At 62.9% G+C, this 110,441-nt stretch carries 106 protein-coding genes, 2 tRNA genes and 5 pseudogenes (2 of these 113 only partly in view); 71 read left to right on the forward strand and 42 right to left on the reverse strand.

The annotated features are described in order from the left end of the window. The 10 genes from LXM55_RS00670 to LXM55_RS00715 form a co-directional block, all read left to right on the forward strand. On the forward strand, positions 1–503 hold the end of the coding sequence (locus LXM55_RS00670; protein WP_233317648.1) for a (2,3-dihydroxybenzoyl)adenylate synthase. It extends 1,165 nt beyond the left edge of the window; 503 of the gene's 1,668 nt are visible here — the last part of the coding sequence; its start codon lies beyond the left edge, outside the window; the stop codon is at positions 501–503. After that, positions 496–2,241, forward strand: a complete 1,746-nt coding sequence (locus LXM55_RS00675; RefSeq protein ID WP_233317650.1) for an ABC transporter ATP-binding protein — start codon at positions 496–498, stop codon at positions 2,239–2,241. Before LXM55_RS00670 ends, LXM55_RS00675 begins: the two co-directional genes overlap by 8 nt. Further along, the gene (locus LXM55_RS00680) at positions 2,238–4,001 is read left to right on the forward strand and encodes an ABC transporter ATP-binding protein (RefSeq protein WP_233317653.1); all 1,764 of its coding nucleotides are present in this window, start codon (positions 2,238–2,240) and stop codon (positions 3,999–4,001) included. Before LXM55_RS00675 ends, LXM55_RS00680 begins: the two co-directional genes overlap by 4 nt. Further along, positions 3,994–7,464, forward strand: coding sequence for a non-ribosomal peptide synthetase (locus LXM55_RS00685; RefSeq protein ID WP_233317655.1), 3,471 nt, complete (start codon positions 3,994–3,996; stop codon positions 7,462–7,464). The genes LXM55_RS00680 and LXM55_RS00685 overlap by 8 nt, the downstream gene beginning before the upstream one ends. Beyond that, the gene (locus LXM55_RS00690) at positions 7,461–12,884 is read left to right on the forward strand and encodes a non-ribosomal peptide synthetase (protein WP_233317657.1); all 5,424 of its coding nucleotides are present in this window, start codon (positions 7,461–7,463) and stop codon (positions 12,882–12,884) included. The genes LXM55_RS00685 and LXM55_RS00690 overlap by 4 nt, the downstream gene beginning before the upstream one ends. Continuing rightward, positions 12,881–13,996, forward strand: coding sequence for a saccharopine dehydrogenase NADP-binding domain-containing protein (locus LXM55_RS00695; protein WP_233317659.1), 1,116 nt, complete (start codon positions 12,881–12,883; stop codon positions 13,994–13,996). The genes LXM55_RS00690 and LXM55_RS00695 overlap by 4 nt, the downstream gene beginning before the upstream one ends. Continuing rightward, on the forward strand, positions 13,993–14,772 hold the full coding sequence (locus LXM55_RS00700; protein ID WP_233317660.1) for a thioesterase II family protein: 780 nt from the start codon (positions 13,993–13,995) through the stop codon (positions 14,770–14,772). The genes LXM55_RS00695 and LXM55_RS00700 overlap by 4 nt, the downstream gene beginning before the upstream one ends. Before the next feature lie 23 nt (positions 14,773–14,795). After that, positions 14,796–15,119, forward strand: a complete 324-nt coding sequence (locus LXM55_RS00705; protein ID WP_233319008.1) for an isochorismate lyase — start codon at positions 14,796–14,798, stop codon at positions 15,117–15,119. After that, complete coding sequence (locus tag LXM55_RS00710) at positions 15,112–16,545, forward strand: isochorismate synthase (protein WP_233317661.1); 1,434 nt, start codon at positions 15,112–15,114, stop codon at positions 16,543–16,545. The genes LXM55_RS00705 and LXM55_RS00710 overlap by 8 nt, the downstream gene beginning before the upstream one ends. A gap of 192 nt (positions 16,546–16,737) precedes the next feature. Further along, positions 16,738–17,208: an Imm30 family immunity protein gene (locus LXM55_RS00715; protein WP_233317662.1), complete on the forward strand. Its 471-nt coding sequence runs from the start codon at positions 16,738–16,740 to the stop codon at positions 17,206–17,208. Positions 17,209–17,244: 36 nt separating this feature from the next. Here the strand turns inward: LXM55_RS00715 and LXM55_RS00720 are convergent, their stop codons facing one another. From LXM55_RS00720 to LXM55_RS00735, 4 genes are all read right to left on the reverse strand, one after another. After that, a complete protein-coding gene (locus LXM55_RS00720) occupies positions 17,245–18,186 on the reverse strand; it encodes an alpha/beta hydrolase (protein ID WP_233317663.1) in 942 nt (313 codons plus the stop codon). 168 nt (positions 18,187–18,354) lie between these two features. Further along, the gene (locus LXM55_RS00725; protein ID WP_233317664.1) at positions 18,355–20,769 is read right to left on the reverse strand and encodes a TonB-dependent siderophore receptor; all 2,415 of its coding nucleotides are present in this window, start codon (positions 20,767–20,769) and stop codon (positions 18,355–18,357) included. A 116-nt stretch (positions 20,770–20,885) separates the two neighbouring features. After that, the gene (locus tag LXM55_RS00730) at positions 20,886–21,869 is read right to left on the reverse strand and encodes a DUF4880 domain-containing protein (RefSeq protein ID WP_233317665.1); all 984 of its coding nucleotides are present in this window, start codon (positions 21,867–21,869) and stop codon (positions 20,886–20,888) included. Then, positions 21,866–22,375: a sigma-70 family RNA polymerase sigma factor gene (locus LXM55_RS00735; protein ID WP_233317666.1), complete on the reverse strand. Its 510-nt coding sequence runs from the start codon at positions 22,373–22,375 to the stop codon at positions 21,866–21,868. Before LXM55_RS00735 ends, LXM55_RS00730 begins: the two co-directional genes overlap by 4 nt. A gap of 168 nt (positions 22,376–22,543) precedes the next feature. Here LXM55_RS00735 and LXM55_RS00740 point away from each other — a divergent pair, with 168 nt between their 5' ends. After that, on the forward strand, positions 22,544–23,503 hold the full coding sequence (locus tag LXM55_RS00740) for a GNAT family N-acetyltransferase (protein WP_233317667.1): 960 nt from the start codon (positions 22,544–22,546) through the stop codon (positions 23,501–23,503). A gap of 118 nt (positions 23,504–23,621) precedes the next feature. Further along, positions 23,622–24,629, forward strand: a complete 1,008-nt coding sequence (locus LXM55_RS00745; protein ID WP_233317668.1) for a zinc-dependent alcohol dehydrogenase family protein — start codon at positions 23,622–23,624, stop codon at positions 24,627–24,629. An 82-nt stretch (positions 24,630–24,711) separates the two neighbouring features. Here the strand turns inward: LXM55_RS00745 and mhpT are convergent, their stop codons facing one another. Beyond that, entirely contained in the window at positions 24,712–25,923 is a 1,212-nt protein-coding gene (mhpT, locus tag LXM55_RS00750) for a 3-(3-hydroxy-phenyl)propionate transporter MhpT (protein ID WP_233317669.1), read from the reverse strand. A 332-nt stretch (positions 25,924–26,255) separates the two neighbouring features. Here mhpT and LXM55_RS00755 point away from each other — a divergent pair, with 332 nt between their 5' ends. Then, a complete protein-coding gene (locus LXM55_RS00755; RefSeq protein WP_233317670.1) occupies positions 26,256–27,575 on the forward strand; it encodes an OprD family porin in 1,320 nt (439 codons plus the stop codon). Between the two features lie 54 nt (positions 27,576–27,629). Here the strand turns inward: LXM55_RS00755 and LXM55_RS00760 are convergent, their stop codons facing one another. Further along, on the reverse strand, positions 27,630–28,118 hold the full coding sequence (locus LXM55_RS00760) for a MarR family winged helix-turn-helix transcriptional regulator (RefSeq protein WP_015635949.1): 489 nt from the start codon (positions 28,116–28,118) through the stop codon (positions 27,630–27,632). Positions 28,119–28,325: 207 nt separating this feature from the next. Between LXM55_RS00760 and LXM55_RS00765 the strand changes: the two genes are divergently transcribed. The 6 genes from LXM55_RS00765 to LXM55_RS00790 all read left to right on the forward strand — a co-directional run bounded on the left by LXM55_RS00765 (position 28,326) and on the right by LXM55_RS00790 (position 37,716). Then, on the forward strand, positions 28,326–29,156 hold the full coding sequence (locus LXM55_RS00765; protein WP_010567568.1) for a p-hydroxycinnamoyl CoA hydratase/lyase: 831 nt from the start codon (positions 28,326–28,328) through the stop codon (positions 29,154–29,156). Between the two features lie 105 nt (positions 29,157–29,261). Next, on the forward strand, positions 29,262–30,710 hold the full coding sequence (locus LXM55_RS00770) for an aldehyde dehydrogenase (protein ID WP_233317671.1): 1,449 nt from the start codon (positions 29,262–29,264) through the stop codon (positions 30,708–30,710). Positions 30,711–30,936: 226 nt separating this feature from the next. Next, positions 30,937–32,820: a feruloyl-CoA synthase gene (locus LXM55_RS00775; RefSeq protein ID WP_233317672.1), complete on the forward strand. Its 1,884-nt coding sequence runs from the start codon at positions 30,937–30,939 to the stop codon at positions 32,818–32,820. Then, positions 32,817–34,058, forward strand: a complete 1,242-nt coding sequence (locus tag LXM55_RS00780; RefSeq protein WP_233317673.1) for a thiolase family protein — start codon at positions 32,817–32,819, stop codon at positions 34,056–34,058. Before LXM55_RS00775 ends, LXM55_RS00780 begins: the two co-directional genes overlap by 4 nt. 59 nt (positions 34,059–34,117) lie before the next feature. Then, positions 34,118–35,872, forward strand: coding sequence for an acyl-CoA dehydrogenase (locus LXM55_RS00785; RefSeq protein ID WP_233317674.1), 1,755 nt, complete (start codon positions 34,118–34,120; stop codon positions 35,870–35,872). A 518-nt stretch (positions 35,873–36,390) separates the two neighbouring features. Continuing rightward, the gene (locus LXM55_RS00790) at positions 36,391–37,716 is read left to right on the forward strand and encodes an MFS transporter (protein ID WP_233317675.1); all 1,326 of its coding nucleotides are present in this window, start codon (positions 36,391–36,393) and stop codon (positions 37,714–37,716) included. Between the two features lie 33 nt (positions 37,717–37,749). On the opposite strand, the gene LXM55_RS00795 is transcribed toward LXM55_RS00790, so the two are convergent. Further along, positions 37,750–38,646: a LysR family transcriptional regulator gene (locus LXM55_RS00795; protein WP_233317676.1), complete on the reverse strand. Its 897-nt coding sequence runs from the start codon at positions 38,644–38,646 to the stop codon at positions 37,750–37,752. Positions 38,647–38,762: 116 nt separating this feature from the next. Between LXM55_RS00795 and mdlC the strand changes: the two genes are divergently transcribed. The 6 genes from mdlC to LXM55_RS00825 all read left to right on the forward strand — a co-directional run bounded on the left by mdlC (position 38,763) and on the right by LXM55_RS00825 (position 46,657). Further along, positions 38,763–40,349, forward strand: a complete 1,587-nt coding sequence (mdlC, locus tag LXM55_RS00800) for a benzoylformate decarboxylase (protein ID WP_233317679.1) — start codon at positions 38,763–38,765, stop codon at positions 40,347–40,349. 82 nt (positions 40,350–40,431) lie between these two features. Further along, positions 40,432–41,823 carry an MFS transporter gene (locus LXM55_RS00805; protein ID WP_233317681.1) on the forward strand — a complete coding sequence of 464 codons (1,392 nt, stop codon included), beginning with the start codon at positions 40,432–40,434 and terminating at the stop codon, positions 41,821–41,823. Between the two features lie 38 nt (positions 41,824–41,861). Further along, a complete protein-coding gene (locus tag LXM55_RS00810) occupies positions 41,862–42,785 on the forward strand; it encodes a ketopantoate reductase family protein (protein WP_233317683.1) in 924 nt (307 codons plus the stop codon). Between the two features lie 74 nt (positions 42,786–42,859). Beyond that, positions 42,860–44,335 (forward strand): aldehyde dehydrogenase family protein, encoded by a 1,476-nt coding sequence (locus LXM55_RS00815; RefSeq protein ID WP_233317684.1) that lies wholly within the window; start codon positions 42,860–42,862, stop codon positions 44,333–44,335. A gap of 120 nt (positions 44,336–44,455) precedes the next feature. After that, positions 44,456–45,712 carry an OprD family porin gene (locus tag LXM55_RS00820; RefSeq protein WP_233317686.1) on the forward strand — a complete coding sequence of 419 codons (1,257 nt, stop codon included), beginning with the start codon at positions 44,456–44,458 and terminating at the stop codon, positions 45,710–45,712. 231 nt (positions 45,713–45,943) lie between these two features. Beyond that, a complete protein-coding gene (locus LXM55_RS00825; protein ID WP_233317688.1) occupies positions 45,944–46,657 on the forward strand; it encodes a GntR family transcriptional regulator in 714 nt (237 codons plus the stop codon). A 4-nt stretch (positions 46,658–46,661) separates the two neighbouring features. Here LXM55_RS00825 and LXM55_RS00830 read toward each other — a convergent pair whose 3' ends face one another. The 3 genes from LXM55_RS00830 to LXM55_RS00840 form a co-directional block, all read right to left on the reverse strand. After that, a complete protein-coding gene (locus LXM55_RS00830) occupies positions 46,662–47,612 on the reverse strand; it encodes a PDR/VanB family oxidoreductase (protein WP_233317690.1) in 951 nt (316 codons plus the stop codon). Between the two features lie 58 nt (positions 47,613–47,670). Next, positions 47,671–48,729 (reverse strand): aromatic ring-hydroxylating oxygenase subunit alpha, encoded by a 1,059-nt coding sequence (locus LXM55_RS00835; protein WP_233317693.1) that lies wholly within the window; start codon positions 48,727–48,729, stop codon positions 47,671–47,673. Positions 48,730–48,993: 264 nt separating this feature from the next. Beyond that, positions 48,994–50,142, reverse strand: coding sequence for a MalY/PatB family protein (locus tag LXM55_RS00840; RefSeq protein ID WP_233317695.1), 1,149 nt, complete (start codon positions 50,140–50,142; stop codon positions 48,994–48,996). A 373-nt stretch (positions 50,143–50,515) separates the two neighbouring features. Here LXM55_RS00840 and LXM55_RS00845 point away from each other — a divergent pair, with 373 nt between their 5' ends. From LXM55_RS00845 to LXM55_RS00855, 3 genes are all read left to right on the forward strand, one after another. After that, positions 50,516–51,763: a pyruvate carboxyltransferase gene (locus LXM55_RS00845; RefSeq protein WP_233317697.1), complete on the forward strand. Its 1,248-nt coding sequence runs from the start codon at positions 50,516–50,518 to the stop codon at positions 51,761–51,763. Beyond that, entirely contained in the window at positions 51,756–52,703 is a 948-nt protein-coding gene (locus LXM55_RS00850; protein ID WP_233317699.1) for an AEC family transporter, read from the forward strand. Before LXM55_RS00845 ends, LXM55_RS00850 begins: the two co-directional genes overlap by 8 nt. Before the next feature lie 540 nt (positions 52,704–53,243). Further along, positions 53,244–54,284 (forward strand): ABC transporter substrate-binding protein, encoded by a 1,041-nt coding sequence (locus tag LXM55_RS00855; RefSeq protein ID WP_233317701.1) that lies wholly within the window; start codon positions 53,244–53,246, stop codon positions 54,282–54,284. Positions 54,285–54,395: 111 nt separating this feature from the next. On the opposite strand, the gene LXM55_RS00860 is transcribed toward LXM55_RS00855, so the two are convergent. The 3 genes from LXM55_RS00860 to LXM55_RS00870 all read right to left on the reverse strand — a co-directional run bounded on the left by LXM55_RS00860 (position 54,396) and on the right by LXM55_RS00870 (position 57,929). Beyond that, positions 54,396–55,277 (reverse strand): helix-turn-helix transcriptional regulator, encoded by an 882-nt coding sequence (locus tag LXM55_RS00860; protein WP_233317703.1) that lies wholly within the window; start codon positions 55,275–55,277, stop codon positions 54,396–54,398. Between the two features lie 74 nt (positions 55,278–55,351). Next, on the reverse strand, positions 55,352–56,770 hold the full coding sequence (locus LXM55_RS00865; RefSeq protein ID WP_233317705.1) for an aminotransferase: 1,419 nt from the start codon (positions 56,768–56,770) through the stop codon (positions 55,352–55,354). Between the two features lie 58 nt (positions 56,771–56,828). Beyond that, complete coding sequence (locus LXM55_RS00870; protein ID WP_233317707.1) at positions 56,829–57,929, reverse strand: polyamine ABC transporter substrate-binding protein; 1,101 nt, start codon at positions 57,927–57,929, stop codon at positions 56,829–56,831. Positions 57,930–58,334: 405 nt separating this feature from the next. Between LXM55_RS00870 and LXM55_RS00875 the strand changes: the two genes are divergently transcribed. Then, a tRNA-Cys gene (locus LXM55_RS00875) sits at positions 58,335–58,408 on the forward strand. Positions 58,409–58,507: 99 nt separating this feature from the next. Here LXM55_RS00875 and LXM55_RS00880 read toward each other — a convergent pair. After that, positions 58,508–58,741 carry an integrase gene (locus LXM55_RS00880; RefSeq protein ID WP_233317709.1) on the reverse strand — a complete coding sequence of 78 codons (234 nt, stop codon included), beginning with the start codon at positions 58,739–58,741 and terminating at the stop codon, positions 58,508–58,510. 231 nt (positions 58,742–58,972) lie between these two features. Here LXM55_RS00880 and LXM55_RS00885 point away from each other — a divergent pair. The 11 genes and pseudogenes from LXM55_RS00885 (at position 58,973) to LXM55_RS00935 (ending at position 66,683) form a co-directional block, all read left to right on the forward strand. Continuing rightward, positions 58,973–59,645: pseudogene (locus tag LXM55_RS00885) on the forward strand (phage tail protein). Beyond that, complete coding sequence (locus tag LXM55_RS00890; protein WP_233317711.1) at positions 59,620–59,826, forward strand: tail protein X; 207 nt, start codon at positions 59,620–59,622, stop codon at positions 59,824–59,826. The pseudogene LXM55_RS00885 and the gene LXM55_RS00890 overlap by 26 nt, the downstream one beginning before the upstream one ends. 57 nt (positions 59,827–59,883) lie before the next feature. Beyond that, a complete protein-coding gene (locus tag LXM55_RS00895) occupies positions 59,884–60,546 on the forward strand; it encodes a hypothetical protein (RefSeq protein WP_233317713.1) in 663 nt (220 codons plus the stop codon). A gap of 70 nt (positions 60,547–60,616) precedes the next feature. Continuing rightward, a pseudogene (locus tag LXM55_RS00900) lies at positions 60,617–61,189 on the forward strand (contractile injection system protein, VgrG/Pvc8 family); the annotation flags it as partial. A gap of 298 nt (positions 61,190–61,487) precedes the next feature. Further along, positions 61,488–62,147, forward strand: coding sequence for a hypothetical protein (locus LXM55_RS00905; protein ID WP_233317715.1), 660 nt, complete (start codon positions 61,488–61,490; stop codon positions 62,145–62,147). Between the two features lie 99 nt (positions 62,148–62,246). Continuing rightward, the gene (locus LXM55_RS00910; RefSeq protein WP_233317717.1) at positions 62,247–62,630 is read left to right on the forward strand and encodes a hypothetical protein; all 384 of its coding nucleotides are present in this window, start codon (positions 62,247–62,249) and stop codon (positions 62,628–62,630) included. A gap of 301 nt (positions 62,631–62,931) precedes the next feature. After that, positions 62,932–63,651 carry an HNH endonuclease gene (locus LXM55_RS00915; RefSeq protein ID WP_233317719.1) on the forward strand — a complete coding sequence of 240 codons (720 nt, stop codon included), beginning with the start codon at positions 62,932–62,934 and terminating at the stop codon, positions 63,649–63,651. A gap of 59 nt (positions 63,652–63,710) precedes the next feature. Continuing rightward, positions 63,711–64,031: a VOC family protein gene (locus LXM55_RS00920; protein WP_233317720.1), complete on the forward strand. Its 321-nt coding sequence runs from the start codon at positions 63,711–63,713 to the stop codon at positions 64,029–64,031. 245 nt (positions 64,032–64,276) lie between these two features. After that, positions 64,277–64,636: a hypothetical protein gene (locus tag LXM55_RS00925; protein WP_233317721.1), complete on the forward strand. Its 360-nt coding sequence runs from the start codon at positions 64,277–64,279 to the stop codon at positions 64,634–64,636. 477 nt (positions 64,637–65,113) lie between these two features. Then, a complete protein-coding gene (locus LXM55_RS00930) occupies positions 65,114–66,025 on the forward strand; it encodes a bifunctional GNAT family N-acetyltransferase/nucleoside diphosphate kinase regulator (protein WP_233317724.1) in 912 nt (303 codons plus the stop codon). 208 nt (positions 66,026–66,233) lie between these two features. Beyond that, entirely contained in the window at positions 66,234–66,683 is a 450-nt protein-coding gene (locus LXM55_RS00935) for a GNAT family N-acetyltransferase (protein ID WP_233317726.1), read from the forward strand. Between the two features lie 136 nt (positions 66,684–66,819). On the opposite strand, the gene LXM55_RS00940 is transcribed toward LXM55_RS00935, so the two are convergent. Next, entirely contained in the window at positions 66,820–68,013 is a 1,194-nt protein-coding gene (locus LXM55_RS00940; protein ID WP_233317728.1) for an FAD-dependent monooxygenase, read from the reverse strand. After that, complete coding sequence (locus LXM55_RS00945) at positions 68,013–68,531, reverse strand: MarR family winged helix-turn-helix transcriptional regulator (protein WP_233317730.1); 519 nt, start codon at positions 68,529–68,531, stop codon at positions 68,013–68,015. The genes LXM55_RS00940 and LXM55_RS00945 overlap by 1 nt, the downstream gene beginning before the upstream one ends. Before the next feature lie 294 nt (positions 68,532–68,825). Between LXM55_RS00945 and LXM55_RS00950 the strand changes: the two genes are divergently transcribed. Continuing rightward, positions 68,826–69,488, forward strand: a complete 663-nt coding sequence (locus LXM55_RS00950; protein ID WP_233317731.1) for a hypothetical protein — start codon at positions 68,826–68,828, stop codon at positions 69,486–69,488. Positions 69,489–69,716: 228 nt separating this feature from the next. On the opposite strand, the gene LXM55_RS00955 is transcribed toward LXM55_RS00950, so the two are convergent. Next, positions 69,717–69,911 carry a hypothetical protein gene (locus LXM55_RS00955; protein WP_233317732.1) on the reverse strand — a complete coding sequence of 65 codons (195 nt, stop codon included), beginning with the start codon at positions 69,909–69,911 and terminating at the stop codon, positions 69,717–69,719. Between the two features lie 323 nt (positions 69,912–70,234). Here LXM55_RS00955 and LXM55_RS00960 point away from each other — a divergent pair, with 323 nt between their 5' ends. The 3 genes from LXM55_RS00960 (at position 70,235) to arsH (ending at position 71,890) form a co-directional block, all read left to right on the forward strand. After that, positions 70,235–70,582: a metalloregulator ArsR/SmtB family transcription factor gene (locus tag LXM55_RS00960; RefSeq protein WP_233317734.1), complete on the forward strand. Its 348-nt coding sequence runs from the start codon at positions 70,235–70,237 to the stop codon at positions 70,580–70,582. A 129-nt stretch (positions 70,583–70,711) separates the two neighbouring features. Next, positions 70,712–71,182 carry an arsenate reductase ArsC gene (locus LXM55_RS00965; RefSeq protein ID WP_233317736.1) on the forward strand — a complete coding sequence of 157 codons (471 nt, stop codon included), beginning with the start codon at positions 70,712–70,714 and terminating at the stop codon, positions 71,180–71,182. A 9-nt stretch (positions 71,183–71,191) separates the two neighbouring features. After that, complete coding sequence (arsH, locus tag LXM55_RS00970) at positions 71,192–71,890, forward strand: arsenical resistance protein ArsH (RefSeq protein WP_233317738.1); 699 nt, start codon at positions 71,192–71,194, stop codon at positions 71,888–71,890. Between the two features lie 158 nt (positions 71,891–72,048). Here the strand turns inward: arsH and LXM55_RS00975 are convergent, their stop codons facing one another. Continuing rightward, positions 72,049–72,210 carry a DUF2986 domain-containing protein gene (locus LXM55_RS00975; RefSeq protein WP_233317740.1) on the reverse strand — a complete coding sequence of 54 codons (162 nt, stop codon included), beginning with the start codon at positions 72,208–72,210 and terminating at the stop codon, positions 72,049–72,051. A gap of 416 nt (positions 72,211–72,626) precedes the next feature. Between LXM55_RS00975 and LXM55_RS00980 the strand changes: the two genes are divergently transcribed. Together LXM55_RS00980 and LXM55_RS00985 are read left to right on the forward strand one after the other, a co-directional pair. Continuing rightward, positions 72,627–72,767 carry a PA0050 family protein gene (locus LXM55_RS00980; protein WP_003083582.1) on the forward strand — a complete coding sequence of 47 codons (141 nt, stop codon included), beginning with the start codon at positions 72,627–72,629 and terminating at the stop codon, positions 72,765–72,767. A gap of 61 nt (positions 72,768–72,828) precedes the next feature. Next, the gene (locus LXM55_RS00985; protein WP_016966878.1) at positions 72,829–72,966 is read left to right on the forward strand and encodes a PA0050 family protein; all 138 of its coding nucleotides are present in this window, start codon (positions 72,829–72,831) and stop codon (positions 72,964–72,966) included. Between the two features lie 88 nt (positions 72,967–73,054). Here LXM55_RS00985 and LXM55_RS00990 read toward each other — a convergent pair whose 3' ends face one another. Then, entirely contained in the window at positions 73,055–73,528 is a 474-nt protein-coding gene (locus tag LXM55_RS00990; protein WP_233317742.1) for a hypothetical protein, read from the reverse strand. Positions 73,529–73,757: 229 nt separating this feature from the next. On the opposite strand from LXM55_RS00990, the gene LXM55_RS00995 reads away from it, so the two are divergent. After that, complete coding sequence (locus LXM55_RS00995) at positions 73,758–74,726, forward strand: threonine ammonia-lyase (protein ID WP_233317744.1); 969 nt, start codon at positions 73,758–73,760, stop codon at positions 74,724–74,726. Positions 74,727–74,843: 117 nt separating this feature from the next. Here LXM55_RS00995 and LXM55_RS01000 read toward each other — a convergent pair whose 3' ends face one another. Further along, on the reverse strand, positions 74,844–75,485 hold the full coding sequence (locus tag LXM55_RS01000) for a hypothetical protein (protein ID WP_233317745.1): 642 nt from the start codon (positions 75,483–75,485) through the stop codon (positions 74,844–74,846). Positions 75,486–75,588: 103 nt separating this feature from the next. Next, the gene (locus LXM55_RS01005) at positions 75,589–75,834 is read right to left on the reverse strand and encodes a hypothetical protein (protein ID WP_233317747.1); all 246 of its coding nucleotides are present in this window, start codon (positions 75,832–75,834) and stop codon (positions 75,589–75,591) included. Between the two features lie 183 nt (positions 75,835–76,017). Here LXM55_RS01005 and LXM55_RS01010 point away from each other — a divergent pair, with 183 nt between their 5' ends. From LXM55_RS01010 to LXM55_RS01020, 3 genes are all read left to right on the forward strand, one after another. Next, entirely contained in the window at positions 76,018–76,521 is a 504-nt protein-coding gene (locus tag LXM55_RS01010; protein WP_233317749.1) for a hypothetical protein, read from the forward strand. Positions 76,522–76,590: 69 nt separating this feature from the next. Further along, positions 76,591–76,824, forward strand: coding sequence for a YceK/YidQ family lipoprotein (locus tag LXM55_RS01015; protein ID WP_233317751.1), 234 nt, complete (start codon positions 76,591–76,593; stop codon positions 76,822–76,824). Positions 76,825–76,950: 126 nt separating this feature from the next. Beyond that, positions 76,951–77,418 carry an anti-virulence regulator CigR family protein gene (locus tag LXM55_RS01020; protein ID WP_233317753.1) on the forward strand — a complete coding sequence of 156 codons (468 nt, stop codon included), beginning with the start codon at positions 76,951–76,953 and terminating at the stop codon, positions 77,416–77,418. Positions 77,419–77,484: 66 nt separating this feature from the next. On the opposite strand, the gene fabF is transcribed toward LXM55_RS01020, so the two are convergent. After that, a complete protein-coding gene (gene fabF, locus LXM55_RS01025) occupies positions 77,485–78,753 on the reverse strand; it encodes a beta-ketoacyl-ACP synthase II (protein WP_233317755.1) in 1,269 nt (422 codons plus the stop codon). 116 nt (positions 78,754–78,869) lie between these two features. Between fabF and LXM55_RS01030 the strand changes: the two genes are divergently transcribed. Continuing rightward, positions 78,870–79,355: a winged helix-turn-helix transcriptional regulator gene (locus tag LXM55_RS01030; protein WP_233317757.1), complete on the forward strand. Its 486-nt coding sequence runs from the start codon at positions 78,870–78,872 to the stop codon at positions 79,353–79,355. On the opposite strand, the gene LXM55_RS01035 is transcribed toward LXM55_RS01030, so the two are convergent. The 4 genes from LXM55_RS01035 to LXM55_RS01050 form a co-directional block, all read right to left on the reverse strand. Further along, positions 79,342–80,241, reverse strand: coding sequence for a hypothetical protein (locus tag LXM55_RS01035; protein ID WP_233317758.1), 900 nt, complete (start codon positions 80,239–80,241; stop codon positions 79,342–79,344). The two genes, LXM55_RS01030 and LXM55_RS01035, sit on opposite strands and share 14 nt — an antisense overlap. A gap of 168 nt (positions 80,242–80,409) precedes the next feature. Next, the gene (locus LXM55_RS01040; protein ID WP_233317760.1) at positions 80,410–81,144 is read right to left on the reverse strand and encodes an HAD family hydrolase; all 735 of its coding nucleotides are present in this window, start codon (positions 81,142–81,144) and stop codon (positions 80,410–80,412) included. Positions 81,145–81,256: 112 nt separating this feature from the next. Then, a complete protein-coding gene (locus tag LXM55_RS01045; RefSeq protein WP_233317762.1) occupies positions 81,257–81,790 on the reverse strand; it encodes a hypothetical protein in 534 nt (177 codons plus the stop codon). A gap of 61 nt (positions 81,791–81,851) precedes the next feature. Beyond that, the gene (locus LXM55_RS01050) at positions 81,852–82,493 is read right to left on the reverse strand and encodes a TetR/AcrR family transcriptional regulator (protein ID WP_233317764.1); all 642 of its coding nucleotides are present in this window, start codon (positions 82,491–82,493) and stop codon (positions 81,852–81,854) included. 93 nt (positions 82,494–82,586) lie between these two features. On the opposite strand from LXM55_RS01050, the gene LXM55_RS01055 reads away from it, so the two are divergent. Next, positions 82,587–83,195 carry an NAD(P)H-dependent oxidoreductase gene (locus LXM55_RS01055; RefSeq protein ID WP_233317767.1) on the forward strand — a complete coding sequence of 203 codons (609 nt, stop codon included), beginning with the start codon at positions 82,587–82,589 and terminating at the stop codon, positions 83,193–83,195. A gap of 608 nt (positions 83,196–83,803) precedes the next feature. On the opposite strand, the gene LXM55_RS01060 is transcribed toward LXM55_RS01055, so the two are convergent. Then, positions 83,804–84,292, reverse strand: coding sequence for an AAA family ATPase (locus LXM55_RS01060; RefSeq protein ID WP_233317769.1), 489 nt, complete (start codon positions 84,290–84,292; stop codon positions 83,804–83,806). Between the two features lie 356 nt (positions 84,293–84,648). Between LXM55_RS01060 and LXM55_RS01065 the strand changes: the two genes are divergently transcribed. The 3 genes from LXM55_RS01065 to LXM55_RS01075 all read left to right on the forward strand — a co-directional run bounded on the left by LXM55_RS01065 (position 84,649) and on the right by LXM55_RS01075 (position 85,791). Continuing rightward, positions 84,649–84,912 carry a DUF1652 domain-containing protein gene (locus LXM55_RS01065; RefSeq protein ID WP_233317772.1) on the forward strand — a complete coding sequence of 88 codons (264 nt, stop codon included), beginning with the start codon at positions 84,649–84,651 and terminating at the stop codon, positions 84,910–84,912. A 262-nt stretch (positions 84,913–85,174) separates the two neighbouring features. Beyond that, positions 85,175–85,375, forward strand: coding sequence for a hypothetical protein (locus tag LXM55_RS01070; RefSeq protein WP_233317773.1), 201 nt, complete (start codon positions 85,175–85,177; stop codon positions 85,373–85,375). A 329-nt stretch (positions 85,376–85,704) separates the two neighbouring features. Further along, positions 85,705–85,791, forward strand: a tRNA-Leu gene (locus LXM55_RS01075). 80 nt (positions 85,792–85,871) lie between these two features. Here LXM55_RS01075 and LXM55_RS01080 read toward each other — a convergent pair. Next, a pseudogene (locus tag LXM55_RS01080) lies at positions 85,872–86,078 on the reverse strand (integrase); the annotation flags it as partial. 318 nt (positions 86,079–86,396) lie between these two features. Here LXM55_RS01080 and LXM55_RS01085 point away from each other — a divergent pair. The 3 genes from LXM55_RS01085 (at position 86,397) to LXM55_RS01095 (ending at position 88,756) form a co-directional block, all read left to right on the forward strand. After that, positions 86,397–86,672 carry a hypothetical protein gene (locus LXM55_RS01085; RefSeq protein ID WP_233317777.1) on the forward strand — a complete coding sequence of 92 codons (276 nt, stop codon included), beginning with the start codon at positions 86,397–86,399 and terminating at the stop codon, positions 86,670–86,672. A 326-nt stretch (positions 86,673–86,998) separates the two neighbouring features. After that, the gene (locus LXM55_RS01090; protein WP_233317780.1) at positions 86,999–87,610 is read left to right on the forward strand and encodes a DUF6338 family protein; all 612 of its coding nucleotides are present in this window, start codon (positions 86,999–87,001) and stop codon (positions 87,608–87,610) included. Positions 87,611–88,204: 594 nt separating this feature from the next. Continuing rightward, positions 88,205–88,756 (forward strand): hypothetical protein, encoded by a 552-nt coding sequence (locus LXM55_RS01095; RefSeq protein ID WP_233317782.1) that lies wholly within the window; start codon positions 88,205–88,207, stop codon positions 88,754–88,756. A gap of 46 nt (positions 88,757–88,802) precedes the next feature. Here LXM55_RS01095 and LXM55_RS01100 read toward each other — a convergent pair whose 3' ends face one another. Further along, entirely contained in the window at positions 88,803–88,991 is a 189-nt protein-coding gene (locus tag LXM55_RS01100) for a hypothetical protein (RefSeq protein WP_233317784.1), read from the reverse strand. Positions 88,992–89,258: 267 nt separating this feature from the next. On the opposite strand from LXM55_RS01100, the gene LXM55_RS01105 reads away from it, so the two are divergent. Beyond that, positions 89,259–90,080, forward strand: a complete 822-nt coding sequence (locus LXM55_RS01105; protein ID WP_233317786.1) for an MrpH family fimbial adhesin — start codon at positions 89,259–89,261, stop codon at positions 90,078–90,080. Between the two features lie 43 nt (positions 90,081–90,123). Here LXM55_RS01105 and yejK read toward each other — a convergent pair. Next, positions 90,124–91,082 (reverse strand): annotated as a pseudogene (gene yejK, locus LXM55_RS01110) (nucleoid-associated protein YejK); the annotation flags it as partial. Positions 91,083–91,187: 105 nt separating this feature from the next. On the opposite strand from yejK, the gene LXM55_RS01115 reads away from it, so the two are divergent. Continuing rightward, positions 91,188–91,364 carry a hypothetical protein gene (locus tag LXM55_RS01115; RefSeq protein WP_170003564.1) on the forward strand — a complete coding sequence of 59 codons (177 nt, stop codon included), beginning with the start codon at positions 91,188–91,190 and terminating at the stop codon, positions 91,362–91,364. A gap of 282 nt (positions 91,365–91,646) precedes the next feature. Here LXM55_RS01115 and LXM55_RS01120 read toward each other — a convergent pair whose 3' ends face one another. From LXM55_RS01120 to LXM55_RS32485, 3 genes and pseudogenes are all read right to left on the reverse strand, one after another. Further along, positions 91,647–92,033 (reverse strand): hypothetical protein, encoded by a 387-nt coding sequence (locus tag LXM55_RS01120; RefSeq protein ID WP_233317788.1) that lies wholly within the window; start codon positions 92,031–92,033, stop codon positions 91,647–91,649. Positions 92,034–92,371: 338 nt separating this feature from the next. Next, positions 92,372–92,775, reverse strand: a pseudogene (locus LXM55_RS01125) (hypothetical protein). A 412-nt stretch (positions 92,776–93,187) separates the two neighbouring features. After that, positions 93,188–93,754 (reverse strand): GIY-YIG nuclease family protein, encoded by a 567-nt coding sequence (locus LXM55_RS32485; protein WP_233317790.1) that lies wholly within the window; start codon positions 93,752–93,754, stop codon positions 93,188–93,190. Between LXM55_RS32485 and LXM55_RS01135 the strand changes: the two genes are divergently transcribed. Both LXM55_RS01135 and LXM55_RS01140 read left to right on the forward strand, forming a co-directional pair. Beyond that, positions 93,743–93,973, forward strand: a complete 231-nt coding sequence (locus tag LXM55_RS01135; protein WP_233317792.1) for a hypothetical protein — start codon at positions 93,743–93,745, stop codon at positions 93,971–93,973. The genes LXM55_RS32485 and LXM55_RS01135 overlap by 12 nt on opposite strands. 256 nt (positions 93,974–94,229) lie before the next feature. Then, positions 94,230–94,646 carry an SMI1/KNR4 family protein gene (locus LXM55_RS01140; RefSeq protein ID WP_233317793.1) on the forward strand — a complete coding sequence of 139 codons (417 nt, stop codon included), beginning with the start codon at positions 94,230–94,232 and terminating at the stop codon, positions 94,644–94,646. A 303-nt stretch (positions 94,647–94,949) separates the two neighbouring features. On the opposite strand, the gene LXM55_RS01145 is transcribed toward LXM55_RS01140, so the two are convergent. Both LXM55_RS01145 and LXM55_RS01150 read right to left on the reverse strand, forming a co-directional pair. After that, entirely contained in the window at positions 94,950–95,276 is a 327-nt protein-coding gene (locus LXM55_RS01145) for a DUF2388 domain-containing protein (protein ID WP_233317795.1), read from the reverse strand. A gap of 171 nt (positions 95,277–95,447) precedes the next feature. Continuing rightward, positions 95,448–96,374 carry a universal stress protein gene (locus tag LXM55_RS01150; RefSeq protein WP_233317797.1) on the reverse strand — a complete coding sequence of 309 codons (927 nt, stop codon included), beginning with the start codon at positions 96,372–96,374 and terminating at the stop codon, positions 95,448–95,450. A 338-nt stretch (positions 96,375–96,712) separates the two neighbouring features. Between LXM55_RS01150 and LXM55_RS01155 the strand changes: the two genes are divergently transcribed. The 3 genes from LXM55_RS01155 (at position 96,713) to LXM55_RS01165 (ending at position 99,307) form a co-directional block, all read left to right on the forward strand. Further along, entirely contained in the window at positions 96,713–96,928 is a 216-nt protein-coding gene (locus LXM55_RS01155; RefSeq protein ID WP_233317798.1) for a hypothetical protein, read from the forward strand. A gap of 52 nt (positions 96,929–96,980) precedes the next feature. Then, a complete protein-coding gene (locus LXM55_RS01160) occupies positions 96,981–98,219 on the forward strand; it encodes an MgtC/SapB family protein (RefSeq protein WP_233317800.1) in 1,239 nt (412 codons plus the stop codon). A 164-nt stretch (positions 98,220–98,383) separates the two neighbouring features. Next, positions 98,384–99,307, forward strand: a complete 924-nt coding sequence (locus LXM55_RS01165; RefSeq protein ID WP_233317802.1) for a universal stress protein — start codon at positions 98,384–98,386, stop codon at positions 99,305–99,307. 51 nt (positions 99,308–99,358) lie between these two features. On the opposite strand, the gene LXM55_RS01170 is transcribed toward LXM55_RS01165, so the two are convergent. Beyond that, entirely contained in the window at positions 99,359–99,922 is a 564-nt protein-coding gene (locus tag LXM55_RS01170; RefSeq protein ID WP_233317803.1) for a GNAT family N-acetyltransferase, read from the reverse strand. A 224-nt stretch (positions 99,923–100,146) separates the two neighbouring features. Between LXM55_RS01170 and LXM55_RS01175 the strand changes: the two genes are divergently transcribed. Beyond that, the gene (locus LXM55_RS01175) at positions 100,147–101,058 is read left to right on the forward strand and encodes a universal stress protein (protein WP_233317805.1); all 912 of its coding nucleotides are present in this window, start codon (positions 100,147–100,149) and stop codon (positions 101,056–101,058) included. On the opposite strand, the gene LXM55_RS01180 is transcribed toward LXM55_RS01175, so the two are convergent. The 3 genes from LXM55_RS01180 to LXM55_RS01190 all read right to left on the reverse strand — a co-directional run bounded on the left by LXM55_RS01180 (position 101,048) and on the right by LXM55_RS01190 (position 103,421). Continuing rightward, positions 101,048–102,031, reverse strand: a complete 984-nt coding sequence (locus LXM55_RS01180; RefSeq protein WP_233317807.1) for a zinc-dependent alcohol dehydrogenase family protein — start codon at positions 102,029–102,031, stop codon at positions 101,048–101,050. The two genes, LXM55_RS01175 and LXM55_RS01180, sit on opposite strands and share 11 nt — an antisense overlap. A gap of 24 nt (positions 102,032–102,055) precedes the next feature. After that, entirely contained in the window at positions 102,056–102,802 is a 747-nt protein-coding gene (gene fnr, locus LXM55_RS01185; protein WP_233317809.1) for a fumarate/nitrate reduction transcriptional regulator Fnr, read from the reverse strand. Positions 102,803–102,995: 193 nt separating this feature from the next. Further along, the gene (locus LXM55_RS01190; protein WP_233317812.1) at positions 102,996–103,421 is read right to left on the reverse strand and encodes a potassium channel family protein; all 426 of its coding nucleotides are present in this window, start codon (positions 103,419–103,421) and stop codon (positions 102,996–102,998) included. A 326-nt stretch (positions 103,422–103,747) separates the two neighbouring features. Here LXM55_RS01190 and LXM55_RS01195 point away from each other — a divergent pair, with 326 nt between their 5' ends. Both LXM55_RS01195 and LXM55_RS01200 read left to right on the forward strand, forming a co-directional pair. After that, positions 103,748–104,719: a universal stress protein gene (locus tag LXM55_RS01195; protein ID WP_233317813.1), complete on the forward strand. Its 972-nt coding sequence runs from the start codon at positions 103,748–103,750 to the stop codon at positions 104,717–104,719. 44 nt (positions 104,720–104,763) lie between these two features. Beyond that, complete coding sequence (locus LXM55_RS01200) at positions 104,764–106,158, forward strand: MBL fold metallo-hydrolase RNA specificity domain-containing protein (protein WP_233317816.1); 1,395 nt, start codon at positions 104,764–104,766, stop codon at positions 106,156–106,158. Positions 106,159–106,348: 190 nt separating this feature from the next. On the opposite strand, the gene LXM55_RS01205 is transcribed toward LXM55_RS01200, so the two are convergent. Continuing rightward, complete coding sequence (locus LXM55_RS01205; protein WP_233317818.1) at positions 106,349–106,891, reverse strand: Hsp20/alpha crystallin family protein; 543 nt, start codon at positions 106,889–106,891, stop codon at positions 106,349–106,351. A 334-nt stretch (positions 106,892–107,225) separates the two neighbouring features. Between LXM55_RS01205 and LXM55_RS01210 the strand changes: the two genes are divergently transcribed. Both LXM55_RS01210 and LXM55_RS01215 read left to right on the forward strand, forming a co-directional pair. After that, positions 107,226–107,783 (forward strand): ClbS/DfsB family four-helix bundle protein, encoded by a 558-nt coding sequence (locus tag LXM55_RS01210; protein ID WP_233317820.1) that lies wholly within the window; start codon positions 107,226–107,228, stop codon positions 107,781–107,783. 146 nt (positions 107,784–107,929) lie between these two features. Continuing rightward, positions 107,930–108,313 carry a c-type cytochrome gene (locus LXM55_RS01215; protein WP_233317822.1) on the forward strand — a complete coding sequence of 128 codons (384 nt, stop codon included), beginning with the start codon at positions 107,930–107,932 and terminating at the stop codon, positions 108,311–108,313. Between the two features lie 52 nt (positions 108,314–108,365). Here LXM55_RS01215 and LXM55_RS01220 read toward each other — a convergent pair whose 3' ends face one another. Together LXM55_RS01220 and LXM55_RS01225 are read right to left on the reverse strand one after the other, a co-directional pair. Further along, on the reverse strand, positions 108,366–109,238 hold the full coding sequence (locus LXM55_RS01220; RefSeq protein WP_233317823.1) for an MrpH family fimbial adhesin: 873 nt from the start codon (positions 109,236–109,238) through the stop codon (positions 108,366–108,368). Between the two features lie 159 nt (positions 109,239–109,397). Further along, positions 109,398–109,775 (reverse strand): Imm1 family immunity protein, encoded by a 378-nt coding sequence (locus LXM55_RS01225; RefSeq protein WP_233317825.1) that lies wholly within the window; start codon positions 109,773–109,775, stop codon positions 109,398–109,400. A 303-nt stretch (positions 109,776–110,078) separates the two neighbouring features. Here LXM55_RS01225 and LXM55_RS01230 point away from each other — a divergent pair, with 303 nt between their 5' ends. Then, a protein-coding gene (locus tag LXM55_RS01230; protein WP_233317827.1) for a GNAT family N-acetyltransferase crosses the window boundary here: on the forward strand, positions 110,079–110,441 show its 5' portion. The gene runs 195 nt beyond the window's last position; 363 of the gene's 558 nt are visible here — the first part of the coding sequence; it begins with the start codon at positions 110,079–110,081; its stop codon lies beyond the right edge, outside the window.

Consider the following 110,441-nt stretch of genomic DNA (forward strand, 5'->3'; position numbering starts at 1 on the left):
TGACCCGTGGCCCCTACACCATCCGCGGTTACTACCGTTACCCCGAGCACAACGCCCAGGCCTTCACCGCCGACGGCTTCTACCGCACCGGCGACCGCGTCATGCTCACCGCCGACGGCTACCTGATGGTGGAAGGGCGGGACAAGGACCTGATCAACCGCGGCGGTGAAAAGATCGCCGCCGAAGAGGTGGAGAACCTGCTGCTCAGCCATCCGGCGGTGGCCGACGTGGCCCTGGTGGCGATGCCCGATGCCTTCCTCGGCGAGCGCACCTGCGCCTTCGTCATTCCCCGTGGCGCCGCGCCCCGGGCCCCGGAACTGCTGCGCCACCTGCGGGCTCAGGGGCTGGCGGCGTTCAAGCTGCCGGACCGCTTCGAGTTCATCCCGGCCTTTCCCCAGACCGGGGTCGGCAAGGTCAGCCGCAAGCACCTGCGCGAGGCGATCCAGGCCCTGTACTTCGGCGCCCAGGCCGAGCCCCTGGAAGGACGTGGCGCCCGTGGCTGACCGGCAAGGGCTTTCCGACCTGCTGCAGCCGGTGCGCGGGCGCCTGCTGCTGGCCATGCTGCTGCAGGCCCTGGCGGCGCTGGTGGGGCTGCTGCCGTTCATCGCCGTGGCCGAGCTGGCGCCGCCGCTGCTGGCCGGCGAGCTGGATGCGCCGCACGCGCAGTTCTGGCTGCTGGCCGGCGCCGTGGCCTTGCTCCTGCGCCTGCTCGGGCTGGCGGCGGCGTTGCAGATCACCCACCTGGCCGACAGCGACCTGCAACGCCAGCTGCGCCAGCGGATTGCCGCGCACCTGGCGCGGGTGCCCCTGGCCTGGTTCGGCCCGCAGCGCGAGACCGCCGAGCGCGCCTTGCTGGATGACGTCGGCGCCTTGCACCAGTTGGTGGCGCACCTGCCCAACAATGCGGTGGCGGCGCTGGTGGTGCCCCTGGCCAGCCTGGTCTACCTGCTGGCGGTGAGCCTGCCCATGACCCTGGTGGTGCTGGTGCCGCCGCTGCTGGCGCTGTGGCGCCTGCGGGTGATGCGTACCCCGGCCTATCAGGCCGAGCGCCAGCGCCTGGGGGCGGCCCTGGGCGAGTTGTCCACGGCGACCCTGAACTTTGTCCAGAGCATCGCCATGGTCAAGTCCTTCGGCCGCGCGGAACGGGTGCAGGCCGACTTCTTCAAGGCGGTGCAGGGCTTCGGGCGCTTCTTCTCGCAGTGGGTGGAGCGCTGGGCCGGCCTGGGTGCCAGTGTCGAGGTGCTGCTCTCGCCCCTGCTGGTGCTGGCCCTGGTGCTGGTGGCCGGGGTGCCGCTGACGGCGGCGGGCTGGCTGCAACCGGCGCAGTTGCTGCCGTTCGCCTTGCTCGGCCCGGCCCTGGCGGCGCCGGTGGCGGCCCTGGGGCATGGTGCCGATTCGCTGGTCCAGGGCCGGGCAGCGGCGCAGCGCATCAGTGCGGTGCTGAACACCCCGGTGCTGGCGCAGCCGGCGTTTTCCCTGGAGCCCGAGGGGCACCAGGTGGTTTTTGATGAAGTGGCGTTCAGCTACCCCGACGGCACCCAGGTGCTGCGCGGCATCGACCTGCAATTGCAGCCCGGCACACTGACCGCCCTGGTGGGGGACTCGGGGGCCGGCAAATCGACCCTGGCGACCTTGCTGGCGCGCTTTGCCGATGTCAGCGCCGGGGCCATCCGCATTGGCGGCGTCGATCTGCGGGACATGGACAGCGCGACCCTGTATCGCCAAGTGGCCTTTGTCTTCCAGGAGGTGCGCCTGCTGCGCGCCAGCGTTCTCGACAACCTGCGCCTGGGGCGCCCCGAGGCCAGCCTGGCCGACGTCGAAGAGGCGGCCCGCGCGGCGCAGATCCACGCGCGCATCGCCGCCTTGCCCGAGGGCTACCACAGCCAGCTGGGCAGTGGCGTACAGCTGTCCGGCGGTGAAGTGCAACGCCTGGGCATTGCCCGGGCGATGCTCAGTCGGGCGCCGATCCTGGTGCTTGACGAGGCCACCGCCGCCAGCGACCCGCAGTCCGAGGCGGCGATCCAGCAGGCCCTGTCGCGGTTGGCGGCGGGGCGCACGGTGCTGGTGATCGCTCATCGCCTGAGCAGCATCCAGGACGCCGACCAGATCGCCGTGCTGCAAGGCGGGCAACTGGTGGAGTGCGGCCAGCACCAGCGCTTGCTGGAGCAGCAGGGGGTGTATGCCGGGCTGTGGGCGGCGCAGCAGTTCTGCGCCGCGCAGACAGTGGAGGGCCAGGCATGATTGGCGCCCTGTTACGCAGTTTGCAGCCGGCCGAAGCCCGCCTGCTGCGCCGGGCCTTGCTGGCCATGGCCGCCAGCGCCCTGGCCCAGGGCGCGGCGCTGGCCTTGTTGCCGATGGCGTTCGCCAGCCTGTTCGAGGCCGCCGCGGGGCACGAGCCCTGGCGATGGGCGGCGACCTTTGCGGTGCTGGCGGGGCTGTGCCTGGGGTTGCGCCGGCATGCCCAGCTCGCGGGTTACCGCGCTGGCGCCGCCGCGGCGCAATCGTTGAACCTGCGCATCGGCCAGCAACTGGTGCGCCTGCCCCTGGAGTGGTTCGTCGAGCGCCGCAGCGCCGAGCTCAACCGGCTGGTGACCCACACCGTGCTGCAGATCATGAGCGCCCCGGCGCACTTGCTGCAGCCCATGGCCAACGCCGTGCTGACGCCCCTGGCGCTGCTCCTGGCGCTGTTCTTCTACGACCGTTCCATGGCCCTGGCGGCCCTGGCCAGCGTGCCCCTGCTGCTGGTGTTCTACCACTGGGGCGTGCGCTGGGGCGCTCAGGCCGAAAGCCGCAGCGAGGCGGCGGCCAACGAAGCGGCGGCGCGGGTCCTGGAGTTTCTGCGCCAGCAGCCGTTGCTGCGGGCCAGTGGCCGCAGCGGCGAAGGCTTCAACCTGCTCACCGAGGCCTTGCAGCAACAGCGCCGGGCCCAGCGCCGGGCCCACTGGCGGACCTTTCCGGCGGCCCTGGGGCTGGCGGTGGTGCTCCAGGCGGGGTACACCGCGGTGCTGCTGTGCGGCCTGTATGCGGTGCTTGGGGCCAGCCTCGGCGCGGCCCAATACCTGGCGCTGGCGGTGCTTGCCACTTGCCTGGTGGAACCCATGGGTGCGCTGGTCAACCTCGGCACCACCTTGCGCCAGACCCGCCACGGCCTGAACCGCCTGCGCCATCTGTTGCGCCTGCCGGCGCTGGCAGAGCCGGGCCAGCCCCGAGAACCCCAGGGGCAGCAGCTGCAGGTGCGCGACCTGGGGCTGGTGCGCCAGGAACAGGTGATCCTGCAGGGCATCAGCTTCGACCTGCCGCCGGCTTCACTGAACCTGCTGGTGGGCGCTTCGGGCTCCGGCAAGTCGAGCCTGCTGCGCCTGCTGGCGCGGTTCAGCGACGTCAGTAGCGGCGCCATCCTGCTTGGCGGCGTCGACCTGCGCCAGTTGTCGGCCGAACAGCGGGATCGCTCGATCGCCCTGATGTTCCAGGACTGCCCGCCGCTGGCCGCGAGCCTGTTGGACAACCTGCGCCTGGGCCGCCCCGAGGCCAGCGACGACCAGCTGATGGAGGCGGCCCGCGCCACCGGCCTGGATCGCGTCGCCGAGCGCCTGCCCCAGGGCTGGCAGACCCGGGTCGGCGACGGCGGGGTCAGCCTTTCCGGGGGCGAACGCCAGTGCCTGGCGCTGGCCCGGGTGCTGCTCAAGGACGCCAGCCTGATCCTGCTGGACGAACCCACCGCCGCCCTGGATGCCATCAGCGAGGCCCGGGTCAACCGCTGCCTGCTGCAACTGGCGCGCAAGCACACGGTGCTGCTGGTGACCCACAAGCCGACCCTGGCCCCGAGCGCCGGGCAGATCCTCCTGCTGGACCAGGGTCGCCTGGCCCAGCACGGCACCCATAGCCAACTGATGGCGGCCCCGGGCCGTTATCGCGAACTGTTTGACGAGCGCGAAGCGATCAATCGCTGGCGCTTGCGCACACCTTCTTCCGTACCCCAAAGGACCGTCCACCATGACTGATAACCCAGCACTGGCACGCGCTCATCCAGCGGACGCCGGCCTGAGTCATTCACCCCAAGGACTCTGTGAAGGCATCGCCCGGTTGCTCGGCTACGCGCCCGGGGACCTTGAGGCGGATGCGTCGCTGATCGAGCAGGGCCTCGACTCGGTGAGCATCATGCGCCTGCCGGCGCTGCTGGCCAGCGAAGGCGTGGCCCTGAGCTTCGCCGAACTGATCCAGCAGCCGACCCTGGCCGCCTGGTGGGCGCTGATCGAGGCCCGCCGTGGCCTCGCGGCGCCGCGCCTGCAGGCCGTGGCCACCCCCCCGGTCAGCGACGATTTTGCCCTGACCCCGCTGCAACAGGCCTACTGGTTCGGCCGCGACCCGGGCATGCCCCTGGGCGGCGTCGGCTGCCACCTGTACCAGGAACTGGACGGCCACGGTCTGGAGCCGCAGCGCCTGGAGCAGGCGCTGCGCCGCCTGTGCCAGCGCCACCCGATGCTGCGCGCCTGTTTCATCAGCGACACCTGCCAGCGCATCCTGCCCCAGAGCCCCTGGCCCGGGCTGACCGTCCACGACCTGCGCCAGGCGTCCTGCGTCGGCGCCGCCGAGGCCCTGGAGCAGGTCCGCGAAAGCCTTTCGCACCGGTGCCTGGAGGTCAGCCGCGGGCAGGTGTTCGACGTGCAACTGAGCCTGCTGCCCGAAGGCCGCAGCCGCTTGCACCTGAATATCGATCTGCTGGTGGCCGACGTGCTCAGCATCGGCATCCTGCTGCGCGATCTGGCGCTGATCCACGCCGGCCAGGAACACCGCCTGCCGGCCCTGGAGTGGGACTTCGCCGACTACCTGCGGGCCGAGCAGGAACTGCGCGCGCCGCAGCTGGCGGCCGCCCGGGACTATTGGCTGGAACGCCTGGAAGCGCTGCCGGACGGCCCGCAACTGCCCCTGGCCCAGGAGCCGCAGACGCTTGGCACTCCGCGCTTCCGGCGCCTGGCCATGCGCCTGGACCAGGCCCAGTTGCAAGCCCTGGAACAGCGCGCCCGGCAACACGGCCTGACCCTGGCCAGCGTGCTGGCCTGCGCCTATGCCCAGGTGCTCGGCCGCTGGAGCGCCAGCCAGCATTTCCTGCTCAACGTGCCGCTGTTCAATCGCCAGGAACTGCACCCCTGCGTGCCCGATTTGCTGGCGGACTTTTCCAACCTGGTGCTGCTTGAAGTGGACCTGCGCCAGCCCGCGTCCTTCAGCCAGCAGGCGTTGGCGCTGCAGGCCCAGTTGCACCGCGACATCGCCCACAGCGCCTGGCCCGGGGTCGAGGTGCTGCGCGAGCGCGCGCGGCTGCGCCAGGGCGGAGGCCAGGGCGCGCCGGTGGTGTTCGCCTGCAACCTGGGCCCGGCCTTTGTCGACGCCACCTGCCGCGAGCAACTGGGCGAACCGGGCTGGGCGCTGTCGCAGACCCCCCAGGTGTGGCTCGACCACCAGAGCTACCCGCTGGCCGACGGCTTGCTGTTGAACTGGGACGCGGTGGACGCGCTGTTCCCCGAAGGCCTGCTGGAGCAGATGTTCGACGCCTACCGCGCCTTGCTGCTGTGGCTGTGCGCCAACGACTGGCAACAGGTGGCGCCGTTGCCGCTGCCGGCGGCGCAGCAGCAACAGCGCCAGCGGGTCAATGCCACCGAACGCGCCACGCCCGCGCAGTGCCTGCACCAGGGCTTTTTCCTGCAGGCGCGCCAGCACCCCGAGGCGCTGGCGCTGATCGACGAACAAGGCCACCTGAGCTACGCCGAGCTGGCTCGGCAGGCCCTGCAACTGGCCGGGGCGCTGGTGGCGTGGGGCGTGCAGCCGGGTGACGCAGTGGCGATCACTCTGCCCAAGGGCCGCGAACAGGTGGTCGCGGTGCTGGGGATTCTCGCCGCCGGGGCGGTCTACGTACCGGTGGGCATCGAACAGCCGCCAGCGCGCCGCGACATGATCTATCAGCGCGCCGGGGCGCGGGTGGTGATCACCGATCAAGCCCACCGCGACGGTGGCATCTGGCTCGCCGAACTGCGGGTGGTGACCCTGGCCCAGGCGGCGCCGGCCCGCGCCCTGGAGCAGCCCCTGGCGCTGGCCGCCGATGCCCTGGCCTACGTGATCTTCACCTCGGGCACCACCGGCGAGCCCAAGGGCGTCGAGCTCTGCCATCAGGCGGCGATGAACACCGTCGCGGCGATCAACCGGCGTTACCAGGTCAGCGCCGAGGACCGGGTGCTGGGGCTCTCGGCCCTGGATTTCGACCTGTCGGTGTACGACCTCTTCGGCCCGCTGAGTGTCGGCGGTGCCCTGGTATTGCCCGCGGACAGCCTGCGCAAGGAACCCCGGGAATGGCTGCGGCTGATCCGCGAGCAGCGGGTAAGCCTGTGGAACTCGGTGCCGGCGCTGCTGGACATGCTGACCCTGCAAGTGCGCGACGGCGCCGGGCTCGGGGCATTGCGCCTGGCCATGGTGTCCGGCGACTGGGTCGGCCTCGACCTGCCACGGCGCCTGGAGCAAGCGGCGGGCCGCCACGTGCCGTTCGTGGCCCTGGGCGGCGCCACCGAGGCGGCGATCTGGTCCAACTATCAGGAAGTGACGGCGGTGCCCGCGCACTGGCGCTCGATCCCCTACGGCCGGCCCCTGGACAACCAGCGCTTCCGGGTGGTGGACAGCCAGGGCCGGGACTGCCCGGACTGGGTGCCCGGCGAGCTGTGGATCGGCGGCGCCGGGGTGGCCGCCGGCTATCGCGGCCTGCCGGCCCTCAGCGCCCAGCGCTTTGTCGAGCATGACGGCGGGCGCTGGTACCGCACTGGCGACCAGGGCCGCTACTGGGTCGACGGCAGCCTGGAGTTTCTCGGGCGCCTGGACCATCAGGTCAAGGTCCGTGGCTTTCGCATCGAACTGGCGGAAATCGACCTGGCCCTGGAGCGCCACCCCGCCATCGACCGCGCGCTGAGCCTGGTGCTGCCCGGCAGCGAAGCGCAGTTGGCGGCGGTGCTGCTGGCCCGGGAGCCGCTGCCCGAGCCCCAGGCCCTGCGCCAGTGGCTGGGGCAATGGCTGCCCGAACACATGCTTCCGGATACCTGGCTGAGCCTGGCCGAGCTGCCCCTGAGCAGTAACGGCAAGGTCGATCGCGCGGCCCTCCTGTGGCTGCTGCAGGAACAGCGCCGGGGCATCCAGCCGCAGAGCGCCGAACCGCCGCAAGGGGAGTGGGAAGAAGCCGTGGCCGCGCTGTGGCAGGAGCTGCTGGACGTGCCGCAGGTGGGCCGGCATCAGGGCTTTTTCGCCCTGGGTGGCAACAGCCTGCTGGCGGCCCGCTTGATCGAACGCATCGCCCGGCAGTTCCAGCTGGAACTGTCGCTCAAGGATTTTTTCAACGCGGCCACCGTGGCCCTGCAGGGGCAGTTGCTCGCCTCGCGCCGGGAACAGCGGCCCGTCAATCAGAACGCAATGGTGGAGGGCGTGTTATGACGCTGCAACAACTGCAACAGGACCTGCAACAACTGGGCGTGGAGCTCTGGGAAGAACAGGGCCGCCTGCGCTATCGGGCCCCGGCCGGGGTCATGGACGAGGCGCGCCTGAACCAGCTGCGCGAGCACAAGGAGGCGTTGCTGCAACAGCTGCAGGCGGCGCAGATGCCGACCCTGGAGGCCGACCATTCGGCCCGCGAAGAACCCTTCCCGCTGACCGATGTGCAGGCCGCCTACTTGCTGGGCCGCACCAGCGCCTTCAGCTATGGCGGGGTGGCCTGCCACGGCTACCTGGAATTCGCCCAGCAGGACCTCGACCCGCTGCGCCTGGAGCAGGCCTGGAACCAGTTGATCGCGCGCCACGAGATGCTCCGGGCGGTGGTGCTGGAGGAGGGCTACCAGCGCATCCTGCCCCAGGTGCCGCACTACGCCATCGCCTGCCACGACCTGCGTCAGGACGACGGCAGCGCCTTGCAGGCCCTGCGTGAGCGCATGGAACTGCGCCGCGCCACGCCGCAGCAATGGCCGCTGATCGAGCTGTGCGTGAGCCAGGGCCGCGACACCTCGCGCCTGCACCTGTCGGTGGACCTGCTGGTGTGCGACTACCAGAGCGTGCGCATGCTGCTGGCCGAATTGCAGCAGTTGTATCGCGGCGAGAGCCTGCCGGCGCCGGCGCAGATCAGCTTTCGCGACTATGTGCTGGGGGAGCGCCGCCTGCGTGAGCAGCCGCGCTACCAGCGTGACCGCGACTACTGGTGGGCGCGGGTCGACAGCCTGCCGGGAGCGCCGGAACTGCCATTGCTGGGGGCGCCCAGCGGGCCGCGCTTCCAGCGCCGGGCCATGAGCCTGGAAGCCCGCGACTGCAACGCCCTGCGCCTGAACGCGGCGGCGGCCGGGGTCGGGGTCTCGGCGGCGATCCTCTCGGCCTACGCCGAAACCCTCGGGCGCTGGAGCCGGCGCGGGCATTTCTGCCTGAGCCTGACCCTGCTCAATCGCCTGTCGCTGCACCCCCAGGTCGACCGCCTGGTGGGCGACTTCAGCTCGGTGGAGCTGCTGGAAGTGCAGACCCTGCAAGGCGGCAGCTTCGGCCAGCGCAGCCAGCAGTTGCAGGAGCGCCTGTGGCAGGACATGGACCACCGCCTGTGTTCGGGCATCGAAGTGCTGCGCGAGCTGGCGCGGCGCAAGGGCCAGGACGCGGCGCTGATGCCCTACGCCTTCACCAGCACCCTGGGGGCTGGCGGCGAGAGCGGCGGCGGGGCCTTCATGCCCGGCGCCGAGTTGGTGTTCGGCATCAGCCAGACGCCCCAGGTGCTGATCGATTGCCAGGTCAGCGAGCGTGACGACGGCCTGGCGATCAACTGGGACATCCGCGAAGGGGTGTTCAGCGAAACCCTGCTGGATGCGCTGTTCGACACCTTCGAACGGCTGCTCAAGCGCCTGGCCCGGGAACCCTCGGCCTGGACCCTGGACGACTGCCTGGAGCTGCCGGCGGCGCAGCGCCTGCAACGCGAGCTGGTGAACCAGAGCCGCGCGCCGTTGCCCGAGGGGCTGCTGCATGAGCCGTTCTGGCGCCAGGCGGCCACGGCGCCGCAGCGTGTGGCGCTGATTCAGGGCGCCGCGCAAGTGAGTTACGGCGAGCTGGCCGGGCGCGCCGAAGCCGTGGCCGAGGCCCTGCTCGACGCCGGCTGCCAGCCTGGGGAGCGGGTCGCGGTGTGCATGCACAAGGGCCTGGAACAGGTGATCGCGGTGCTCGGCATTCTGCGCGCCGGGGCCGCCTACCTGCCGCTGGACACCAACCAGCCCGAGGCCCGGCGCCAGCTGATCCTGGACAACGCCGAGGTCGGCCGGGTGCTCAGCCAGTCCTGGCTGAGCGATGAGTTGTGCTGGCCGTCGCGGGTGACCCAGGTGATCCAGGTCGACCAGGGCCCGCGGCTGCCGCAGCGGCCCGTGCCCAGCGTGGCCATCGACCCGCAGCAACTGGCCTACGTGATCTACACCTCCGGCTCCACCGGGGTGCCCAAGGGCGTGATGATCAGCCATCAGGCGGCGCTCAATACCGTGGTCGACATCAACCAGCGCTTGGCCATCGACGCCGATGACCGGGTGCTGGCCCTGGCCAGCCTGGGCTTCGACCTGTCGGTGTACGACATCTTCGGCCTGCTGGCGGTGGGAAGCGCCCTGGTGCTGCCGGACCCGCAGCGCCGTGCCGACCCTTCGCACTGGGCCGAGTGCGCCCGGGAACACGGGGTGACCCTGTGGAACTCGGTGCCGGCGCAATTGCAGATGCTCACCCACTACCTGCAGGCGGTGCCGTCCATGGCCCCGGGTTCCCTGCGGCTGGCGCTGCTGTCGGGGGACTGGATCCCCCTGAACCTGCCGGCGGAGGCCGCCCAACTGCTGCCCCGGCTGCGGCTGATCAGCCTGGGGGGCGCCACCGAAGCGGCGATCTGGTCGATCTACTACCCGATCACCCAGGTCGACCCGCAGTGGCGCAGCATTCCCTACGGCCGGCCGCTGGCCAACCAGCGCTTCATGATCCTCGACGAGCAGGGCCGCGACCGTCCGCAAGGGGTGGCCGGCGAGCTGTACATCGCCGGCAGCGGCCTGGCCCTGGGCTACCTGGGGGATGCCGAGAAGACCGCCGAGCGCTTTGTCGACCATCCGCGCAGCGGCGAGCGCCTGTACCGCACCGGTGACCTGGGGCGCTACCTGGAGGACGGCCTGATCGAGTTCCTGGGCCGCGAGGATTTCCAGGTCAAGGTGCGCGGTCATCGCATCGAACTGGCGGAAGTGGAAAGCGCCTTGCTCAGCCATCCGGATGTGGAATCGGCGGTGGTGGTGGCCGCGGGCGAGGGCGCCTTCGACCGGCGCCTGCAAGCCTGCCTGACGGCCAGCCTGCGCGACACGCCGCTGGCCTGGCCGGAGCCCCTGCTGGCGCGCACCCAGGCGGCGGCCGAGGCGGTGCGCGGTGGCTTGAGCGATGCCCTGGTCAGTGAGATGTCGGCCTGCGTCGAGCGCGCCGCGCTGCTGTCCATGGGCCTGGCCCTGCAGCGTCCGGGGCTGTTCGAGGCCCCGGGGCAGAGCCATGCGCTGGAGGACATTGTGGCGCGCTGCGAGGTGGCGCCGCGCAATCAGCGCTTGATCCGCCGCTGGTTGCAGGCCCTGGCCCGCGAAGGCCTGGTGCACTGGGACCGGCACACCGGGCGTTATTCGGGCTTGCAGGTGTCGGCCACGCAATACCGCCAGCAGTGGCAGCGCATCGATGCCCTGGAACCGTCCGTGGGCTGGGGCGCCGAGGTGCTGCGCTACCTGCGCGAAAGCCAGGAGCAACTGCCGGCGCTGATGAGCGACCGGCTCGACCCGCTGCACCTGCTGTTCCCCGAGGGCCGGACCGACACCGCCGAGGGGGCCTACCGCAAGAACCTGATCAGCCAGTACCTGAACCAGGCGGTGTGCGCGGCGGTGCAGGAGATCATCCGCCAGCGTCCGGCCGGCCAGCGCCTGCGCCTGCTGGAAATCGGCGCCGGGGTCGGCGGCACCAGCGCCGACCTGATCCCGGCCCTGGACGGCCTGCCGGTGGACTACCAGTTCACCGACCTGTCGCAGTTCTTCCTCAATGAGGCGCGGGAGCATTTCGCCGCGTACCCCTGGGTCAGCTACGGCCTGTTCGACCTCAACCAGGACCACTGGGCCCAGGGCGTGGCCGCCAACTCCCTGGACGTGATCCTCTGCGCCAACGTGCTGCACAACTCGCGGCACGCCGGCCGGGTGCTGGCGCGGCTGCGCGAGATGCTGGCCCCGGGCGGCTGGCTGATCTTCATCGAGGCCACCCGCGACACCTACCAGATCATGGCCTCCATGGAGTTCAAGGAGGGCCTGACCGCCTTCGAGGATTTTCGCGCCGAGCTGGACACCACCTTCATCCGCCGCGAACAGTGGCAGCAGTTGCTGCTGGAGGCCGGGGGCGAAAGCCCGCTGTGCCTGCCCAAGGCCGACGACGCGATGTCGGAGATTGGCCAGCACCTGTTCATCACCCGCTTCAAGAGCCAGCGCCAGACCCTGGAGCCCGAGGCACTGCGCGCCCACCTGGCCCAGCGCCTGCCGGACTACATGATCCCGGCGGACTGGCAGGTGCTTGACGACATGCCCCTGACCGCCAATGGCAAGGTCGATCGCCAGGCCCTGGCGCGGATCGGCGTGGCCGGCCCCGAGCTGCAGGCCAGCAGCGGGGCCGCGCCGCTGGACGACCTGGAGCGCAGCATCGCCGAGGTCTGGCAGACCCTGTTGCGGGTGCCGGCGGTGGGGCGTGAGCAGAGTTTCTTCGAACTCGGCGGCGACTCGCTGCTGGTGGCGCAAGTGGTGGGCCGCCTGCGCGAAGCCTTGCCCCAGGCCCGGCCGTTGCCCTGGAGCGACCTGCTGCGCCAGTTGATCAACCAGCCGACGGTGGCGGCCCTGGCCGACTACCTGCGCGGGCAGGGCGTGGAAAGCGAGTCGCCGCTGGTGCGCATCAGCGACAAGGCCCAGGGCCCGACGCGGATCTTCGTCCACGACGGCAGTGGCACCCTGGCGCCGTACCGCGCCTTGTTCGCCGCCCTGGGGGAAGAGGTGCCCCTGGAAGGGCTGGTGCTCAACGATGTGCCGGGTTATCTGGCCCTGGAGCCGGCCACGGCCATTCGCCAGCTGGCCGAGCGTTATGCCGACACCCTGCAGGCCGAAGGCCGGCGCCAGGTGAGCATCGTCGGCTACTGCCTGGGCGGCTTGCTGGCCACTGAGTTGGCGGCGTGCCTGGCGGCGCGTTCGATCCAGGTGCTGCAACTGAGCGTGATCAGCAGCTACCGGGTGCCGTTCATGATCGAGGACGACCTGTTGGCCGAGTACGTGTTCGCCCGGGTGATGCAGGCCGACCCGCTGGCCCTGGGCTACCCCGAGGATGAGCAGGCCATGGAACGCAGCATCGCCCGGGTGCTGGCGCAGACCCCGGGGCGGGTGCCCCAGGGTTCGCTGCTGGCCTTGAGCGAGGACGCCCAGTGCGCCCCGGCCCTGGCCTGCCTGCGGCGCCTGGCAGAGAAAACCCCGGAGCAGCGCCTGCTGGCGATTGCCGAGGCCATGCGCCACGCCGGCTCGCCATTGAGCGACCTGCACTGGCTGCGCGAGCAGTTGCAGGTGCTGCGCCACAGCCTGGCGGCGGTGGCCCTGCACGAGGCCACGCCGTACCAGGGCGACCTGCTGTTCATTCGCCAGAGCGGCGAGGTGCAGGTGCTGCCCGGCATGCACCGCGACATGAGCGCCTATTGGCAGGCGCTGTGCCTGGGTGAACTGCGGGTGGTGGATGTGCCCGGGGATCACTTCAGCTGCATGCAACAGCCCCAGGTGCAAGCCGTGGCCCAGGCCTTCACGGCCCCCGCCGAGGTGGCGGCATGAGGGCAGGGGTGGTGGGGCTGGTCGGCGCCTATGGCAGCGTCGGCCGTCAGGTCGCGCAGTTGCTGGCCGGCCAGGTAGCGCTGCGCCTGGGCGGGCGCGATCCGCAGCAGGCCGAGCAGTTGAACCAGCAGCTGGGGGCGCGCGCCGAGGTGCGCGCCCTCGACCTGTGGGATTCGCAGCGCCTGGCGGATTTCTGTGCCGGTTGCGTGCTGGTGATCAACTGCGCCGGGCCCAGCTACCGGATTCTCGATCGGGTGGCCCGGGCCGCCCTGGCCGCGGGTGCCGACTACCTGGATGTGGGCGGTGACGACCCTGTGCATGAGCGGTTGTCGGGGCAGGTGCCGGCGGGGCGCCGGGTGCTGTTGTCGGCGGGCATGCTGCCGGGGCTGTCGGGGCTGTTTCCGCGGTTGCTGGCGCAGTCCTTCCAGCGGGTCGATGCCATGCGCTGTTATGCCGGTGGGCTGGGGCGCTTGTCGGCCACCGCCGCCGAGGACTTTCTGCTGAGCCTGGGCAATGGCTTCGGTCAGGCCCAGTGCGCTTTCAGCCAAGGGCGGCGGGTGCGCAGCAGTGCCAGTACCCCGCAATTGCTGGAGCGACCCTGGCTGCCGGTGAGCGGCGTGCCGGCCTATGCCTACTTGAGCTGCGAACAGCAGCGACTGTTCAGCGACCTGCAGATTGGCCACGGGCAGGGCTTCAACCTGTTCGAGGGCGGGCAACTGGCGGCGACCTTGCAGCGTATCCAGGGCTTGGCGCCGCAGGCGCGCGACGCGGCGCAGAACGTTGCCGCGCTGGTCCGGGCCAGCGCCCTGGATGTGGCCGGGCGCCAGCCCTATCAGTTGCTGGCGGTGGAAATCGACGGCCTGCGCGACGGGCGTGAACAGCATGACTGCGCCTGGCTGCGGGCGGCGGACGGTTCTCGCCTGACCGGCAGCGTCGCGGCGTTTTGCGCGCTGCACTGGGCGCAACTGCCCGAGGGGCTGCACTACGCGGCCCAGGTGCTGGACGCGGCGGCGTGCCTGGAACAGCTGCAGCGCTGGCTGCCGGAAACTCGGGTGCAGTTGCCCGGTTGCACCGGCGTGGCGCTGGCCGAGGCCGAGGAGGGCGTGCTGTGAGAAAGGCTCCCAGTGCCTGGCTGCGGCGTTACCCGCAGCCACAACCGCCGCGTTGCCGTCTGGTGTGCCTGCCGCATGCCGGTGGCAGCGCGAGCTTTTTCAATGGCTGGCGCAACTCGTTGCCGGCGGATGTCGAGCTGATCAGCGTGCAGTACCCGGGGCGCGAAGAGCGCCTGGGCGAACACTGGCCCGGCAGCCTGGAATGGATGGCGGGCAACATCACCCGGGCCTTGTCGGACCTGGTGGACCGGCCCCTGGTGCTGTTCGGCCACAGCCTGGGCGCGGCCCTGGCCTATGAGGTGGCGGCGCGCCTGCAACAGCAGGGTTCGGCGCCGCAGCGGCTGATCGTCTCCGCGCACCCGGCGCCCCATCGCCAGCGCGGCGGCGAACTGCACCTGGGCCCGGACGAGGACCTGCTGGCGGATGTCCGGCGCTTGTCGGACGGTGCGCCATCGCCGCTGGACGACCCGGCGCTGCGCGAGCTGTACCTGCCGGCGCTGCGCAACGATTACCGGCTGATCGAGAGTTACCGCGGTGCCATCGGCCGCACCCTGGACCTGCCCCTGAGCGTGTGCCTGGGCACCCGGGACACCGAGGTGGACCAGGACGAAGCCTATGCCTGGGCCGAGGTCAGCGCCCAGGTCACCGATTTCCAGGCCTTCCCCGGTGGGCACTTCTACCTGCGCGAGCAACAGGCCGAGCTGCTGCGCCACCTGACCCGGCTGCTGGCGGGCCATGGCGAGCAGCCGTGGCAGTGCTGGCCTTCGACCCCATGAACCTTTCTTTGGTAGACCTCGACATGAAGACCCCCGAGCAGTGCAGCGGCCTGGACGATGTCCGCTGCGGTATCGACGCCATGGACCGGCAGATCATCCAGGCCCTGGGCCGGCGCCTGGCCTACGTCAAGGCGGCGGCGCAGTTCAAGCCGACCGAGGACAGCATCGCCGCCCCGGAACGGGTCGCGGCGATGCTCCCGCAACGCCGGCAATGGGCCGAAGAGGCGGGCCTGGACCCGATGTTCGTGGTGCCGCTGTTGGCCCAGATCATCCACTGGAACATTGCCCAGCAAGTGCGCCACTGGCGCCGCCAGCACGGGCTGGATCAAGGAGCTCAAGATGAATGAATCGTGCCTGTCCGGGCTGACCCGGGCTCTGCGCAAGGGCGAATCCCTGGCCCGGCATCGGGGCCGCGCGGTGCTGGTGGTGTACAGCCTGGCCGCCGAGCGCCTGGAACCGCTGCGGCTGTTTGCCGCCAACCGCCAGGTGTTCGGCCAGAGCCTGTTCTGGTCCAGCGACCAAGGCGCCCTGGCCCTGGCCGGGTTCGGCTGTACCGAGGAAATCAGCCCGCCGGCCGCCGAGCGTTTCAGCGCCAGCACCCAGGCCTGGCGCCAGCTGCTGGCGCAGGCCCATCAGGTCGGGCCCAAGCGGGCCTGCCTGTGCGGCGGTTTCGCCTTCGACCCCCAGGGCCCGCGCAGTGCCCAGTGGCAGTCGTTTGCCACCACGTCCCTGGTACTGCCGCGGATTCTGCTGCTGCGCGAAGGCGAGCAACAGCACTGGCTGTTCAGCCTGTGGGTCGAGCCCGGTGCCGATGTGGCCCATTGCGCCAGTGCCCTGGAAGCCGAATGGAGCCTGTTGCAGGCGCGCTATCACCACGCCCCGGCGGCGCAGCTGCCCGCCGGGATCCAGGCCGAGGCAGCCCCCCTGGCCGCCGAGCGCTGGCAGGACTGCGTGGCCCGGGCGATTGCGCGAATCCAGGAGGGTGAACTGAGCAAAGTGGTGCTGGCCCGGGAAGCCTGCCTGCAGGCGACCGGCAACATCCCCTGCGGCCCCTTGCTGGAGAACCTCCGGCAGGCCTATCCCCAGGCCTTCCTGTTCGCCTTCAGCCGTGGCGACAGCTGCTTCCTCGGGGCCACGCCGGAGCGTCTGGTGCGCTTGGCCCGCGGCACCCTCAACACCGTGGCCCTGGCCGGCACCTGCGCCCGCGGCGCGCACGAACAGCAGGACGCGGAACTGGGCCAGGCCCTGATGGACAGCGCCAAGGACCGCCACGAACACGCCCTGGTGGTGCAGACCCTGCGCGAGTCGCTGCAACCCTACTGCGCCATGCTGGAAATTCCGCCGCAGCCGCAGCTGCACCGCCTGGCTCACGTCCAGCACCTGCTGACCCCGGTGCTGGGCCGCCTGCGGCCCCAGGTCGACCTGCTGCAACTGGTGCAGGCCCTGCACCCGACCCCGGCGGTGGGCGGTTTGCCGCGGGACAAGGCGCTGGGCTACATCCGCGAGCACGAGCAACTGGACCGTGGCTGGTACGCCGCCCCGGTGGGCTGGCTGAACGCCGAGGGCGATGGCGAGTTTGCCGTGGCCCTGCGTTCGGCCCTGATTCGCGGCAACCAGGCGCACCTGTTCGCCGGCTGCGGCATCGTCGGCGAGTCGGACCCACAGAGCGAGTACCAGGAAACCTGCCTGAAGCTGCGCACCATTAGCGAGGCGCTGCGCCCGCCAGCGGCCTCGCCGAGCGTGGCCGTGAACGGCGGACAGAGCGCCTTGTAGCCGCTGCCGAAGGCTGCGAACGAGCCGCAGGTGTGCAGCGATCCAGAGGGCGCCGAGGCCCCTTCGGTGCCGTGCGCAGCCTGCGGCGACGGCGGCAGGGAGCGGTTTCGGGCGAAGACTATGTGATTGGAAAAACGCCGGCGTGGTCGTATCTTTGCGCCTCCCTTCATTCGACCACCCTGGCGAGCCCCCATGAAATCCGACGCGTTGACTGACACCTTGCTCAAGCTCGAAAACGCGTTCAACGACTCGGGCGAGGACGCTGTGCGGCGCATCGACGCCTGCATCGCCGAGGTGGCCCAGTTGGCCGATCCGGCCAGCATCGGCCCGCTGTTGTCATTGCTGGACGACGAGGCCGAATACGACGTTGTGATGTACTCGCTGATCCACGCCGCAGAGCATTTCGATGATCCGGTGTACGTGCCGGCGTTGCTGGCAGCGCTTCCCGGCTTGCTGGAAAACAGCCCGAGGTGGGCGCAGATTCTCTTCACCCGGGTGCTCAACAGTGAGCCCGCGCGGCTGGAGATGGTCCGTGCCTTGCGCGAGGCCGCAGCGGGGGTCAAGGCTGCGGCGCTGGAGTTGGCCAATTCGATCAATCAGCAGTCTCCGGCATTCCTGGCCAAGACGATGGTCATCCTGGTGGCGGCTCAGCCGGCTGCGTGAGTCAGCTTCTGCACAAGCCTGCTTTTATGCGCTGGGTCAGCCGGTAGGAACGGCGCTGGCCGTCGGGCCGGCGATGCTGGAGGCCGGCTTGGCCCGCAGCAGGGCGTTGATGGCCTGGCCGTAGCCCTTGCCCGCCAGACTCATGCTGTTGTTGTGGGTGCCGCCGGGCACCAGCAGCAGTGTTTTCGGTTCCAGCGCGACCTTGAACAGTTCCTTGCTCAGGCGCGGCGGTACGTAGTCGTCTTTCAGACCGTGCACCACCAGCAGTGGCATGCCGATGTCGCGGATCTTGTCGACGGAGTCGAACTTCTGCGACAGCACCCAGCGCACTGGCAGCGAGGTCTTGGTCACCGCCGCGGCGGCATCGGCCAGGGTGGTGAAGGTGGATTCGACGATCAGCCCGCGGGCGGCAATCGGCGTTTTCTCGGCGGCGGCCGTGCGCCCCAGTTCGGCGGCCAGGTCGATGGCCACGGCGCCGCCCAGGGAGTGGCCGTAGATCAGGCGTTTGCTGGCGTTGGGCTGCAGCACCTCGAGCCGTTCCCAGGCGATGCGCGCGTCTTCATACACGCTGCTTTCCGAGGGCAGGTCGCCGTGGCTCTGGCCGAAGCCGCGGTAGTCGATGGCCAGCACCGAGTAGCCCAGGGCGTGCAGTTGCTCGATGCGAAACAGCTGGCCGGTAAGGTTCCAGCGCACCCCGTGCAGGTAGAGGATCGCCGGGGCGTCGGCGCGCGTGGCCGGCCACCACCAGGCGTGGAGGTTCTGCCCGGCCTTGAAGCTTTTCGGCTTGAGTTCCAGTTCCTGCACCGTGCTCGGCAGGCCGCGATACCAGCCGGCGGTGCCCGGCTCGATGCGAAACACCAGCTGGCGTTCCTGGTGTTCGAGCACCGCGCAGCTCACCGGCAGGCCGCCGACCAGCGCGGCCAGGCACAGCAGGGAAAACCAGCGACGGCGCAGGCGCTGGGACAGGGTTGGGGACATGGAAGGCTTCACCACGGAACAGTCGACAGGGCGTTTTAGCAGATGTGTCGGGATGGCTGTAGCACTTTCGGCGCAGCGGTCTGCGGCAAGGGTTAGCAAATGCTACGCAGCACCGCGGCCAGCGCCGTGACCGCCCGCTGCGGGGCGGGCCACGACGTGGGCGGGGCGCTAGAAGTTCCAGCGGGTGCTGACCATCAGGTTCCGCGGGTCGCCGTAGTACGACGAGTTGTAGAAACCGATGTTGGTGAAGTACTTCTTGTCGAACAGGTTATTGACGTTGAGGGTGGCCGAGACGTTCTCGCTGATCTGGTAGCGGGCCATCAGGTCCACCAGCCAGTAAGGGTCCTGGGCGAATTTTTCCTCGGTCTTCTTGACCCGGTTGTTCAGCACTTGCCAGCCTTCACCCTGCCAGCGCGCGCCGCCGCCCAGCGTCAGTTTGTCCAGGCTGCCGCCGAGCTTGTAGCTGGTGTAGAAGCTCAGTTGGTCCTCGGGCTCCCAGGTCGAGACCTTTTGCCCGTTCTGATCACGACTGACCTTGTGGGTGTAGCCGGCCTGCAACTGCCAGCCGGGAGCGAGCTCTCCGGAGATTTCCGCTTCAACGCCCTTGGTCTTGGAGGTAATGCCTTTGTAGGCGTAGCCAATTTCCGGGTTGGTCGGGTTGCCGTTGTAGAAGTGGTTCGCTTCAGCGCGGTTCTCTTCATGAACCTCGAAATAGGCCAGGCTGGAGTTCAGCCGACCGTCGAAAAATTCGCCCTTGAGGCCGATTTCATAGTTGGTGCCTTCATTCGGCTCAAGCATCTTGTTGCTGCTATCGCGGTATGCGGTCTGCGGCAGATAGATTGCGGTATAGCTGGCATAGGCCGAGAAGTGATCGTTGAGGTCGTAGATCAGGCCGGCGTAGGGGATGACTTTTCCAGTGTCCTTGGTGTCACTGGTGCCCGTGACTTGGTAGTTGGCAATCCGCGTTCCCAGCAGCAACGACAGGTCGTCAGCCAGGCTGAAGCGGCCGGTGATGTAGGTGCCGGTCTGCCGGGTGATTTCATCGTTGTTGTAGCCGGCCTCGCCCCAGTCCGGCTCCCGGCTATCGCCGTCCCACTGATACAGCTCGTAGCTGTTGTCGAAGTAGGTGGGGTTGAAATAGTCCTTGCCCTGCCAGCGCGAGCGGGAGGCATTCATTCCGAGCACGATCTGGTGTTCGCGGCCCAGGAGGTCGAATGGGCCGCTGACGTAGGCGTCCAGGGTATCGCTGGTAGTGTTTCCGGTGAATTTGTTGGCGTAGATCGAACCGGTGGTCGTGGTCTCGGGGTTTATCGAGCCCAGGGGGGCGTTGTAGCCATTGAGTTGGTGATTGAGCTGTCCCTTGGCGATCCAGCCATTGTCGAAACTGTGTTCCAGGGTGGCGAACAGAGTACGGGTGTACTGTTCCCAACGGCTCCATCTGGCCCCGTTGTTGTAGGCGCGCGGCAGGTCCAGGGGGTTGCCGGACGAGTCGTAGATCGGGCGGCTGCCGGACCAGCCCGAGCCCTTGGGGTCGTTGTTCTGGTAGTCGGCGCCCACACTGAGCAGGGTGTCGGGCGACAGGTCGAATTCCAGGATGCCGTAATAGACCCCGGTCTTGCGCTGGTAATGTTCCATGAACGAGTGTTTGTCCTGATAAGCCGCAACGGCGCGGCCACGCACGTTGCCGGTTTCGCTCAGGGGGCCGCTGAGGTCTATTTCCGAGCGGTAGTTATCCCAGGAACCGGCACCCAGATCGATATGCCCCTTGAACTGCGTCGTCGGTTTCTTGCGAATCAGGTTGATGGTGCCGCCCGGGCCGCCGGCCCCGGTCAGCAGGCCGGTGGCGCCCTTGAGCACCTCGACACGGTCATAGATGGCCATATCGGTGAGGGTCTGCCCGGCCGAGTAGGCGGCGTTGCGTGTGGTGGGAATGCCGTCGTACTGGAAGTTCTGGATGGAGAAACCGCGAGAGTAGTAGTTGGTTCGCTCACTGTCGTAGGTCGATACGGTAATGCCGGGTGTGTGGCGCATGACGTCGTCGATGGCGTTCAGGCCGAAGTCGTCCATCACCTGGCGGGTCACCACCGAGATCGACTGCGGGGTTTCCCGCGGGGTCAGCACCAGCCGGGTGGCGGTGGCGATGGTGCCCGGGGTATAGGAACCGCTGCCTTCGGTAACGCTGCCCAACTGGTTGGCGCTGACCGTGGTCGCCCCCAGTTCGAGCCGTTCGCCGCTGCTGGCCTGGACCACCCGATAGCCCGCGCCCTCGGCCACGGCGTGCAAGCCCAGAGGGTTGAGCAGGCGCTGCAGGCCTTCATCCACGCTGAAGCGGCCATTGAGGCCGGTGCTGCGCTTGCCGGCGCTGAGGCTGGCATCGACGGCGACCATGGCCCCGGATTGCTGGCCGAAGGCGCCCAGCACCTGGTCCAGGTTGCCCGGGGCGATGGCGTAGTCGCGCTGCTGGCGGTCAGTGGCTGCGGCGCCGGGTTCGGCGGCCAGCAGCGGCAGGCTGGTGCTGGCAATGGACAGGCCGATGAACACCGGGCGCAAGGCCGCGGCAAGGGGCGTAAGGCGAATGTGCATAAGGGAAATCCGTGGGTTGAGAAGGGTTGGCGCTGAGCTGTTTTCCAGCTTCTTCCCTGGTCTTGATGCACGAGATTGAAAAAACTGCCGCCGCGTCGGAAAAAAAACGGAAAAAATCAGCTGGCCTCCACGGTGGCCCAGTAACCCATCACCCGCCGGATGCGAATCGGCAGGGTCTTGGCCAGCAGGTCGAGGCTGGCGTCCGGCTGGTCCAGGGAGAACGAGCCGGAGACGCGCAACCCGGCGACCTCGGCGGCGCAGCGCAGGAGGCCCGGGCGATAGCGGTCGAGCTCGGCGATCACCTCGCCCAGGGGCTGGCGCTCGGCGATCAGCAGGCCCTGGGTCCAGGCGCTGGCGGTGGCAGGCACCGTGGTCAGGGCGCCGATCCGCTGCTGGCTGATTTCCACTTGCTGGCCCGCGCCCAGGCTCAGCGCGGGGTGCTGGGCGTTACTGAGCGAGCCGCTGCCGGCGAGCACCTGCGCCCGGGTGCCGTGGCTGCCCGGCCAGCCGACGCTGAGGATCAGTTGCGACTGGGGCGCCAGCAGTATCCACGCATCGGCGGTGACGATCCGCAGCGGCGCGGCGTTGCCCAGGGTCAACAGCAGGCGGCCAGTGTTGAGCCGCAGTTGCAGGCCCAGGGGGCTGTGCTGCTGATCGAGGCTGGTGCGGGTGTCCAGTTGCAGGCTGGCGCCCGTGGCCAGTTGCAGTTGGCGGCGCTCGCCGGTGCTGGTGTGGTAGTCGCTGAACAGCTGCGGCAACAGCAGCCGTTCACGCACGCTCCAGCTGCTGGCGGCCACCACGCCGAGGCCGACGATGCCCTTGAGCAGGGTGCGCCGCCCGGGGTGGCTGCGGGCCTGCAGCAGCTGCCGGGCACGGGGCGCGGGCAGGCTGCGGGTGCTGTCGCGCAGGTCCTGGCCGATGCCGACCAGGCGTTGCCAGGCCAGTTCGTGCTGCCGCTCGGCCCGGCGCCAGGCCAGGCAGGCGGCCTGCTGCTCGGGGCTGCTGATGCCCGATTGCAGCAACACCAGCCACTCCAGGGCCTGGTCCAGGACCCGCTGTTCCACGGCGCCCTGATCGTCCACCGGCTGGAAGGCGTTCATCCCTGGTACACCGCCGCGTAGCAATGGCGGTAGGCCTTGAGCATGGCTTTCTGCACCACGTTGACCGAGAGCTGCAGGCGCTCGGCAATCTGCGGGTAGGTCAGGCCTTCGAGCTGGGACAGCAAGAACACTTCGCGTACCCGGGCGCCCAGGCCATCCAGTACCTGGCCCACGGCGTCCAGGGCTTCGAGCACCAGCAGGCGGGTTTCCGGCGAAGGCTGGTGCTGTGGCTCCAGCTGCGCCAGGGATTCCAGGTAGGCGCGTTCCAGGGCCTGACGGCGGAAATACTGGCCGCACAGGCGGCTGGCCACGGTATTGAGGTAGGCCCGGGGTTCACGCAACAGCGGCAGTTGCTCGCTGCGCAGAATGCGCAGGAAGGTGTCTTGCGCCAGGTCCAGGGCCTGGTCCTGGTTGCCGAGCTTGCGCCGCAGCAACTGCACCACCCAGTTGTGATGCTGGACGTAGAGCTCGCCCACGGCGTGCTGTAGCGAAGAATTGGGCACCATCGATAGGGGTTCCGGGACCGAGGCGGGCGAAAAGGGCGTTTATGGTAATGCTTCTCATTAGTGCGTGCTCGAGTTTTTATCGCTGCCGACCAAGGCCTGAGTACATCGGGCTTGTCGGCTATATGGTTGTAAGCTACAACTAAAAAGCCCACGAACGAGGTCACGCACATGTCGAGCCCATCCGCAGGTTTCATCCCTCAATTGCGCCAGGCTTCCCGGCAGATGGTTCGCGAGCTGGGCTTCATGCACAGCACCCTGGCCGCCACCGACTACCCGCCCTCGGCGGTGCACGCGCTGCTGGAAATCGGCCAGGGCAATGCCTTGACCGCCAGTGATCTGGTGACGCTGCTGGGCCTGGAGAAATCCAGCGTCAGCCGTCTGGTGCGCAAGCTGGTGGAGGCGGGCGAGATTGGCGAACAGGCCGATGCGCAGGATGCCCGCTCGAAGCGGCTGCACCTCACCGCCCAGGGACGCCAGACCCTGGACGGCATCGACCGTTTTGCCCAGGCCCAGGTGGCCGCCGCCCTGGCGCACCTGAGCGCGGACCAGCAGCTTTGCGCCTCGACAGGCATCGCCGACTACGCCCGGGCATTGCGTGCGGTGCGCCTGGGCGAGGCGCCCGAGCCGCCCGAGTGCTGGTCCATCGCCCGTGGCTACCGGCCGGGGGTGATTGGCCGCATTGCCGAAATGCATGCCTGCTACTACGCCGCCCGGGCCGGTTTCGGTCAGCCCTTCGAAAGCCTGGTGGCGGCGGACATGGCCGAGCTGATGGGGCGTTTGCACAACCCGCGCAACCAGGTCTGGGTGGCGCTGCGGGGCGAGCGGATCGTCGGGTCCATCGCCATTGATGGGGAAGGCGAGGGCGGCGAGGCGATCCTGCGTTGCTTCATCCTCGACGATGCCGCGCGCGGTCGAGGGCTGGGCCGGCGGCTGCTGGTCGAAGCCCTGGCGTTCTGTGACCAGTGGGGCTTTGCGGCCACCCGTTTGTGGACCTTCAAGGGCCTGGACGCGGCGCGCACGCTGTATGAGCAACACGGCTTCGTACTGACGCAGGAGCAGGTCGGCGAGCAGTGGGGCGCGACGGTGACCGAGCAGTGTTTTGTGCGGGCCGGCGTGGGCGCGCGTTGACCAGGGCGAGCCGCCGTCCCTGGGGGCCGTTCGCAGCCTTCGGCAGCGGCTACAGATCGCCGGTATTGGTGGTAGGGTTAGCCCCCTGGACAATTATCGATCTGTGGAGACCCATCCCATGCAAGCCATCAAGCTCAGCCTGCCGGCATCCCTGGACAACCTGAAAACCGTGGAGCTGGCCGATCCCGGCCAACCCGGCGCCGGGCAGATCCGCGTGCGCCTGCATGCCTGTTCCCTGAATTTCCACGATTACGCCGTGGTCACCGGCGCGCTGCCCACCGCCGATGGGCGGATTCCCATGGCCGACGGCGCCGGGGTGGTGGAAGCGGTGGGCGAGGGCGTCAGCGAGTTCAAGGTCGGCGATGCGGTGGTGTCTTGCTTCTTCCCGCATTGGCACGATGGCGGCCCGGCGATTGCCGATTTCAGCACCACCCCGGGCGATGGCGTCGACGGTTACGCCCGTGAAGTGGTGATCCAGCCCAGCCACTGGTTCACCCACGCGCCCCAAGGCTACAGCCACGCCGAAGCCGCGACCCTGACCACCGCCGGCCTCACCGCCTGGCGCGCGCTGGTGGTCGATGGCGCGCTCAAGACCGGGGAAACCGTGCTGGTGCTGGGCACGGGCGGGGTGTCGATCTTCGCCCTGCAACTGGCCAAGGCCATGGGCGCGACAGTGATTGCCACTTCGTCCTCGGACGCCAAGCTGGCCAGGGTGCGTGAACTGGGAGCCGACCACACCATCAACTACCGCACCCAGCCTGAGTGGGGCAACGAAGTGCTCAAGCTGACCGGCGGGCGCGGCGTCGATCACGTGGTGGAAGTCGGTGGCCCGGGCACCTTGCCGCAGTCCATCACGGCCTGCCGCATTGGCGGGCATATCGCCCTGATCGGCGTGCTCACCGGCTGGGCCGGCCCGGTGCCGACGGCGGCGCTGATGGCCAAGCAACAACGCCTGCAAGGCCTGATCGTCGGCAGTCGCCAACAACAGATCGAGATGGTCCGCGGCCTGGAAGCCACCGGCATCAAGCCGGTGATCGACAGCACCTTCCCCCTGGCAGAGATCGCCAAGGCCTTCGCCCATGAAGCCTCGGGGGCGCACCTGGGGAAAATCTGCCTGACGTTCTGAGGCGCGGATCGCGGCAACGCCCGGGTTGGACCGGAGGTTGCCGCAGCGAAGGTCTGGCGCGAGCCCGCCTTGGCGCCTCGGCTCAATGTGCCGGTTTGAGTTGGGCAGTAGCGTCGGCGCGGGCGATGACGCTGAGGATCGACAGGGCGGCGATGACCAGGCCCGGGGAGGTGGCCAGCAGGACCCCGGCGGTGCCGGCGCCGGCGGCGAGGATCTGCCCGGCGGCCAGGGGCCCGGCCACCGAGCCCAGGCGGCCGATGGCCACGGCAGCGCCCACGCCGGTGGCACGCACCGCGGTCGGGTAGGAGGGCGGTGCCAGCGCGTAGAGCACCAATTGTGCGGCCATCACGAACAGCCCCGCGGCAAACCCGGCCATGGCCATTGGCACAATGCCCACCGACAGCCCGACCCCGGCCAGCGCCGCCAGCAACCCGGCGTACACGAACAGCACCACCCTGAGCCCGTTGCAGCGGTCCAGCAGCAGGCCGCCGAGCAGCGAACCGAGGGCGCCGCCGATGTTGAACAGCATCTGCACCATCCCCGCCTGGGGTTTGCTGAAGCCCTGTTCGAGCAGCAGCGACGGCAGCCAGTTGAGCAGCATGTACATCACGGTCAGGGTGAAGAAGTAGCTGAGCCACAGGGCCAGCGTGGTGCGCGCGCGACCTTCGCCGAACAGCGCCTGGGCGGTCGAGGCACGGCTGCTGCCGGCGCTGGCGGTGTGTTGGCGAAAGGCAGTGGATTCGGGCAGCAACCCGGCCATCAGCGGCACCACCAGCAGCGGCGCCAGGCCACCGATGATGAAGGTGGTCTGCCAATGTTCACTGGAGAACATCGCCACCACCGCCGCCAGCGCGCCGCCCAGGGGCACGCCGCAGTACATGACGCTGATGGCCGTTCCCCGGCGGCGTTCGCTGACCGCTTCGGCGCACAGGGCGATCAGGTTGGGCAGCGCCGCGCCGAGGCCGAGGCCGGTCATGAAGCGCACCAGCAGCAAGCTCGAATAACTCTCGACGTAGGCCGTGCACAGCGAGAACAGGCCGAACAGCAGCACCGCGCCGACCAGGATCTTCTTGCGCCCGATACGGTCGGCGACCCAGCCGCCGAAGAAGGCCCCGGGCAGCAGGCCGATGATTCCGGCGCTGAACACCCAGCCCATCATCTTCGGGTCCAGGCCGAAGCTCTGGCGCAATCCGGCGGCGGCGGTGCCGGCCGCCTGCAGATCGAACCCCTCGATCAGCGCAACGATAAAGCACAAAGCGATGGTCAGCGTCGAACGACGCGATGGACTGTCCATGGGCAAACCTCATTGTTGTTTTTGTTGTGGTGGCCAGCCGGACGCCGGGCCTGAATGCGCCGGCGTTGGTGGCTGGCGATTAAGATAACAAAGATAACTAAAAAATGAACAGTGCCTTAATTTCGCCCTATAAAATCTAATAAATACATATAAATCAGTAAGTTAATCTATAGATCAAGATTCAACTAAAAAATAGATAACATTATTAATGTTCGATTATCGGTCATTTACAGTTGACGTAAGGCTTTGGCTGTTTCCATTCTCTGTCCGCGACGTCGGCTGCCAGGCCCTCGCTCGCCCCCTAAAACAACAACAAAAAATGGACATCGGACATGCCAAATCTCCCCACCAACGCCGTTGCTGCGTCAGCTTCCTGTGTGCCCAGTCTCCCCGCGCAGCTGGCTCTGGCCTTGCTGGGCTTGAGCCTGTTGCCCGGCCCAGTCTGGGCGGCGGGTTTTATCGACGACAGCCACGGCACCCTGACCCTGCGCAATTACTACCTGGATCGCGACTACAAGGACGATGGGGCGAAGACCGCCGCGCGGGAATGGGCGCAGGGTTTCATCATGAACATGGAGTCGGGGTTCACCGAGGGCAGCGTCGGCTTCGGCCTGGATGTGCGCGGGCTGCTGGGGGTCAAGCTCGATTCATCGCCGGACCGCAGCGGCACCGAACTGCTGCCGGTGTCGGCCAACGACAAGCGCGCCGCCGATGAATACTCGCGGCTGGCGCCCACCGCCAAACTGCGCTTTGCCCAGACCACGGTGAAGACCGGCGATGTCTCGATCTTCCTGCCGTTCGCCTTTGCCAGCCCATCGCGCCTACTGCCGCAGACCTTTCGCGGCACCACCCTGAGCTCCAGGGACATCGACGGCCTGACCCTCAACACCGGCTACATCGACCGCATCAACAAGCGCGACTCCACCGACTACCAGGCCATGACCATTGCCTCGCCCAACCGGCGTTTCAATGCCACGGCCAGTACCTCGCACCTGGCGTACCTGGGGGGCGACTACCAGGTCAACAAGGACCTCAGCCTGCGCGCCTATCACGCGCAGGTGGCCGACCTCTACCAGCAGGACACCCTGGCCCTGCTGCACAACCTATCCCTGGGCGATGGCGTGCTGAGCAGCGACCTGCGCAGTTTTTTCAGCCGGGAAGACGGCAGCGCCAAGGCCGGCCGGGTCGACAACCGCAACCTCTCGGCGCTGTTTGGCTACAAGTTCGGTGGGCACCGGGTGAGCCTGGGCTACATGCATTCCAGCGGCGCCACGGCCACGCCCTACATCTCCGGCACCGAGTTGATGGGCATGAGCGAGCTGACCATGAGTTCGGACTTTCTCAACGCCAAGGAGCGCACCTGGCAAGCCATCTACGACTATGACTTTGCCGCCTCCGGCCTGCCCGGGCTCAAGAGTCGGCTGCGTTACGTGCGCGGCGACCATATCGAGCTGGCGGCCTTCAATGCCAGCGACCGCAAGGAGCGCGAGTTCCAGATGGAGTTGGGGTACGTGCTGCAGAGCGGCCCGTTGAAGAACCTCGGGCTGGTGGCGCGCAAGTCGATCTATCGCAATGATTTCCCGGCGGGCGCGGCGTTCCGCGATGAAAACCAGACCCGCTTCCTGGTGCTCTACACCTTGCCGATCTGGTAAGCCCGCAAGCACCTTGCTGCCTCAGCGTGCCGGCCCTGCGCCGGCACCTTGGCTTCAGTCCTGGTAAACCTTTTTCAGCAGGCGCAGCAGCTCTTCGCGCTCCCCGGCGCTCAAGGCCGAGGTGGCGTCGACGTCGCTTTGCGCGGCGATCTGCTTGAGCTCCTTGAGCAGGGTTTCGCCGGTCTTGCTGAGGAAGATCCCGTAGGAGCGCTTGTCCGGCTTGCAGCGCACCCGCACCGCCAGCGCGCGGCTTTCCAGTTTGTTGAGCAGGGGCACCACTTGCGGCGGCTCGATGGCCAGGGCGCGGGCCAGGTCGGCCTGCATCAGCCCCGGGTTGCTGTCGATGATCGCCAGGGCCGAGAACTGCGCGGGCCGCAGGTCGTGGGCCGAGAGCCGGCCGATCAGGTTCTGGAACAGCTTGAGCTGGGCGCGACGCATGGCGTAGCCAATCAGTTCGTCCAGTGCCGAATCCAGCGGCGCCTGTACCTCGGCGTTGGCGGGTGGGGCCTCGCGCGGGTCGGCGAGGGGAGCGGGCTTGGCCATGACAAAAACATCCTGGGTCGGTTAACAAGGCTATCCAGTTTGCCGGGGTCGGCTGCTGATAGCTACGTTTGCCTGTGTTGGCAGGCATTGCAGGCGGATTTTATCCAGGGCAGGAAAAATGGTTAATCACATTAATAGTTAATTGACATAACTAATTTGGAGGTTTAATTTCGACCCATCTTCAAGCCAGAACAAGAGAGCATCGCCATGAGCAACTACGAAGGTCGCTGGACAACGGTCAAGGTCGAAATCGAGGAGGGCATTGCCTGGGTCATCCTCAACCGCCCGGAAAAGCGCAACGCCATGAGCCCGACCCTGAACCGGGAAATGATCGATGTGCTGGAAACCCTGGAGCAGGACCCGGCCGCCGGCGTTTTGGTGCTGACTGGCGCCGGTGAAGCCTGGACCGCCGGCATGGACCTCAAGGAGTACTTTCGCGAGGTGGATGCCGGCCCGGAAATCCTCCAGGAAAAAATCCGCCGCGAAGCCTCCCAGTGGCAGTGGAAACTGTTGCGCATGTACGCCAAGCCGACCATCGCCATGGTCAACGGCTGGTGCTTCGGTGGCGGCTTCAGCCCGCTGGTGGCCTGCGACCTGGCGATCTGCGCCGACGAAGCGACCTTCGGCCTCTCGGAAATCAACTGGGGCATCCCGCCGGGCAACCTGGTGAGCAAGGCCATGGCCGACACCGTCGGTCACCGCCAGTCGCTGTACTACATCATGACCGGCAAGACCTTTGGCGGGCAGAAAGCCGCCGAGATGGGCCTGGTCAATGAAAGCGTGCCCCTGGCGCAACTGCGTGAAGTCACCATCGAGCTGGCGCGCAATCTGCTGGAGAAGAACCCGGTGGTGCTGCGTGCCGCCAAGCATGGCTTCAAGCGTTGCCGCGAGCTGACCTGGGAGCAGAACGAAGACTACCTGTACGCCAAGCTCGATCAGTCGCGCCTGCTGGACACCGAAGGCGGTCGTGAGCAGGGCATGAAGCAGTTTCTTGACGACAAGAGCATCAAGCCCGGCCTGCAGGCGTATAAACGCTGAGCCCGGCCGGCGAACGGCGGGCGCATCCCGCTGTTCGCCATGCCCCTGACGTTACCGTTACACCGCTGCGCTGCATTCCCGACAAAGACAACAAGAGGAATCACCATGCTGGACGTGCCCCTGCTGATCGGTGGCCAGTCGCGCCCCGCCGGCGACGGTCGAACCTTCGAACGCCGCAACCCGGTGACCGGCGCTGTGGTATCGCGCGTGGCCGCCGCGACCCTGGAAGATGCCGACGCCGCCGTGGCCGCGGCCCAGGCCGCATTCCCCGCCTGGGCGGCCCTGGCCCCCAACGAACGCCGCAGCCGCCTGCTCAGGGCCGCTGAGCAATTGCAGGCCCGCAGCGACGAATTCATTGCCGCCGCCGGCGAGACCGGGGCCATGGCCAACTGGTACGCCTTCAACGTGCGCCTGGCGGCCAACATGCTGCGTGAAGCGGCATCGATGACCACCCAGATCAACGGCGAAGTCATTCCCTCGGATGTTCCCGGCAGTTTCGCCATGGCCCTGCGCCAACCCTGTGGCGTGGTGCTGGGCGTCGCCCCGTGGAACGCCCCGGTGATTCTCGCCACCCGGGCCATCGCCATGCCCCTGGCCTGTGGCAACAGTGTGGTGCTCAAGGCTTCAGAGCTGAGCCCGGCGGTGCATCGCCTGATCGGCCAGGTGCTGCAGGACGCCGGCCTGGGCGATGGCGTGGTCAACGTCATCAGCAATGCCCCGGCCGATGCCGCGGCGATTGTCGAGCGGCTGATCGCCAACCCGGCGGTGCGTCGGGTCAACTTCACCGGTTCGACCCATGTCGGGCGGATTGTCGGCGAGCTTGCGGCGCGTCACCTCAAGCCGGCCCTGCTGGAGCTGGGCGGCAAGGCGCCGTTGCTGGTGCTGGACGACGCCGACCTGGACGCGGCCGTCGCGGCCGCAGCGTTTGGCGCCTACTTCAACCAGGGGCAGATCTGCATGTCCACCGAGCGCCTGATCGTCGATGCCAAGGTGGCCGATGCCTTCGTCGCCAAGCTGGCGGCCAAGGTCGAGAGCCTGCGCGCCGGCGACCCGGCGGCCACGGATTCGGTGCTCGGCTCGCTGGTGGATGCCAGCGCTGGCACGCGCATCCGGGCGCTGATCGACGATGCCCTGGAGCAGGGCGCGCGGCTGGTGGTCGGCGGGCAACTGGACGGCAGCATTCTGCAGCCGACCCTGCTCGACGGCGTCACCGCATCGATGCGCCTGTACCGCGAGGAGTCCTTCGGACCGGTGGCGGTGCTGCTGCGCGGCAGCGGCGATGAAGAGTTGCTGCGCCTGGCCAACGATTCCGAGTTCGGCCTGTCGGCGGCGATTTTCAGCCGCGACACCAGGCGGGCCCTGGCCCTGGCGCAACGGGTCGAGTCGGGTATCTGCCACATCAACGGGCCCACCGTGCACGACGAGGCGCAGATGCCGTTTGGCGGCGTCAAGTCCAGCGGCTACGGCAGTTTTGGCGGCAAGGCCTCGATCGAACACTTCACCCAATTGCGCTGGGTCACCTTGCAGAACGGCCCGCGGCACTACCCGATCTGATCCGTCGCCACGGGCGCGGTGCCCTCAGAACCTGTTTACGTTCTAGCGAGCAACGCTTTTTAACGCCGCATGAGCCAAGCGCAGCAGATCGCAAGCAGGTTCTTGAGCACGCGGCCCGTGTGCAGGCAGGGCATAACAATTACAAGGCCGCAGCCACCGGCTGCCACGCTTGCCAGCTGTCGCCCTGCGTGCGCGGCGCAGGCGTGCCTTGATGGAGGACATGTACGTGAGTTGCCAATTCAAAGCGCCATCCCCACCCGTGGCCGAGCCGCCGCGTTACCGCCAGGTGTCCATCGGCCGGCCGGCGGTTGCCGTCAGTGAAGAGCAGGGCGTGTTGCACATGCGCTCCCTGGAACCCCTGGCTCCCTTGCCGCAGCGCTTGCTCGATCGCCTGTTGCACTGGGCCCGGGTGCGTCCCGAGCAGACCTTCATTGCTGCCCGCGAGGCCGGCGGCGATTGGCGCCGGGTCAGCTATGGGCAGATGCTCGACAGCGTGCGCGCCATCGCCCAGGGCCTGCTTCATTACGGCCTGTCGGCCGACAAGCCGCTGGCGCTGCTCTCGGGCAATGACATCGAACACCTGCAACTGGCCCTGGGCGCGATGTACGCCGGGATTCCCTATTGCCCGGTGTCGCCGGCCTATTCGCTGCTGTCCCAGGACTTTGCCAAGCTGCGCCACGTCTGTGACCTGTTGCAGCCGGGGCTGGTGTTTGTCAGCGATGCCGCCGCCTACCAACGGGCCATCGACGCGGTGCTGCCGCCCGAGACGCCGCTGATCTGCGTGCGTGGCCAGGTACCGGGGCGGCGCCAGGCGAGCTTCGCCAGCCTGCTGGCCGAGCCCGGTGGGGCCGAGGCCGATGCGGCCTTTGCCGCCACCGGCCCGGACAGCATCGCCAAGTTTCTCTTCACCTCGGGCTCGACCAAGCTGCCCAAGGCGGTGATCACCACCCAGCGCATGCTCTGCGCCAACCAGCAGATGCTGTTGCAGACCTTCCCGGTGTTCGGCGAAGAGCCGCCGGTGCTGGTGGACTGGCTGCCCTGGAACCACACCTTCGGTGGCAGCCATAACGTCGGCATCGTGCTCTACAACGGCGGCAGTTTTTATTTGGACGATGGCAAGCCCACGGCCCAGGGTTTCGCCGAAACCTTGCGCAACCTCAAGGACGTTTCCCCCACCGCCTACCTGACCGTGCCCAAGGGCTGGGAGGAACTGGTCAACGCCCTGGAGCAGGACGCCGAACTGCGCGAGTGTTTTTTCAAGCGCATGAGCCTGTTCTTCTTCGCCGCCGCCGGGCTTTCGCAAAGTGTCTGGGACCGACTCGACCGGGTCGCCGAGCAGCATTGCGGCGAACGCATCAGCATGATGGCCGGGCTCGGCATGACCGAGGCCGCGCCGTCTTGCACCTTCACCACCGGGCCGCTGTCGATGGCCGGTTACATCGGCCTGCCGGCGCCGGGTTGCGAAGTGCGCCTGGTGCCGGTGGACGGCAAGCTCGAAGGGCGTTTTCGCGGGCCGCACATCATGCCCGGCTACTGGCGCGCGGCGCAGCAGACTGCCGAGGTGTTCGACGCCCAGGGCTTCTACTGCTCGGGGGATGCGCTCAAGCTCGCCGACCCCCAGGACCCGCAACTGGGGCTGATGTTCGACGGGCGCATTGCCGAGGATTTCAAGTTGTCGTCCGGGGTCTTTGTCAGCGTCGGCCCGCTGCGCAATCGCGCGGTACTGGAAGGCTCGCCCTATGTCCAGGACCTGGTGGTGGCCGCCCCCGACCGCGAGTGCCTGGGGGCCCTGGTGTTCCCGCGCCTGTATGAATGCCGGCGGCTGGCGGCGCTGGGCGCCGAGGCCAGCGATGCCCAGGTGCTGGCCAGCGCGCCGGTGCGCCAGTGGTTCGGCGACTGGTTGCAGCGCCTGAACCGCGAGGCCAGCGGCAACGCCAGCCGCCTGGAGTGGATTGCCCTGCAGGTGGAGCCGGCGTCCATCGACCGCGGGGAAATCACCGACAAGGGCTCGATCAACCAGCGCGCGGTGTTGCAGTGGCGCGCCGAGCAGGTCGAGGACCTGTATCGCGGCCGCGAGCCGTCGATCCTGCGCGCCGAGCCCAAGCCATGAACGGCGCCGGGCAGTACAGCGAGTTTGCCGATGTGGCGATCCTTGAGGCGCTGCGCACGCCCTGGGTCGACCTTGGCGGGCACCTGGCCGAGATCTCGCCGATCGATCTGGGGATCAAGGTCGGCCGCGAGGTACTGCTGCGCGCCGGCATCGATGCCCGGGCGGTGGACAGCGTGCTGGCCGGCTCCATGGCCCAGGCCAGTTTCGACGCCTACCTGCTGCCCCGGCACATCGGCCTGTACAGCGGCGTCGGGCAAGCGGTGCCGGCGCTGGGGGTGCAGCGCATCTGCGCCACCGGTTTCGAGCTGCTGCGCCAGGCGGCTGAGCAGCTGCGGGGCGAGGTGCAACTGGCGTTGTGCGTGGCCAGTGAGTCGATGTCGCGCAACCCGATTGCCGCCTACACCCATCGCGGCGGCTTCCGCCTGGGGGCGGCGGTGCAGTTCAAGGACTTTTTATGGGAGGCGCTGTACGACCCGGCGCCGGGGCTGGACATGATCGACACCGCCGACAACCTGGCGCGGCGTTATGGCCTGACCCGCGAAGCCGTGGACGGCTACGCCTGCGCCAGCCATCAGCGGGCCCTGGCGGCGCAGCAGGCGGGCTGGTTCGCGCCGGAAATCGTCGCCGTGAGCCACCAGACCTTCGAACTCGACGGCTATCAAGCGCGCGGCATTCGCCTGCCACGGGGTGTCGAGACGGTCAGCCAGGACAGCCATCCGCGCCCCAGTGAGCTTTCTGCCCTGGCGCGGTTGCGGACGATCCACGAGGGTGGGGTGCAGACCGCCGGCAACAGTTGCGCGGTGGTCGATGGCGCGGCGGCGGCCCTGGTCGGGCGGGCATCGGCCTGCACTGCTGCGCCCCTGGCGCTGTTGCGGGCCAGCGCGGTGGTTGGGGTGGCGCCGGAGTGCATGGGCATCGGCCCGGCTCCGGCAATCCGCATGCTCTTGCAACGCAGCGGCCTGAGCCTGGAACAGGTGGGCCGCATTGAAATCAACGAGGCTCAGGCAGCCCAGGTGCTGGCCGTGGCCCGGGAGCTGGAGCTGGACAGTGACCGCCTGAATGCCCGGGGCGGCTCCCTGGCCCTGGGGCACCCCCTGGCCGCCAGCGGCCTGCGCCTGGTGCTGACCCTGGCCCGGCAACTGCGCGAGCACAACCTGCGCTACGGAATCGCCGCCGCCTGCGTGGGAGGCGGCCAGGGCATGGCGCTGCTGATCGAAAACCCGGCCTGGCGCGGCTGAGCCCGACCGGCCCGCCGCCCCTGGCGGGTCATTCTATTTCTACTCGATGAGGTGTCCCCATGTGGAGCTACCAGGCGCCGCTGCGCGATATGCAATTTGTCCTTGAGCACTGGCTGGAGGCCCCCGAGGCGTGGCGTCGGAGCGCGGCGTTCGACGCGCTGGACCTGCCCCTGGCGCTGCAGGTGCTGGAGCAGGCCGGGCGTTTCAGCCAGGAGGTGCTGGCGCCGCTGAACGCCAGCGGCGATCGCCAGGGCTGCCGGTGGGCGGACGGGCAGGTCAGCACCCCGCAGGGGTTTGCCGAGGCCTACCGGGCCTATGTCGAGGGCGGCTGGCCGGCCCTGGCTTGCGCCGAAGCCCTGGGTGGCCAGGGCCTGCCGCAACTGCTGGACGCGGCGCTGCAAGAGATGCTCTACGCCAGCAACCACGCCTGGGCCATGTACACCGGCATCGCCCACGGCGCCTACCTGTGCCTCAAGACCCACGGCGCGCCCTGGCTCCAGGAGCGTTACCTGCCCGCGATCATCAGTGGCGAGAGCCTGCCCACCATGTGCCTGACCGAGCCCCAGGCCGGCAGTGACGTCGGCCTGCTGCGCTGTCGCGCCGAGCCCCAGGCCGACGGCAGCTATCGCCTCAGCGGCAGCAAGCTGTTCATTTCCGGCGGCGAGCATGACCTCACCGACAACATCCTGCACCTGGTGCTGGCCCGGCTGCCGGGCGCGCCCGAGGGCAGCCGCGGGATCTCGCTGTTCCTGGTGCCCAAGCGTCTGGAACAGGGCCAGGGTAACGGCGTGCGCTGCGACGGCATCGAACACAAGATGGGGATCAAGGGCAGCGCCACCTGTTCCCTGGTGTTCGAGGCGGCCCAGGGCTGGTTGGTGGGCGAGGCCCATCGCGGCCTGGCGGCGATGTTCGTGATGATGAATTCGGCGCGCCTGCACGTGGGCCTGCAAGGCCTGGGGCATGTCGAAGCGGCGTGGCAGAACGCCCGTGACTACGCCAGCGAACGCCAGCAGATGCGTGCGCCATTGCGCCCCGCCGGGGTCGCTGCCCAGGCCGCCGACCCGATTCGCTACCACCCGGCCATGCGCCGCGTGCTGCTGGAATTACGCGCCACCAGCGAAGGCCTGCGCGCCATCGGTTACTGGGCCGCGCACCTGCTGGATCAGGCCGAGCATCACCCTGAGCCCGAGGTCCGGCGCCAGGCCGATCAGTTGGCGCAGCTGCTGACGCCGATCATCAAGGCCTTCTTTACCGAGCAGGGCTTTCGTCAGGCCAGTAACGCCTTGCAGGTCTTCGGCGGCTACGGCTACGTCGCCGAGTTCGCCATCGAGCAGACCCTGCGCGACAGCCGCATCGCCATGATCTACGAAGGCAGCAACGAGATTCAGGCCAACGACCTGCTGTTGCGCAAGGTGCTGGGGGATGGCGGGCAGGGCTTCGCGCTGTTGCTTGAGCAATTGCGCGATGAGGCCGGGCACAGCGCCCAGGCGCCCGAGTGCGCGGGGTTCGCCCGGTCGTTGGCGGATCTGGCCGAGGCGTTGCAGGCACTGGTGGCCGAGGTGCAGCAGTGCGCGCTGGAGGATGCCGAGTACCCGTATCGCGCGGCCGGGGATTTTCTGGCGTTGTGTGGCCTGAGCCTGCTGGCACTGGCCTGGGCCCGAGCGGCACGGGTGTCGCGCAGGCTGCCCGAGGGCGATCCGCTGCGTGGGGCCAAGCTTGAGACGGCGGGGTTCTTTTTCAGCTACCTGTTGCCCCAGGTCGAACAGCGGATGACGGCGGTGCGCAACGCCAGGGCAGCGTTAGCCTTTATCTGAGGTGAAGCAGGCTATTGGATCCAATTAAGAGGGGCCAAGCCTTGTGGCGAGGGAGCTTGCTCCCGCTGGGGTGCGCAGCGCCCCCATCGCCTGGACTCCGAGCGTTTCCAGGCCTCCCGCACCCGCAGGCTTTGCGATGGCTGCGCCATCGAACGGGAGCAAGCTCCCTCGCCACATGCTTGGTTGACCGATAATCGCCCGCTAATCCCGGCGCTTTGTCGGGCACCTAAGCGTTTGATCCTTATGGAAATTGACCCTGTCCATGGCTGGCCAAGGCGTTTTTGAGCAGCCTTTTCAGCTCGGTTTTCTCTTGTCAATGGATCCATTAAGCGCTTTATTGGCGGCCTGGCGATGGCAGGAGCCCTCCTGACCGTCCGCAATAAAAACAACAAAAAGGGTTTCGTCATGAATGTCTTATCGACGGCGTGCGGCCGCCTGGCTGGCGCGCGCTGGCTGTCTGTGTGCACAGGTTCACTGGGTGTTGCGCTTCGGCTCGTGGCCGAACGGCAGGTGCGCCCATGAACCGCGATCTCAAGCAACGGCTCGATCAGGGCCCGATGGGCTCGTTCCAGTGCCTGGCGATCGGCATCTGCATTGTCCTCAACATGATCGACGGCTTCGATGTGCTGGTGATGGCCTTCACCGCCGCTTCGGTGTCCGCCGAGTGGCAACTCAATGGCGCGCAGATCGGCCTGCTGCTCAGTGCCGGGTTGTTCGGCATGGCCGCCGGTTCGCTGTTTATCGCACCCTGGGCCGACCGCTTCGGGCGCCGGCCGCTGATTCTGGGGTGCCTGTTGCTGTCCGGTGTCGGCATGCTGCTTTCGGCCACCAGCCAGAGCCCGTTGCAGCTGGCGCTGTTGCGCGGCCTGACCGGGCTGGGCATCGGCGGCATCCTGGCCAGCAGCAATGTGATCGCCGCCGAATACGCCAGCCGCCGCTGGCGGGGTCTGGCGGTGAGCCTGCAATCCACCGGCTATGCCCTGGGGGCGACCCTGGGCGGCTTGCTGGCGGTGTGGCTGCTGAGCCATTGGGGCTGGCGCTCGGTGTTTGTGTTTGGCGGCATCGTCACTTTGCTGGTGATCCCCCTGGTGCTGCTCTGGCTCCCCGAATCCCTGGACTTTCTCCTGGCCCGGCGCCCGGCCGACGGCCTGGCGCGAATCAATCGTCTGGCGCGGCGCCTGGGGTACCCGGAACTGGCGCGAATGCCGGCTGCGATGGTGCGCGAGGAGGGCGCTGCCACGGGGTTTGGCCAGCTGTTCGCCGGGCCGATGCGGCGCACCACGCTGCTGATCTGGCTGCTGTTTTTCCTGGTGATGTTCGGTTTCTACTTCGTCATGAGCTGGACCCCGAAACTGCTGGTGGCCGCCGGGCTCTCGGCGCAGCAGGGGATTACCGGTGGGGTGTTGCTGAGTGTCGGCGGGATCTTCGGTGCGGCGCTGATCGGCGGCCTGTCCTCGCGCTGGCCGCTGACCCGGGTGCTGTCGCTGTTCATGCTGGTCACCGCCGGGCTCTTGGTGCTGTTTGTCGGCAGTGCCTCGTCGATTGCCGCGGCCCTGGGCCTGGGGCTGCTGATCGGGCTGTTCGCCAACGGCTGCGTGGCCGGGCTGTATGCCTTGTCGCCGGTGGTCTACGACGCTTCGGTGCGGGCTACCGGGGTGGGCTGGGGGATTGGCATCGGTCGCATCGGCGCGATTGTCTCGCCGACGGTGGCCGGGGTGCTGCTGGATGCCGGCTGGCAGCCGCTGCACCTGTACGGGGTGTTTGCCGTGGTCTTCGTGCTGGCGGCGGGTTGCCTGTTGCTGCTGCGCCCGGCGCCGCCGCAAGCGCAAGCGGCCCTGGCCTAGCACGCGGAACCGGATGCGGCGGCAGGCGACGGTTCAGGACTGGCCGTCGATGATCGCCGCGGCCACGGTCTGGCGGAACCAGCTCAGGGCGGCGGAGCTGTCGCTGTTGGGGTGCCAGTGCAGGGACACGTCGAACTCCCCCACCGGGAACGGCAGTTCCAGTTGCCGCAGGCCGCCCTCAAGGGTGAACAGGCGGGCGATCTGCGCCGGCAGCACGGCCAGCAGATCGGTGCCGGGCAGGACCTTGGGCAGGACCGAAAAGTGCGGCACGTGCAGGCTGATACGGCGCTTGGCGTCCATCTGCTTGAGCACGTCCTCGACGCTGCCGTGGCCGGTGGTGCGGGTCACGGCAATGTGCCGCTCGGCGAGGAACTGCTCCAGGCTGAGCTGGGTGCCGATGCGCGGGTGGCGGTCGCTGAGCAGGCACACGTAGCGCTCGCGGATCAGCACCTGGCTGCGGGTGCCGGTCAGGGGCTTGCGGCAGATCAGCGCGTCGACCTTGGCGCTGCCGAGCCATTCGCCGGCCTGGTCCACTTGCAACGGCAGGACCTCGACTTCGGCCTCCGGCGCTTGCTGGTTCAGGCGCGCCAGGATCAGCGGCAGGAAGCCCATTTCACCGAGGTCGGAGAGGGCGATGCGAAAGCGGCGCTCGGTGGTCGCCGGGTCGAAGCGCCGGGTGCTGTGCACGGTGTTCTCGATCTGCGTCAGGGATTGGCGAAGGGTCGGGTACAGCTCATCGGCCAGTTGGCTGGGCTGGATGCCGTCGCGGGTGCGGCTGAACAGGCCGTCGTCGAACAGCTCGCGCAGCCGTGCCAGGCCGTAGCTGACCGAGGGCTGGGTGACGAATAGGCGCTCGGCGGCCAGGGTCACGCTGCGGGCTTCATAGAGGGTGACGAAGGTGCGGATCAGGTTCAGATCGATGTGGCTCATGCTGCCTCATGGATATAGATGGGTCTTATTTTTAATAGAAATAGTATCGATTTGATCAATTTCATGGCGGCTGCAAGAGTAACTCAAATTCTAAAAAAGCTGCGGCAAAGGACCTTATGAAAACCGTTCACAGCGCTTCCTACGACATCCTTCGGCAACAAGGCCTGACCACCGTGTTCGGCAACCCGGGTTCCAACGAGCTGCCCTTTCTCAAGGGCTTTCCCGAAGACTTCCGCTACATCCTCGGCCTGCATGAGGGCGCGGTGGTCGGCATGGCCGACGGCTTCGCCCTGGCCAGCGGCCAGCCGGCGTTCGTCAACCTGCACGCGGCGGCCGGCACCGGCAATGGCATGGGCGCGCTGACCAATGCCTGGTACTCCCACAGCCCGCTGGTGATCACCGCCGGCCAGCAGGTGCGTTCGATGATCGGCGTCGAAGCCATGCTGGCCAATGTCGATGCCGCGCAGTTGCCCAAGCCGCTGGTCAAGTGGAGCCATGAGCCGGCCTGCGCCGAGGATGTGCCCCGGGCGCTGAGCCAGGCCATCCACATGGCCAACCAGGCGCCCAAGGGCCCGGTGTACCTGTCGATTCCCTACGACGACTGGGCCCGTCCCGCCCCGGCCGGGGTCGAGCACCTGGCGCGGCGCCAGGTGGCCACTGCCGGGCTGCCCGCGGCGGCGCAGTTGCGCCATCTGGTGCAGCGCCTGGCGGCGGCGCGCAACCCGGTGCTGGTGCTGGGGCCGGATGTCGACGGCAGCCAGAGCAACCACCTGGCGGTGCAACTGGCGGAAAGGCTCGGCATGCCGGCCTGGGTCGCGCCGTCTGCATCCCGCTGCCCGTTTCCCACCCGTCACCCGAGCTTTCGCGGGGTGCTGCCGGCGGCCATCGCCGGCATCAGCCGCTGCCTGGCGGAGCATGACCTGATCCTGGTGGTGGGCGCCCCGGTGTTCCGCTATCACCAGTTCGCCCCGGGGGACTACCTGCCCGAGGGTTGCGAGCTGCTGCACATCACTTGCGACCCCGGCGAAGCGGCACGCTCGCCCATGGGCGATGCGCTGGTGGGGGACATTGCCGAGACTTTGCAGGCCCTGGTCTGGGCGCTGCCGGAGTGCGACCGGCCGCAGCCGCCAGCCTTGCCGGCACCGGCGCCGGTCGAGGAAACCGGCGGTCTGCTGCGCCCGGAAACCGTGTTCGACGTGATCAACGAGCTGGCGCCCAAGGATGCGATCTACGTCAAGGAATCCACCTCCACCGTCGGTGCCTTCTGGCAGCGGGTGGAAATGCGCGAACCCGGCAGTTACTACTTCCCGGCGGCTGGCGGCCTGGGCTTCGGCTTGCCGGCAGCGGTGGGGGTGCAACTGGCCCGGCCCGAGCGGCGGGTGATCGGGATTATCGGCGACGGTTCGGCCAATTACGGCATCACTGCGCTGTGGACCGCCGCCCAGTACCAGATCCCGGTGGTGTTCATCATTCTCAAGAACGGCACCTACGGCGCCCTGCGCTGGTTCGCCGACGTGCTGCAGGTCAGCGACGCGCCGGGGCTGGACGTGCCCGGTCTGGACTTCTGCGCCATCGGCCGCGGCTATGGCGTGCACGCGGTGCAGGCCAACACCCGCGAGGCGTTTGCCGAGGCCCTGAGCGCGGCCCTGGCGGGCCAGCGCCCGGTGCTGATCGAGGTGCCGACCCTGACCATCGAACCCTGAGGACTGTCTTGTCGCCGGGCCAACGGCCCGGCCGTGCCAGCCGCAGCTTGCGGACTCACCAGAAGAATAAAAAGAGGTGGTTATGAACACGACTACGGTCACTGCAGCGATAGACGATGCGCCCCAGCCGGCGCGTTCCGCTTCCTCCCATGCCGACATCGGCACCTTGCTCGACCACGGCCCCTTCACCGGCATGCAGAAGCTGGTGGTGCTGCTGGCGGCGCTGTCCATCGTCATGGACGGCTTCGACGGCCAACTGATCGGTTTTGCCATTCCGCTGATGATCAAGGAGTGGGGCATCACCCGCGAGGCGTTCGCCCCGGCGGTGGCGGCCGGGCTGATCGGCATGGGCATCGGCAGCGCCTGTGCCGGGCTGTTCGCCGACCGTTTCGGCCGGCGCATGGCGATCATCACCAGCGTGTTCGTGTTTGGCATGGCCACCTGCGCCATTGGCCTGGCGCCCAACGCGCTGGCGGTGGCGGTCTTGCGTTTCATCGCCGGGCTGGGCATCGGTGGCGCGCTGCCCAGCGCGACCACGGTGACGGCTGAGTTCACCCCGGCGCGGCGGCGCACCCTGGCGGTGACCGCCACTATTGTCTGCGTGCCCCTGGGCGGCATGCTGGCGGGGTTGTTCGCTTCCCACGTCCTGCCGTTGTATGGCTGGCGCACCTTGTTTTTTGTGGGGGGCAGCCTGCCCATCGTGCTGGGCTTCGTGTTGCTCGCGACGCTGCCGGAGTCACCGCGCTTTCTGGTGCGCCGGCCGCAGCGCTGGGGTGAGTTGAGTGCCCTGCTGGGGCGCATGGGCCGGCCGATGTCCGCGGGGGTGGTCTATACCGATGCCCTGGAGCAGAAGAGCGAGAAGCAGGGCGGTTTCCGCAGCCTGTTCGCCCTGGGTTATGGGCGCGACACCCTGGCCCTCTGGGTGGCCTTCTTCATGTGCCTGACGGCGGTCTACAGCGCCTTCAGCTGGCTGCCGACCATGCTCCTGTCCGAAGGCCTGGAGCTGTCGGTGGCCGGTTCCGGGTTGACTGCCTACAACCTCGGCGGGGTCATCGGCGCGCTGGTCTGCGCGGTGGCCATCACCCGCTGGGGCTCGTTCTGGCCGCTGCTGATCTGCTGTGCCGGCGGCGCGGCCAGCGCCTTTGCGTTGCAGGGGGTGGATATCCATCAGCACACCGGTTTGCTGATCTTCGGCTTCGGCGTGCACGGCCTGTTCGTCAACGCGGTGCAGTCCACCATGTACGCGCTGTGCGCCTTCATCTACCCCACTGGCGTGCGCGCCACCGGCACCGCCTCGGCCCTGGCCTTCGGGCGCCTGGGGGCGATCCTCAGTGCCTTCGCCGGGGCCCTGGTGATCACCCGGGGTGGCGCCCAGGGCTACCTGACGCTGCTGGGCGCGGTGATGCTCATGGCGCTGATCGCGCTGCTGATCGTGCGCCGGCACATTCCCCGGCGCCTGCCGGGCCAGCCATGAACACGGTCCTTGAAAGGCTCATTCCAACAGGAGGTTCGATGAACATCACCATTCTCGGCGCGGGCGCCATGGGTTCGCTGTTTGGCGGCCTGCTGGCCGAAAGCGGGCAGCAGGTGACGCTGCTGGACATCAACGACGCGCACCTTGCAGCCATCCAGCGCGACGGCCTGTTGCTGGTCACCGACCACGGCGAGCGGCGCATCCGGGGCCTGAACGCCTGCCGCCCGGAACAGGCCAGCGGGCACCCGGACCTGTTGCTGGTCTTCACCAAGACCCTGCACACCGACAGCGCCTTGCGCAGTGTTGCCGGGCATATCGCTGGGCACACCCGGGTGCTGACCCTGCAGAACGGCCTGGGCAATGCCGAAGCCGTGTCGCGGCATGTGGCCGCGCAGCAGGTGCTGATCGGCATGACCAACTGGCCCGCCGACCTGCTCGGGCCGGGCCGGGTGCAGTCCCACGGCCAGGGCGTGGTCCGGGTGCTGGCCCTCGACGAGGGTGAGCGCCAGGCCAGCGCTGAAGTGGCGGCGGTACTGGACGCGGCCGGGCTGAACTGCGCGGTGGACCCGGAGGTCTGGACGTCGATCTGGGAGAAGGTCGCCTTCAACGCGGCGCTGAACAGCCTGTGCGCGGCCACCGGCTGCACCGTCGGCCAGTTGGACGCGGCGCCGGAAGGCGTGGCGCTGGCCCGGGCCATCGTCATGGAAGTGGTGGCCGTGGCCCGCTCCCAGGGGATAGTGCTGGATGCCCAGCGCTGCCTGGACAGCGTGGCCTTTGCCATGGCCAACCACCGCACGCACAAGCCCTCGATGCTGCAGGACGTGCTGGCCGGACGGCCCACGGAAATCGGCGCGATCAACGGCCAGGTGCTGGCCCGGGCGCGGCAGGCGGGGGTGGTGGTGCCCCACACCGAAACCCTGCTCGGCCTGCTGCGGCTGATCGAGCAACGCGCAGCCTTGTAGGAGCCGGCGCCTGTATCCACCGGCTTCTGTGTGACTCATCGGTTTATGAATGCTGTTCCTTGAGGAGATTTTTCATGAGTGAATCCAACGCGGTCTATCGCGATCTGCATCTGCAACCGATCGCCGGGCAGTGGCGCGCCGGTGCCGCTGGCAAGACCCTGGCGGTGACCAACCCCTACGATGGCGCATTGTTGCTGGAAGTGGCCCAGGCCAACCGCAGCGACCTGGATGCGGCCTACGCCAAGGCCGCCCAGGTGCAGTCGGAATGGGCGGCCCTGGGCCCGTCGCAGCGCGCGGCGGTGCTGCACCGGGCGGTGGCGATCTTCGACCGGCGCCAGGAGGAAATCGTCGACTGGATCATCCGCGAATCCGGCAGCACGCGGATCAAGGCCCTGGCCGAGTGGGGCGCGGCGCGGGCCATTACCCTGGAGTCGGCGTCGTTCCCGGCGCGGGTCCACGGGCGGATTGTCGAGTCCGATGTGCCGGGCAAGGAAAGCCGGGTCTACCGCAGCGCCCTGGGGGTGGTGGGGGTGATCAGCCCGTGGAACTTCCCGCTGCACCTGACCCAGCGTTCCATCGCCCCGGCCCTGGCCCTGGGCAACGCGGTGGTGGTCAAGCCGGCCAGCGATACCCCGGTGTGCGGCGGCCTGCTGCTGGCCAGGATCTTCGAGGAAGCGGGGTTGCCCGCCGGGGTGTTCAGCGTGCTGGTGGGGGCCGGCAGCGAGATTGGCGATGCCTTCGTCGAACACCCGGTGCCGGCGCTGATCACCTTCACCGGCTCGACCCCGGTGGGGCGCGGTATCGGCCGCATCGCCAGTGGCGGCGAGCATCTCAAGCACGTGGCCCTGGAGCTGGGGGGCAACAGCCCGTTCGTGGTGCTCGATGACGCCGACCTGGATCAGGCGGTGAACGCCGCGGTGTTCGGCAAGTTCCTGCACCAGGGGCAGATCTGCATGGCGATCAACCGGATCATCGTCGATGAGCGGCTCTACGAGGCCTTTGCCCAGCGCTTCGTGGCGCGGGTCAAGCAGCTCAAGGTGGGGGACCCGCAATCGCTGGAGACCGTGATCGGCCCGGTGATCAACGCCCGCCAGTTGCAGGGCCTGCAGGACAAGATTGCCCTGGCCCGCGAGCAGGGCGCCGAGCCGCTGTACGAGGGCGGGGTAAACGGCAACTTGCTGGCGCCCCATGTGTATGGCGAGGTGCGGGCCGACATGGACCTGGCCCGCCATGAAATCTTCGGCCCGCTGGTGGGGCTGCTGCGCGCCCGGGACGAAGCCCACGCCCTGGAGTTGGCCAATGCCAGCGAGTTCGGCCTGTCCAGCGCGGTGTTCACCCGCAGCCTGGAGCGCGGGGTGAACTTCGCCCGCCAGGTGCGCGCGGGCATGACCCACATCAACGATGTGCCGGTGAACGATGAGGCCAACGCGCCTTTTGGTGGCGAGAAGAACTCCGGGCTGGGGCGCTTCAACGGCGACTGGGCGATCGACGAATTCACCCGTGACCACTGGATCAGCGTGCAACACCGGCCGCGTCAGTATCCCTTCTGACGGGCTGACCTGAACAACCCCCGGCCGCCCTGGCCGGGTTTTTGAGCACCCGTGAATGGACGGGCCGTCACGGGCCTGTCGGGGCACGGCTGCGCCCATGAAAAACGGAGAACAATAATAATGAACACCCGTCATCCGATGCAGTGCCGCTCCCTGATAGGGGCTTGCTTGTCCGTGGGCCTGTGCGTGCCCGCCTGGGCCGCCGACGACAGCGGTTTTTTCGAGGGGAGCAAGACCGACCTGCTACTGCGCAACTACTACTTCAATCGGGATTTTCGCGACCATGACGCACCCAAGGGGCAGATCGAGGAATGGGCCCAGGGCTTCATCCTCAAGTTCAGCTCCGGCTACACCCCGGGCACCGTGGGTGTTGGCCTGGATGCCATCGGCCTGTTCGGCCTCAAGCTCGACAGCAGCCGCCGGGTCAGCGGTTCGGAGTTGCTGCCGGTGCACGACGACGGCCGCGCGGCGGACAATTTCGGCCGCGCCGGGGCAGCGTTGAAGGCGCGGATTTCCGCCACCGAGTTCAAGCTCGGCGAGCTGTTGCCGGACGTGCCGCTGCTGCGCTATGACGATGGCCGCCTGCTGCCGCAGACCTTTCGCGGGGCCATGCTGGTGTCCCGCGAGATCGACGGCCTGGGCCTGCAGGCTGGGCAGTACCGGGCGGTGAGCCTGCGCAACTCGTCGGACATGCAGGACCTTTCGGCCTGGGCCGCGCCGGGGGTGAAGTCCGATGGCTTCAACTACGTGGGTGCCGACTACCGCTTCAACCAGCAGCGCACCCTGTTCGGCGCCTGGCATTCGCAACTGCAGGACATCTACCGCCAGAGCTATTTCAACCTGCAGCACAAACAGCCGCTGGGCGACTGGGTGCTGGGGGGCAACCTGGGCTACTTCATCGACCGCGACGATGGCAGCGCGCGCATCGGCCGGGTCGACAGCCACACCGCCTATGGTCTGTTTTCCGCCGCGCGGGCCGGGCACACGCTGTACCTGGGGTTGCAGAAGGTCAGCGGCGACAGCCCCTGGATGTCGGTCTACGGCAGCAGTGGCCGGACCCTGGGCAACGACATGTTCAACGGCAACTTCACAAACGCTGGCGAGCGTTCCTGGCAGGTGCGCTACGACTATGACTTCGCCGCTTCCGGGGTTCCCGGGCTGCTGGCCATGGTGCGTTACGGGCGTGGCGACAACGCCACCACCAAGGCTGGCAAGGACGGCCATGAGTGGGAGCGCGATACGGAGATCGGCTACACCCTGCAGAGTGGCAGCCTGAAGAACCTCAGCCTGCGGCTGAACAACGCCACCAACCGGCGCAGCTTCAACAGCGACTTCGACCAGACCCGGCTGATCGTCAGTTACCCGTTGTCACTCTGAAAACCCTGTAGCCGCTGCCGCAGGCTGCGAACGCTCTGGGCGGCACTCCGCTGCAGGAGACCCGGAGGTTTCGAAGGCGCTGCAGGTTCGGCGGGAGATCGCCAGGCAAGGTCCTGCGGACCTTTGCGCAGCTTCGCGGGCTCAGCAGCGGCTACAGGTATTGTCGGGGGGGGCGTGTTGTGGCGGGCCTTGCGTTACTATGGCCGCCCACCTTTTCAGGAAGCTGCCCGGATGAGCAAACCCGGTCAAACGGTGCTGGTCGCGCTGCGCAAGATGATCGCCTCGGGCGAGCTGGCGGCAGGCGAGCGCTTGATGGAAGTGCCCACCGCCGAGCGGTTCGGGGTGTCACGCATGCCGGTGCGCATGGCCTTTCGCACCCTGGAGCAGGAAGGCCTGCTGGTGCGTTTTGGCGGTCGCGGGTTTCAGGTGCGCTCGGTCAGCGCCGAGGACATTGCCGGGGCGGTGGAAGTGCGCGGGGTGCTGGAAGGCCTGGCGGCGCGCCAGACCGCCGAACGCGGGCTGTCGGCCGAAGGCCGGGCGATTCTCGAACGTTGCCTGGTCGAGGGCGATGCGCTGTTCGACAAGGGTTACGTCAACGAAGAAGACCTGGAGGCCTATCACGACCTCAACATGCGGTTTCACCAGGTGATCGTGGCGGGCAGCGGCAACCCGGCGATCGCCGATGCCCTGGCGCGCAACGATCATCTGCCGTTCGCCTCGGTCACCGCCCTGGCGGTGGACCGCCAGGACATGGCCCGGGAATACCGGCGCTTCAACTACGCCCACATGCAGCATCATTCGGTGTTCGATGCCCTGGTCAACCGCCAGGGCGCGCGGGCCGAAGCGCTGATGCGCGAGCATGCCAACGCCACCTTGCGCTACGCCGAGATCTTCGGGTCGGCGCTGGCCGACGAGCGCATGAAGCTGATCCTGCCTTCGCCGTGAGGCGCTAGAGGTCCAGCACCAGCAATGGGGTCTTGGCGCGGGAACAGCAGGGCGTGAACTGATCGTTGCACGCCTGTTCTTCCTCGGTGAGGAACAGGTCGCGATGCTCCGGCACGCCCTCCAGCACCCGGGTCAGGCAGGTGCCGCAGATCCCTTGCTCGCAGGAAATCGCCACTTCGATGCCCTGGTCCTGCAGCACCTGGACCACGCTGCGATCGGCCGGCACCTGGAACACCTGGCCGCTGCTGGCCAGCTTGACCGCGAAGCTGCCGTCGCTGCCGTGGTCCACGGGCGCGGCGCTGAAATATTCGCGGTGCAGGCATTGCTCCTTCCAGCCCAGGGCCCTGGCGCTGTCCAGCACGTGTTGCATGAACCCGCCGGGGCCGCAGACATACAGGTGCAGATCATCCTGCGGCGCGGCCAGGGCGTGCGCGATATCCAGGGCCGTCTCGGGCTGTTCGTCGAAATGCAGGCTGACCCGCTCGGCGAAAGGCGATTGCCGCAGGCGCGGGACAAAGGCCGCGCGCTCGGCTGAACGGGCGCAGTAGTGCAGCTGGAAATCCGCGTCGCCGTGGGCCAGGTGCTCGGCCATGCTGAGGATCGGGGTAATGCCGATGCCGCCGGCGAACAGCAGGCTGCGCCGCGCGCCGGGGGCCAGGGCAAACAGGTTGCGCGGCTGGCTGATGCGCAGGCGCGCGCCCACTTCCAGCTGTTGGTGCAAGCTGCTTGAGCCGCCTCGCGAGGCGGGGTCCTTGAGCACCCCGATCACGTAGCGGTGGCGTTCTTCGGGGTGGTTGCACAGTGAATATTGGCGCACCAGGCCGTTGGCCAGATGCACGTCGATATGGGCGCCGGCGCTGAAGGCGGGCAGGGGGCTTGCGTCGGCCGCGGCCAGTTCGAAGCTGCAGATGTCCTGGGCTTCGTTGTGGCGCGCGACCACCAGTACGTCGATCATTGTCGGTCCTCGCCAGTGGCCGCATCCGGGCCCGCTGGCTGTCGGGGGGGAGGAGGGCTTAACGGCTTGCCGCGATCAGTGCTTCCCGGGGCTCGCGTTCCTGGGCGATCAGGCGTTCCAGCACCCGTCGCGACTGCACGCCGCCGGCGTCGATGTTCAGCTTGAGCAAGCTGCGCTGGGGCTGGGCGAGCAGGTTCTGCTGCTGGCGTTCGAGCATCTCCAGGTCTTCGCTGAAGATCTTGCCCTGGCCTTCGCGGATGCTCGCGGTGAGGGCCTGGTCCTGGGGGTTGAAGTTGCGTGCCATGCCCCAGAAGTACCAGATCGAGGTGTCGCTTTCCGGGGTGATGAAATCCACCACGATGCTCGACGCCTTGAATGCCGCGGGGGCGTCGTAGCCACCGTGGCCGGCGTGGGCCACGCCGACTTCGATCAGCACATGGCTGGGCGGGCTGAAGCGGCAGATCTGCCAGCGGTCCACCGGCACGTCGTCGGCCAGTTGGTTGCCGCGCAGGGCCATGCGCCAGAACGGCGGCGGCATGACGTTGTGCATGTGCCGGGCGGTGACCACTTGATCGCCGTTCACCGTGGTCTGTGGCGGTGCCTCGTCGATCTCCTTCTGGCCGATGCTGGAGGCGTGGACGTAGGTTTCGTGGGTCAGGTCCATCAGGTTGTCGATCATCAGGCGGTAGTCGCACTGGATGTGGAACAACCCGCCGCCGTAGGCCCACTGTTCGTTGTCGGCCCATTCCAGGTGATGGATCAGCGCCGGGTCGGCCAGGGGCTGGTCGCCGGGCCAGACCCAGATGAAACCGTAGCGCTCGACCGCGGCGAAGGTCTTGTTGCAGGGGAAGCCGCGTACCCGTTGGCCGGGCATGTCCACGGTCTTGCCGTCGCAGCCCATCACCAGGCCGTGGTAGCCGCACACCAGGTTGCCGTTCTCGACATAACCCAGCGACAGCGGGGCGCCGCGATGGGGGCAGAAATCCTCGACGGCGGCTACCCGGCCTTCATGGGCACGGTAGAACACCATTCGTTCGCCGCAGATCTGCCGGCCCAGGGGCTTGCCCTGCAATTCATCGGGGGTGCAGGCAACGTACCAGGCATTCTTGGGGTACATGACGTCTCTCCAGGCGTTTGTTGTTTTTATTTAATGGATCCATTAAATGGTTGGCGCTCTAGGAGTGTCAAACAAATACACGGATTTTCTGTTCGATAATCGGCTGTTTTTTTGAGGTTTAAAGGATTATGGATCCATTGGTGGGGTTTTATGGATCCATTGAAGCGGTGCCAGAGCGCAGGTTGCGCAAGGGCAGGGGAGGCCGCGGCGCCAGGAGCGGGAGCCTGGCGGCGGCGGTGGCGGGGTGGGCGCGTGCCGGGGCGATCAGCGCCGTTGCAGGCTGTCCTGCAGGCGCTGGATGCCTTCTTCGAGCATGGCTCGCGGGCAGCCGAAGTTCAGGCGCACGAATTGCCCGCAGTCGTCGCCGAACTCCAGCCCGGCGCTGAGGCCGACCTTGGCTTCCTTGAGGAAGAAGGCGTAGGGGTCGGCAAGGCCCAGGGCGCTGCAATCGAGCCAGGCCAGATACGTGCCCTGGGGCGCGTGCATGCGGATGCCCGGCAGGCGGGTCTGCACCGCGTGCAGCAGGTAGTCGCGGTTGGCTTGCAGGTAGCCGAGCAGCGCTTGCAGCCAGGGGCCACCGTGGGTCAGGGCGGCCAGGGTCGCCTCCAGGCCCAGGGGGCTGACGCTGTCCACCATGCCAGCGCGGGCGTTGTTGAAGGCCAGGCGGGTGGCCGGGTCCTGGACGATGGCGAAGCAGGTCTTCATTCCGGCGATGTTGTAGGCCTTGCTGGCCGACATCAGGGTGATGGTGCGGCGGGCGATTTCCGGGCTCAGGGACGCGGTGGGAATGTGCCGGCGGCCGTCGAAGCACAGTTCGGCATGGATCTCGTCGGAGATGATCAGCGCTCCCTGTTCCAGGCAGGCATTGGCCACCGCCAGCAGTTCTTCCCGGGGGAAGACCTTGCCCAGCGGGTTGTGCGGGTTGCTCAGGAGCATCGCCCCGGCGCCTTGCAGGGCCTGGCGCAGTGCATCCATGGGCGTGTCGTAGGTGCCCTGGGCGCTGAGCTGGAACGGCACTTCGACCTTGTCCAGGCCCCAGTTGCCCGGGGCCAGGCGCAGCGGGCGATAGTTGGGGGTCTGCAGCACCACCGATTGCCCGGGTTTGACGAAGGCGTGCAGGGCCATGTTGAAGCCGGGCTCGACCCCGGGGAGGAAGATCAGTTCGTCGGGCTGCACGCGCCAGGCGTACTTGTTCCAGAGGTCGGCGACCACCGCTTCGCGCAACTCGTCGCGGGCCACGCTGTAACCCAGCAGCGGGTGCTCCAGGCGCTGGCGCAAGGCCTGGAGAATGTCATCGGCCACGGCGAAATCCATGTCGGCCACCCACATCGGCAGGACATCCTCGGGGTAGCGGCTCCATTTGGTGCTGCCAGTGCCATGACGGGGGTGCAGGGTATCGAAATCGAAGCTCATGAACGGATCTCGTCGGGTCGCTTGGGGAAGGAGATGATTCTAGCCTTCCCGGGCAGGGTCTGGCAGGCCGATGTGCAGGGGCTGCGCAGCATGACGCCGCGAGTTGGCTGGCGGAACAAACCGATTTTTTAAGGCGGGTCGTGAGGGGTTGAAGCGATTGTTTATTGAATGCCCATGGCTGCTTTGCATTTAAATCCAATAGCGCTCTGCAAATAAAAGCGGATGTTTTTTGTCGTTATTTACTGTTTGGGCTTTTAAGAATTGTCTTAGGTATTGTTTTTTTGCCGTTGTTATATCGTGTGTTGCTTGCGGCCTTTATTTTGCAGTTGAGGTTGAATGGAAATTAAGTAACACGTTCGCAAGGAGCACGAAAATGATGGCTGAAAACGGAATTCGTTATCGTGATTATTCGGTTCCGCATCTGGTGGATGAAACGCTTAGAGAAGGCATTGAACGGACGGTCTTTCCGATCAGCGTCGAGGCCAAGGTTGGCATCCTGAAGTCCATGGCGGCCGCCGGCCTAAGGGATTTCGTGGTCGGCTGCGGCCCCGAGGAGCCGCTGGTCTGGGACCGTTTGCAGCAGGCGCGGGAGGCCGGCGAATTACCGGCCGATACCCGTGCCACCTTCATCATTCTGCTCAACTGCTGGGAAACCGCATTCGCCTACTTCAAGGCCCGGGAGGGGCACGCGCAGTGGATTGCCGAGACCGTATTCAGCTTCGGCATGATCACCTATCGGCAGAAGGCGGGGGAGTTCGAACGGGCTGTCGAGGCCTTTCGCAGCATCGGTGCGGTCAGGTTCAAGGCCAGCGTGCTCAACAACTTCCGCTCCGGCGTGTCCGAGCAGCGCTACACGGAAATCTGTCGGCAGATCGACTGGGCGGCCAGCCTGGGCATCGAGGTCATCAGAATCAACGACTCGGTGGGCTCGCTGCAGCCGCATGTCACCCAGTGGTTGTGTTCCAAGTTGGTAAAGGATTACCCCCAACTTGTCTTTTGCTTGCACGCGCACAACGACAACGGGCTGGCACTTGCCAATACCATGCAGGCCATTCACTCGGGATTTCAGATGGTCGAAGGGGCGCTGGCCGGTTTTGGCAACCGCTCCGGTATTGCCCCGTTGGAACAAGTGGTCAAGTTATGTCAGCTCAATAATATAAAACTCGGTTCCCAGGAACTCGATCTACAAGGCCTGGTACAGGCCGCCCATCATTGCGAAGAGGCGTTTCTACAATTGCCCAGTGTCTATCGTCCGGTGAGTGGAAAGTTTGAAATGCTTTCCAACTATGGCGTCCTGAATATCCCGGACTTTCTTGAAACCAATGATGAGAAGGGTTATTTCGTCAACTATGTCGGCCTGCACCCGCAGACGATCCGTCAGGCGCTGGAAAATCATTCGTCGGCCGGGCTGGATGTCGACGCGCTTTCGGACAGCGACCTGTGGCCCATCGTCGACAGCCTGAAAAGCGAGATGCAGACCTCCATCCCCTATATCGAGTCGCAATACCGGCAGATGATGGGCGGGGTGATGGATTTCTATCGCGCTTCCACCTATACCCCGCGCCAGTTGGCGGTGTATGCCGAACAGCGCATTGTTCGCCGGCGTGCAGCCCATGGATAAGGTCTTTACCGTGGTCATGCCGCTGTTTGCCATGATCTTCGCCGGCTACTGGATCGTACGGATCGGGGTGATTGGCAAGGACACGGTGAAGGGGCTGGTCGGGGTGGTGTTCTGGCTGTTCCTGCCGTGTTTCATCTTCATCAAGACCCTGGGCACCCGCGAGCACGGTGAGCTGGACTGGGACCTGCTGAGCGCCTACTACCTGGCGTGCCTGGTGACCTTCATGCTCGCCGCGCTGGGTGGCCGCCTGATCTGGGGCGGCAATGCCAGGGTCGCGGGGTTGCGGGGCCTGTCCTCGGTCTCGGGGGTGGTGGGCTACATGGGCTTGCCGCTGATGGTCATGGCCTTTGGCGATGCGGCGGCCCTGCCGACCCTGATGATCACCATGGCCGACAACCTGGTGATTCTGGCGGGTGGTGCGTTGATCATGGAGCTCACCGCGCGCCAGGAAGGAGAGGCCAGGCCGGCGCTGGGTCGAGTATTGCTCAGCACCAGCCGGTCGATCGTCAGCAACCCGCTGATTCTGGCGGTGGCATTGGCGGCGGTGTTCATCCTGCTGGAGTGGCAACTGCCCAGCCCGTTGCAGATCTTTGCCACGCAGATGACCAACGCTACCGGACCCTTGGCCCTGGTGGCGCTGGGGGCTGCCTTCGCGGTGCACAAGGGGCAGAACCTGATCAAGGGCGACTCCCTGGCCCTGGCGCTGCTGAAGGTGGTGGTGTTGCCACTGCTGGTCTTCGTTTCGGCCCGTTATGTGTTCGGCCTCAGCGACTTCCTGATCAAGATCGCGGTGATCATGGCGGCGCTGCCCGTGGCGGTGAACGTGTTCATCCTGGCCTCGCGCTACAAGACTTACGAGGCCGAGGTTTCCAGCAGCATGCTGCTTTCGGCGGTACTGGGGATCGGGGTGATCTCGGGGCTGCTGGTGGTGCTGGACTGACACCCTGATAGGCCAAGGCACCCTGCAGGCGTGATGCGTCTGCAGGGTGCCTTGCGTTATGCCAACCAACCCTGGGTTTCTGGCCGTTGCTGCGTCGTGACTGATCCTGCCTGAATTAAGGCTGCCATCGAGGCAGCTTTTCCCTTGTCTGTGCCTCACAAAATCCTCGTTTCGCAATGCCCAGGGTTATGGAAACAATGAACCCCTGCATCCGCCTGCCCGACTGCCGAGGGCGCTCCTGCGATGCACTGCCGATCGATTTGTTCTTCCTACAAAAATAACAGGGAGCAAGCGATGAACTGCCATTCGCGCATGACCACGGCCGGTAATCCCGGACGGGTCGCAAACACAGCAAACGAACAGGGCCGCAGAGCCCGCAGCACGGCTGACCCGGCCTGGCATTGCATGCCCCGACGGTTCTTTCAGCGCTGACCAAGACTCGTAGTGCCTGGTGCTGTACCGCCCGTTGCATACGGTCGCTTCCAGGCTCTTGTTGTGCGGGTTCGTACGGGCGAGCCGGCTTTCTTGAGGATGGGTTTCATGTCCAACACTTTGCGTTGCGGCGTTGCGTTGTCGTGGGTCTTGCTGTGCACCGGGGCTTACGCCCAACCGCAGAACCTCACGGTCATTTCCTTTGGTGGGGCCACCAAACAGGCTCAGGAGCAAGCCTACTTCCAGCCGTTCAACAAGAGCGGGGCGGCCCGGGTGGTCGCCGGCGAATACAACGGCGAGCTGTCGAAGATCAAGGCCATGGTCGATGTCGGCAAGACCAGCTGGGATGTGGTCGAAGTGGAGAGCCCGGAGCTGTTGCGTGGTTGTGACGAGGGGTTGTTCGAACCCCTGGACCTGGCGCGTTTCGGGGATCCGGCGCAATACGTGCCGGGCACCTTGAGCGAGTGCGGGGTCGCCACTTATGTGTGGTCGATGGTCATGGCCTTTGCCCCGCAGAAACTGGCCAAGGCTCCGCAATCCTGGGCGGATTTCTGGAACCTCAAGGACTTCCCCGGCAAGCGCGGTTTGCGCAAGAGTGCCAAGTACACCCTGGAGATCGCTCTGCTGGCGGACGGTGTTGCGCCAGGCCAGCTGTATCAGGTGCTCAATACCCCTGAAGGCGTGACCCGGGCCTTTGCCAAGCTCGATCAGATCAAGCCCTACATCCAGTGGTGGGAAGCCGGAGCCCAGCCGGCGCAATGGCTGGTGGCGGGCGACGTGGCGATGAGCGCCGCCTACAACGGGCGCATTGCCATGGCCCAGAAGGAGGGCATGCAGTTGAGCATCCTCTGGCCGCAAAGCCTGTACGACCCGGAGTACTGGGCGGTGGTCAAGGGCTCGCCGAACAAGGCCCTGGCCGAGGACTTCATTCTGTTCGCCAGCCAGCCCCAGGCGCAGAAGGTGTTCTCCGAGAACATTCCCTACGGACCTGTACACCGTCAGGCATTGCCGTTGTTGCCTGAAACGGTGCAGCAGCAATTGCCGACCTATGAGGCCAACCTGAAAGGCGCGCGAGCGGTGGATGCGGCCTTCTGGGTCGACCATGGCGAGGAGTTGGAACAGCGTTTCAACGCCTGGGCCGCCCGCTGACCGGAAACGCCTGCCCGTAGGAGCGAGCTTGCTCTCGATGGCTGTCAACGAAAACGCCGTGTTCACTGGGTGAACGCGGCGTTGTTGGGTGCATCGCGAGCAAGCTCGCTGCTACAGCGGCCCGGTATTGGTCGGCGGGGGCTGGGTCAGCCAGTCAATGAACAGTGCGAACAGCTCCGCCTGGGAGTTGATGGCCAGCTTGGTGTAGAGGTTCTTGCGGTGCATGCGCACGGTTTCCGGGGAGATCTCCAGCACCTTGGCCGTGGATTTCACCGAGTGCCCGCGCAGGATCAGGTGGGCGATTTCACGCTCGCGCACGGTCAGCAGCGGCTGGCCAAAGCTCATGAAGGCGGCTTCGATCTGCTGGTTGACGTTGGCCGGCGTCGGGACGGGCGGTGGGTCCTGGCGGGCTTGACGCAACAGCAGCTGCAGACCACCCGTGCCGAAACGGCGGATCAATTCACGCACCAGGGGTTCTACCGCGCGCAGCAGCGCCAGAGGTTCGCTGGCGAAACGCTCACCGCTCAGGCCCTGGAACATGCACAGGGAAATCTTGCTCTGCGGGTCGAGGTCGACGATGTAGTAACTGTCTTCGGCGCCCCCGGTCTTCAGGTAGTAGGTCTTGTAGTACTCACTGCTGAAAAAGTCGTCCGGGGCAATTTCCGACAGGTGATAGAAACCTTCGGCCAGGCCGTTTTCCACCGCCAGGCAGAACGGGTCCAGCAGATAGCCCCGGGAAAAGTAACGGTTGATGATTTCGTCGCGGTAGGCGCCGACGATGCCTCGCTCGTGCAGCAATTGCGGCGGCAGGCCCTTGCGCTCCAGGCTGATCATCATCGACTCGATGGGCGTCAGGGCGTGCAGCGCCGCCGCCAGATGCTGCAGGAAGGTGCCGTCGTCGACGGCGTTGAAAGCCTTGGCCAGGCCAGCGTGCCAACCCTGCAGGGCAGGGAGGTCGAGGACCGCGGCGGGGGTGTTTGCAGGTGCGCTCATGCCCGGCAGTCTAACGGCCGGGCGCAGGCCGGGTAAGACCCCGGCCCGATATTCCTGCTGCCACTGGCCCGGGTTCATTGGCCCAGGTACTGGCCGTTATGGCGCAGTTCGGCGGCGGTTTCTAGGATGCATTCGCGCAAGGTCGCGACGATTTCGTCGATCTGCTGTCGAGTGATGATCAGCGGCGGCGACATGACGTTGAGATGGCCGATGGGGCGCACCAGCAAGCCTTTGGCCTGGGCCCGCAGATGGATGCGCTCGGCAATGTTCAGGGCCTCCGGCAGCAGGGCCTTGGTGCGCTTGTCGGCGACGAATTCGACGCAGGCCATCAGCCGCTTGCAGCGCACGCTGCCCACCAGCGGCAGTTCGGCCAGGCTGTGCAGGCGCTGCTCCATATACACCCCCACATCCTCGACATGCGCCAGCAGGTTTTCCCGCTCGATGATCTCGATGTTCTTCAAGGCCGCGATGCAGCTCACCGGATGCCCGCTGTAGGTGAACCCGTGGGTGAAGCAGCGGCCCTTGCCCGGCTCGCCGATCACCTGCCAGATACGTTCGGAGAAAATGCACGCCCCCAGCGGCAGGTAACCCGAGGTCAGGCCCTTGGCCGTGGTGATGATGTCCGGCTGCATGCCGAACACTTCCGTGGAGGCGAAGAAGGCGCCCAGGCGGCCGAATGACGTGACCACCTCATCGGCCACATACAGCAGGTCGTAGCGCTGGCAGATTTCCCACATGCGCCGGTGATAGCCCTCGGGAGGAATGATCACCCCGCCGGAGCCCATGATCGGCTCGGCGAAGAACGCCGCAACCTTGTCCGGGCCGATGGTCAGGATCTTGTCTTCGAATTCCGCCACCAGGAACTCGAGGAAATCCGCTTCGCTCATGCCGGCGGGGGCCCGGTAGTAGTTGGGGCAGGAGACGTGATGAAACAGGTCGCTCATGAAGTCGAATTCAGGCGCGCGGTCCGCGGCCTTGTTACCGATGGACATGGTCAGAAAGGTTGAGCCGTGGTACGCGTTGTGCCGCGAGATCACGTGCTTCTTCTCATGCTTGCCGCGACTGTTCTGATAGAACTGCACCAGGCGGTAGGCGGTGTCCACCGCGGTGGAGCCCCCGGTGGTCAGGAACACGTGGTCGAGATCGCCTGGGGCCAGGCTGGCGAGTTTTTCGCAGAGTTCGATGGCGCTGACGTTGGCCATGTCGCAAAACGGATTGGAGTAGGCCAGTTGCCGCACCTGGTTGGCGATGGCCTCGGCCATTTCCTCGCGGCCCAGGCCGATATTGGTGCACCACATGCCGCCCACTGCGTCCAGGTAACGGGTGCCGGCGGTGTCATAGATGTAGGCGCCGTCACCGGCAGCGATATTCAACGAACCCTGTTCGCGGTGTTCATCGAACATGTGGAAGCCGTGCATGTAGTGCGCCTTGTCGGCAGCCACCAGTTTCGAATCGTCGAATTGCTCGAAGAAGGCTTCGGGTTGGATAGCCATGGGCTTCACCTCGGGTAGCAGCATTGGGTGGAAAGTCTGTGGGGCACGGGCGGGCGGATCACTTGCCGATCTTCACCATGTTCCAGGTCCGGGTAATCAGCCGGGTGCTGGCGGGTGTCTGGATCGTCTGGGTGAACAGCCGTGCGCGGGTCTGGGCATCGGGGTAGATCGCCGGGTTGTCGCGCACCTCGGCGCGCAGCAGCGACGTGGATTTGAGGTTGGCGTTGGCGTAGCGGATGTAGTCGCTGACTTCAGCCATCACCTGGGGCTGCAACAGGTACTCGATAAAGGCATGGGCGTTGGCCACGTTCGGCGCATCGGCGGGTATATAGAAGTCATCGAACCAGATCAGCGAGCCTTCCTTGGGAATGAAATAGTCGAGCTTGACCGGTGCCCCGGCCTCATTGGCCCGGGCCTGGGCCGTGGCGTAGTCACCGGACCAGGTGGCGCTGAGGCACAGGTCGCCATTGGCCAGGCCATTGAGGTAGCTGGTGGAGTCGAACTTGCGGAGATAGGGGCGCACCGCCATCAAGGTGTCTTGAGCCGCCTTCAGATCCTCGGGCGCGGCGCTGTTGGGGTTGCGCCCCAGGTACGCCAGCACCAGCGGCAGGATGTCGGTTGGCGAGTCCTGCAGCGTCACCCCACAGTCGACGAAACGCGACACCACCTTGGGGTCGAAGAGCATCGCCAGGGAACCGATGGGCGCGTCCGGCATGCGCTCGCGGACCTTGTCGACGTTATAGGTCACGCCGTTGCTGCCCCAGGTATAGGGCGCCGAATACCGCACGCCCGGGTCGTAGCCCTCCAGGCTCTTGAGCACCTGCGGGTCGAGGTTCTGCCAACTGGGCAGCCACGCCTTGTTCAACGGCTGGAACACCCGCGCCTTGATCAGCGGCGGCACCAGGGCGGCATTGAGTACCACCAGATCGTAGCCGGAACGCCCGGGGAGCAGCTTGCCCTGGACGGTTTCGTAGGAGTCGAACGTGTCGTAGATCACCTTGATCCCGGTGGCCTTCTCGAACCCGGCGAGCGTGTTTTCGCCGATATAGTCCGACCAGTTGTACAGCCGCAGGGTCTTGTCCCCTGGCTCCACGGCCTGTGCCCACGCCGCCGTCAGTGCCAGAACCACGCCAAACATCGCAGGGAAAGCTGTACGCATACTTCAATTCCGCCTTGAACGTGATGGAAGGAGCCCGGGTCGAGCCGTTGGGGCTACTGTCCGCGAGGGGCCGGGTACACGCCATAACCCGATCGGGTAGGTGGGCGAAGCGAGAAGGGGGCAGCTATCGGCAAGCGTTTGTGTAATCATCCCGCCTCGTTGACGAGCGCAAGACTGTTTACCCGCTGGATTTGCTCATCCTGGAAACCTGTAGAAACAGCCCGGAAGAAAAAATCTCGAATAGGAGTTGCCAGGAATGGAAAACACGTCCATAATTGCGACCATTCCTCAGCGAGGAAACGGAAAAACTCTTTAAAAATCAAAGAGTTACGAGATGAAGTTGATCTCGTTAGCCGTTCCAGTTTGTACGTGTTCAGTGTTGTATTTCAGGCATTGGACATTTGGGGCCGAGTAGCAAAATGGTTATGCAGCGGATTGCAAATCCGCCTACGCCGGTTCGATTCCGACCTCGGCCTCCACCCTTGAAAACCCCGTAGATTAACGTCTACGGGGTTTTTTGTTGCCTGGGATTTGCCAGGTGTTCCGCAACTTTTGGAATGTGTTCCGCAACCCCCTCCTTATTTCGTGGGTTTTACGATCTCTCCGACACGTCGGTAGACCTTCTTGGTGATCTCCTCGGAAGAGTGGCCGAGCAGTCTGCTGGCATGCTCCAGGGCTATCTCGCTCGCGGCTATTGGTCGTATGTCACGAAACTGAAATTGCCGGATGCTCGTTACCAGAGCGTTATCGCCATCGGCAGCTGCCTTGATAGCGGCCTTTTCCCGGGCCTCATCCCACCGATTGCGCAGCATCTGCTAGCTCATGCGCAAGCCTGAGGTGTTGGTGATCAGTACCGAGGTCTTGATGCGATTCATGGCGTGTCGTTCCTTTAGTTTCTCTAGGAAGACCGCCAGGTCTGATTGTTTGCCAGCGTCCTTCAGAAGAATTCGCAAGCGTTTCTCGGTCTTGCCCTGGCCAATCCGCAGAAGCCTTCGCTCATATCTGTGGTCGCAGTCTTCAGCACATCCGCGGGTCGCTGCCCGGTGAGGTACGCAAGATCCGTGGCGTCTCTGGGCGCCAAGCTGCAACGAACCTTGCGCGGCATCACCGCCGCGCAGTCTGTTGTCGGCGAAGTGGCGGCCAAGTACAGCCAGGCCGTGTCGGCGGCGGGGCAGATCCAGCAGCGGCTCGGTACGTTGCAGGAGCAGACCGCCAAGGCCGGACAGGTCAGCCCGTCCCTGGGCAACATCCTTCCTACCGGTTCATTCGGCGGCCTGGGTACTCTGGTCGCCGAGGCGGTAAAGCCATTCCCGCACCTGCTGATCATTCAGCCGTTCCGGGCTACCGGTGCAGCCTTTTACTTCAACCTCGACACCGCAGCCTTTGAAGAGCTGCGCCGTCAGACCGGGTTTCGCTGAGCAGGCCAGGAACGCCTGACCCGCAGCAGGCGGTGGGGCAGGGTGACGACAAGATCGCCCTCAAGGGCGCGGTGTTTCCTGGGTTCAAGGGGGGCTGGGTCAGTTGCAAAAACTGCGCAGCATCGGTCGACGCCTGCAGCCGCTGAGTCTGACCACGGGCTACGGCGAAGTGTTGGGCACTTGGTGCCTGACCAGCCTTGAGGAAGAGCAGAGCCATCTGCTGGCCGGTGGCATTCCGCGTATGCAGGGCTTCTCAATGGAGTTCGTGAGCTATGGCGACGACATGCAGAACGTCTGACGGGGATCTGCTCGACACCTTGTGTCACCAGTATTACGGGCACCTGAATGGCAGTGTCGAAGCGGTGCTGGATGCAAACCAGGGGCTGGCCGATGAGTCCCAGCCGTTCCGGGTTGGGGTGCTGATCGTGCTGCCGGAGTTGCCTAGCGTGCCTGATGTTGTGGTGAAGTTATGGGATTAAAGGTAGCAGTTTGGTAGCATTCGGATAGTAATTTCTACAATGCTAGGGACTTGGCTTATGAACAAGAAAAAAGTTATAGGGTTTTTAGTTGGTATGGGAATGCTGGGATGCGCGCTGAGTGCTTCTGCTAGTGATAACCTTTTTAAGTCCTATGCCTATGAATCTCCTATTTCCGCTTATCCGAAGTCAAAGGGTTATTATGACTGCTCTGAAGAGATCGGCGGGAAGGCATTGTGCCTAGATGATGTGGATTTTCTTGGTCATAAATTTGATGCAGTACTGGTTTTTTCTAATTCAAAATTGATCATGATGTCGTTGAATAGTGCCTATGATCAGAATCTTTACGCAACTGTAGTAGGCTCTCTTAGTAAAACGTTCACTCTAGCCGGTCTTGCTAACGGTCAGACTGAGCTAGACTTGGTCCAGCTCGCTTCTAAGGCCTCTAGCCCTGAGGAGTTTAACTTTAAACTTACCAACTATGAGTCTGCAGCAATCAATAGTGGTAACTTGGTTTACACGTTCATTGAAGGAGTCGATTTGAATAAAAGATTCGCTAGTATTGCCAGCCTTCTGGATGCATCCGCTGACAATATTCGAATTGCTGAGGTCGAGCTTACTGGAGAGGGAGCCGACTCTAGTTTGATAATTAGCTTCAGCTTCCCCAATCTTGAGGCGAAGAAAGTTACAGCCGCAGCCCAAAAGCCTGTCGAATCCTTTTAAGGCATAAAGTATGTGGCAGAGCCCCGCATAAACGGGGCTTTTTTGTTTCTGAGGTATTTAAAAGAGCCCCATGTTCCGAATCATTGCGGACGGTAAGAACATCACCGCACTGATCAATGACCGGCTGTTGACCCTGCGCACCTCGGACAAGCCCGGCATGGAGTCGGACGAGTTTGAGCTACGCATCGACGACCGCGACGGAGCGGTGGCACTGCCCAGCCTTGGCGCCAATATCGAGATATTCATGGGCTACGCCGGCCAGTCACTGAGCCGCCTAGGTCGCTACATGGTGGACGAGGTGGTGGTAACGGGGCCGTCTGACTCTATCGAGATCCGGGGCAAGGCCAGCGACATGCGCGGCAGTGGCAAGACCACCCGCAGCGGGAGCTGGGAAAACGTCCCGCTGCAGCAGATCGTGCGCGATGTGGCGACCCGCAACGGCTGGCAGCCGGTGTGCCCGGTGACTACCAAGGTGCCCCGGGTCGACCAGCTCAATGAATCCGACTTCAACTTCATCACACGTCTGGCCAAGCAGTATGACTGCACGGCCAAGCTGCTGGTGCTGCCCCGGCAGGCCGGGCAGAGCGCCAGTGGCAAGAACCTTGGCACCGTCACCATCACCCGCAGCGACGTGAGCCGCTACACAATCATCATTCCTGCCTTGATCACAGCAAGCCTTACTTGACAGTCGACCAAGCGAAAATTCGACACGCATTTGAGGTTGCGCTGGCATAGAGACATCATTACTGTTTGGTGGTACAGCTTTGCACAGCAATCGTTTGACAACTGCTCCCAACGCTAGCTGTCAAGCTTCTGTGCTGATAAAGCAGGGAAGTACTGCACCATGTCATCCAGATGCACCGTAAGCCCAGCCCCCGCGCCGGGCTGAGGTCGCAGAGGGACGACCGTGTTGGCGTCCTCACAATCAACGGAATGACGAAATGACGATGAACGCCTACAAAATCATGAGAAAGCGGTACTACGCGCAAGGGTCTACAGTTTTGACGAAGAATGCGCAGTACGGCAATCGTATACGCAGGTCTACAGCGTCATTGGCTCTTGCGGAGGCAGCCATTGATGTCTGCAGCGACACCGACGCTACGTTCGAACAGATAATCAATCTGCTACAAAATCTACAAATGACACGAGGAGGTTTCCACCTGCCCCCTAGTGTCAGAGCGCATCATGCTGAACGGCTGGAACCTCTCTCTATTGAGGCACCATCGATTCTGGCAGGTGACTTTGGAGCAACGTTCTGGGAGTCACTGTATGAGCGTGTCCGGCGTGATGAAAAACCATCTTGCCCTTCTAGGATGGACTCTTACTTCGCTTGCCGAGATTCAGAGTCACTAGGACGCTACAAGGCCAAACACTGGCTGAACAAAATGGATGACAAGCTGGCCTGCGAGATTACGATTTCAGACTGCCCTGTTGTATTTGAGGCAGACATGGTGGTTCTGGACGAAATTGATGGAACCATGACGTTTGCCTCGGCAACTCCCCAAATACTTCGCTATTGGAATCAGGAATTCACAAAGCGGCCCATTGTTGAAGCTCTGTTACAGGGTTGCGTAGTGCTTGGTGCCGAGGTGGAGATCTAGCGTTGAATTGATGCTTCTCAGATGCACCCAAACCCCGGCCAAAAAATACAGAGATCCGCTGATTTGGCGCCCAGGATCGAGCAGAAAACAGGTGGGTAAATGTTAACTATAGATCATGTCAAAAGCCTTATTGATAGACATCAAAAAAAAGCGGCAGCGCATATTGAGCTTCTAAAAGCTAAAAAAGATGGTGGGGTGAGTGTTTGTCTTCGGGAAGAGGGTGTTGCGGTGTACTGGTCTCATCCAGAGGTTTCGTATTTATCTTTAAATACTCTTGATTATATTAATTATTATAAAGAGTTTGTGCGGGTTCCAGGTTTTATTGATGAGTTAGACAAGATTAAAAGTGCGGCTCCAGAAAAATTGGAGGAATTATACTTCGGGAGCTTATCTCGTGAATGGAGAATTCAAGGTGTTGTACGTTCGGGAATTTCGAAAGATGAGGCATCTGAGGAGTTTCTAGATCGAGTTTTTAAGTTGTAATCTCCGAACCATGCACAGCGCATGGTCGACAACTGGCGTGGGAATCGTGACCTCATTTGTTGGTCGCATTTGAGCATAACGGCACGTTTTATTGTTTCGATACCAGCAAGCCGATGCTGGAGCACCAGGGCGACAAGATATACCCTTTATAAAGGTCTCAGTGCATTCACGTATGAACTGGACAGACAAGCCAGTTGAGGCTGTGGAAAGTGAAATCATGGCTGATTGGCTCCACGCTCAGGCAATCAACTGGCTTGCCAAAGCACAAATGGCACGCGAAAGCGGCACAGTGTAGGAACCCATGGCTAACACTCTTACCACCGCTCATATTCAGGGCGCTTATCGTATCGCTAGCCAAGTGATGGACCATGGTCTTTCGTTGAAACAAGGCGTTGCCCAGCTCGTTACCGAAGGTGTAGGGGCCACCTATGCCCAGGATCTTATTAACGTATACCGGTCCATGCGACTGGGCCGCTGTTATCACCGCACTATCAATGTCGAGGCGACTGATTATTTTCTGCGGCAGTTATTTGAAGATGGGGGGGCGGCGTATCTTTCGCCAGCTATCAACGCTACCCATCAGCACATCGATTATTACGAAAAACACCAGAAGCTGACGCTTCACCGCAAACGCAAGGTGGTGGCAGACCTTGAACATCTGCTGGGCGGATCGGTCATGTCGCACTTGGCAGCATTTGAGGAACTGGTACAAGCTGCCCTCGTGGATAGTTCGGACGCACGTAAAGCTCGGTTGGCGGCTAGGGCGCATCTGAAACCTGAGAGAGTTGTCCTGACATCAACGATGTTTGTCCGTAACCCTGATGTCGTTGCTGAAGCGCTCCATCGTGCCGCCGGCGTTTGCGAGGTATGTGTTCAACCCGCGCCCTTTACCAGGAAGTCAAACGGCACGCCTTATTTGGAGGTCCACCACAAAATCCGTCTGGCCGATGGCGGCCTTGATACCTTGGAAAATGCTGTCGCCTTGTGCCCCAACTGCCACAGGGCATCTCATTATGGATAGCCAACTGTTCCAGGAAACTGCCTAGGAACACCGTTTGATCTACTCAAGGAAAACGAGCCATGAAAAGTCTAACCAGATCAGAGTTAATCGAGTTAGTGCTTGCCGAAATGGATCGTGTCTGGGGGGCGAAGGGTTTCGGCGGTGAGTTTGAAGCCTATGCGTGGTTGAAAGCGCACTTTGGGATATCGGAAGAGGAAGACGCGCAGTGGCAGGACGTACTTTCGGATTGGGCCGGCACGTTTGACGAAGATACGGCGGATTTGGAAGAGAACGAAAGAGAACGGGTGAAAGCGTTTCTCCAAGACGACTCCACCGTCACTGCTTTTTTGGAAACGCTGCTCCATCGCTACAAAAGCACTGATACGACATACCCTCGCTAAGTTGATTGAAAAATCCGCTGCACCCTCAAGCCCACCAATGTGCGTGCGTGTCTTTTTCATGGAGGTAGTTGAGTAGTGGCTAGAAATGATCCGCTTCTGGGCTGGTAAGCAGATAACTAAGTGAAGCTAATCATCACAGATGTCAATGACCCGCAGATGGTCGCGCCCTGCACATCGTACAGCTCGGGCACCGTCGATGTTGGTTAGAATGGCGTGTTGAAGTCTATTGCTTGTAAGGGAACCCAATGAGCACTGAAAAGCCAGAGCTTTTGTTCATCCTTCAAAGGTTTCTAGATAATGTTTATGAGAGGGCTTCGAAAAGCCAGAGTGTTTTACTTAAAAGAAATCATGGTCACTACACTTACGCGAATGAAATCCTCTTCGTCTACGTGACGATCTTCCCTAAAGAGGTTGAGCTTGTTTTTGAGAGCAAGCAGGTAGGTGACGGGGTTTTTAGTATTGCTCTGGATATGTGCATGTCCAGCGGAGAAGTACTGGCTGGCGACCTGCTGTCTCTGAATGGGCGTTGCGAGGAGATCGGCGCGGCATTGGCCTCGCAAGAAGACGGGGTGTTGGCCCTGTTGTTAAAGTGCTTGGGCAACTGAGTCTTTTTTCAAGCGCGTGAACCGCAGGTATTCCGGTTTGCTGGTTCGTGGGCCCCGAGTTTATGCAGTGAGCGCGCCTGGCCGAAGGCTGTCGCTCCCAACCCACAGAGAACAACACGCCAAACTCTTGAAACCACCCCAAAAGCGGGTTCGGGTAAATCTTCTAAAGCACTAAAACGGTTACACCCAGTCATGCCAGGACATCCACGTACATTTGATGGAGCCGCTCGCGGCGAACCTCTGGGTCGGATCAAGGGGCAGAACGATACAGCGCTGAGCATTCTGAATGGAGTCGGCTTCATCGACGCTTGAGCGCTTGACGGGTTCGGGTTCGGGTTCGGCAAGACGATGGTTTCGTCGAAATCTCGGGGATCTTCGCTATTACTCGCGGTATATCTTAAAATGCCCGGTTGCCGAAGAACCGTCATGACTTTAGCCATGAAGGGCTTCCATCCTTGACATAGAAGTGTGGTTTAGATGAACAAGCCTTTCATTACGCTGTGCCCTGAAATAACTCGGGCGCACGCGTTGACGTTGATGGATTGGTTGGAAGATGAGCGCGTGACCTGCTACCTGAGCGATTCGCGTCATGTCTCACGCTCCATTGAGCAAGCCATTGATCGGACTCAGTTGCCGATCCTGACCCATCTATTCAATCAGGGTGGCCGATTTTTCATGGCCTATGACCGGCACGATGTCCCGGTGGGCTTTGTCCGTCTAATCAAGACCGGTTCAAATTGCGAGATAGTCCTGGCCATTGGAGACAGCGACAAATGGGGCCGAAGCCTTGGCGTCCGTACGATTCGCGAAGGCATGAAGCTGGCGTTCCTCGACATGCAGGCCGAGAAGCTCATCGCCAAGATTCACCCGGATAACTCGCGCTCGCTGAAAGCCTTTCTGCGTAGCGGCTTCATGCTTGAGAGCGAAACGCCGGCATTGAAGTCATTGTCGATGACGGCGGGGCGCTATCTTCAGTTCTTGCGCGAAGGAGCTGGTGGCGACTCCACGAGGATCTATATCACCGAAATCGACAAGGCCAAGCTCGAAAGTCTAATCGCGTTCGAGCAAGGCCCGGCGATTGTTGAACTCGAACATGAGCTTGAGCGAGCCATTGTCGTCAAGCCGCAGCAGGTGGCGTGCAATGTCATCACGATGAACTCTAGGGCGTTGCTGCAACTGGACGACGAAGAGTTCGAAGCGGCCTTGGTCTACCCCGAAGACGCGGACAGCAGCGCAGGAAAGTATTCCGTGTATTCCGATCTAGGTGCCGCCATCCTTGGCTATCAGGAGGGGGACGCCATCGACTGGCGAATTTCTGATCGGACCCGCCGGATTGAGATCAGGAAAGTGCTTTACCAGCCGGAGGCTGCGGGCGACTTCCACCTGTAATTGCGCCTTTTGCTCGATGTTCGTCCATCGGGCACGAGGATTCCCCAAAGGACGATGCCTCGCTTTCCGTGCCTGAGTGACCTGTTGCATGGCCAAGGGTAGGAGCGGAGCCAGTTGCGAAAAGCAGGAGGCGGTAGGACAGACCTAGCCGGCTCCTGCGTTCGTTTTAATTCTCTAAATCTAAAACCCTGAGCCACGGACGACGACTATGCAGATACGCAAGATGACTCATGAGGACCTGCCAAGCGCCAGTGCCCTGTGCCTGGAGGCGTTCATGCTGGCGGTTGCGCCCGCGCTGTCAGCGCAGGGCGTAGAAACTTTTACAAAGGTAGCCGCACAGGAAGCGTTTGCCGAACGAATGGCACATGACAACCTGATGCTGATTTGTGTCGCAGAGGGAACCCTGGTCGGGCTGATCGAGCTAAAGGAAGGACGCCATGTGGCAATGCTGTTCGTTGCGCCGACCTGGCAGCGCCGCGGCGTTGGCAAGCGCTTGCTGAGTGCGGCCCTGGAGCAGGCCAGGGCCGATGTGGTAACAGTCAGAGCGTCGCTGTCTTCAGTGCCAGCTTACGAACGTTACGGTTTTGCGTTGGCGGGGGAAGTGGGCGAGTTTGCCGGGCTGACCTATCAGCCGATGGAGAAGCGCCTGACCATTTGAAGGGCCGCTTTCTCTCTGTTTGATTTTTGCGACGGCAACCACGTGCATCACTTTCTGAAGCGCTTGGGCAGGTTGCCCGCTCTTGCCGTCGATCGGTTCAATCCACAGGCAAAGCGGGCATTCGCAGCTATATCCGCTATCGGCCGTCATAACTCGGGAGTTCGATGGCGTCAGCTTTTGGCGAGAGGATCTTTCCGAATAAGCTCTTGAGCCCCGGCGCGCAGGCCATCCGCAACACCCAGTGGCCGAGGGCGATGCCCAGCCGTGAGTGGGGTGAGGCCAGCCTGGGCGCGAACGTGGGGATGCTTTGCGCCTGAGCGATGTAAGGGCGCATCCGCTTCTCGTAGGCGGCGAACGCCTGGGCATGATCGGCCTGGCGGCTCAGTTCGCCGGCCAGCACATAAGCCCCGCACAGCCCCAGGCTGGTGCCCATGCCACTGATGGGCGATGCACAATAGGCGGCGTCACCCACCAGCGCGATGCGTCCCTTGGACCAACGGGGCATCTTGACCTGACCCACCGCGTCCAGATAGAGGTCGGTTGTGCTTTCCAGCGCAGCGAGCACGCGGGGCGTTTCCCATCCAGCGTCGGCAAATATGTGCTTGAGCAACGATATTTGCTGGTCCTGTGTGAGTTTTTCGTAGCCGCTCGGTGTTTGCTGAAAAGACAAGAAAGCACGCGTGGTGCCCAGGTTGTCCGGGCGTAGACAGACACAGCGACCGCCGGGAATGTTGTGCCAACGCATGATCTGGCCATCGCTTGGCTGTCGAGGCACGGTGAAGTAGGCGGTGTAGAGGTCGAGAGGGCGGCGCTGGACTTCGTTGCCAAATACCTGATTGCGTGTCGTTGAGCCTATCCCTTCGGCGACGATCACCAGGTCGTAGACCTGTGCTTCTCCCTGCTCGAAACGCACATGCACCTGATCGCCTTGGTCGTCCAGGGTTTCAATGCTGTCGCCGAATCGGTACCTGACCCGATCCTGGCTGTGCTGGATCAATAGCTTGGCAAGTTCGCCACGCAGGATTTCCAGTTCAGCTATGGGCCCGTCACCGTTGAACGCATTTACACCAATGAACGCTTTGGTGCGGTTGTCTTTATCGACAAAGGCGATGCCCTGTTCGTGGGTCGTGTTCGCCCGGATCTGTTCTTCCAACCCCATGCGCTGGACGACGACGCGGCCGGCGCCACGAACATCGATTGTCTGTCCTCCATCGCGAAACGCCGAAGCCCTTTCGACCACGGTGACTTCCATGCCATACCGGGACAGCCAATAAGCCAGCGCCGGCCCGGCGATGCTTGCTCCACTTACAAGAATCCTTTGTGGTTTCATCACGCGTCCTGATTTTCAAGCATGGGGTCGGTGCTGCCTGGCAAGGTGCTGCGGTAGACCTCGATCACCTGCCCGAGAAATGCCTCGACCACCGCGCGATCCTGTCCGTCGAGTGCACCTAGCACAGTGCCCAGGCCATTGAGCATTGGCGCGATATGCCGATAAGCCTCCGCCGCCGAAGCGGGTACAGGGCATACCAGTACCCGGCGCTTGTCATTGAGCTGGCGCTGACGAACCACATGCCCGGCGCGTTCCAGCCGATCGATGACCTGGGTAATGCCCGCGGTAGTCACTGAAAGACGCGCTGCGAGCTCGGTCGGCGGCAGTGGCCCATCAGTGATCAGGTGTTCCAGTGCGGCCATGTCCGTCTGGTTGATGCCCAGGGCCGCGCTCAGATTGCTGGCAGCTTTACGCGTCAGGATGGCAATTTGTTGCAACTGCTGGCCGACGGCATCACTGGCAATCTGCAGGCGGCGTGGATCCTCGGCTGGATCGGAGGGGAGCGATGGCGATTTCATGCGTAGGGCCTGTCCAGGATTCAAGGCTGATCGTGATGGAGGCGGTGAAACTAACATATAGCTAACTTGCTTAGCTAGTTTTCTGAGTGGCGGATGAAAGGCCGCAACTGCTGCCGACGGGAGTCCATGGTTTATGCGAGGAGGCGACTCGCAAATAAGGCTGCCCCCGGATCTATCAACTCGACATGCTCGACTTCAACTTCATCAGCCCATGCGGCCGTTCGGCGGTGTGATTGGCGGAACCAGTTTGATAGCATCCGGCCATCTGTTCTCACACTGCTAGGGATGTGGCTGATGCATAAGAAGAAAATTGTTGGGCTAGTGTTGGGGCTGGGGCTGTTTGGAGGTGCGTTCAGTGCTTCTGCAAGCGATAACCTCTTCAAGTCGTATGCCTATGAGTCTCCTGTTTCTGCTTACAAGAAGTTGAAGGGCTACTACGATTGCTCTGAAGAGGTGGGTGGAACGGCGTTGTGCCTGGACGACGTTGATTTTCTTGGCCACAAGTTCACCGCCGCACTGATTTTTTCCAACTCGAAACTGATCATGGTGTCTTTGATTTCTCCCTTCGATCAGAGCCTTTACGCGACCACCATCGGTTCTATCGGCAAGACGTTCAGCCTGTCAGCGCTTACGGACGGCAAGTCTCAACTGGACATGGTCCAGCTGGCAGCCAAGTCGTCGAGCCGTGAGGAGTTCGCTTCCAAGGTTTCGAACTATGAGTCAGCGGCCTTGAACGGCGGAAACCTGGTTTATACGTTCCTTGAGGGCGTTGATAGAAACAAGAAATTCACCAGCCTCACCAGCCTTCTAGAGGCCTCTCCTGAGAATATTCGAGTGGCAGAGGTGGTACTGGCTGGTGAGGGTGCTGAGTCGGGTCTGGTGATCCGTTTCAGTTTTCCAAAGCTTGAGGCCAAGAAAGTTGCGGCGGCAGCCAAGAAACCTGTCGAATCCTTCTAAGGTCGCCCATACAAGACAAGGCCCTGCATCAGCGGGGCTTTGTCGTTTCTGGGGCATTGGGGCTGAGTTTCGGATTGTTGCGGGCGGCAAGAGCGCCGCAGGCAGGTACGAGGCCGAGGGTACTGGATAGCGGAATCGAATTGGCTGTTGAACGCTTGCAATGCCCTTGAGTTGAAGTGCTGGCATTGCTGGATGCATTGCGCTTCGGTTGTGGGCATGGAGACGGCATCAATGAAGGGTCACAACCCTGCGACTTTCACCGATTCTGATCCGATCCAGCGCACGGTTCAGTGCATCCAGGGCATTCAACAACGCTTGTGCTTCAGCCTCCCGGCCATCCCCCCAAAGCCGCTCAGCCATTTTGTTGAGGGCCTGGATGGATCGCTCGATATCAGCAGCGGTCGCGGGTTGTTTCTTTGGCATTCGACACTTCCGTGGGGCTTGAGCATTGGCGCGAGCGCATTGTTCAGAAGAATACAGGCTCAGGGGCGGGGTGGATCTCGGCAGCTGTTCAGTGCTCATCCGCAGGCTTGTGCCGATGGCAGCAGGTGCACCTGCTGTTGCCGTTGATGGCGACGCATTATAGGCGCCGATGGCTCTGTCTCAAACCTCTGAGCTGCTCCCCAGCGCCTTCGGCAAGCGGCTTGGATGTTTCCGTAGCCGCCATGAGCGAGCGATGAATGATTTTTCTTGCTCGATACATATGGGTTTCCGTATATTCGATTTCCCATATGTAAGGAGCGGCCATGATCACGCCTCCCGAACTCTTCAAAAGCCTGGCCGATGAAACCCGCGCCCGCGCCACCTTGCTGATTGCCGATCAGGGTGAGCTGTGTGTCTGTGAGCTGATGTGTGCGCTCGATGACAGCCAGCCGAAAGTCAGCCGGCACCTGGCGCAATTGCGCAGCAGTGGTTTGTTGCTCGATCGCCGCCAGGGCCAGTGGGTGTACTACCGCCTCAACCCCGACCTGCCGGATTGGGTTCAGCAGGTCTTGCAAGTGACCTTCAAGGCCAACGCCGGTTGGCTCAGGGACAACGCCACCCGCCTGCACAACATGGATGGCCGCCCCGTTCGCGAAGCCGCCTGCTGCTGAGCTCGGTCGAGAGAGCATTCATGTTGCTTGCGATTGCTGGTGTCGTCTTCAGCCTCATTCCACTCATTTGGCAACCCAGGGCCTTGTGCCGGAGCCTCTAACGTCCGCCCAAAGCGGCAGGAGCATTGCATGCGAGTCCTGTTCATGTGCACGGCCAACAGTTGCCGCAGCATTCTTTCTGAAGCCATGTTCAACCACCTGGCACCCCGGGGTTTCGAGGCGCTGAGCGCTGGAAGTTTCCCCAGCGGCCAGGTGTTGCCCCGCAGCCTGCGCACCTTGCAGCAGGCCGGCATCCCGATCGACGGCCTGTACAGCAAAGGCAATGACGCCTTCAAGGACAGCCCGCCGGATATCGTCATCACCGTTTGCGACAAGGCGGCCGGCGAAAGCTGCCCGGTGTATTTCGGCGCGGCGCTGAAGGCGCATTGGGGGCTGCAGGACCCGTCCGACATGCACGGTGAAGAGGCGCTGATCGATGCGGCTTTTCGCGCCACGCTGGCGCACATAGAGCAACGCTGCAAAGCCTTCCTCGCGTTGCCCTTCAATCGTCTCAGCCGTGAAGAGCTGAAAGCCGAGCTCGATCGGATCGGCGCCCTTTAAGGAGTACTTATGTCAGAGCATCTGCCTCATCTGGATTTGAATCTTTTCGACGGCGCGCCAACCGCGATACCGGGCGATCACCCGCCGCGCATCCTGTTGCTTTACGGGTCGACCCGCGAGCGTTCCTTCAGTCGTCTGCTGGTCGAGGAGGCCGCGCGCCTGCTTGAGCACTTCGGCGCGCAAACGCGGATCTTCAATCCGTCCGGCTTGCCGTTGCCCGACGATGCCCCGGTCGACCATCCCAAGGTGCAGGAACTGCGCGACCTGGTGCTGTGGTCGGAGGGGCAGGTCTGGTGTTCGCCAGAGCGCCACGGGGCGATGTCGGCGGTGTTCAAATCGCAGATCGATTGGGTGCCATTGGAGCTTGGCGCGGTGCGCCCGACTCAAGGAAAGACCCTTGCGGTGATGCAGGTCTGCGGTGGCTCCCAATCGTTCAACGTGGTCAATCAACTGCGCGTGCTTGGGCGCTGGATGCGCATGTTCACCATCCCCAACCAGTCCTCGGTGCCCAAGGCGTACATGGAATTCGACGAAGCCGGGCGGATGAAGTCGTCGCCGTTCTACGACCGGGTTGTCGATGTCATGGAAGAGCTGGTGAAGTTCACCGTGCTGCTGCGTGATCGTCAGGCGTTTCTGCTCGATCGCTATTCCGAACGCAAGGAAACGGCCGAGCAACTGATGGCTCGGGTAAACCAGCGGTCAATCTGAGGCGGGGCAGAAACCCGGCCCTGGACTCGCTCATGCCAGGCTTCTGGAGGCAGCCAGTCACATCGGCGTTGGGCGAGTGGGCTGGTCATGCGGCTGACGAGCAGGGCCGCTGGAGGGGAGGGCAGCCTTGCCGTGGTGGCTATGGATGCGCTACTGGATCAGTTCTCGGCAGCGATGACAGGCTCTTGAGCGGCTTCAGTCGCGAGCTTCAACCGGTCGGCCTTGCTGATGTAGGTCGACTTCTTTTTCGGTGCCAGTTTGGCGCTGGCCTTCTTGGCGTTGGCCTTTAGCAGTTGGTTTATTTTCTTGCGGCGATTCATCGTTGTTACTCGGCGGGTAAGTTGCCGAATGATATCAGCTAAGGGGATTGGCCCGTTCACCTGTGCCGAGCACCGGTTGCACGGAATCGGCTGTCGACCCGGATCAGGCCATCACTGCTTGTCCTTGGAAGTCATCGAGCCGCGTCCGGTTTTCCGGCAATGGATAACCTGAAGAATGTGGGGATTTTCAGCGCGGGCTTTTAGCTTCGGTCCGCGGTGTTGTAGCGGGTGCTTGATCAGGGTGGCGTGACAATATGCCGCACTGGCGCAATTGCAGGCTTTGGTCTTTGCTGTTTCGGGCCCGGCGGCGGGAGTGCTGGCTGAGCTTGCAGCGCGCCGTGCCATGGGTGTGCATCCGCCCCCTGAGACAGGGGAACGCGCGGATCGTGATCATTGTCTCGACCAAGGAGGTCAGGTTGAAAAGAAAAATGCTGGCGGCTTCGTTGCTGCTGTGGATGTTCTCGCTGACAGCGCAGGCGGACTGCGCGGTGCTCGGCCCAGGGGAAGATCCGTGTGCCGGTCCGGTGCTCGGCCCTACGGTCTGCGAATGCCCTTGATGACTGTCCGTGCCCTTGCCAGGGCACAGGGACTATTGGATGACTGACCAGGAGGTCGCACATGAAGAAAGTGTTGTTGGCGGTATTGCTGCTGTGGGGGTTCTCCCTGACTGCCCAGGCCTCGTGCCCGGTGTTCGGCCCATCCAAGGATCCGTGCAGCGGTCCGGTATTCGGTCCATCGACCTGCGAATGCCCTTGAGATAGCGGCTATGGCAGGCCCGGCTCAGATCGGGGCTGCCTGCACTGCTGGCAGATCGACCCGTGCCGAAGCGCCTCCTGCACGGGTTTCACAGATGGGCAATCAAGTGCTGGTGATATCCGCTTTCATCAGTCGGGGCCGGGTATCGGCTTTCATCGATCAGCGAGCGCAACTGCTGCGAGTGGCTGGACTGCCTGAAGGCGACCTGGCATTCGGCAGCGTCAAAGAACCCTCGCAGAAATGGCAGGGCCAGGGGCAGCAGCGCAGGCTCTATCTTCAACGAGAGGCTGACGATATCCAGTTGGTCGGTGGGGTCTCTGTACAGGTCGATGACCAGCAGGCTCTGACTTCCAGTGCTCGGATAGACATGCACATCACCCGCACCGACCGGGGTGTCATCGAAATAGGTGGTGTATAGCCGGGGAATGTCGAGGGCGATGCCCAGTGTGCTCAATGCTGCTGCCAGGTCGGCGTTGGGCAGGTGCTGGTCTTCGGCGCAGGTGACGAAGTCGGGCATTGAGACGCAGATGTCGAACTCATTGGCGCAGATGATGGGTGTCACTGGAAAGCGTTCCTGGCGGTGGCGGGCGGCTAGCCTAACACCTGGGCATGCGGTCTTTGCAAACGCCGCCAATGCGCAGCCGATCGATCGGCCGAAGCCGCTCAAGGTGTGGCGCGCATCCAGGGTTGTCCTGTAGTTTTCACCAGGGCCGGCGATAGCCTGCAGCGAAGCTGGCCAGGCGCGGACGTTGGGAGTCTTGCGCAACTCAATCCAAGGACAGTAGCCCTAGATGACTCAGTTAATTGATATCAAATCCATCGTTGCAGCGGCGCAACGGATAGATGGATCGGTAACTCGCACGCCAACGGTCAACAGTTCAGTGCTTAGCGACAAGGCTCAGCGGCCGGTCTTTCTCAAGCTTGAAAACATGCAGGTCGGGGGCTCGTTCAAGGCTCGTGGCGTGCTCAACAAGTTTTCGGCGTTTGCCGAGAACCTCGGCAGCAGCCATTTCGTTGCGGTCAGCGGCGGCAACTTCGGGATCGCCATTGGCGAGGCGGCCAAGCGCTTCGGCGCCAAGGTCACGGTCATCATGCCCGAGAGCGCGCCGTCATCATCGGTCGAGCGAATTCGCGCCAGTGGCAGTTCGGTGATTATCGAAAAGGACGTGCATGGCGCATTTGCCCGGGCCAAGGCGCTTGAGGAAGAGGGCTATGTGGTGATCGACGATTGCGCCGACACGTTGATCGCCGAGGGGCATGGAACCCTGGCTCTTGAGTTCATTGCCGACTGCCCGTCCCTGACCGACGTATTCGTCGCGGTGGGCGGCGGGGCGATGCTGGCAGGAGTGGCCACGGTGTTGAAGGCGATCAAGCCCGGGATCCGTGTCTGGGGCGTCGAGACCGCGGGTGCCAGCTCCATGCATCAGGCGTTGCAGGCAGGCAAGCCAGTGGACGTTGACATCAGTTCTGTCGTCTCGACCCTGGGCGTTCCCATCATCGATGAGCTGATGTTTGCCCACGCTCGCCACTATCTGGAAGGCATGGTTGTGGTTTCTGACCATGACGCGATCAAGGGCATGGTTTGCTTCGCCCAGGACGCCAGGCAATGGGTCGAACTGGCTTGCGGAGCGCTGGTTCCGGCCATGCTGGCCACCGCGCCGACGCTGCCTGAGGACGCGGTCATCGGTCTGGTGGTCTGTGGCGGCAACATATCCCTTCAAGACATGACGAAGTGGGCTGCCTACGCGGGAATATCCTGAGCCTCATCGGGCGGGGCGGGCTTTAGTGGCTTGCCCCGCCCGCGATGCCCGGCGCCGAAGTGATGGCCAGGCGGCCAGCCCTTGGCGCTGAGCATCAATCGGCAGGCCGGGCGGGTGTTACTTCACGTCGCCGTTGTAGAAGACCTGCTGCACGCCTTCTTTCTTGACGATCAGCTTGTTGCCATCGGCCAGGCTCTCGACCAGTTCCGAGCAGTCGTTGATTTCCATCTTGCCGGTCACCGATTCCGAAGCACTGTCAAAGGTGAAGGCGTAGGTGGTGGCGGGGCAGCTCGCGCCACCTTCCCCGGTGGAGACCACCAGCAGGTATTTGTTGCCGAAGGCGTAGGCCTTTTCGACGGCGACGTATCCAGTGAGATCCGGGTCTTCAACCACGTAGTCCATGAGGTTGACGACACCGGCGCGAGACACATAGTTGATCGCCGAACCGCCCATTTCGCGAGGGCTGGTGGTGAATACGCCACCGATATCGTCGCCACTGATCAGCAGCGGTACGTAGCTGACCCGTGGCGCTTCGGGGGCCGGCTGTGCCGCGACGCTCGGAGCAGGGCGCTCGCCGAGGGCCGGAGCGGCTTGTGGGGATACACACTTGCCGGACTCGCAGATCCGCTCGCCCTTGCAATCGGTGTCCTTGAAACATTGAGCGGCGGCGCCAGCCTGGCCGGCCGCAACCGGCTCGGGTTTCTTGTCGCATCCTGCCAGGAGCAATGCGGCAAGTGAGACGGCATAAACAAGCTTCATGTTGATCTGTCCTTAGTCATGGGGGAGGGCGGCGGGCAATGTAAAGGGTTTGCGCTGGCGTTGCCAGAAAATCGCCGCGTCTCGATTCCCTGTCAGGAGTGAATCAGCAAAGGCTGTCGGTGGCACTGAGCATGGGCAGCGCTGGCAGGCTCATGTCGCGAATGGCGGCTTCGAGCTTGTCCTGATAGAGGCTCAGAATGGAGTAGTCGAGTTTCTGGGTGATGTTCGCGCCGCCTGCGCAATTTTGCAGAAGCTCTTCCAGGGCGCCGGCCACCAGGTCCGCGGTGACTTGCAGGACATTCAAGCCAAACGGGCTATCGACAATGACCAGACTCGTTAAATCGTACATACAACCTCTGCGGTCACTGTGATGAACAATAATGGCTATGAGCCATCACTATTTTAACTAAACCGCCGCCGGGCTGTCACTGGGCGAGCGCGGAGGCGGCGGGTTTTTGTGCGGTGAATTTCCTGCACCCGGAGGCCACTGTGTGTACCATTCGGGCCCGCGTAACAATCAGGTTCGATCTGCATGCTGATACTGACAAAGGGCAACCACCAGGGCCTGAGGATAGGGCCGCGCTGGCCGTCCTTAAGGGTCATGGTGGACCACCGGGCCTTTGCACAACTGCTTGAGGTTCAGTCCAGGCTGCCGTGCTCTGTGCAACTGCTGGTGACCCGTGGTTACGAGCACAAAAGCAGCTACCTGGGCGCTTTCAGGAGCCTGTCGCGCTGGCTGGGCATCCGCCTGTTCTGCCGGTGTTATCCGCAACGCAAGCAGGAACTTGAGGACATCTTCGGCTCCAACGGCCACGATGTGGATGGCACTCATGTCGATGTGTCGATCGTCCTCGACGGCAAGCGCTTGCGTTTCCTGCCTTTGGGCGTCTTCACCTCGCCGGCGCGCCAGAACCGGCGCCAGGCGCGTTACGCGGCGGTGGTTGATGAAGTCAAGGAAACCCTGAGGCAATGTGGCTTCGAGAGCCACCGCAACCCTACGGAAAGCCTGCAGATCCATTGCGACTACAAGGCGTGAGCGAGTTCAGTACCGCGTCGGCCATGCAGCGCCCAGGGCGCTTGCCGATGCCAGTGATAAGGATGTTACGTGTTGCGAAGTCTGTTGTTGCTGGCGCTGGCCCTGGGGCTGAATGGGTGCACGGCATTGATGACCCGAACCACTCCCTACACCTGCCCCTATATCGGTGTGCGCATGGACTGGGCCCTGGCGAAGGAAAACAACGGGGTGCTCTGGCCATTGCTGGCGCTGGACGCACCGTTTTCCGGCGTGGTGGATACGCTGATGTTTCCCTTTGAATATGAGCACAGCTGCACGCTTTGATTCATGAAGGCTGAGATGCAGGCGTTCATGGATAGCCGCTGGCGCTGGGTGAAAGAGCTTCCCCGCTGATCTGGGGGAATGCCGTCTACAGTGGAGTGTGACAGAGGCCTTCTTAAGAGCATCGATATGTACAAGTCCAATTGGTGGGTGACCACTCTTGCCTGTCTTTTCCTGATCGCGGTTTCTCCTCTGGTCTTGGCCGACCCGGGCGGTGGCAAGGGTCAGGGCCATTCCAGGTCTGACTCCGCGGATGATCACGGGCAGGGCAACCAGAACGGACACGGCAAAGGTAAAAAATCGGCTTCCGAGGAGTGGAAGCACGGCCCCAGCATCGATCGTGGCGGTGTTGTGGGCATTCTCGGTGGGCATCGCGAGTATTGGAGTCCGGGGCCGGCATTGCCTCCCGGCATCCAGAAGAATCTGGCCCGCGGCAAGCCTCTTCCTCCGGGAATCGCCAAGAAACTCGACAGTCGGCTGCTCGGCCAATTGCCTCGCTATGACGGTTACGAATGGCGGCAGGCCGGAACTGACCTGATCCTGGTGGCCATTGCCAGCGGGATCATCTACGAAGTGCTGAATGACGTCTTGAACTGATAGGGCCTGCCGAGGTTGCAGCCCATTACGGCTGCAACCTCGATACAGGTCCCGTCGGTTGGACGATTAATCCCAGCGCTTGAACAGCACGCTGGCATTGACCCCACCAAAACCGAAGCCGTTGGACAGGGCATATTGCATGGCAACCTGGCGTGCCTGGCCGCTGACCAGGTCAAGGCCTGCGGCGGCGCTGTCCGGGTTTTCCAGGTTGAGCGTGGCCGGGGCAATCTGGTCGCGCAGGGCAAGGATGGTGAAGATCGCCTCGATCCCTCCGGCCGCGCCCAGCAAGTGGCCGGTGGCGGATTTGGTGGCGCTGATGGCCGGGCCGCTGCCGCTGCCAAAAAGGCTCCTGATCGCTGCCAGTTCGCCTTTGTCGCCCACGGGCGTGGAGGTTGCGTGGGCATTCAGGTGCTGCACCTGGGAAGCCTGGATGCCGGCCTGACGCAGCGCCTGCTGCATGGCACGGCGGGCCCCGTCGCCATCTTCCGGGCCGGCGGTCATGTGGTAGGCGTCGGCGCTGGTGCCATAACCCACCAGTTCGGCGATGGGGCGGGCGCCCCGGGCCAGGGCATGTTCCAGCTCCTCGATCACCAGCAGACCGGCGCCTTCACCCATGACAAAACCGTCCCGGGCCTGGTCGAACGGGCGTGATGCGCGTTCCGGGGTGTCGTTGTAATCGCTGGACAAGGCCCGGGCCGCGGCGAAGCCGCCCAGGCTGACCCGATGAATCGATGCTTCCGCACCGCCACAGACGGCAATGTCGATTTCCCCGGCGCGGATCATCCGTGCGGCATCGCCAATCGCCTGGACCCCGGCGGCGCAGGCGGTGACCGGCGCGCCCAGTGGCCCCTTGAGCCCGTAGCGGATCGAAACCTGCCCGGCGGCCATGTTGCTCAGGAACGAGGGAATGGTGAATGGCGACAGGCGACGCGGGCCTTTGCTGTCAGTGATGCGTACCGCCTCGGCGATGGCCGGGAAGCCCCCCACGCCCGAGGCAATGATGGTGGCTGTGCGCTCCCGGGCTGCTTCGCTATCGGGTTGCCACCCCGCTTGGGTCAGGGCTTCTTCGGCCGCCGCCAGGGCGAAGAGGATGAAGCGGTCCATCTTGCGCTGCTCCTTGGGCGCCAGCAGTCGATTCGGGTCGAAGCCGGCTTGCGGGTCCTGGAGCGAGTCGGGCACCTGGCCGCCGATGGTGGTCGACAGATCGCCGATAAGCGCTTCCGGCAATTGGCGGATGCCGGACTGGCCTGCCAGCAGGCGCTGCCATACCGATTCGACGCCACAGCCCAATGGCGTGATTGCGCCCATGCCGGTGACTACGATGCGTTTACTCATGGGAATCCTGCTCCTTCAGCATACGAGGTTGGGAAACAACGAAACGTGGACGACACTATCATCATGAAAGTAACATCTGGGTCCATAAATATTCAGCCGCCGTGTGGGAGCCAGGCATGCAACGAAAGAGTCTGATTGACGTGGAGTGTCCGATAGCCCGTGGCCTGGAACGGGTCGGTGAGTGGTGGAGCATCCTGATCATGCGTGATGCATTGCAGGGGCTGCGGCGCTTCGATGAGTTCTCCCGGAGCCTGGGAATCGCTCCGAACATGCTGACCCGGCGCCTGAACTCCCTGGTGGAAGCCGGGTTGCTGGAGCGCGAGGTCTATAGCCAGCGTCCCTTGCGTTATCAATATGTGCCGACAGCCAAGGGGGAGGACTTTCGGGTCGTGCTCTTGGCATTCGTGGCCTGGGGCAATCTGCACTTCGCCCCTGAAGGCGAGAGCGTGCAGCTTGTCGAGCGCGAAACCGGCCTGGCGGTACAGCCGGTGATGGCGGACCTGGCCAGTGGCCGATTGGTGCCGTTGCAGGCGTGTACGGTGCAAGCCGGGCCCGCCGCCAGTGCCAGCATGCGTCAGCGTCTGGGAACTAGGGTTGAGTGATGCCTTGGGTGGCCGGTGGCTCGGGCTGCTGGGCGTCCGCCAGGGCCTGGGCAACGGGCGCCGGGTTGGCTGCCAAAGGGCCGATGTTGCTCGGTATCAATTTGCCGACGACATAGCCGCTGTGGCTGATCAGGGCCAGTAGCAGCAAGGTGTTGTGCAGTTTCGGCAGTGTCTCCAGCAGCCAGTCGGCAGCGCCCAGGCTATGACCGACCGCGGCGCCGTAGACAAGCACCACCAGCAGGGTGATCAGCAACATCTGCAAGCGGGGCAGGTCGACGATGGCGGCGTTGGTCACATCCTCTCCGCGGATCAGGTCGGCCAGCCGTGCATCCTGGGGAGTGCTCTTGACCAGCACCTGGCCTTTCGCCGTGGGTGCCGCGGCAAGGTTCTGGCTGTCGAGCAACTGCTGGCTGGCGGCCGCCAGCGCGCCGAGGTTTGCCGGCTGTTCGGCCTTGCGATTGAGGACCATGGGGGCGCTGACGAAACTGGCCAGGTTGAAGCCCATCAGGGCGATCAGGTTGTAGTCGAGGTCTACCATCAGTGCCGTGGTGGCGTCGCCGCGGACGATGTTGGCGATATACACCGTGTACAGGGTGGCCAGCACCAGCAGGGTCCACAGGCTCATCTGCAGCCGCGATAGCGAGTAGCGGTTGCGTTCGTCGATCAGCACCCCGAGGACCCGACCGCGAATCCTCAGCCCGGCCAGGATGAACAAGGCGAGCAGGCCTAGCAGGCAGCAGGCCCACGCCGCGAGGCGCGGCCAGTCGAGGTGATGGGCGATGGTCAGGTCGGGCGCGGGGCTGGGGTGGCTCAAGAGGATGGCGCCGGGAGCTCCCGCGGCCAGCAGTACGGCCAGGGTACGCAGCAGATAGCCATGGGTGTTCATCGCATCAGGCATCCTTCCTGTCGGGGCGGTGCAGGTCCTGGTGTTACCCGAGTTGCAGCGCGGCCCTGGATGCGGGGCTTGATCCAGGGCCGCTCGCAGTTGGGTATAGCGAATCTTTTTCCGCGCAGCGCGCCGTTGGTCGGTTGCTAGCAGCCAGTGGTCGTTGCTTCAGCGCGAGCGCTGGCTGCGCTGCCAGGCCGGATGAAAGTGCCGCCAGTGGGCGTCCTGGGCCGCCGCCAACAGTTCGCGGTCGCCGCGGGTGTCGCCCCAGGCCCGCAGCCGGTACTGGCTCAAGGGGCCATAGACATTTTCCAGGCGCAGAACTTTGTTCTCGCAACGGCAATTGTGCCCGGCGATGTGGCCGGTCAGCACGCCGTCGACCACTTCCAGTTCAGTGCCGATCAGCCGCACGCCCAGGCGTGTGGCGAAGGGTTGCAGGACCAGGGCCGGAGACGCCGAGCACAGGGTAACCAGGGCGCCGGAGCGAAGCTCCTCGGCCACCGATTGCAGGCCCGCCGGGCGCATCAAGCGTTGCCAGGCTTGCAGGCAGAACGCCTCTGCTTGCTGCTGGACCCATGCCGCCTCGACGCCCTTGAGGAAGGTCCTGATCAGCTGCGCCTTGAGCTGATCGCGGTCCACCCGGCGCACCAGGTACTTCAGGCTGGGCAGCGCCAGGCCGAGTATCCGTCGATTGAACTGGCGATGCCCAAAGGCAAAGCGCAGAAACGGCACGAAGCTGTCATGGCGGGTCAGGGTGCCGTCGAAATCGAACACCGAAAGCACTTGCCCGGCCCCCGGGTTGATAACAATGGCGTCTGGCGCAAGCGCTTGTGTCGTGGGGGCTTGGCCCTGGGGCGGCAAGCCTGTGTCGGCAGGGGGGCCGGCTGGCAGAAGGGGCGACATGGGAGTTCTCGTTGGGGGCGGCTGACGGGTACGCGGCCGGTTGGACGGCCAGCGGTTGCAGTTTACCCGCTCTGCGTTGCTGAGCGGGGGCGCGATGAGTGGGCTGGCGCGCCTACAGGCGCAGCATGGGCAAGGGGTTCCAGGGGCGAGTCAGCAACTGCCTGGCGGACAACTGCACCAGGCGCAGGTGAAAGCCCGCATCCGGAAACGCGGCGAATACCCGGCGCCGGTCTTGGCGTGAGAGGCCGAAACTCAGCATGCCCAGGGAAACATCGATCCAGTCGGCGCGGCGGAATGCTTCCACCAGGCTGCTCGGATGCGCGGCGGTGCTGATCTTGTGGTGCAGCTCAATCATGGGTAGCACTTCGGCGGCCCATTGCGGCTGGTCGATTTCCTTCAGATAGGCCTCAGCCAGGAGCCGTGAGGGCGCCAGGTAGTCGAAGGTGCCGGCGGTCCAGATGCCCAGGTCATGAAAGGCCCCGGCGATGCAAAGTATGTGCAGTTGTCGGGCATCGGCATCCATCAGCAGGTGGCAGAAGTTGATCACCCGGTACACATGGTTGCGATAGCCGGTGAAGTCCTTGCCCAGTTCGCTGCGATAGCGCTCCAGCAGTTCGTCGAGCCATTCCAGTTGGGTCAATAGCATTGCAGCTTCCTTGCGGGTGCCGATTCGGGGGGGGGGGTGTGTGATCGTCGGGCGTCCAGGGTTAACGGGAGGTCGCCGGTGCGTGCTGCGGTGCCTTGTCACGAGCCCTTTCAACCATGGCCACGATCTGGCTGTAGAGTTCTTCCTGGGCTTGCTCGAACGTGATGTCGCCCAGGGCGGCAGCGTGAGAAAGTGCCTCGGCGGCGCCGAGCATGGCGCGCAGCCCGGCGGTGCTGAGCGTGGCACCGGCGGTGAAGGGCTCCAGGGCGTTGCGACAGCTTTCCAGGAAGATTGCCTCGTAGTCGCGCTTGGTCCGTTCAAGTTCCGGCGAGCTGGCCAGGGCCGCAATGACGCCGGGTATTTCACGGCCCTGGCGCTGGACGCAGTCGATGTAGGACGCGGCAATGACCTCGGCGCGCGCGCTCAGACTGGGCGAGGCGGTTGCCAGGGCCTGGCTCATCAACGCGCTCTGGCGCTGATCGTAGTCTCGGTACAGCGCTGCCAGGAGTACTGCCCGAGTGTCGAAATGATCGTAGACCACGGGTTTGGTGACGCCGGCCTGTTCCGCCAGATGCCCCAGAGTCAGGGCCTCGGTGCCTTGTTCACGAACGATTTGCCAGGCCACCGCCATCAGCTGCTGCAATCGCTGCTCCCGCGACAGGCGTCGGCGCGGCGCGGAATCGGTTTTCTGGCTGCTTGACATGGCTATATACCAAAGGTAGGTTGTTTTTCGTAACTTACCAAAAGTATATAAATCCCCTTCGATCAGCGCAATGCGCTTGCAGGAGTATTCGCCATGCACGCACTTATTGTTTTTGCCCATCACGACCCCAAGTCCCTGACCCACAGCGTGGCCCAACAGATTGCCGAGGGGCTGGGTGAGGCTGCGGGGCATACCTTCGAGATGGCCGACCTGTGGGCCGAAGGCTTTGACCCCTGCTTTGGCGCCGCCGATATCGCCGTGCACCGGACCCGGGTCGCGCCGCCTGCCGACGTTCTTGCCGAGCAGGCACGGATTGATCGCGCCGATGCCCTGGTGCTGGTCTACCCGGTTTACTGGTGGTCCATGCCGGCGTTGCTCAAGGGCTGGATCGACCGGGTGTTCAGCAATGGCTGGGCGTTTGATTTTCAGGCCGATGCCAAGCTGGAGAAGAAGCTCGGGCGCCTTGGCGTGCACCTGGTGGGCATAGCCGGGGCCGATGCCGACACCTACCAGCGCCATGGTTATCGTGAGGCGATGAAGACCCAGATCGATCATGGCGTGTTCGATTATTGCGGGGCCAGGGTGCTGACGTCGCAGTGGCTGTTCGAGTCGGAGTCTGTGGATCAGGCCGCCAATCTGCAGCGTACCCGCGCAACCGGGCAAGCCTTGTTCAGCCACCACAGGCTCGTCGAGCCGGCGTAAGGCGATTGCCGGGCACATTCATCAGGGCAGGGCAGGAAGTTGTGGTCGGCAGGGTCGGCGGTTGCGACCTTGCGGGCGGGGCAGGGTTCAGCCCCAGCAGCACCAGGCAAAGGTGGTCAGGCAGAGCAGCAAGGGCAGGGCATCGAGAAATTCATTCATACCAGCACATTCCAGTCGGGCGAGTGCCGGCAATTTAAGGCGGCTGCCGAGGCCTGTCTGTTGCGATTCTGTGAATTTTCAGTGCTATTTCGTTTAACGCTGGAGGCGCTACAACGCTGCGCTGAGTGGCACGTTGTAGCGTTTTTTTAGCCGTTCCGGAAGCGGCTCCTGAAATCAGAAGTCTCAAAAAAAGTGTGGATATTTAATGACTTAGGTGATTTTATCTGCGTTTTTTTTCTCAAAATATGTTGTTACAGAATGTACGATTCCGTTACTATAGCCCCGCGTTCACCTACCACGGTTTATGCATTTTTAGCCCCAAGTGTCCATCAGCTACTTGGGCTTTTTTTTGCCTGGAATTTGTCTCGGGTGGCGTTCTTGGCGCGAGCTGGATGCACAGGATTCATGGTCGGGCACCTGGCTTGCTCGACCGTTGCCCGCCTCGCGGCCTAGTGCTGGATGATGTTCAGCCCCTCATCGGCCAGGGGCGGCACGAAATAGCGGCTAATCCGTTCGAACTGCTCATCGCTGGTGGTAAAGGGGTGATCGCCTAAGCGATTGCGTTCACGCAGCCTGGCCTTGCACAGTTCTTCATCGACATTCAATGCATGCAACTGATGCCGGGTTCCCGCTTGATCGGCCAGGGCTCGCAACCAGGTTCGCTGGGCGACGGTATTGGCGGGAAAGTCCAGCACGACGCAGGTTCCTGCGCGCAACATCGCAATCACCAATGGTTCCAGCACGCTGGTCAGGCGCTGGGCATGCTGCAGGTAGTCGGCGATTGAGTGGATCTGGTCCGGATACAAGCCTGCCAGCCACTGGTCTTCACAGATCAGAACGCTGCCGGGGGCTTCTGCCAGTTGCCTGGCCAGCGTGGACTTGCCCGAGGCAATCTTGCCGCATAGCAAATGCAGAACAGCGGGGGATGAAGGCTTCATGCTTTTCTCCTGAGGGTGGTTGCCTCAGAAGAGTGGTCGTTAGCCCCGCCTCCGAGGCGGGTTGTTGGCGGCCGGAACGGCCGCTAGCCCACCTTGCTGATGAAGGCGGTAATAATTGTCGTCTGGCCAGGCTGTGAGATCGGGTTCATGGATTGGAAACTACGCCGCAGTTCGAAGAAAAAACAGCCTGAATATACAAGAATATCCCTTGGGTCGAGGCTGCCGGAATATGGCTATCGCCTACGATAACTGCGAGGCAGTTAACACTTCGGCGTTTTTTTTCTGATACACAAAAGTGAATACGGGCCTATTCTGAACGGGAAAATTCCAACAACCCCCACTCAAGCGAGAAAGCCATGTTCTCGACCAGCGAGCTTTGCCACATAGTGGAGTCCGGCTTTCTCCCCCTTTCCTGCTCCTGCCGCATGAACCCCAACGGTTCCCTGACCATCAAGATTTACGATGCCGAATCGGGACGGGTGGACTTGTTGCTCAACGGCGTGTCGACGGCGCAACTCAACAGCGTTCGTGATATCGCCAACCTGATTGGCGAGTTGCGCACTGAACTCCGGGCCGGGCGTCGGGCCTTCGCCGGTGGTTTCAGCAACTACGCAGGCTGAGCAGCGCAAGCTCCTCATTGCTGACAGTTGAACATGTTATTCCAGGCGAATAGCGTTATGCAGTTCGCCCAGTATCTGTGACTCTTTACCGGTTCATGGATGGCGAGGTCATGTGTACTGGGCGAACTTCGCAGGTTCTTGATCCGTCTCTTGCGGGTTATTACCATCCCCTGGTGCCCTTGCGACTTTCAGGCGTGGGGCTCGGATAAAGTCCGAAGCTTTGTGCACTTCGTCTCGTCTTTAGACTTCAAGGAAGACCCCTATGAACATTGGTAATACTCGCCCCGCCAACTACAGCTACGCCCAACTTTCGAAGGTATTGGAGCACAACCGTTCGGTTGCTCAGGTCAAAGCGCCCGAGGCGCCCGCGGAGCAGGATTTCGCGGCGCATTTGCAGACCGAACAGGCCGCCAGCAAGGACGACGCGCTCAAGCTTTCGCTGAGTTTCTCCGCTGAGGCGTAAGCACTGCCCCGGCACAGACGTCGCCCGAGGCTGATGATTCAGGATAAGTCGTTAAAAATCAGTTGGTTGGCTAAAGGTGCCATGTTAGTCTTGCGGCCGCCGAGCGAGACCGTGAAAGGCTTGACGACAGCTCGCTGATCCTTGAAACGGTGCTGTAGATCGCTGATTTACAGTGTTTTTTTACGCTCGGCAGCGGGTGTGGAAGCAGGTTTTTTTGCCGGTTTCGACCTTGCTTCACAAGGGCGGGATGTATATATTCCACTCCCTGCTTCAAGCACTGGATGGCCTGATGCCAATTCACCACTCCAGTGTCGCGTTATCGCGCTACCGCCCGAATGGCGAAACTGGTAGACGCATGGGACTTAAAATCCCCCGCTCGTAAGGGCGTGCCGGTTCGATTCCGGCTTCGGGCACCATCTATTTCAAGGGCTTGCACGGTTTTTTTGAGTGAGCCTCATCCTGAACAGCTCCGCCATTTCAAATACTGCTCCGCAACTCACTGTGTAGGCGTGACCTTGTTGCCTATTCGTTTGCGGATGTAGTTCTCGGCCATCACCACCGTGATGTGCCTGAACTGATCTCTTGCTAGCAATATGTCGCCACTGGATTCCGCTTTGTCGGTGCCGGCCTTCGCTCGCAAATCTCGCATCTGAAAATCAGCTTTTTCAACTCCTGCCGCCTCGTGCGCCGCATCAAACCTTCCCAGCTCATCGATGTGAATGGCTCGCCCCGTGGTGCACCGCATTTACGACACACCCATGGCAGTGTCACGGTGATTGATGCTTGGCCCGCGTGCTGTTCCCGGGCCGGGATGGTTACCGTTCTTTCTTCAGGCATGACTTCGTCCTTGGCCGCTATAGCGGCTGACTTGAAGGGGTAGGGGGGAGGTTTTGTGGTTGGAGTACAAATGTGCTCCTGGCTGGATTTCTTGCCCTGCGGCGCATGCGCTATAGGTGCCAGGCCATGGTCGCGGCTTCGATGCCGCTGCTATAGACTCGTCGCACACAACGAGGAGGTGAAAATGCAAGTTCAGTGGTGCCTAACGGCTGCAGTTAGCGTCCTGACGCTGATCTCTGGAGTGTTCTGGATTCGCTCTGCAACAGCGCGTGTCCTTTATGATCCGAACAGGCGAGATCGCGATGGAATGCTCGCGGCTGCACTAATCGACGATTCCAACGGTGTTCATGTCGATGTGCTGGAGACGGCAAGACTCCAGTCCAAGTGGAACAAGTGGGCCGCGCTCTTCGCTGGATTCACTGCTATGTTGCAAGCAGTCTCCAGTATCTTTTTCAGCTAGGCCTTGGATAGGTCTGTGCAGTCGCCTCCTCGCCGGGTGGCTCACTCCGTCCAGCAATTGAGTTTTTCAGCGATCTCGTCGGCAAGCTCACCTATTTCATTGACCCGGCCTTCGTACTCGCAGTTGTCGTAGATGAAAACGGCCGTTTCCCTGCAGCATTTTTGAAGGTGTACCGCTGGGTTTTAATTTCTCTGGGCACTGGTATTACCTCTTTGAGTTTGCAAAGAATGTCGCTGGAGGGTATTGCTTGGTGCGAGTTAAGCGAATGGCACGTTCAGCATTTGTTAGCTACACGAGTGAGTGTGGTTTTTGATGGGTTTTTTTGAATGGATGACTTGTTTGGAAAGGCGATTCCATTTTTGGAGCTGGTTTTGCCGGGTTTTTTGGCGACATTTATTTTTTACTGGCTTTCTGATTCGCCGAAGCCAGGGCAGTTTGAACGAGTTGTCCAAGCCTTAATTGGTACTGCGATCATTCAATTTGTTGTTGGGTGTGTTGAGCCTTCTGCTATATGGGTTGGGCAGTGGTATTCATTTGGCGAGTGGAATAATGAAGTCTTGCCGCTGTGTAGCGCTGGCCTAGCAGTTCTTATGGGGCTCGCTCTCGCATATTTTGCGAATAACGATATTTTGTACACGCTATGCCGAAAGCTAAACTTGACTCATAGATCGGCCGACCTTTCTGATTGGGGGTTTGCTCATCGGACGCTAAAAGATAGAGCAATTGTTTTGCAGCTTCTTGATGGGCGACGTTTAGCTGGCTACCCTAGGTCTTGGCCAACAAACTCAGAAAAAGGACACTACTTGATGCAGCTTCCTACTTGGATTGTAGATGGCGAGTATGTTCAAGCTTCAGGGATTGAATTTATGTTGATTTCTTCTGCGGATGTTTTGTGGACGGAGTTTCTTAATAAGATAGAGGATGAGTCGGATGTCTAGCGATAAACAAAAAATTGTTGAAGAAGTTCTTCGTAAAAGTATAAATGAGGGGCTGAATGTTAATCCGATAATGCCGAGGAATATTCTTCCTAAGAGTCCTCCTTCGTCTCCGCCAAGTCCACCGGCTCGTGATAAAAAGTAAATTTTAGTCCGATTGAAGAGGGTGTAAAATGAGTAACGACAAACGCGGCGCTAATGGTTCAGGTGGGGTGCGTGGGATTGCCCAAGATGGTATCAATCCAAAGGTTATTCAAAACGTACTACCAAAAACTCCACCGAGCCCTCCACCATCCAAGCCTTCAAGCGAAAAGAAGGGCGGTTGAAGATATAGATTTTTAGTATCTTAAGTTTGTTCCATTTTTCTTATTGCTATGCAGTTTGCGGGCACGCTCACGTGCCCGCTGTTCTGCGTACCTCGGGGCTATTGTTTTTCTTGCTGTGCAACGCTCAGCGCGATAGCTACGGGCTGCACCCAGAACGGCATTGAGCATGCAGGAATTCAGGCAGCCGCAATTACCAGGGCTGGCGTTTTGGTAAGGGGTGAGGTATCACGAGCTTCCAGATAGTCGGCAGAGACTGCCAAGGAAGGTGGTTATGGAAGCTCTTTCGCTCAGTTATCCCGCAGTTGGCGCAATTGCTGCTGCGTTCATCGCAGGACTGACATCACTACTCGTCACGATCTTGGCCAAGGACCATAAGGTGTCCGAGTTTCGGCAGGAGTGGATCAACGATCTTAGAAACGATGCGGCGGAACTGGTATCGCATCTGTCTATCACGTCCCTGATCCTGCGCTACCAGCAAATGCTTGGGGACGCGGGGAAGGATGTTCCGCAAGTTGAAATGGCCACGTACAAAGAGTTTGTGGTAGCCCAGGCTTGCATTCTTCGCATCCGGATGCGACTTAACCCTAAGGATCACTCGGGACTTCTAGAGGCCCTACAGAAACTAGATTTTGGACCCGAAGGCACTCTTCATCACCATCCGCACACACTAAGGGCGTTCACGGAAGAGGTCAGAAAAGTGATCAGTAGTGAATGGGACTCTATAAAAAAAGGCGAGCCCTGGGTGAGAGCAGTAAAGTTTTCAGCGATAGCAACCATCCTTTTGAGCGTGTGCGCAGTGGGCTGGAAGCTTGTTGCAAGCTGACACAACCTCAGTGGAAGGTCACGTCAGCTTTCGATCAGATAGCTTGTCAGGCCTTTGCTTCCAGCGCCTGCAGCGCAAAGTAGACCCGGGCGCAGGCTTCTGCATCAGCGCGGGCACGGTGGCCGCCGATCAGTTCTTCGCCCGTGAAGTGCAGCGGGGCCTCGGCAACGGTCGGCTGCTTGAACTGGCGGCCCCGGCCGGCGGCGATCGTCTTTTCAGTGGGCGGACACTTCACCAGGTTGGTGCTGTTAGGCAGCCTAGATGATTGCTTGCATGGGTTTCCTCCGGGTAGCCGATGGCCATGGCCTGGCTGGCGTGATTCGTTGAGTCAGTACGAGCAATAGTGGGGGTGGGTAACAGGCACTGCCTGCCGACAGGTAAACTACGGGTTATCGGAATATTCCTACAAATATTTCGGACGCCCTCTGAGATAACAAGCCCCCAAACGCTAAGTATCATGCATCGTGCAATTTCTAGACTGGGTTGTATGAGGGTTGTATGCGTGAGTAAAAATAAATTCTATTGGCCTGCTTTTTTGTACCTACTTTGGTTCGTTACTAAAACTGCTAATGCTGTTTCTATAGAGTTTACTGGGAGTCGATACGAGTTTGGTGGGGTGCGTTATTATTTTACCGTTACAGCTTGGGAGGGAGGTGGTCATAGTTTTTGTAATGACATGACAGCTGCTGAGTGTCATCTGTCGCTGGTCGGTGCGCAAGCTCCTGGTCAATACTGGGGTTTAGTAATAAGTACGCATTATTGGTCAGGAATAAAGCCAAGCACCTCAATGGCATACGTGCTAGATCAAATGCAGCGGCGTGGATTTTCAATTCCTTTCAAAGGTAGTTTGTTTGTTCCAAAGGACAATAAAACAAGCGATAGCTTTTGTATTTCATTTGCTCAAGGCTACTCCTATTCATCGTCGGGTGGAGTTGTTGCCCCTGTAGGGCCTTGTGTGCGTGTTATAAAGCCTGCACTGCAGTGTGATATTAAAGGGAATACTATAATAAACCATAGGGATGTTAGTGAGGTGGCGATTGATGGGAGTGAGGCGTCAACCACTCTTCAGTTGACATGTAGTGGAGTGTCTAGCGTAATTGCCTCTGCAAACAAAGGAGGTTCTTCAGAGATCAAGCTAAGAGCAGACGGTAGCTTGTACTCAAAGCTTACAATTGATGGCAAGCCTGCGGGAGATGGTGTTTCAATCAACGTTGAAGAAGGTTTATCCACTCCGGTTCTAGTCAAATCAACCCTGTTCAGCAAGGGAACCGTTGAGCCTGGTGAGTTTTCAGGATCCACCGTGCTGACGATCTCCCCGCCTTAGACGTGAACAGAAATGGCGTTGACGGGCAGCACCGGAGGGTAAGACTCCTGCGCTTGAGCTGATCCACAAGCTGGGTTGGCAGGCCGCGCAGGGTGAGGGTGCCGCCCGACTGATGGACAGGCCCTCGGTCCGGCCGGTGAAGCGGCGGAACTGGTTGAGGGTGCGTTTGTCGGCGGGGATCTCCGGCGACAGGCCGTAGTCCTTGTTGCGGATGTGATCGTAGAACGCCTTGGGACGATCCTCGTCGATCAGTTCGGATCGTTCCTTAAGGCTGACCGGCTCGCCAAGCTTGGACTGCGCCATGGAGTAGCTGACCAGGGCCTGGGTCTTCTCCCGGGCCGACTCTTCCGGCAGGTCCTCGCTTTCCACGAAATCGCTGAAGGCCTTGAGCAGGGTTCGGGTTTCCCCTGGGCCATCGACCCCCTCCTGGCAGCCGATGAAGTCACGGAAGTAGTCGCTCGCCTTGCGGCCGTTCTTGCCCTTGATGAACGAAATGTACTGGCGCGACTTCGGGTTGCCTTTCCACTCGCTCAGGTTGATGCGGGCGGCCAGGTGGATGTGGTCCAGATCCAGGCGCCGAACAGGAGCCAGTGCGAGGCCGTCAGCCAAGGTCACCGCTTCAGTTTCCTGCAGCAGGGCAACCACCAGGTACTGGGTCAGGCCTTGCTGGTAGTGGCAGAAGAGGGCGTGCCCGCCTACGGAGAGGTTGGATTCCTCCATGAGCTTGGTCAGGTGCTCGACCGCCGAATTACTGAACCCGATGAAGTCTTCCCCGTCGGCCAGGTACTTGGCCAGCCAGCCGCTGAAGGGGTATGCACCGGATTCAGGATGGAACAGGCCCCAGGCTTTACCCTGCTTGGCGTTGTAGCTTTCGTTGAGCTGGTGCATCAGGTCGTCGCGGACTTCGCTTTCTGCCAGTTCGCTGCCCGCGTAGTGGAGCACTGCAGGGCTTCCGCCAGGCTTCTTGTCGATCTTGTGGATGATGCTGTGAAGTACAGGCATTGCGATTACCTCGGGTGCGCGCCGCCCTCCGTAGCTGGATGCAGCGATAGTTGATGTGGTGGCTAATTGCAATTACGATCGTGCCCCTCTAAAAGGAGCTACTCGATGTTTCCAAGATACTTCCGCTGGATTTCGGTGCTGGGCATTCTTGCTGCATTGGCAGTCTTCGTAACAAGCGGCCTGCAGGTGTTTGCTGGTTCGGCTCCGGCAACGGATCTAGTACGCCCTATCATTGCTGCCGTTGCACTTGGTTGGATGTTCACTCAGTCGACAAAGGTCTGAACCTGAACTAGACGGCTTTACTCTCATTCGCGATGGCATCCGGATGCAGCAAGTAGGGCGGGTTATGCTTCGCCGTCTTCTTCGGCGTTCATCTGGAGCGATTCGGCAAAGCCTGCTTGCCGTAATTTGCGCGCCACGCTTTGCGGTACTTCGATTTGGTGGCGCGGAATTTCGAAGAGCGGCGCGGAGCCGTCGGGGCCAAGCGAGTGGGCATATGCGATCAGTCGCCAGATGGTGTTTCGGTCCTTTGACTCGCCCAGGGCAGCGGTGATGGTCGCTAAGTCACGCCACTTTTGCAGTTGACGGATGCCAGTCGGACCAGCCGACCATAGGGGCTTTTGTCTTTGGGTTGATAACCGGCTTACCCTCGGCATCTGTCAGTACGGCCTTTGCCCTGATCCGCAGGTCTCGGCAGGGGCCAGCCTTCCTGGCCAGCTCTATGAACTGCTGCGCGTACTGAGGCGCGTCGAACAGCTGGCTGAGCTGCTTTACTTTCTCGCCGTCGAAGATGGCCGCAGCCTGCTTTTCCACGGCCTCGTTCCACTCAGCGAGTGTCAGTTCCAGGGGGGGGGCGCCAGGCCTTCCGCTTGGTCTGGTGGTCTTGGTGATCTTCCTGGCCTCAGCCAGCGCTACGTCGGCTGTCATGCCGAAGACTGCAAAGGTGCTCATTGGTTATCTCCGTGCAGCCTCTGGCCTCGCCAGGGTGGCGTGATTGTTTGAAGTGGGGTATTTGTGTTTCCGCCCAAAATGAGGTCGAGCAGGGGGAGTGATATGGCTTGCGATGAATGCGAGGCGCTCAGGGGGCCAGGCGGAGAGGGCTACCCATATCCGCATTGGCATTTGACCGAGCTCGATAGCTCAACCGTCAATTCCAGCGGACACTCGAAGATAATCATCACGAACTATCGATGTACTGTGTGCCAAACATCATGGGTGCATACGGATGATCGAAGCGACAGATTCAAATTCTGGGTTATGGAACTGTAAGTGCAATAGGTGAGGGCGGGTCAGGCGCGTCGGACTTTGAAACCCAGCATCGCCTTAATGTTATGGCAGTAGTCCTGAAGCCGCTCATAGGCCTTGTACTTGGCCTGGCCTCGGGTGCCGCCCATACCCAGACCACGTCTTCTCTGGCCTCTTTGTTCCAGCTGAGATCATCCCAGTCATGGTTGAACGGCAGGACCAACCACTCTTTGAGCGGCAGGGTCTCGGCAATATCGCCGTACTGCATTTCCCAGGTGGGGTGAAAGTTGCGAATGCGTTTCTTCGGATCGCTATCGAGGATTACGCCGATGTAGTGGCCACGGTCGGCCATGATCACGCCGGGCTTACCGTTGGCGGTCACTCGGCGCCCGACCTCGGCCGGCACGTTGTAATGCTGGCGAACGTATTCGCAGTTGTAGTTGTTCATGCTTTTCTCCTTGGGTGAGCCGCCCTCATCGGGGTGGCGCGCGTCAAGAAGGGTGGACTACGCTACTTTGGCCAAATAGGCATATGGACTACTTCAGGGGAAATCATGGACGCGTTGAGAGCAGAGTTTGCGAGGGCAATCGAAGAGGCCATCCAGGAGTGCCATAGGATCAAGTACAACCCGATCATATGGGAAAGGATGAACAGACAGCATGGGCCAGTCGAAGCGGCCATCAAGCTTGTAACCTCAGGCGATTTCCAGACGGGTCTCAAGCGATTACTTGCAGAGAATCGACCTGAACTGACGGTTGAGTCGCACGTGTTGCAGTCAAGATTCTCGGCCCTATTTGATAACCGATTGAAAGAGCTTGCCCAGTGGCGCCTGGACCACGCACTTCGGTAGCGCCGGATGGTCAGGCCAAGTCTGCGAGAGGCAGCGTAACCTGGGTTTGATCGACCGCTCCAGCAGGGCGAATGGTGTTGAATCCGGCCTCTACCGCCGACAGGGCCTCGATCCAATGGCTTTCGCGCTGAGTGATGTAGGCCGCTCGATTGGTACAAGCCTCCGGATAGGCGATCACCTCGATCACTGAGAATTCCCAGTCGGTGATGTCGGTGTTGCCCAGCGCTGAGTGAAACTTGCAGCTGGTTGGGTTGCTCAGGTGCTGCCACCAGCGCAGCGTGAACGGCTGGGTGGTTTGGCCGACATAAACACGCCCAGTGGACTTCTGCCGGACCTGGTAGATAACCGCTGGTGCCCGGCCTTCGTTAACCAAGCGGAACTCCTGAACATCTCGAAACCGCGCCGCCTGCTTGCAGGCCTCCGTACAGTAGTCATGGCTGGTGGTTTCGGTGTTCGGGTCGTTGTACTTGTCAATCAGCTTGAACACAGCGCCGCACTCCTTGCAGGCCGTGTCCTCGAAGCGGCGCAGCAGGTATCGTTGCCACTTCAGATAGGGAGGTGCGATGTGGTCGTACACGGAGTTGAATACAAGTTTTTTACCGCCTCACACGTAACCAAAGGGCATGACGGCTTAGGGCTTGAGTGCTGGCGCGGCGACGATATGGTCTTTGAGGTATTCAGGAATGACGAAACGCTGCGTTTTGAAGTAACCCTGTTCGAACAGGATGTTCCTTTAGAGCTGCTTGAGTACGCCGTCCCAACTGCTCGTAAAAGCCTGGGTGAGTTTGTGCCGTAGAACCTGTCCTTGGCCACTACAAATCAACACTGTTCAGCAAGGGATCCGTTGAGCCTGGTGAATTTTCCGGACCAGCCGTACTGACGATATCTCCACCTTAGTTGAGCATATTTTTATGCTTGGCTTCCGTCTGGCTTCTTGTCGATCTTGTGGATGATGCTGTGAAGTACTGGCATTGCGATTACCTCAGACAAGCGCCTCCCTCCGTGATCGGTGGTGGCGATTTGGTTTCGGTTGGGGTATACGGATGGCCGGCATGAGGCCGGATCAAGGACGCTTTTTTGTGAAGCTCAATTCAAACTGGATCGGTAACGAGGGAGCCTCTGTCGAAGCTTTGGATGCGCTTCGTGCTGCAGCGCCTCAAGATCTTCCTTTCGAGTACTACCAATTGCTCGAACTCAGTAATGGCGGTGAGGGACCACTTCCCGATCCTCTCTTCAACTTTTGTCTCGACCCAGCTGAAACAGCCTCGGACGCTTCACAGATACGCCTGTTTGCAGAGATTGCATCTGGCTTATTTGTTTTTGGCGGCGATGGCGGTGGACAGTTGTTTGCGTTCGATCTGAGAGGGGCTTCCCCATGGCCGATAGTTACCTTCGACGAGGTGGACCCAAGTGGGAGCGTGCTTATGGCGGCCAGCAGTTTTGCTGAGTTCGTAGCATCAATCGGATAGGCGCCGCCCTTCTAGTGTGTTTAGAGAGCCGCTATTCGCCGAGCAAATCGGGCCAGATGTGTTCAGGGTGACCCTGATACAGGGCAACTTTTACTGTGATAGCGATTTCTCCTTGGAAGGGGAGTTCGAAATGCATACCACGCTTGAAGTGTACAGTGGTCATGTAGAAAAGCAGTTATCACTTAGGCGAACGGATGCATGAACTAGTGGATCTGGACAAATGAACGCAGCGCGTCCATTGCGCCACTCTTTGTCGCTCGATCAGCTTCATGTCCCGGTCCTGGTCTGCACCTTCCTCAGCCTTCAGAACGAAGTGGCTATTGCCAGCGCCAGCTGTTTATCAGTCATGTACGGCTGCTCATAGGCCGAGTGGTAGTACCGAACGGCTTGCTCAAATTGAGCGCCGCGGATTTCGCCCTCTGAGCCGATGAACGCCAGCGCGTCGGCCTTTGCCGATTTCATATTCGCAGGGCCATAGACCGTTAGTGCAGTGGTTCCACCCACGATAAGGGTGGGAACAATGGTCGTGATAAACATCGCTTTTTCAATGGGATCATTATTTTCGTGCGCCACCGCTTGCGTGCAGGCCAATGCCAGCACGATCACGCACAGTGTTCTCATTGAATCCATTCCCGACTGCTTCCTGCCGTCTAGTTGAAGGGCGCCACCATAGCAGGGAACAGGCCGGGCTGACACAAGACGCCCGGCGCTGGGCGATCACAAGACGGTAGCGCTCCCCATGACCTTCGTCCGAGCCGACGGCAGGCTGGCGGATGATGGGTACTGCGTGGGCCGCCGGGTTTAGTGGGCGAGATCCTCAGGCGGGACCACCCAGACACTGCAGGGCATTTTGTACAGCAGTTGTTCGATGGTGCTGCCGACCAGCCGGTCGATTCCACGATGGGCGATGCGGCCCATGACAATGACGTCGATGTCGTAGGCGTCGGCATAGCTGCAAAGCACTTTGGCTGGGTCCCCCATGATCATGTGCTGTTTTTCCGCGGGGATGTCATTGCGCTCCGCCAGATCACGGAACGCCTCGCCTTGTGCATCGAACAGCGCCTTGGCGGCGTTTGACGAGAAGAACGCGGAGGCGTTGTTGAAGCCGAATTCAGAAGCACTGATCGAGGACAGGTCATGCGCGTAAATGACGTCGAGTTCGGCGTTGCAGGTACTGGCCAGTCTGGCGGCGTCACGCAGAATTCTGTCGTTGAGGTCCTTGTAGTGGTGATTGCGATGGAAGGGGTCGACTGCGGCAAGGATTCTGCGCGGCAGGGCGTGCTGCACATGGCTGACAAAGTGCAGGGGCACCGGGCATTCGCGCAGCAGGTGTACGTCCAGTGGCGTAAACATCAGGCGTGACAGCAGCGATTCGTGCTCCAGGGCCTTGATCAAGGCCGCCATGGGTTGCTCCCTGAGATGGATGAGAATCTCCTGCAACGGCCTTTCCACCCACACCACTTCAGTGGTGACGGGCACGCCGAGCTTGCGCAAGGGGCGAGCCTGATCCTCAAGCCATTGATGATGGCGCTCGACGTAGCCCAGGCGCATCTGTTCCAGGGCTTGGTCATTGACCAGGCCTGCGGTTGCCAGGCCCTCCAGGTAATCGAATGCGACGATGTGCAACGCTGCGTCCGACGCTTTGGCCAAGCGGGCGGCGCGTTCGAAAGCCGGGCTGTTTTTCATCAGCGACGATACGACAAGCATGAAACGAGATTGCGCAGGCATGACCCATCTCCCGTAGGTAATCGTTCCAGCGGCCGGCGCTGGGGTCTTTGTCTATCCTGGCGCGGCCAACGGGCGTGGGTTTGATATTTGTCAAAGCGGCCGCTGCGCGCGCCTGCCGGCAGACGCTCGGTAGCGGCGTTCATTCAAGGATTGTTGAGCATTATCAATGCGGCATGCCGTCAGTCCGGCGCAGTCTTGGGGACGCTGCCGAAGGCCGCGCACGATCTGCGCAGGGCGCGTGCCGACCATCGGCCTGGACGTATCCGGGGGCACTAGGGCGATGAGGCGGCAGATCAACCTTGCGGGCCAGCGTTGTCTATCGTTTCTCGGAGGTGTCCATGAACATTGAAATCACGGAGATAGGCGTGCCCCATCACTGGGTTGTGCACATGGATGACTTTGAAGTGAACTTCAACAGCCAGGAACAGGCGGACGCGTTCGTGAGCCAGCTCAAGGCGCGAATCGCGGCGCCGCATGCGTGGCCAGGTGCGGCGGGGCGCCTTATGCGTGCAGCTGCGCCAGCGCCTGGCCAAGTACCCGCTGGCCTCAAATGACACGCGGCCAATGCCCCTGGCGCACGGCCTCTGACCTTCACCCGGAGCCACCATGAATGAAACCTTTGGCATGGCAGGGGCGGCAGCCGCATTGGGGATCGGCATGCTCATCGGCCTTGAGCGTGAACGTCACAAGGGCAGCGGTGATACCCGGGCCTGCGCCGGGTTGCGCACCTTCGCGATCACCGCGCTGCTGGGCTATGTGGCGATGCAGGTGGGTGGGGCGTTGCTGGTCGGGATGCTCGGAATTGGTCTGACAGCCTTGGTGACCGTCGCCTATTGGCGCAGCCTGAGCGACGACCCCGGTGTCACCAGTGAAGTGGCGCTGCTCACGGTGCTGGTTCTGGGCGCGCTGTGCGGGTCCAGCCCTGAACTGGCGGTCGCGGTGGGGGTGCTGGTGGCGGGGCTGCTGACGTATCGGGAAAAGCTTCATGACTTCGCCAACAGCCAGTTGAGCGAGGCGGAAATGCGCGATGGCCTGATCCTGTTGGTTGCCGCGCTGGTGGTACTGCCGTTGGCGCCGGACCGTTACATCGGGCCTTATGCCGCCATCAATCTGCGCACCATTTGCAGCCTGACCGTGCTGTTGATGCTGGTGGGGGCCACGGGCCATATCGCCGTGCGCACCCTGGGAACCCGCTACGGCTACGCCATCAGCGCCATAGCGTCCGGCTTCGCTTCCAGTACCGCGACCATTGCCAGCATGGGGCATCGTGTTGTCGGCGAGCCCGGCAACATCCGCATCCTGAGCGCCGCCGCGATCCTGTCCAACCTGGCGACGCTGATTCAGGTCGGGCTGATTCTGGGGCTGGTGGACCCCGCCCTGTTGCGCAGCATGTGGGGGCCCTTGGCCTGCGGGCTTGGCGCCACGACGTTGTACAGCGCGTGCCTGATGTTTCCCGCCCCGACCCAGGGGGCGAACGAGCCAATCAAGGTCAGTGGCGCCTTCGATCTCAAGCTGGCCTTGATCGTCACGCTGACCATGACCGCGATTACCTTGGTGTCGTCGGCAATGCTCAGCCATTTCGGCCAGGTCGGGGTGATGTTGACCTCGGTCCTGAGCGGTTTTGCCGATGCGCATTCCTCGACGGCCTCCATCGCCTCCCTGGCCAAGGCCGGCCTGTTGCCGTTCGACGCCATTGCCGCTCCGGCGCTGATCGCTGTCAGCAGCAATGCCCTGAGCAAATGCCTGGTGGCCTGGGTCAGCGGCGGCAGGCGCTTCGCCGCCTATGTCATTCCGGGGCAGCTGTTGCTGACGCTGGCCATGTGGGGCGGCACGTTGCTGCATTGAGCCCGGTACGGCGGCCTGTCTGCCGGGGTGAGCAGGTCTTGGACCCTATCCGGCATCACGTCATCAACAGCGACGGCAAATCTGACAAAGATCAAGCGACGACAGGGCCGTAACGCTCAATCTGAAGGCCAGTTCAACCTGATGGCCGTGTGCCGAGGTGTCCCATGTCACAGACTCAGCGTTTATTGTTGATCGCCCCATCCGCCATGACCCGCACCCCGGCGTTCGACCGTGCCACCGCTCTGGCGCAGGCGATGCAATTGCCGTTGCACATCGTCGCGTTCGATTATCTGCAGGCGCTGGCGGTTGCCGGATTGTTCGCCCCGCAGCAGATCGATGCGGCCCGGGAAGGGTACCTGCAGGCCCATCGACTCTGGCTCGAGGAGCAGGCAGCGCTGATGAGCAAGCACGGGGTCGAAGTTTCCAGTGAAGTGCGGTGGGTGCAGCATCCTTATGAGGAAATCCTGCATTTCGTCGATGAGCAATCGCTGGCACTGATCATCAAGGATGCTCAGGAAGAATCGGCCCTGAAACGGGTGTTTTTCACACCACTGGACTGGCAGTTGCTGCGCGATTGCCCGGTACCCGTGCACCTGGTGACCAATGCCCGCCATCCTCGCCCGCGGCATGTCCTGGCGATCGTCGACGTCTTGCGCAGTGAAGAGCAGGATCTGGTGTTCAACGATCAGATCATCGACACCGCGGTGAAGCTGGCCGAGCAGTGTGATGCCACGGTGCAGTTGTTGCACGTCTATGACTGGGTGGCGGTGTATGCGAAGGACATGGGCATTGGCGTGTTGCCCTTGGCCACAGGCCTCTATGAGGCGCTGGGCAGCGCCGAACATGAGGCGTTTTCCGCGCTGGCCGAGCGTCATGGCGTGGCACCGCAGAGCCGTCACTTCATCGAGGGGGCGCCGGTGCCGGTGATCTGTGAGTTCGCCGCCGAACATCACGCGGACGTGATCGTCATGGGGACGGTGCAGAACAAGGGCTTGAATAAACGCCTGGGCACCACCGCCGAGCAGCTTCTGCATCGGGCGCCTTGTAGTGTCTATGCCATCAAGCCGGACAGGCTGTTGAACTCATGAGCAAGGGACGCCCCGCGTTGAACCGTTGGCCGGAGCACCGCGGGGCGTTCTTTACAAGCCAAGGCGGTGGATGACCTGGCGGCTGTCCTCTGGATCATTGTGGGTTTCGAAACCCAGGGCCTTGGCCAGGTCACGCATTGCGGCGTTGCTGGAGGCGTCGACCGAATACATCTGCCGGAAACCGTTGTGGCGGGCGGCCTTGATCAGGTGCTCCATCAGTAAGGTGCCCAACCCCAGATGCTGCCATTCATCGGCCACTGTCACCGCGCACTCACACTGGTGGTCGCCCGTCGCCGCATAACGACTGATGCCGATCTCGATCAGCTGGCCGTTATCGTGAACCAGCGCGATAAACGCCGTGCGCTGTTTATTGTCGGTGTCCATCAATTGGTCGAGCATCACCGTGCTGGGCTCGGATACCTGGGCGAGAAAGCGCATGTGCCGGGATTCGGGGGAGAGGCGCTTGATGAAGGCATATTCTCGTTCGCGGTCCTTTTCCGCCAAGGGGCGAATCAAGATATGGCGCCCGTCCCTGAGGGCCTCGATCCAGTAGCGTCCGGAGACCGCTGCGTAGGCCGCAGCGGCCTGGTCATTGTGGTCTTTGACAGTGAGCATGGGTGATCCTCCATTGGCTTGTGTCAGGTCGGCGAGCGCTGATGAGCCTCGCGATCGAGACCTTTCTACGCCGCTGGCGGTGGTTGAATCTGATCTGGATCAGAGACCGTCGATGTGCCGCGCCGATTGGCGCGTTTCTGATTTAAGTCAAATCGCAGAGGGCAGCGACAAGCGCAGTCTTGGGCATACCGGCACTTGGCGGCCGGGTCGAGCCGAGGTGTGTGATGGGCCAATACCAACGTGTGTTGCTGATTGCCGAGCCGAGCCTGCATCCGTCGCCGGCAATGTCTCGTGCCGTGGCGCTGGCACAGGCATGCAAGGCGCTGCTGCATGTACGGCTGTTCGCCGAGCCTGTGCCGGTGGTGCATGTGTGGGAGGAAAAACTCGACGACGCCCATTACCAGCGCTATTTGCGTCGCTATCGTCGCTGGGTGGATGACGAGCAGCAGCGCCTGAGCGGCCTGGGCATCGAGGCGACGGTGGAGGTGGTGTTCACGACGCATGCGCTGCTGGACATTCTACGGGCCGTCGAGGATCTGAAACCGGACCTGCTGATCAAGGACGTCACGCTGGAGCCGGTGCTCAAGCGGGTGTTCGTCACCCCGTTGGATTGTCACTTGCTGCGCGAATGCACGGTGCCCGTGCACCTGGTCAATCAGGTTCGCCACAGCCTGCCCCAGCGTGTTGTCGCGGCGGTCGACCCGTTTGATCCCGCGACGCAGATCAGCGGTCTCAACGAGACCATCATTCAGGCCGCCGACGCCCTGGCCCAGCAGTGTGACGCGACGCTGCACCTGCTTTACGCCTACGACCTTGGCGCCGCGTTCAATGGCGATGTACCGCTGGTCAGCGGCGGCTGGGGCGTGGACATGGTCGAGGAACTGCGTGAGTCGTTGCACCTGGCTTTCGTCAACCTGGCCGACCGGCATGAAGTGCCGCCGGAGCGCCGGCACTTTGTCATGGGCCCGCCGGTTCCGGTGCTCAGTGAATTTGTCGAACAGTATCAGGCGGATGTGATCGTGATGGGGACGGTGCATCGTGTCGGCATCGACCGCCTGATCGGCAGCAACACCGAACGGGCGCTGTACTCGGTGCCGGGCAGCATCCTCGCCGTGCGGCAGCAACTCAGGGGGTAAGCACGATGGCGCCGTTGAACTGGCCGCTGCGCAAACACGCCAGGGCCTGATTGGCCTGGTCCAGGGCAAAACAGGTGACGTCACAGTGCACGGGCGTGTGCTGCAGTTCTGCAAAGAATGCGACGCCGTCCTGGCGGGTCAGGTTGGCCACTGAACGCACGCTGCGCTCACCCCACAGCAGTCGATAGGGGAAGGCCGGAATGTCGCTCATGTGGATCCCGGCGCAGATCACGCAGCCACCCTTGACGGTCGCGGACAGCGCCAGGGGCACCAGGGCGCCGACGGGCGCGAAAATCAGGCTGGCGTCCAGTGCATGGGGGGGCAACTGGTCCGAAGGTCCGGCCCATTCAGCCCCCAAGCGGCGGGCATAGTCCTGGCCTTCGTCATCACCGGGGCGGGTGAAGGCATACACCCGCTGCTGGCGCCCCCGGGCAACCTGAATGGCCAGGTGCGCCGCCGCGCCGAAGCCATACAGCCCCAGGTGCCGGGCACCCTGGGCCATGCGCAAGGCACGAAAGCCGATCAACCCGGCGCACAACAGCGGCGCGGCCTGGACGTCGCTGAGCGTGTCCGGGATGGGGAAGCAGAAACGCGGGTCGGCGACGGTGTATTCGGCGTAGCCCCCGTCCAGGTGACAGCCGGTGAACTGGGCCTGATCGCAGAGGTTTTCGCGGTCCGAACGGCAGAACGTGCACTCGCCACAGGTCCAGCCCAGCCAGGGCACGCCGACCCGTCGACCTGTCCACCCAGGCGCGACATCGGCTCCCACGGCGGTGACTTCACCGACGATTTCATGCCCGGGCACACGGGGCAGCACGGCCTGGGGCAACTCACCGTCGAGCAGGTGCAGATCCGTGCGGCACACGCCGCAGGCCAGGACCTTGATCAACAGTTGTCGGGCCCCGGGCGTCGGGATCGGACGCTCTTGGCATTGCAGTGGCTGCCCGGGCGTATGCAGGACCATGGCACGCACAACAGTTCTCCAACGGTTCGCAACTCAGCAATGAGAAGGGCGATGGCAACCCGCGATCAGTTGCTTGAGCCCTTCCAGGTTCTGGATCTTGACGTCACGTCCGGATACTTCCACCAGCCCTTGATCGCGCAGGTGGGCGATTCCCCGGCAGATGGTTTCCAGGCGCAGGCCCAGATAGGAGCCGATTTCCTCGCGGCGCATTTTCAGCACGAAGTTTCGCGCCGAGTAACCGCGCTGGTTCAAGCGTTGTGACAGATTCAGCAGGAAAGCGGCCAGTCGCTCATCCGAGTTCATGTTGCCCAGCAACATCAGCATGTCGTGGTCGCGGACGATCTCCCGGCTCAGCAACTTGTTCAGGTTGTGTTGCAGCGATGGCAATTGCTGCGCGAGTTTTTCCAGGCTGGAAAAGTGGATCGGGCAGACCTCGCTGTCCTCAAGGGCAAAGGCATTGCACGCATGATGGTCATTGCTGATCGCATCCAGACCGAGCATTTCCCCCGCCATTTGAAAGCCGGTGACCTGCTCGCGACCGTCGATCGACAGCACATTGGTCTTGAAGGAGCCCAGGCGCACCGCGTACAGCGAGCGCAACGGATCGCCTTCGCGATAAAGGGCGGCGCCTTTCTTGACCTTGAAACGCTGCACGATGAGCGTGTCCAGGCGCTCGACTTCCTGCTCAGACAGGCCAATCGGCAGGCACAGCTCCAGTACGCTGCAGTTTGAGCAGGCCGATTTGAGCTGGCGAAAATGCAATGGTTGGGTTTCTGGCATGGAGCGCGGCTCCCACTCATGGTGGTGGAAGTTTAGGTGCTGGGCGCGAAGATGCTGAGCTTTTCCCGGCATTCGATCGGGCAGTCGACCAGCGGAAAGAACCCTGGCTCAGCCGCGGGTGAGCGCTGTCAGCCAGCGCCCCACGCCTGTGCCGGGTGCTCAGGAAAAGCGCGTCACCAAGCCCCGTGGGCGGTTACTGGCTGCGCCAGTATTTCTGCATCTCCAGGAACAGAAATGACGCGGTCCAGGTGATCAGTACAAGGCCGGTCAAGGCCTCGAGACCGGTCAGGTACTTGAGGTTGCCCACGGGGGCAATGTCACCGAAACCGATGGTGGTGTACGTCGTGAAGGAAAAGTACACGCAGTCCATGAACGAGCCGTCGAAGTAGCCCGTCAGGCGGCCCCATTGGTCCGAGCGCGACATCAGGAAATACGCCAGGGCGAAGGCCCAGACTTCAATGGCATGGGCCAGCAGGCTGCCGAACACCCCGACCACGATCCTGAATCGGCTCCAGGCCTTCAGCCGAGGCAGCCAGTCGTTCAGGCGCAGCAGGCACTCGTAGTGAATCACCACCGCGATGATCACGACCAGGGTATTGATCAGCGTGACTGCCAGCATGTGCCTGTCTCCGGGGGAGGGCCGGGTGGGTTCTTTTCTACGCTTGAGCGGCGCCCAGTCGTTGAGGTATGTCAACAATGCGGGTTGGCACGGACATCAATGAACGCCACTCACAAGTGCGCCATTAGTTGATAAAGATCAGAGCCGCGAACGGATAACGCCAGATACTCGGACCATGGCTGTTCAGCCGTGATCATCGAGGGCCAATGAGCGCGCGGCGGATGGCGGAGAAGGCAACCCGCAAGTCGTCGGCACGGCACTGAACCTGCACAGGGACGTCCGGCTGGCCTGTGCGCCAGTCCAGCCTTGCCCGGAGGAACCAGGTGATGCTCAAGCTCAAACGCATTCTGTTGCTTGCACCCACGGAAATGACCCGCTCGCCCGCGTTTGATCGCGCCTACGCACTGGCTAGGGCCTCGGGCGCATCGCTGCATATCGTGGCGTTCGACTATGTTCAGGCGCTGGCGCTGGCCGGGTTGCTGGACCCCGAGGCGATGGCGCAGGCGCGTGAAGGTTACCTGCAGGTGCATCGGCAGTGGCTGGAGCAGCAGGCCCGTTTTCAACGATGCAGCCATCTGCAGGTCACTACCGAGGTGGTCTGGGCCAAGTCCACGCCCGCGCACATGCTTGAGTACATCAACGACTTCTGCGCCGACCTGGTGATCAAGGACATCCACCATGTGCCGGCCCTGGAGCGTGCCTTTCATCGCCCGCTGGACTGGGTGTTGTTGCGCGACTGCCCGGCGCACCTGTATTTCGTCAGCGAGGCCAGAACCCCGCTGCCGCTGAAGATACTCGCCGCCCTCGACCTGTCGCATCTGGAGGAACTGACCCAGGGGCTCAACGAGCGCATTCTCGATCTCGCCACGACCTTGGCGAACACCTGCGGCGCGGCCCTGCACGTACTGAATGTCAGCAGTTGGTCGGTGGTGGGAGAGGGCCCGATGAGTGTGCCGACCCTCAGCCTGGATCACAGCTTGCGCGACGCGATCACCGATGCCCAGGAGGAGGCCTACGACGCGCTGGCCGAGCGCCATGGCATCGAGAAAACGCGCCGGCACCAACTGGCCGGCAGGCCCCACAAGGTGATCGAGCTATTTGCCCGGCAGAACGCGTTCGACCTGCTGGTGCTGGGGGCGGCCCATCAGCACGGGGGCGATGGTTTCATCGGCAGCACGGTCGAGCACCTGCTCAATCGCGCGCCGTGCAGCCTGATGATCGTCAAACCCCTGCCGCTATCGACTGAAGGAGGGCTCGTCACGCCGCGGGTTGATAAAAATCAATCGCTGCCAAGGTAAAAAGAGCGATCAATGGCACTCTCATCAACGCTCAGGAGGCGGCCATGCGCATCACTTTTCTGGGGGCGGCAGGCACGGTGACCGGCAGTAAGTACCTGCTGGATCACCGCGACCGGCATGTACTGATCGACTGCGGCCTGTTTCAGGGCTACAAGCAATTGCGCCTGCATAACTGGGATCCCTTCCAGTTGCCGATCCGCGATCTGGACGCGATTGTCCTGACCCATGCCCATCTCGACCACAGCGGCTACCTGCCGGTCCTGGTGCGCAATGGCTATCGAGGGCCGATCTATGCCACGCCGGCGACCTGTGAGCTGGTGAAGGTCTTGCTGCTCGACAGTGGTCGTTTGCAGGAAGAGGAGGCCGGGTTTGCCAATCGCCATGGTTTCTCCAAGCACGCCCCGGCGCTGCCGCTCTACACCGAGCAGGACGCAGAACAGGCATTGAAACTGTTGCAGCCGGTGGAGCTGCATCATCGGGTCGAGGTTGTTCCCGGCCTGAGCATCCTGTTGCGCGGGGCCGGGCATATTCTTGGCGCCGCCACCGTTGAAGTCGTGGCCGACGGTGTCACGCTGGTGTGTTCGGGCGACCTGGGGAGGCCGAACGATCCCCTGATGTTGGCGCCCGAAGGCATTGAACAGGCGGATTACCTGTTGGTGGAATCGACCTACGGTGATCGCCGGCACCCTGACCAGGACCCGGAGCAACAGCTGGCAGACGTGATCAATCGCACGGCGCTGCGCCATGGCATTACGCTGGTGCCGTCCTTTGCGGTGGGCCGGGCTCAATTGCTGATGTATCACCTGTATCGCTTGAAGCAGAAACACGCGATTCCCGATTTGCCGGTCTATCTCAACAGCCCGATGGCGACCGATGTCACGCGTCTGTATCAGCGTTTTCGCAGTGAACACCGATTGTCCCTGGAGGCGTGCGAGGGCATGTGCCAGAACACCCACTTTGTACGTTCGACCCAGGAGTCGATCGACCTCGATCGCCAGCGCATTCCGGCAGTGATCATCGCCGCCAGCGGCATGGCCACCGGTGGGCGGGTGCTGCACCACCTCAAGGCACTGGCGCCAAACCCCGTCAACTCGCTGCTGATGCCCGGTTTCCAGGCGGGCGGTACCCGTGGCGCACAGATTGTCGCGGGGGCGCCTTCGGTGCGCATCCATGGTCAGGAGGTGCCGATCCGCGCGGAAGTCGTGCCGATGCAGACCTTGTCCGCGCATGCCGATGCCGATGAAATCATCCAGTGGCTGCGCGGTTTCAAGCGTGCTCCGAAACACACCTACGTGGTGCATGGTGAGCCCAACGCCGCGGACACGTTGCGCCGCCGCATCAGCCTGGAGCTGGGTTGGTCGGTGTCGGTGCCGGAGTACCGTGACGCCGTCGACCTGGATGCGCTCGCATCCTCGACAAGGCCAGGGCCCGATCAATAGCCATTCACCCACCGCAGTGCGGCCTGAGTGCCGGCTCTTCCAGCGGCCGGGGGATCTGGCGCCGTCCGCTACTTTGAGGCAAATGAGCTGGGCGATGAACTCGCCTGGACTAGAAACTTGAGGCCGGGCTCCGACGAGGCAGATAAAACCCCTTGCCGGTTCCCCGGCAAGGGGCACGCCGGTCCGGAGCTTATTCGCCCTTGATCGGCACGATTTTATCGGCCTTCATGGCCTCCGGTTTTTTCGGCAGCGAGATGCTCAGGACGCCTTTGCTGAAACTCGCGTCGATCTTCTCGACGTCGACGCCCTTGGGCAGGCTGAACACTCGTTCGAAGGAACCGTAGTGACGCTCGCTAAGGTGATAGCCCGTTGCTTTTTCTTCCTTGTCGTCTTTCTTTTCGCCCCTGATGATCAGGCTGCCGTTGGACAGCTTGATCTCTATGTTCTTCTGGTCCATGCCGGGCAGTTCAGCCGTGATCTCGTAGCTTTTGTCCTTCTCGCTGATGTCCACTGCCGGCATGCCGCGGCCGATCAGTTCGCGGCGCCAGAAGGGTTCGACGTCGAACAGCCCACGACCAAAGGGGGAAAGCCCCGAACCGCGATTGAAGTCTTCAAACAGGTGATCAACTTGTTGGCGGAGCTTTTCCAGCGGTCGCCAAAGGTCTGAGGTCATCGAATGCTGGCCGGATTTGTCTTCGCTGGTGACCGGCATCTTCTTCACGGAATTGCTCATTTCGCTACTCCTCTGCGGATGGAAGGCGGCCGATGGACACCTTGTCGCGTGCCGCCAGAACAGATCGAGCTGATTACAGATTCAGCGCCCTTGCCACAGCGCTTAATCTCTTCCAGAAGGGCGCGGGGAGCGTTGATAAATGTCAAACGGACGGTTGAACCGCGTTTGGCGATGCCGTCGATTGCCTGGTTCGGGCCCTATGCGGTCTACCGTCGCCGGCTATCCAAGACGTCGATAGGCGTGCACGATTGAGCTTCACCCCCAGGCACGGCCATTGAGAACCATCACGCGAAGAGGTGGTTGGATGGCCAGGTACACGACAAGGAAAGCTGCCATGCCCGTTCCGACCTCCAAAGCAGAGCTATTGACCGCGATCGGTGTGAATTTCGACAAGTTGTGGGTCGACCTGTCCAGGGTTCCGACGGCGTGTGCCCGCGACAAAACGCTCGAAGGTCACGCCGCGGGTACGCTCATGAGCCCCTGCGACCTGGTGTCCTACCTTGTTGGCTGGAATGAACTGGTGCTGAAGTGGCTGGATCAGGACGACAACGGCATGAAGGTCGATTTTCCCGAGACGGGTTTCAAATGGAACCAGCTGGGTTTGCTGGCGCAGAAGTTTTACCAAGAGCATCAGTCTCTCGACTATCGGCAACTGCTGGATCGGCTGTCAAAGGCGAAAGATCGTCTGGTCGAAACCCTTTTGGACAGATCCGATGATGAGCTTTACGGAGCGCCCTGGTATGACAAGTGGACCAAGGGAAGAATGATTCAATTCAACACTTCATCCCCCTATGCCAATGCGCGTGGCCGTATACGCAAGTGGCTCAAGAACACTGATCAAGACTCACCCGTGGTGCGCAACTCCGCGCTGGAGACAGCGCCGGAACGATGAGCGTCTAGAGCGGGAAAAGTGGCTTGATGTTGCTTTCCTGCACTGACAAGCTAGTTGGCCGCTTCAGGTGTTATCGAAGTTTGGCGGTCGCAGTGGCCACGCCGGAGGGGCGGCTCTCTGCTCGGGTTTTTTTCATAGGACTAAGAATGAAAATAAAAGTATTGCTCATCGCTTCGCTGGGTTTTCTGGCGCTGGTTCAAACATCGTTATCCGGCGCGGAGAATGCCAATGGCAAGAACCTTTATGTACAGCGATGCGCCATGTGCCATGGAGCCGACATCAAGGGGACAGGGCCATTGGCTAGAAAAAGTAATCCCCCTACACCTGACCTGACAACCTCCGCTTTTAAAAAACGCTTGAGTGACTATCCGGGCGTTATTGTGTCGTCAGTCATACTTCGCCCCAATGGTGACTTGATTCCCAGAACGCTGAAAGAGAATGGCGTGAAGTTGGCACCGCACTCATGGAGCGTTGTCGATTTTCGCGACTTGAATCAATACATGACGGGCGTGATTGCCAAAAGTCGATGATTTTGCCAAGGGCAATGCCAGGGTTATTGAGGTCGTGACCTGACGGCTGGCTTCACTCCACCGAAATCTGCAAGATGGCATTGCCGCTAAAGGGGCCTGGCGTGACGTCCGAGCTGATTTCCAAGGTGTCGCTTAGGGTGTAGGTGCTTTTTCCACTCGGAGTGTTGATCCACTTGCCCATGTCTCTGCCACCAACCGATATCTTGCTTTTTCCACCGTTGCTCAGAGAGATGCGCTGACTGTCATAGCCGTTCTTAAGGAGGAATCTGAGATTGGCGCTGCCTGTGCACTCCACTTGTAGCGAGGTAGAGGCTTGATGGTTGTTGGCATTGGCCTCGGTCAGTGACCCATGATCCAAAGTGGCTGAGGCGGTGTTGAAACTGCAACTATTTCTTGGGTAGACACAACTGCCCTGATAAGTGGGTGGTTTATAGAACAGCGTAGTAACTACACCGCTTCCAGAGTCTCCACGAATAATGACGCCAGAGCATATAGGGCCCGTGGCCGGGTTGACTGCCAGATCGGATGACCATCTTACTTCGGTCCAGCGATCAGTGAAGTTTTTCAAATATTCACCCGATGATCGAATGCAGTACCAGGTGCAGTTGTTGAACGGAGTCTCTGCGTATATTACCGAGGGGTTATTACCCAGCCACTGGGCCGGTTGCATGATGTAGCCAGCAGGCACCCAAGTACTGTCTGATTGATTCGACATTGTCCTCTTTTGTACGGTTGTTATAACCGAGCCGGCGCCTGGCACTCCGTAGTAGTCAAGATTCGTAGTGACGGGGTATTCGAAGGCATAAGCTCGGGCGCAGCTAAGTAGCAGCGCAGTCAATCCTAAAAAAAACAACCCGCTTGAAAGGGTGAATGAGCGATTGCTCTTGCTCTGTTGCACAGTGTAAGTGCGCTCGGAAACTGACATTAACTTCATCTACTGTCGAGGCGAGAATGGATGTCGATACTCGTCGAACTCAACAATAAAGGCTCTCAGTCAGTTCCGGCAGGCAGGGTGGAAATTTCCTAAGGGCTTTGGGGGCTTGGGTTCCGTGCCGACTGAAGGTGATCGACGTTTGCCGGTGGATCAACTTTCAAGCCAGTGGATCCAGCCCGCTTGCGCGCCGTCATTGCGGTAGAAGTGCACGAGCGCCTCGTAGCATTTCGCGATGTCGATGCACCAGGCGGCTGGATACTGGTCTTGTTGACCGTTGCTCAGCAGGTAGGCCTGGTCGCCCAATCGATCAGGGTCACCCAGTGACGTAAAGCCACTGTCGCCTTCATGGCGCAGGTACATCAGCCAGGCGTGTTCAGTGTTTCGCAGCATGCACAGGCTTGGCCCGTCTTCGACGCAGAGCCATAACTCGAATTGGGGGACTGCATCGAGGCGTCCCAGGGTCTCGCGCAGTTTCTCCTGCGATGCAACGGTTTCGGTTTGACCGTTGAAAAAGAGTGTCATGGCCATGGCGGTTACTCGGTATCTGTGGCAAGGCGCAAGGAGCAGGGCATCAACGCTGCCCCGGGCCTGGATCAGCTTGATCGGGTCCGGCGAGGTCCGATCATAACAAAGCATCGGGTTGCGCAGCCCGGTGGGAACGGTTCGCCGGCAGCGCACATTTTTCCAACAAATGAGCCCTGTCGCCAAAGCCCTGGCGAGCGCTAGGATCGGCGGCCGAACGTTCGGTCCACCATTGCCAAGGGGCGCCATACCATGCAATCAAGGCGACTGCCGCAGTCTGCAACCGGGCTTGTGCCCAGGGAAATCACCTTGGATGACGTTGAGTTGTTGCAGCGTTTCTTTGTCGAGAACCCGGAGTATTTCCACATCGTCCACGGTTGCGCGCCGCAACCGGATGAAGCGCGCGATGAGATCGATGATGCGCTGCCAGCCGACTGGTCCTACACCTACAAATGGAAGATGGGCTACTTCGACGGCGAGGGCCGCTTGCGGGCTTTTGTCGGTGTCGTCAGTGACCTGCTGGCGCCGGGTGTCTGGCATATCGGTTTGTTCATGCTGGCGACGGCTTGTCACGGCGGCCCCATCGCCCGGCAACTGCACCGGGAACTGGAGTGCTGGGCCGCGGGCCAGGGCGCGCGCTGGCTGCGCTTGAGCGTGGTCGAAGGCAATGCT

The sequence above is a fragment of the Pseudomonas sp. Au-Pse12 genome (assembly GCF_021341665.1).
Taxonomy (GTDB): Bacteria; Pseudomonadota; Gammaproteobacteria; order Pseudomonadales; family Pseudomonadaceae; genus Aquipseudomonas.

Bases quoted from the DNA above. Each gene is read 5' to 3' on its own strand.
- LXM55_RS00680 (WP_233317653.1), top strand. From the start codon at position 2,238: ATGATTGGCGCCCTGTTACGCAGTTTGCAGCCGGCCGAAGCCCGCCTG.
- LXM55_RS00685 (WP_233317655.1), top strand. From the start codon at position 3,994: ATGACTGATAACCCAGCACTGGCACGCGCTCATCCAGCGGACGCCGGC.
- LXM55_RS00690 (WP_233317657.1), top strand. From the start codon at position 7,461: ATGACGCTGCAACAACTGCAACAGGACCTGCAACAACTGGGCGTGGAG.
- LXM55_RS00695 (WP_233317659.1), top strand. From the start codon at position 12,881: ATGAGGGCAGGGGTGGTGGGGCTGGTCGGCGCCTATGGCAGCGTCGGC.
- LXM55_RS00705 (WP_233319008.1), top strand. From the start codon at position 14,796: ATGAAGACCCCCGAGCAGTGCAGCGGCCTGGACGATGTCCGCTGCGGT.
- LXM55_RS00710 (WP_233317661.1), top strand. From the start codon at position 15,112: ATGAATGAATCGTGCCTGTCCGGGCTGACCCGGGCTCTGCGCAAGGGC.
- LXM55_RS00715 (WP_233317662.1), top strand. From the start codon at position 16,738: ATGAAATCCGACGCGTTGACTGACACCTTGCTCAAGCTCGAAAACGCG.
- LXM55_RS00720 (WP_233317663.1), bottom strand. From the start codon at position 18,186: ATGTCCCCAACCCTGTCCCAGCGCCTGCGCCGTCGCTGGTTTTCCCTG.
- LXM55_RS00725 (WP_233317664.1), bottom strand. From the start codon at position 20,769: ATGCACATTCGCCTTACGCCCCTTGCCGCGGCCTTGCGCCCGGTGTTC.
- LXM55_RS00730 (WP_233317665.1), bottom strand. From the start codon at position 21,869: ATGAACGCCTTCCAGCCGGTGGACGATCAGGGCGCCGTGGAACAGCGG.
- LXM55_RS00735 (WP_233317666.1), bottom strand. From the start codon at position 22,375: ATGGTGCCCAATTCTTCGCTACAGCACGCCGTGGGCGAGCTCTACGTC.
- LXM55_RS00740 (WP_233317667.1), top strand. From the start codon at position 22,544: ATGTCGAGCCCATCCGCAGGTTTCATCCCTCAATTGCGCCAGGCTTCC.
- LXM55_RS00745 (WP_233317668.1), top strand. From the start codon at position 23,622: ATGCAAGCCATCAAGCTCAGCCTGCCGGCATCCCTGGACAACCTGAAA.
- mhpT (WP_233317669.1), bottom strand. From the start codon at position 25,923: ATGGACAGTCCATCGCGTCGTTCGACGCTGACCATCGCTTTGTGCTTT.
- LXM55_RS00755 (WP_233317670.1), top strand. From the start codon at position 26,256: ATGCCAAATCTCCCCACCAACGCCGTTGCTGCGTCAGCTTCCTGTGTG.
- LXM55_RS00760 (WP_015635949.1), bottom strand. From the start codon at position 28,118: ATGGCCAAGCCCGCTCCCCTCGCCGACCCGCGCGAGGCCCCACCCGCC.
- LXM55_RS00765 (WP_010567568.1), top strand. From the start codon at position 28,326: ATGAGCAACTACGAAGGTCGCTGGACAACGGTCAAGGTCGAAATCGAG.
- LXM55_RS00770 (WP_233317671.1), top strand. From the start codon at position 29,262: ATGCTGGACGTGCCCCTGCTGATCGGTGGCCAGTCGCGCCCCGCCGGC.
- LXM55_RS00780 (WP_233317673.1), top strand. From the start codon at position 32,817: ATGAACGGCGCCGGGCAGTACAGCGAGTTTGCCGATGTGGCGATCCTT.
- LXM55_RS00785 (WP_233317674.1), top strand. From the start codon at position 34,118: ATGTGGAGCTACCAGGCGCCGCTGCGCGATATGCAATTTGTCCTTGAG.
- LXM55_RS00790 (WP_233317675.1), top strand. From the start codon at position 36,391: ATGAACCGCGATCTCAAGCAACGGCTCGATCAGGGCCCGATGGGCTCG.
- LXM55_RS00795 (WP_233317676.1), bottom strand. From the start codon at position 38,646: ATGAGCCACATCGATCTGAACCTGATCCGCACCTTCGTCACCCTCTAT.
- mdlC (WP_233317679.1), top strand. From the start codon at position 38,763: ATGAAAACCGTTCACAGCGCTTCCTACGACATCCTTCGGCAACAAGGC.
- LXM55_RS00805 (WP_233317681.1), top strand. From the start codon at position 40,432: ATGAACACGACTACGGTCACTGCAGCGATAGACGATGCGCCCCAGCCG.
- LXM55_RS00810 (WP_233317683.1), top strand. From the start codon at position 41,862: ATGAACATCACCATTCTCGGCGCGGGCGCCATGGGTTCGCTGTTTGGC.
- LXM55_RS00815 (WP_233317684.1), top strand. From the start codon at position 42,860: ATGAGTGAATCCAACGCGGTCTATCGCGATCTGCATCTGCAACCGATC.
- LXM55_RS00820 (WP_233317686.1), top strand. From the start codon at position 44,456: ATGAACACCCGTCATCCGATGCAGTGCCGCTCCCTGATAGGGGCTTGC.
- LXM55_RS00825 (WP_233317688.1), top strand. From the start codon at position 45,944: ATGAGCAAACCCGGTCAAACGGTGCTGGTCGCGCTGCGCAAGATGATC.
- LXM55_RS00830 (WP_233317690.1), bottom strand. From the start codon at position 47,612: ATGATCGACGTACTGGTGGTCGCGCGCCACAACGAAGCCCAGGACATC.
- LXM55_RS00835 (WP_233317693.1), bottom strand. From the start codon at position 48,729: ATGTACCCCAAGAATGCCTGGTACGTTGCCTGCACCCCCGATGAATTG.
- LXM55_RS00840 (WP_233317695.1), bottom strand. From the start codon at position 50,142: ATGAGCTTCGATTTCGATACCCTGCACCCCCGTCATGGCACTGGCAGC.
- LXM55_RS00845 (WP_233317697.1), top strand. From the start codon at position 50,516: ATGATGGCTGAAAACGGAATTCGTTATCGTGATTATTCGGTTCCGCAT.
- LXM55_RS00850 (WP_233317699.1), top strand. From the start codon at position 51,756: ATGGATAAGGTCTTTACCGTGGTCATGCCGCTGTTTGCCATGATCTTC.
- LXM55_RS00855 (WP_233317701.1), top strand. From the start codon at position 53,244: ATGTCCAACACTTTGCGTTGCGGCGTTGCGTTGTCGTGGGTCTTGCTG.
- LXM55_RS00860 (WP_233317703.1), bottom strand. From the start codon at position 55,277: ATGAGCGCACCTGCAAACACCCCCGCCGCGGTCCTCGACCTCCCTGCC.
- LXM55_RS00865 (WP_233317705.1), bottom strand. From the start codon at position 56,770: ATGGCTATCCAACCCGAAGCCTTCTTCGAGCAATTCGACGATTCGAAA.
- LXM55_RS00870 (WP_233317707.1), bottom strand. From the start codon at position 57,929: ATGCGTACAGCTTTCCCTGCGATGTTTGGCGTGGTTCTGGCACTGACG.
- LXM55_RS00880 (WP_233317709.1), bottom strand. From the start codon at position 58,741: ATGCTGCGCAATCGGTGGGATGAGGCCCGGGAAAAGGCCGCTATCAAG.
- LXM55_RS00890 (WP_233317711.1), top strand. From the start codon at position 59,620: ATGGCGACGACATGCAGAACGTCTGACGGGGATCTGCTCGACACCTTG.
- LXM55_RS00895 (WP_233317713.1), top strand. From the start codon at position 59,884: ATGAACAAGAAAAAAGTTATAGGGTTTTTAGTTGGTATGGGAATGCTG.
- LXM55_RS00905 (WP_233317715.1), top strand. From the start codon at position 61,488: ATGACGATGAACGCCTACAAAATCATGAGAAAGCGGTACTACGCGCAA.
- LXM55_RS00910 (WP_233317717.1), top strand. From the start codon at position 62,247: ATGTTAACTATAGATCATGTCAAAAGCCTTATTGATAGACATCAAAAA.
- LXM55_RS00915 (WP_233317719.1), top strand. From the start codon at position 62,932: ATGGCTAACACTCTTACCACCGCTCATATTCAGGGCGCTTATCGTATC.
- LXM55_RS00920 (WP_233317720.1), top strand. From the start codon at position 63,711: ATGAAAAGTCTAACCAGATCAGAGTTAATCGAGTTAGTGCTTGCCGAA.
- LXM55_RS00925 (WP_233317721.1), top strand. From the start codon at position 64,277: ATGAGCACTGAAAAGCCAGAGCTTTTGTTCATCCTTCAAAGGTTTCTA.
- LXM55_RS00930 (WP_233317724.1), top strand. From the start codon at position 65,114: ATGAACAAGCCTTTCATTACGCTGTGCCCTGAAATAACTCGGGCGCAC.
- LXM55_RS00935 (WP_233317726.1), top strand. From the start codon at position 66,234: ATGCAGATACGCAAGATGACTCATGAGGACCTGCCAAGCGCCAGTGCC.
- LXM55_RS00940 (WP_233317728.1), bottom strand. From the start codon at position 68,013: ATGAAACCACAAAGGATTCTTGTAAGTGGAGCAAGCATCGCCGGGCCG.
- LXM55_RS00945 (WP_233317730.1), bottom strand. From the start codon at position 68,531: ATGAAATCGCCATCGCTCCCCTCCGATCCAGCCGAGGATCCACGCCGC.
- LXM55_RS00950 (WP_233317731.1), top strand. From the start codon at position 68,826: ATGCATAAGAAGAAAATTGTTGGGCTAGTGTTGGGGCTGGGGCTGTTT.
- LXM55_RS00955 (WP_233317732.1), bottom strand. From the start codon at position 69,911: ATGCCAAAGAAACAACCCGCGACCGCTGCTGATATCGAGCGATCCATC.
- LXM55_RS00960 (WP_233317734.1), top strand. From the start codon at position 70,235: ATGATCACGCCTCCCGAACTCTTCAAAAGCCTGGCCGATGAAACCCGC.
- LXM55_RS00965 (WP_233317736.1), top strand. From the start codon at position 70,712: ATGCGAGTCCTGTTCATGTGCACGGCCAACAGTTGCCGCAGCATTCTT.
- arsH (WP_233317738.1), top strand. From the start codon at position 71,192: ATGTCAGAGCATCTGCCTCATCTGGATTTGAATCTTTTCGACGGCGCG.
- LXM55_RS00975 (WP_233317740.1), bottom strand. From the start codon at position 72,210: ATGAATCGCCGCAAGAAAATAAACCAACTGCTAAAGGCCAACGCCAAG.
- LXM55_RS00985 (WP_016966878.1), top strand. From the start codon at position 72,829: ATGAAGAAAGTGTTGTTGGCGGTATTGCTGCTGTGGGGGTTCTCCCTG.
- LXM55_RS00995 (WP_233317744.1), top strand. From the start codon at position 73,758: ATGACTCAGTTAATTGATATCAAATCCATCGTTGCAGCGGCGCAACGG.
- LXM55_RS01000 (WP_233317745.1), bottom strand. From the start codon at position 75,485: ATGAAGCTTGTTTATGCCGTCTCACTTGCCGCATTGCTCCTGGCAGGA.
- LXM55_RS01005 (WP_233317747.1), bottom strand. From the start codon at position 75,834: ATGTACGATTTAACGAGTCTGGTCATTGTCGATAGCCCGTTTGGCTTG.
- LXM55_RS01010 (WP_233317749.1), top strand. From the start codon at position 76,018: ATGCTGATACTGACAAAGGGCAACCACCAGGGCCTGAGGATAGGGCCG.
- LXM55_RS01020 (WP_233317753.1), top strand. From the start codon at position 76,951: ATGTACAAGTCCAATTGGTGGGTGACCACTCTTGCCTGTCTTTTCCTG.
- fabF (WP_233317755.1), bottom strand. From the start codon at position 78,753: ATGAGTAAACGCATCGTAGTCACCGGCATGGGCGCAATCACGCCATTG.
- LXM55_RS01030 (WP_233317757.1), top strand. From the start codon at position 78,870: ATGCAACGAAAGAGTCTGATTGACGTGGAGTGTCCGATAGCCCGTGGC.
- LXM55_RS01035 (WP_233317758.1), bottom strand. From the start codon at position 80,241: ATGAACACCCATGGCTATCTGCTGCGTACCCTGGCCGTACTGCTGGCC.
- LXM55_RS01040 (WP_233317760.1), bottom strand. From the start codon at position 81,144: ATGTCGCCCCTTCTGCCAGCCGGCCCCCCTGCCGACACAGGCTTGCCG.
- LXM55_RS01045 (WP_233317762.1), bottom strand. From the start codon at position 81,790: ATGCTATTGACCCAACTGGAATGGCTCGACGAACTGCTGGAGCGCTAT.
- LXM55_RS01050 (WP_233317764.1), bottom strand. From the start codon at position 82,493: ATGTCAAGCAGCCAGAAAACCGATTCCGCGCCGCGCCGACGCCTGTCG.
- LXM55_RS01055 (WP_233317767.1), top strand. From the start codon at position 82,587: ATGCACGCACTTATTGTTTTTGCCCATCACGACCCCAAGTCCCTGACC.
- LXM55_RS01060 (WP_233317769.1), bottom strand. From the start codon at position 84,292: ATGAAGCCTTCATCCCCCGCTGTTCTGCATTTGCTATGCGGCAAGATT.
- LXM55_RS01065 (WP_233317772.1), top strand. From the start codon at position 84,649: ATGTTCTCGACCAGCGAGCTTTGCCACATAGTGGAGTCCGGCTTTCTC.
- LXM55_RS01070 (WP_233317773.1), top strand. From the start codon at position 85,175: ATGAACATTGGTAATACTCGCCCCGCCAACTACAGCTACGCCCAACTT.
- LXM55_RS01085 (WP_233317777.1), top strand. From the start codon at position 86,397: ATGCAAGTTCAGTGGTGCCTAACGGCTGCAGTTAGCGTCCTGACGCTG.
- LXM55_RS01090 (WP_233317780.1), top strand. From the start codon at position 86,999: ATGGATGACTTGTTTGGAAAGGCGATTCCATTTTTGGAGCTGGTTTTG.
- LXM55_RS01095 (WP_233317782.1), top strand. From the start codon at position 88,205: ATGGAAGCTCTTTCGCTCAGTTATCCCGCAGTTGGCGCAATTGCTGCT.
- LXM55_RS01115 (WP_170003564.1), top strand. From the start codon at position 91,188: ATGTTTCCAAGATACTTCCGCTGGATTTCGGTGCTGGGCATTCTTGCT.
- LXM55_RS01120 (WP_233317788.1), bottom strand. From the start codon at position 92,033: ATGAGCACCTTTGCAGTCTTCGGCATGACAGCCGACGTAGCGCTGGCT.
- LXM55_RS01140 (WP_233317793.1), top strand. From the start codon at position 94,230: ATGAGGCCGGATCAAGGACGCTTTTTTGTGAAGCTCAATTCAAACTGG.
- LXM55_RS01145 (WP_233317795.1), bottom strand. From the start codon at position 95,276: ATGGATTCAATGAGAACACTGTGCGTGATCGTGCTGGCATTGGCCTGC.
- LXM55_RS01150 (WP_233317797.1), bottom strand. From the start codon at position 96,374: ATGCCTGCGCAATCTCGTTTCATGCTTGTCGTATCGTCGCTGATGAAA.
- LXM55_RS01155 (WP_233317798.1), top strand. From the start codon at position 96,713: ATGAACATTGAAATCACGGAGATAGGCGTGCCCCATCACTGGGTTGTG.
- LXM55_RS01160 (WP_233317800.1), top strand. From the start codon at position 96,981: ATGAATGAAACCTTTGGCATGGCAGGGGCGGCAGCCGCATTGGGGATC.
- LXM55_RS01165 (WP_233317802.1), top strand. From the start codon at position 98,384: ATGTCACAGACTCAGCGTTTATTGTTGATCGCCCCATCCGCCATGACC.
- LXM55_RS01170 (WP_233317803.1), bottom strand. From the start codon at position 99,922: ATGCTCACTGTCAAAGACCACAATGACCAGGCCGCTGCGGCCTACGCA.
- LXM55_RS01175 (WP_233317805.1), top strand. From the start codon at position 100,147: ATGGGCCAATACCAACGTGTGTTGCTGATTGCCGAGCCGAGCCTGCAT.
- fnr (WP_233317809.1), bottom strand. From the start codon at position 102,802: ATGCCAGAAACCCAACCATTGCATTTTCGCCAGCTCAAATCGGCCTGC.
- LXM55_RS01190 (WP_233317812.1), bottom strand. From the start codon at position 103,421: ATGCTGGCAGTCACGCTGATCAATACCCTGGTCGTGATCATCGCGGTG.
- LXM55_RS01195 (WP_233317813.1), top strand. From the start codon at position 103,748: ATGCTCAAGCTCAAACGCATTCTGTTGCTTGCACCCACGGAAATGACC.
- LXM55_RS01200 (WP_233317816.1), top strand. From the start codon at position 104,764: ATGCGCATCACTTTTCTGGGGGCGGCAGGCACGGTGACCGGCAGTAAG.
- LXM55_RS01205 (WP_233317818.1), bottom strand. From the start codon at position 106,891: ATGAGCAATTCCGTGAAGAAGATGCCGGTCACCAGCGAAGACAAATCC.
- LXM55_RS01210 (WP_233317820.1), top strand. From the start codon at position 107,226: ATGCCCGTTCCGACCTCCAAAGCAGAGCTATTGACCGCGATCGGTGTG.
- LXM55_RS01215 (WP_233317822.1), top strand. From the start codon at position 107,930: ATGAAAATAAAAGTATTGCTCATCGCTTCGCTGGGTTTTCTGGCGCTG.
- LXM55_RS01220 (WP_233317823.1), bottom strand. From the start codon at position 109,238: ATGTCAGTTTCCGAGCGCACTTACACTGTGCAACAGAGCAAGAGCAAT.
- LXM55_RS01225 (WP_233317825.1), bottom strand. From the start codon at position 109,775: ATGGCCATGACACTCTTTTTCAACGGTCAAACCGAAACCGTTGCATCG.